General features: G+C 67.1%; 88 protein-coding genes and 2 pseudogenes. 36 read left to right on the top strand and 54 right to left on the bottom strand.

Annotated features, from left to right (window positions below; genetic code table 11):
- The 5 genes from NM2_RS48005 to NM2_RS49485 all read right to left on the bottom strand — a co-directional run.
- On the bottom strand, positions 1–319 hold a 319-nt coding region (locus tag NM2_RS48005), incomplete at its 3' end, for a translation initiation factor IF-2 N-terminal domain-containing protein (protein ID WP_174575706.1).
- Between the two features lie 111 nt (positions 320–430).
- Positions 431–739, bottom strand: coding sequence for a YlxR family protein (locus NM2_RS48000; protein WP_439956947.1), 309 nt, complete (start codon positions 737–739; stop codon positions 431–433).
- A gap of 85 nt (positions 740–824) precedes the next feature.
- Positions 825–1,853 (bottom strand): transcription termination factor NusA, encoded by a 1,029-nt coding sequence (nusA, locus tag NM2_RS31190; protein WP_067676319.1) that lies wholly within the window; start codon positions 1,851–1,853, stop codon positions 825–827.
- Complete coding sequence (rimP, locus tag NM2_RS31185) at positions 1,850–2,461, bottom strand: ribosome maturation factor RimP (RefSeq protein ID WP_067676316.1); 612 nt, start codon at positions 2,459–2,461, stop codon at positions 1,850–1,852. The genes nusA and rimP overlap by 4 nt, the downstream gene beginning before the upstream one ends.
- 163 nt (positions 2,462–2,624) lie before the next feature.
- A complete protein-coding gene (locus tag NM2_RS49485) occupies positions 2,625–2,816 on the bottom strand; it encodes a hypothetical protein (protein WP_157121421.1) in 192 nt (63 codons plus the stop codon).
- On the opposite strand from NM2_RS49485, the gene NM2_RS31180 reads away from it, so the two are divergent.
- Entirely contained in the window at positions 2,802–3,359 is a 558-nt protein-coding gene (locus NM2_RS31180; RefSeq protein ID WP_245718301.1) for a hypothetical protein, read from the top strand. The genes NM2_RS49485 and NM2_RS31180 overlap by 15 nt on opposite strands.
- Entirely contained in the window at positions 3,356–3,790 is a 435-nt protein-coding gene (locus NM2_RS31175) for a ferritin-like domain-containing protein (protein WP_067676314.1), read from the top strand. The genes NM2_RS31180 and NM2_RS31175 overlap by 4 nt, the downstream gene beginning before the upstream one ends.
- Positions 3,791–4,131: 341 nt before the next feature.
- Here the strand turns inward: NM2_RS31175 and NM2_RS31170 are convergent, their stop codons facing one another.
- Positions 4,132–5,889 (bottom strand): proline--tRNA ligase, encoded by a 1,758-nt coding sequence (locus NM2_RS31170; RefSeq protein ID WP_067676312.1) that lies wholly within the window; start codon positions 5,887–5,889, stop codon positions 4,132–4,134.
- A 91-nt stretch (positions 5,890–5,980) separates the two neighbouring features.
- Here NM2_RS31170 and yaaA point away from each other — a divergent pair, with 91 nt between their 5' ends.
- From yaaA to NM2_RS31155, 3 genes are all read left to right on the top strand, one after another.
- Positions 5,981–6,724, top strand: a complete 744-nt coding sequence (gene yaaA / locus NM2_RS31165; protein WP_067676309.1) for a peroxide stress protein YaaA — start codon at positions 5,981–5,983, stop codon at positions 6,722–6,724.
- A gap of 207 nt (positions 6,725–6,931) precedes the next feature.
- On the top strand, positions 6,932–8,362 hold the full coding sequence (locus NM2_RS31160) for a three-helix bundle dimerization domain-containing protein (RefSeq protein ID WP_245718300.1): 1,431 nt from the start codon (positions 6,932–6,934) through the stop codon (positions 8,360–8,362).
- A 155-nt stretch (positions 8,363–8,517) separates the two neighbouring features.
- Positions 8,518–9,249, top strand: a complete 732-nt coding sequence (locus NM2_RS31155) for a DUF7873 family protein (RefSeq protein ID WP_067676306.1) — start codon at positions 8,518–8,520, stop codon at positions 9,247–9,249.
- A gap of 425 nt (positions 9,250–9,674) precedes the next feature.
- On the opposite strand, the gene NM2_RS31150 is transcribed toward NM2_RS31155, so the two are convergent.
- Together NM2_RS31150 and NM2_RS31145 are read right to left on the bottom strand one after the other, a co-directional pair.
- Positions 9,675–10,106 carry a nucleoside deaminase gene (locus tag NM2_RS31150; RefSeq protein ID WP_067676380.1) on the bottom strand — a complete coding sequence of 144 codons (432 nt, stop codon included), beginning with the start codon at positions 10,104–10,106 and terminating at the stop codon, positions 9,675–9,677.
- Between the two features lie 67 nt (positions 10,107–10,173).
- Positions 10,174–11,793, bottom strand: a complete 1,620-nt coding sequence (locus tag NM2_RS31145) for a PucR family transcriptional regulator (RefSeq protein WP_439956945.1) — start codon at positions 11,791–11,793, stop codon at positions 10,174–10,176.
- Positions 11,794–11,884: 91 nt separating this feature from the next.
- Here NM2_RS31145 and NM2_RS31140 point away from each other — a divergent pair, with 91 nt between their 5' ends.
- The 3 genes from NM2_RS31140 to NM2_RS31130 all read left to right on the top strand — a co-directional run bounded on the left by NM2_RS31140 (position 11,885) and on the right by NM2_RS31130 (position 16,153).
- Positions 11,885–13,375 carry a CoA-acylating methylmalonate-semialdehyde dehydrogenase gene (locus tag NM2_RS31140; protein ID WP_067676304.1) on the top strand — a complete coding sequence of 497 codons (1,491 nt, stop codon included), beginning with the start codon at positions 11,885–11,887 and terminating at the stop codon, positions 13,373–13,375.
- Between the two features lie 54 nt (positions 13,376–13,429).
- On the top strand, positions 13,430–14,854 hold the full coding sequence (locus NM2_RS31135; protein WP_067676375.1) for an aspartate aminotransferase family protein: 1,425 nt from the start codon (positions 13,430–13,432) through the stop codon (positions 14,852–14,854).
- Between the two features lie 303 nt (positions 14,855–15,157).
- Positions 15,158–16,153, top strand: a complete 996-nt coding sequence (locus NM2_RS31130; RefSeq protein WP_245718299.1) for an SMP-30/gluconolactonase/LRE family protein — start codon at positions 15,158–15,160, stop codon at positions 16,151–16,153.
- An 18-nt stretch (positions 16,154–16,171) separates the two neighbouring features.
- Here the strand turns inward: NM2_RS31130 and NM2_RS31125 are convergent, their stop codons facing one another.
- The 7 genes from NM2_RS31125 to NM2_RS31095 all read right to left on the bottom strand — a co-directional run bounded on the left by NM2_RS31125 (position 16,172) and on the right by NM2_RS31095 (position 24,656).
- Positions 16,172–16,882 (bottom strand): Uma2 family endonuclease, encoded by a 711-nt coding sequence (locus tag NM2_RS31125; protein ID WP_169816267.1) that lies wholly within the window; start codon positions 16,880–16,882, stop codon positions 16,172–16,174.
- 209 nt (positions 16,883–17,091) lie between these two features.
- The gene (locus NM2_RS31120) at positions 17,092–18,549 is read right to left on the bottom strand and encodes an MFS transporter (RefSeq protein ID WP_084531744.1); all 1,458 of its coding nucleotides are present in this window, start codon (positions 18,547–18,549) and stop codon (positions 17,092–17,094) included.
- 224 nt (positions 18,550–18,773) lie between these two features.
- Positions 18,774–20,231 (bottom strand): aldehyde dehydrogenase family protein, encoded by a 1,458-nt coding sequence (locus tag NM2_RS31115; RefSeq protein WP_067676292.1) that lies wholly within the window; start codon positions 20,229–20,231, stop codon positions 18,774–18,776.
- A 301-nt stretch (positions 20,232–20,532) separates the two neighbouring features.
- The gene (locus tag NM2_RS31110) at positions 20,533–21,045 is read right to left on the bottom strand and encodes a hypothetical protein (RefSeq protein WP_067676365.1); all 513 of its coding nucleotides are present in this window, start codon (positions 21,043–21,045) and stop codon (positions 20,533–20,535) included.
- 474 nt (positions 21,046–21,519) lie between these two features.
- Positions 21,520–22,785 carry a uroporphyrinogen-III C-methyltransferase gene (cobA, locus tag NM2_RS31105; protein WP_067676289.1) on the bottom strand — a complete coding sequence of 422 codons (1,266 nt, stop codon included), beginning with the start codon at positions 22,783–22,785 and terminating at the stop codon, positions 21,520–21,522.
- 65 nt (positions 22,786–22,850) lie between these two features.
- Complete coding sequence (locus NM2_RS31100) at positions 22,851–23,258, bottom strand: PPOX class F420-dependent oxidoreductase (protein ID WP_067676285.1); 408 nt, start codon at positions 23,256–23,258, stop codon at positions 22,851–22,853.
- A 51-nt stretch (positions 23,259–23,309) separates the two neighbouring features.
- A complete protein-coding gene (locus NM2_RS31095) occupies positions 23,310–24,656 on the bottom strand; it encodes a DoxX family protein (RefSeq protein ID WP_067676282.1) in 1,347 nt (448 codons plus the stop codon).
- A 282-nt stretch (positions 24,657–24,938) separates the two neighbouring features.
- Between NM2_RS31095 and NM2_RS31090 the strand changes: the two genes are divergently transcribed.
- Genes NM2_RS31090 through NM2_RS31080 form a run of 3 tightly spaced genes read left to right on the top strand, consistent with a single transcriptional unit; the run spans position 24,939 to position 28,294 of the window.
- Positions 24,939–26,075, top strand: a complete 1,137-nt coding sequence (locus NM2_RS31090) for a phosphotransferase family protein (RefSeq protein ID WP_067676279.1) — start codon at positions 24,939–24,941, stop codon at positions 26,073–26,075.
- Positions 26,076–26,080: 5 nt separating this feature from the next.
- Entirely contained in the window at positions 26,081–27,211 is a 1,131-nt protein-coding gene (locus NM2_RS31085; RefSeq protein ID WP_067676276.1) for an Rv3169 family protein, read from the top strand.
- A gap of 45 nt (positions 27,212–27,256) precedes the next feature.
- Positions 27,257–28,294 (top strand): DUF2293 domain-containing protein, encoded by a 1,038-nt coding sequence (locus NM2_RS31080; protein ID WP_439956946.1) that lies wholly within the window; start codon positions 27,257–27,259, stop codon positions 28,292–28,294.
- Between the two features lie 228 nt (positions 28,295–28,522).
- On the opposite strand, the gene NM2_RS31075 is transcribed toward NM2_RS31080, so the two are convergent.
- The 3 genes from NM2_RS31075 to cobO are packed head-to-tail and all read right to left on the bottom strand — an operon-like array spanning position 28,523 to position 31,141.
- Positions 28,523–28,915 carry a cobalamin biosynthesis protein gene (locus tag NM2_RS31075; RefSeq protein WP_067676272.1) on the bottom strand — a complete coding sequence of 131 codons (393 nt, stop codon included), beginning with the start codon at positions 28,913–28,915 and terminating at the stop codon, positions 28,523–28,525.
- Positions 28,908–30,533, bottom strand: coding sequence for a cobyrinic acid a,c-diamide synthase CobB (locus tag NM2_RS31070; protein WP_067676271.1), 1,626 nt, complete (start codon positions 30,531–30,533; stop codon positions 28,908–28,910). Before NM2_RS31070 ends, NM2_RS31075 begins: the two co-directional genes overlap by 8 nt.
- Complete coding sequence (gene cobO / locus NM2_RS31065) at positions 30,527–31,141, bottom strand: cob(I)yrinic acid a,c-diamide adenosyltransferase (protein ID WP_067676362.1); 615 nt, start codon at positions 31,139–31,141, stop codon at positions 30,527–30,529. Before cobO ends, NM2_RS31070 begins: the two co-directional genes overlap by 7 nt.
- 159 nt (positions 31,142–31,300) lie before the next feature.
- Here cobO and NM2_RS31060 point away from each other — a divergent pair, with 159 nt between their 5' ends.
- Positions 31,301–32,149, top strand: coding sequence for an NAD-dependent protein deacetylase (locus tag NM2_RS31060; protein WP_067676270.1), 849 nt, complete (start codon positions 31,301–31,303; stop codon positions 32,147–32,149).
- A gap of 325 nt (positions 32,150–32,474) precedes the next feature.
- On the opposite strand, the gene NM2_RS31055 is transcribed toward NM2_RS31060, so the two are convergent.
- Positions 32,475–34,469, bottom strand: a complete 1,995-nt coding sequence (locus tag NM2_RS31055) for a magnesium chelatase subunit D family protein (RefSeq protein WP_067676269.1) — start codon at positions 34,467–34,469, stop codon at positions 32,475–32,477.
- 281 nt (positions 34,470–34,750) lie between these two features.
- Here NM2_RS31055 and NM2_RS31050 point away from each other — a divergent pair, with 281 nt between their 5' ends.
- Entirely contained in the window at positions 34,751–35,500 is a 750-nt protein-coding gene (locus tag NM2_RS31050) for an EI24 domain-containing protein (RefSeq protein WP_067676267.1), read from the top strand.
- Positions 35,501–35,554: 54 nt separating this feature from the next.
- Here NM2_RS31050 and NM2_RS31045 read toward each other — a convergent pair whose 3' ends face one another.
- Together NM2_RS31045 and mqo are read right to left on the bottom strand one after the other, a co-directional pair.
- Positions 35,555–36,004, bottom strand: a complete 450-nt coding sequence (locus NM2_RS31045) for a GNAT family N-acetyltransferase (protein WP_067676264.1) — start codon at positions 36,002–36,004, stop codon at positions 35,555–35,557.
- 21 nt (positions 36,005–36,025) lie between these two features.
- The gene (gene mqo / locus NM2_RS31040) at positions 36,026–37,564 is read right to left on the bottom strand and encodes a malate dehydrogenase (quinone) (protein WP_067676261.1); all 1,539 of its coding nucleotides are present in this window, start codon (positions 37,562–37,564) and stop codon (positions 36,026–36,028) included.
- Positions 37,565–37,773: 209 nt separating this feature from the next.
- On the opposite strand from mqo, the gene NM2_RS31035 reads away from it, so the two are divergent.
- Positions 37,774–38,790 carry an alpha/beta hydrolase gene (locus tag NM2_RS31035; RefSeq protein ID WP_067676259.1) on the top strand — a complete coding sequence of 339 codons (1,017 nt, stop codon included), beginning with the start codon at positions 37,774–37,776 and terminating at the stop codon, positions 38,788–38,790.
- 214 nt (positions 38,791–39,004) lie between these two features.
- On the opposite strand, the gene NM2_RS31030 is transcribed toward NM2_RS31035, so the two are convergent.
- The 3 genes from NM2_RS31030 to map form a co-directional block, all read right to left on the bottom strand.
- Positions 39,005–39,568 carry a hypothetical protein gene (locus NM2_RS31030; protein ID WP_067676257.1) on the bottom strand — a complete coding sequence of 188 codons (564 nt, stop codon included), beginning with the start codon at positions 39,566–39,568 and terminating at the stop codon, positions 39,005–39,007.
- Between the two features lie 371 nt (positions 39,569–39,939).
- Positions 39,940–41,475, bottom strand: coding sequence for a cobyric acid synthase (locus NM2_RS31025; protein ID WP_067676254.1), 1,536 nt, complete (start codon positions 41,473–41,475; stop codon positions 39,940–39,942).
- Positions 41,476–41,509: 34 nt separating this feature from the next.
- On the bottom strand, positions 41,510–42,373 hold the full coding sequence (gene map / locus NM2_RS31020; protein WP_067676251.1) for a type I methionyl aminopeptidase: 864 nt from the start codon (positions 42,371–42,373) through the stop codon (positions 41,510–41,512).
- A 123-nt stretch (positions 42,374–42,496) separates the two neighbouring features.
- Here map and NM2_RS31015 point away from each other — a divergent pair, with 123 nt between their 5' ends.
- Complete coding sequence (locus NM2_RS31015; protein ID WP_067676248.1) at positions 42,497–43,504, top strand: LLM class flavin-dependent oxidoreductase; 1,008 nt, start codon at positions 42,497–42,499, stop codon at positions 43,502–43,504.
- 14 nt (positions 43,505–43,518) lie between these two features.
- Here the strand turns inward: NM2_RS31015 and NM2_RS31010 are convergent, their stop codons facing one another.
- The 5 genes and pseudogenes from NM2_RS31010 to NM2_RS30990 all read right to left on the bottom strand — a co-directional run bounded on the left by NM2_RS31010 (position 43,519) and on the right by NM2_RS30990 (position 48,948).
- Positions 43,519–44,403, bottom strand: coding sequence for a carbohydrate ABC transporter permease (locus NM2_RS31010; protein WP_218026024.1), 885 nt, complete (start codon positions 44,401–44,403; stop codon positions 43,519–43,521).
- 5 nt (positions 44,404–44,408) lie between these two features.
- Positions 44,409–45,344, bottom strand: coding sequence for a carbohydrate ABC transporter permease (locus NM2_RS31005; protein WP_084531741.1), 936 nt, complete (start codon positions 45,342–45,344; stop codon positions 44,409–44,411).
- A gap of 17 nt (positions 45,345–45,361) precedes the next feature.
- Positions 45,362–46,696, bottom strand: coding sequence for an extracellular solute-binding protein (locus tag NM2_RS31000; RefSeq protein ID WP_084531740.1), 1,335 nt, complete (start codon positions 46,694–46,696; stop codon positions 45,362–45,364).
- A gap of 21 nt (positions 46,697–46,717) precedes the next feature.
- Positions 46,718–48,238: an alpha-N-arabinofuranosidase gene (locus NM2_RS30995; protein ID WP_067676243.1), complete on the bottom strand. Its 1,521-nt coding sequence runs from the start codon at positions 48,236–48,238 to the stop codon at positions 46,718–46,720.
- Between the two features lie 276 nt (positions 48,239–48,514).
- Positions 48,515–48,948, bottom strand: a pseudogene (locus NM2_RS30990) (UTRA domain-containing protein).
- Between the two features lie 181 nt (positions 48,949–49,129).
- Here NM2_RS30990 and NM2_RS30985 point away from each other — a divergent pair.
- Together NM2_RS30985 and NM2_RS30980 are read left to right on the top strand one after the other, a co-directional pair.
- The gene (locus tag NM2_RS30985) at positions 49,130–50,020 is read left to right on the top strand and encodes a 2-aminoethylphosphonate ABC transporter permease subunit (protein WP_067676353.1); all 891 of its coding nucleotides are present in this window, start codon (positions 49,130–49,132) and stop codon (positions 50,018–50,020) included.
- A 2-nt stretch (positions 50,021–50,022) separates the two neighbouring features.
- Positions 50,023–50,820 carry an ABC transporter permease gene (locus NM2_RS30980; protein ID WP_067676241.1) on the top strand — a complete coding sequence of 266 codons (798 nt, stop codon included), beginning with the start codon at positions 50,023–50,025 and terminating at the stop codon, positions 50,818–50,820.
- A gap of 30 nt (positions 50,821–50,850) precedes the next feature.
- Here NM2_RS30980 and NM2_RS30975 read toward each other — a convergent pair whose 3' ends face one another.
- The gene (locus NM2_RS30975; protein ID WP_067676239.1) at positions 50,851–51,294 is read right to left on the bottom strand and encodes a DUF4254 domain-containing protein; all 444 of its coding nucleotides are present in this window, start codon (positions 51,292–51,294) and stop codon (positions 50,851–50,853) included.
- An 812-nt stretch (positions 51,295–52,106) separates the two neighbouring features.
- Here NM2_RS30975 and NM2_RS30970 point away from each other — a divergent pair.
- A complete protein-coding gene (locus NM2_RS30970; RefSeq protein ID WP_067676236.1) occupies positions 52,107–52,970 on the top strand; it encodes a helix-turn-helix domain-containing protein in 864 nt (287 codons plus the stop codon).
- 13 nt (positions 52,971–52,983) lie between these two features.
- On the opposite strand, the gene NM2_RS30965 is transcribed toward NM2_RS30970, so the two are convergent.
- Positions 52,984–53,796, bottom strand: coding sequence for an ABC transporter permease (locus tag NM2_RS30965; RefSeq protein ID WP_084531739.1), 813 nt, complete (start codon positions 53,794–53,796; stop codon positions 52,984–52,986).
- A complete protein-coding gene (locus NM2_RS30960; protein WP_067676348.1) occupies positions 53,793–54,608 on the bottom strand; it encodes an ABC transporter permease in 816 nt (271 codons plus the stop codon). Before NM2_RS30960 ends, NM2_RS30965 begins: the two co-directional genes overlap by 4 nt.
- A gap of 746 nt (positions 54,609–55,354) precedes the next feature.
- Between NM2_RS30960 and NM2_RS30955 the strand changes: the two genes are divergently transcribed.
- The 3 genes from NM2_RS30955 to NM2_RS49480 all read left to right on the top strand — a co-directional run bounded on the left by NM2_RS30955 (position 55,355) and on the right by NM2_RS49480 (position 56,828).
- On the top strand, positions 55,355–55,807 hold the full coding sequence (locus tag NM2_RS30955) for a hypothetical protein (protein WP_169816266.1): 453 nt from the start codon (positions 55,355–55,357) through the stop codon (positions 55,805–55,807).
- A 142-nt stretch (positions 55,808–55,949) separates the two neighbouring features.
- Positions 55,950–56,462: a peroxynitrite isomerase gene (locus NM2_RS30950; protein WP_067676232.1), complete on the top strand. Its 513-nt coding sequence runs from the start codon at positions 55,950–55,952 to the stop codon at positions 56,460–56,462.
- Positions 56,463–56,666: 204 nt separating this feature from the next.
- The gene (locus tag NM2_RS49480) at positions 56,667–56,828 is read left to right on the top strand and encodes a hypothetical protein (protein ID WP_157121418.1); all 162 of its coding nucleotides are present in this window, start codon (positions 56,667–56,669) and stop codon (positions 56,826–56,828) included.
- A gap of 662 nt (positions 56,829–57,490) precedes the next feature.
- Here NM2_RS49480 and NM2_RS30945 read toward each other — a convergent pair.
- Together NM2_RS30945 and NM2_RS30940 are read right to left on the bottom strand one after the other, a co-directional pair.
- Positions 57,491–59,326 (bottom strand): penicillin-binding transpeptidase domain-containing protein, encoded by a 1,836-nt coding sequence (locus tag NM2_RS30945; RefSeq protein ID WP_245718296.1) that lies wholly within the window; start codon positions 59,324–59,326, stop codon positions 57,491–57,493.
- Between the two features lie 72 nt (positions 59,327–59,398).
- Positions 59,399–60,262 (bottom strand): GNAT family N-acetyltransferase, encoded by an 864-nt coding sequence (locus tag NM2_RS30940; RefSeq protein WP_245718295.1) that lies wholly within the window; start codon positions 60,260–60,262, stop codon positions 59,399–59,401.
- Positions 60,263–60,535: 273 nt separating this feature from the next.
- On the opposite strand from NM2_RS30940, the gene NM2_RS30935 reads away from it, so the two are divergent.
- A complete protein-coding gene (locus NM2_RS30935; protein WP_067676222.1) occupies positions 60,536–61,333 on the top strand; it encodes an SDR family NAD(P)-dependent oxidoreductase in 798 nt (265 codons plus the stop codon).
- 374 nt (positions 61,334–61,707) lie between these two features.
- Here NM2_RS30935 and ispG read toward each other — a convergent pair whose 3' ends face one another.
- From ispG to NM2_RS49475, 8 genes are all read right to left on the bottom strand, one after another.
- The gene (gene ispG, locus NM2_RS30930; RefSeq protein ID WP_067676219.1) at positions 61,708–62,859 is read right to left on the bottom strand and encodes a flavodoxin-dependent (E)-4-hydroxy-3-methylbut-2-enyl-diphosphate synthase; all 1,152 of its coding nucleotides are present in this window, start codon (positions 62,857–62,859) and stop codon (positions 61,708–61,710) included.
- Positions 62,860–63,108: 249 nt separating this feature from the next.
- Positions 63,109–63,888 carry an ESX secretion-associated protein EspG gene (locus tag NM2_RS30925; RefSeq protein WP_067676216.1) on the bottom strand — a complete coding sequence of 260 codons (780 nt, stop codon included), beginning with the start codon at positions 63,886–63,888 and terminating at the stop codon, positions 63,109–63,111.
- A 210-nt stretch (positions 63,889–64,098) separates the two neighbouring features.
- Positions 64,099–65,238, bottom strand: coding sequence for a WXG100 family type VII secretion target (locus tag NM2_RS30920; protein WP_169816265.1), 1,140 nt, complete (start codon positions 65,236–65,238; stop codon positions 64,099–64,101).
- Positions 65,239–65,422: 184 nt separating this feature from the next.
- On the bottom strand, positions 65,423–65,824 hold the full coding sequence (locus tag NM2_RS30915; RefSeq protein ID WP_157121416.1) for a hypothetical protein: 402 nt from the start codon (positions 65,822–65,824) through the stop codon (positions 65,423–65,425).
- Positions 65,825–65,862: 38 nt separating this feature from the next.
- A complete protein-coding gene (locus NM2_RS53100) occupies positions 65,863–66,375 on the bottom strand; it encodes a DUF3558 domain-containing protein (protein ID WP_084531736.1) in 513 nt (170 codons plus the stop codon).
- Between the two features lie 338 nt (positions 66,376–66,713).
- Complete coding sequence (locus NM2_RS30910; protein ID WP_067676211.1) at positions 66,714–66,917, bottom strand: DUF397 domain-containing protein; 204 nt, start codon at positions 66,915–66,917, stop codon at positions 66,714–66,716.
- Positions 66,914–67,786: a helix-turn-helix domain-containing protein gene (locus tag NM2_RS30905; RefSeq protein WP_157121415.1), complete on the bottom strand. Its 873-nt coding sequence runs from the start codon at positions 67,784–67,786 to the stop codon at positions 66,914–66,916. The genes NM2_RS30910 and NM2_RS30905 overlap by 4 nt, the downstream gene beginning before the upstream one ends.
- A gap of 240 nt (positions 67,787–68,026) precedes the next feature.
- A complete protein-coding gene (locus NM2_RS49475; RefSeq protein WP_157121414.1) occupies positions 68,027–68,230 on the bottom strand; it encodes a hypothetical protein in 204 nt (67 codons plus the stop codon).
- 494 nt (positions 68,231–68,724) lie between these two features.
- Here NM2_RS49475 and NM2_RS49470 point away from each other — a divergent pair, with 494 nt between their 5' ends.
- Entirely contained in the window at positions 68,725–68,901 is a 177-nt protein-coding gene (locus NM2_RS49470; RefSeq protein WP_157121413.1) for a hypothetical protein, read from the top strand.
- Positions 68,898–69,113: a hypothetical protein gene (locus NM2_RS30900; protein ID WP_067676201.1), complete on the top strand. Its 216-nt coding sequence runs from the start codon at positions 68,898–68,900 to the stop codon at positions 69,111–69,113. Before NM2_RS49470 ends, NM2_RS30900 begins: the two co-directional genes overlap by 4 nt.
- Positions 69,114–69,363: 250 nt before the next feature.
- Here the strand turns inward: NM2_RS30900 and NM2_RS51020 are convergent, their stop codons facing one another.
- Together NM2_RS51020 and NM2_RS30890 are read right to left on the bottom strand one after the other, a co-directional pair.
- Positions 69,364–70,161, bottom strand: a complete 798-nt coding sequence (locus NM2_RS51020; protein WP_218026023.1) for a GNAT family N-acetyltransferase — start codon at positions 70,159–70,161, stop codon at positions 69,364–69,366.
- Between the two features lie 103 nt (positions 70,162–70,264).
- Positions 70,265–70,960, bottom strand: a complete 696-nt coding sequence (locus NM2_RS30890) for a maleylpyruvate isomerase family mycothiol-dependent enzyme (RefSeq protein WP_067676335.1) — start codon at positions 70,958–70,960, stop codon at positions 70,265–70,267.
- 149 nt (positions 70,961–71,109) lie between these two features.
- On the opposite strand from NM2_RS30890, the gene NM2_RS30885 reads away from it, so the two are divergent.
- Positions 71,110–71,772, top strand: a complete 663-nt coding sequence (locus NM2_RS30885; RefSeq protein ID WP_067676196.1) for a nitroreductase — start codon at positions 71,110–71,112, stop codon at positions 71,770–71,772.
- Positions 71,773–71,837: 65 nt separating this feature from the next.
- Here NM2_RS30885 and NM2_RS30880 read toward each other — a convergent pair whose 3' ends face one another.
- Positions 71,838–72,572, bottom strand: coding sequence for an SDR family oxidoreductase (locus NM2_RS30880; protein WP_067676193.1), 735 nt, complete (start codon positions 72,570–72,572; stop codon positions 71,838–71,840).
- Between the two features lie 89 nt (positions 72,573–72,661).
- Between NM2_RS30880 and NM2_RS30875 the strand changes: the two genes are divergently transcribed.
- Together NM2_RS30875 and NM2_RS30870 are read left to right on the top strand one after the other, a co-directional pair.
- Positions 72,662–73,570: a LysR family transcriptional regulator gene (locus tag NM2_RS30875; protein WP_067676190.1), complete on the top strand. Its 909-nt coding sequence runs from the start codon at positions 72,662–72,664 to the stop codon at positions 73,568–73,570.
- A gap of 331 nt (positions 73,571–73,901) precedes the next feature.
- Entirely contained in the window at positions 73,902–75,239 is a 1,338-nt protein-coding gene (locus NM2_RS30870) for an MFS transporter (protein ID WP_084531734.1), read from the top strand.
- 47 nt (positions 75,240–75,286) lie between these two features.
- Here NM2_RS30870 and NM2_RS30865 read toward each other — a convergent pair whose 3' ends face one another.
- Both NM2_RS30865 and NM2_RS30860 read right to left on the bottom strand, forming a co-directional pair.
- Complete coding sequence (locus NM2_RS30865; RefSeq protein WP_067676186.1) at positions 75,287–75,682, bottom strand: hypothetical protein; 396 nt, start codon at positions 75,680–75,682, stop codon at positions 75,287–75,289.
- Between the two features lie 112 nt (positions 75,683–75,794).
- The gene (locus NM2_RS30860; RefSeq protein ID WP_067676184.1) at positions 75,795–76,169 is read right to left on the bottom strand and encodes a MerR family transcriptional regulator; all 375 of its coding nucleotides are present in this window, start codon (positions 76,167–76,169) and stop codon (positions 75,795–75,797) included.
- 65 nt (positions 76,170–76,234) lie between these two features.
- On the opposite strand from NM2_RS30860, the gene NM2_RS30855 reads away from it, so the two are divergent.
- Both NM2_RS30855 and nfi read left to right on the top strand, forming a co-directional pair.
- On the top strand, positions 76,235–77,071 hold the full coding sequence (locus NM2_RS30855) for a polysaccharide deacetylase family protein (RefSeq protein WP_067676178.1): 837 nt from the start codon (positions 76,235–76,237) through the stop codon (positions 77,069–77,071).
- Positions 77,072–77,355: 284 nt separating this feature from the next.
- Positions 77,356–78,030 (top strand): deoxyribonuclease V, encoded by a 675-nt coding sequence (nfi, locus tag NM2_RS30850; RefSeq protein WP_157121412.1) that lies wholly within the window; start codon positions 77,356–77,358, stop codon positions 78,028–78,030.
- Positions 78,031–78,158: 128 nt separating this feature from the next.
- Here the strand turns inward: nfi and NM2_RS30845 are convergent, their stop codons facing one another.
- Both NM2_RS30845 and NM2_RS30840 read right to left on the bottom strand, forming a co-directional pair.
- The gene (locus tag NM2_RS30845) at positions 78,159–79,001 is read right to left on the bottom strand and encodes an NAD(P)H-binding protein (protein ID WP_067676326.1); all 843 of its coding nucleotides are present in this window, start codon (positions 78,999–79,001) and stop codon (positions 78,159–78,161) included.
- 257 nt (positions 79,002–79,258) lie between these two features.
- On the bottom strand, positions 79,259–79,687 hold the full coding sequence (locus NM2_RS30840) for a MarR family winged helix-turn-helix transcriptional regulator (RefSeq protein WP_067676173.1): 429 nt from the start codon (positions 79,685–79,687) through the stop codon (positions 79,259–79,261).
- A gap of 89 nt (positions 79,688–79,776) precedes the next feature.
- Between NM2_RS30840 and NM2_RS30835 the strand changes: the two genes are divergently transcribed.
- Entirely contained in the window at positions 79,777–80,502 is a 726-nt protein-coding gene (locus tag NM2_RS30835; RefSeq protein WP_067676167.1) for a glucose 1-dehydrogenase, read from the top strand.
- Between the two features lie 7 nt (positions 80,503–80,509).
- Here NM2_RS30835 and NM2_RS30830 read toward each other — a convergent pair whose 3' ends face one another.
- A complete protein-coding gene (locus NM2_RS30830) occupies positions 80,510–81,724 on the bottom strand; it encodes a M50 family metallopeptidase (protein ID WP_067676164.1) in 1,215 nt (404 codons plus the stop codon).
- Positions 81,725–81,744: 20 nt separating this feature from the next.
- Entirely contained in the window at positions 81,745–82,884 is a 1,140-nt protein-coding gene (gene dxr, locus NM2_RS30825; RefSeq protein ID WP_067676324.1) for a 1-deoxy-D-xylulose-5-phosphate reductoisomerase, read from the bottom strand.
- A 116-nt stretch (positions 82,885–83,000) separates the two neighbouring features.
- On the opposite strand from dxr, the gene NM2_RS30820 reads away from it, so the two are divergent.
- Positions 83,001–83,276, top strand: coding sequence for a DUF2631 domain-containing protein (locus NM2_RS30820; protein ID WP_067676162.1), 276 nt, complete (start codon positions 83,001–83,003; stop codon positions 83,274–83,276).
- Between the two features lie 405 nt (positions 83,277–83,681).
- Here NM2_RS30820 and NM2_RS30815 read toward each other — a convergent pair whose 3' ends face one another.
- Both NM2_RS30815 and NM2_RS30805 read right to left on the bottom strand, forming a co-directional pair.
- The gene (locus NM2_RS30815; RefSeq protein ID WP_067676156.1) at positions 83,682–84,452 is read right to left on the bottom strand and encodes a LysR family substrate-binding domain-containing protein; all 771 of its coding nucleotides are present in this window, start codon (positions 84,450–84,452) and stop codon (positions 83,682–83,684) included.
- A 536-nt stretch (positions 84,453–84,988) separates the two neighbouring features.
- Positions 84,989–86,011: an FAD-dependent oxidoreductase gene (locus NM2_RS30805; RefSeq protein ID WP_245718294.1), complete on the bottom strand. Its 1,023-nt coding sequence runs from the start codon at positions 86,009–86,011 to the stop codon at positions 84,989–84,991.
- Here NM2_RS30805 and NM2_RS47990 point away from each other — a divergent pair.
- Positions 86,010–86,852 (top strand): annotated as a pseudogene (locus NM2_RS47990) (glycoside hydrolase family 27 protein); the annotation flags it as partial. The gene NM2_RS30805 and the pseudogene NM2_RS47990 overlap by 2 nt on opposite strands.
- Here NM2_RS47990 and NM2_RS51970 read toward each other — a convergent pair.
- The gene (locus NM2_RS51970; protein ID WP_067676151.1) at positions 86,775–87,170 is read right to left on the bottom strand and encodes a hypothetical protein; all 396 of its coding nucleotides are present in this window, start codon (positions 87,168–87,170) and stop codon (positions 86,775–86,777) included. The pseudogene NM2_RS47990 and the gene NM2_RS51970 overlap by 78 nt on opposite strands.
- On the opposite strand from NM2_RS51970, the gene NM2_RS51965 reads away from it, so the two are divergent.
- The 4 genes from NM2_RS51965 to efeU all read left to right on the top strand — a co-directional run.
- The gene (locus NM2_RS51965) at positions 87,169–87,504 is read left to right on the top strand and encodes a hypothetical protein (protein ID WP_067676149.1); all 336 of its coding nucleotides are present in this window, start codon (positions 87,169–87,171) and stop codon (positions 87,502–87,504) included. The genes NM2_RS51970 and NM2_RS51965 overlap by 2 nt on opposite strands.
- Before the next feature lie 84 nt (positions 87,505–87,588).
- Positions 87,589–88,605: an NADPH-dependent curcumin/dihydrocurcumin reductase gene (curA, locus tag NM2_RS30790; protein WP_067676146.1), complete on the top strand. Its 1,017-nt coding sequence runs from the start codon at positions 87,589–87,591 to the stop codon at positions 88,603–88,605.
- Between the two features lie 114 nt (positions 88,606–88,719).
- Complete coding sequence (locus NM2_RS30785; protein ID WP_067676143.1) at positions 88,720–88,920, top strand: hypothetical protein; 201 nt, start codon at positions 88,720–88,722, stop codon at positions 88,918–88,920.
- A gap of 107 nt (positions 88,921–89,027) precedes the next feature.
- The coding region (gene efeU, locus NM2_RS30780; RefSeq protein ID WP_174575704.1) for an iron uptake transporter permease EfeU at positions 89,028–89,877 on the top strand (850 nt) is incomplete at its 3' end.

Below are 89,877 nucleotides of genomic sequence, written 5' to 3'. Positions count from 1 at the left end.
CGGGCTGCGCCGGGGCCGGGGCCGGAGACGGCGCGGGACGCGGTCCCGGACGGGGACCGGGCGTCGCGCCGGACGACGGTTTGGGGCCGGGACGCGCGGACTGACCGAGTCCGGGACGGGGGCCGCCGGACTTGGCGCTCCCGTTCGCGGGCGCGGACTTCGATGCGAACGACTCCCGCAGACGACGCGCGACGGGTGCCTCCACCGTCGACGACGCCGATTTCACGAACTCGCCCTGCTCCTTGAGCGTTGCGAGTAGTTCCTTGCTCGTGACACCGAGTTCCTTGGCCAACTCGTGCACGCGGGCCTTGCCTGCCACTGCTCTCCTCACTGAGAGGCCGAGCGTGGCGCCCGTCACTGAGTGACGGATGGCCCGCACGACCTCGGGTTATCTCCGATGGACGTTCATCGCTGGTACTTCACGGTGTGCTCATGAGTGCTCGTGCCTGTTCTCGACGTAGTGCTCCAGGGCTGAGATATCCAGTTTTCCGGACACTCGTAGTGCTCTGCCGAACGATCGGCGCCGCTCCGCATTGCTCAGACAAGCCGATAAGGGGTGCAACCAGGCACCCCTCCCGGGAAGTCTGCGCTGCGGATCGGGAACGATCGCAATGCTGTCCGTTCCGGACGATTGCGCCACGATCCGCAACAGATCGGCGGCCAGCTCGCGTTTCCGGCATCCGATGCACGTCCGGACGGGTCCGGTGCGTAGCGGGGCCGAAGACTCGCGCTGAGCCAACGTCCACTGTACCGCTGCCATGTCCGGAACCCCGCATCCAGCCCTCTGGTTAGTTACCAACCTGTCATCCCGTGCGAGAAATCTCTCACCCGCGCTGGGCCTCCGACCGCACCGGACCGGACGCGTCGGGCGCCGCATCGCTGCGGATATCGATCCGCCAACCGGTCAGGCGCGCGGCCAGACGGGCGTTCTGCCCCTCCTTGCCGATCGCCAGCGACAGCTGGAAATCCGGGACGACGACCCGCGCGGCACGGCCCTCCGCATCGACGACCGTGACCGAGACAACCTTCGACGGGGACAGCGCATTCCCGACGAACGTTGCCGGATCCTCCGCGTAGTCGATGATGTCGATCTTCTCGCCCGCCAGCTCGCTCATCACGTTGCGCACGCGCTGGCCCATCGGGCCGATGCACGCGCCCTTGGCGTTCACGCCCGACACGGTGGTCCGCACGGCGATCTTGGAGCGGTGCCCGGCCTCGCGGGCGACCGCGACGATCTCCACCGAGCCGTCGGCGATCTCGGGCACCTCGAGCGCGAACAGCCGCCGCACCAGATTCGGATGGGTACGCGAGAGCGTGATCTGCGGACCCCGCGGCCCGCGCGAGACGCCCACGACGTAGCACTTGATCCGATCGCCGTGCTCATACCGCTCACCGGGCACCTGCTCGGCGGGCGGGATCAGTCCCTCCGCGCCGTGCGCCTCGCTGCCGATGCGCACCACGATGGTCCCGCGGGCATTCATGCGAGCGTCGCGCTGTACGACGCCGCCGACGATATCGCCCTCGTGCGTGGAGAATTCGCCGAACGACTTCTCGTTCTCCGCATCGCGCAACCGCTGTAGCACCACCTGACGCGCGGTCGTCGCGGCGATGCGGCCGAATCCCTCCGGGGTGTCGTCCCATTCGGAGACGACGTTGCCGTCCGCGTCGAGTTCGCGGGCCATCACCCGCACCACACCGGACTTCTGGTTGATGTCGATGCGGGCGTTGGGCTCGTGCCCCTCGGTGTGCCGGTACGCGGTCAGCAGCGCGGACTCGATCGCGGAGATCACGGTCTCCATCGCGATGCCCTTGTCCGCGACGATCGCGCGCAGGGCTTCGATTTCGATGTTCATGCCATGGTCCCTTCGGTCGAAGCTGCCGCTGATTGGTTTGCCCCTCGGTCGTCCTGTGCCCCGGGCGCCGGGCGTCCGGGGGCGACTCCCCCGGCCAGTTCCATCTCCGCCGCGCCCGGCGCGGAGAATTCCACCTGCACCACGGCGCGCTCGATATCGGGGAGCGGGACGTGGACGCGGTGAGGTTTTCGCCGCCCGCCCAGCACCAGGGCGACGTCGGTCTCGGTGGCCTCGCCGACGCGGGCCTCGAACCGTTCCGCGCCCTCGGGGGTGGGAGCGCCGGGCCGCAGCGTGATGCGCACCTTGCGGCCACGGGCGCGACGCCAGTGCCGCGGCAGCGTCAGCGGACGTTCCACTCCCGGCGTGGTCACTTCCAGCAGGTACGGGGTCTCACCGAAATCACCCGCCTCGTCCAGGATTTCGGAGACATCGGTACTCAGATCCGCCACCGCGTCCAGATCGACGGTGGCATCGCTGTCGACGGTGACCACGACCCGCGCCTGGTCCTTGCCCGCGCCCGACACAGCAACGCCCTCGAGATCGAACCCTCGACTCTCGACGAGCTCAGCAACGAGCTGGCTCACCCTTTCCTCGGTCGGCATCGGCATGTGGGGCGGCTCCTGGTTCAGTTGTGACGGGGGTGGAGTTGTCGGTATCGGTCCTGGTCGAACATGGTCGGCCCGCGTCGCCGGCGGAATACTCCACCGGAGGTCTAGCGTAACGCGCTGCAAGAGTGTAAAGGACCGGCCTCCATTCTCAGGTTTCCCGTGCTCACAGCAGCCGCTGCCTGCTCCGGTCGGCACGGTGCGCCGGTCCGGGGCCGAGGCGGGCGCGAATCCGCGCAGCGAACGCGTCCGGATCGGACGAGAGTTCGCCGGACGTCGTCGCCGCACGGGCCGCGACGCGCCCGCCGTCCCCGGTCGGGACGATGACTGGCACGATGTACGCGTGCCGACCAGTCATCGCGTCCATCCACCGGGCAGTTCCGCGCCGCCTGCCGGCGGTGCGGGTGTTCCCGCCGCCGCGCTCGACCGCCGGGCGCTGCTGCGCGTCGCGGGCGGCGGTGCGTTCGCGATCATGTCCCTGACCGCCGCGGCGTGCGCGAAGGACAAGCCGCTCGAGCCGGACGCGCTACTGCCGCACGAGGTTTCGGCCCGCACCGACGCGGTGTGGGCGAAGGCCGCCGCGGCTACCGCACCCGATCGGGCCGCCGCGCTGAGCGTCATCGCGACCCAGCGCACCGCCCATGCCGACGCCCTGCGCGCGGAGATCGACCGGGCCATCGGCCTGTACGGCGATGGCACCAAACCGAAGTCGGCGAGCCCGCCGGTCACGCCCCCGGCCGCCCCCTCGCCGCCGCCGACCGTCGACGCCCTGCGCACCCGCCTGGCCACAGCGCAGAAGTCGGCCGCCGACGCGGCACAGACGAGTTCCGCCTACCGTGCCGGGCTGCTGGCCTCGATCAGCGCGTCCTGCGCCGCCCACGTGGAGGTTCTGCTGCCGTGAGTACCGCCGATCAGCAGGCGCTGACCGATGCGCTCAACGCCGAATACGCCGCCGTCTACGCCTACGGCGTCATCTCGGCTTACGCGGCCGCGGACCGCAATCAGATCATCGCCGACTTCACCGCGGCCCACCGCGCCCGCCGCGACGCCACCATCGACGCGCTCAAAGCCGCCGGAGCGCCGGTCCCCGGCCCCGCGGCCGCCTACCCGCCGCCGTTCACGGTGAACGATCCGATCCCCGCGGCCAAATTCGCCGTCACGGTCGAAACCGATACCGCGATCGCCTGGCGCTCGGCCGTCGAACGCGCCGACTCCCCGGCCGTCCGCCGCGCCGCCGCACAGGCCCTCACCGACTGCGCGGTGCGCCTGGCCACCTGGCAGAAGATCCTGGGCACGAACCCGGCCACCGCGGCGTTCCCGGGCCGGGCCTGAGGGACCGGCCTATAAAGGGGTAGGCCGCCGACCGTGTGCTCCGCGCATCATCGGTCAACTCGCAGGATGTGGCCCACCGACAGCGGCCAGCATGCGCCGGACGACCGCTTGCTCTCGCGATCTGCCGCTGTGTCGAGCGCGATCTTCTGCTGCCGTGTCGAGCATCGGAAATTCTGCGTCTCAGCGGAATACGAGCAGGCAGAGGAAAACCGGGCACCATCCGGCCTCGTTCGATCGCGGGCCTGAAGACATCGCCCGATCATCGATCTCGGGCGGCGATGCGACATCCGGATCCCGGCGCTCCGGCCTCGCTCGATTACGACGAGGCCGGGCCGGGCATCTCAGCCGCGCACCTTGTCCAGGACCGCCTGGACCGCGTTCTCGGCGGGGATCTCGTCGCCGGTTCCGGCGAACCGGTCGCGGAGTTCGACCTTTCCGTCGGCCCAGCCGCGGCCCACGACCAGGACCAGGGGCATGCCGAGGAGTTCGGCGTCCTTGAACTTGACGCCGGGGGACGCGGTGCGGTCGTCCAGCAGGACCTCCAGACCGGCCGAATCCAGTTGGGCGGCAACCTGTTCCGCACCGGCGCGGGCGCCTTCGTCCTTGTTGGCGATGACCACGTGCACGTCGAAGGGGGCGACCTCGCGCGGCCAGCGCAGGCCCTTCTCGTCGTGCATCTGCTCGGCGAGCACCGCGACCATGCGCGAGACGCCGATGCCGTACGAGCCCATGATCAGGCGGACCGGCTTGCCGTTCTCACCGAGGACGTCGACCTCGAAGGTGTCGGTGTACTTGTAGCCGAGCTGGAAGATGTGCCCGATCTCGATACCCCGCGCGGCCACCAGCGTGCCGCGGCCGTCGGGCGAGGGATCGCCGTCGCGCACCTCGGCGGCCTCGATCGTGCCGTCCGGGGTGAAATCGCGACCGGCGACCAGGCCGACCACGTGACGTCCGGGTGCGTCCGCGCCGGTGATCCAGGACGTTCCGCTGACCACGCGCGGGTCGACCAGATAGCGAACACCATTGGCCTGCAGCGACTTCGGGCCGATGTAGCCCTTCACCAGGAAGGGGTTGGCCTTGAAGTCGTCCTCGGTGAGCAGTTCGACCTCGGCGGGTTCGAGTCCCGCGCCGAGACGCTTGTCGTCCACCTCGCGGTCGCCCGGAACGCCGACGCCCAGGATCTCGGTCTTGCCGTCCGGGTGACGCAGCTTGACCATGACGTTCTTCAACGTGTCCGCGGCGGTGACGGGCCGGCCGAACTGCTCGGCGATCCCGGCCCCGTTGGCCCAGTCGACCAGCGAGGCGATGGTCGGCGTGCCGGGGGTGTCGTGCTCCTGCGCGGGAGCCTGGCCGTCCAGCGGAATCTCCGCGGGCGCGGGCGTGATCACCGCTTCGACATTCGCGGCATATCCCGATTCACGGCAGATCACATAGGTGTCCTCGCCGACGGGGCTGTCGGCCAGGAATTCCTCCGACGCGCTGCCGCCCATCGCGCCCGAAGTCGCCGCGACGATCACGTAACTGACCCCGAGCCGGTCGAAGATGCGCTGATATGCCTGGCGGTGCGCGTCGTAGCTGGCCTGCAGACCCCGCTCGTCCAGATCGAACGAGTACGAATCCTTCATGATGAATTCGCGTCCGCGCAGAATTCCGGCGCGCGGCCGTTCCTCGTCGCGGTACTTGGTCTGGATCTGATACAGCGTGACGGGCAGATCCTTGTAGGAGTTGTATTCGCCCTTCACCGTGAGTGCGAACAATTCCTCGTGCGTGGGTCCGAGCAGGTAATCGGCCTTCTTGCGATCCTGCAGCCGGAACAGCCCGTCACCGTATTCGGTCCAGCGGTTGGTGGCCTCATAGGGTTCGCGCGGCAACAGCGCGGGCAGCGAGATCTCCTGCGCGCCGATGCCGTTCATCTCCTCGCGCACCACCTGCTCCACCTTGCGCAGCACTCGCAGGCCCAGCGGCAGCCACGAGTAGACGCCCGGCGCGATCCGGCGGACGTATCCGGCGCGGACGAGAAGCTTGTGACTGGGCACCTCGGCGTCGGCGGGATCGTCACGCAGGGTGCGCAGGAACAGGTGCGAGAGACGGGTGATCACGGATGCACAGAGTAGACCGTGCGCCTGCCACGCGGATCGGCGAGCCACCGCCTCCCCACGCACGCGCCCCGCGCCGGTACCGTATCGGCTCGTGCTGGTGCTGCTGCCTCCCTCCGAAACCAAGTCCGACGGTGGAAAACTCGGTCCGCTCGACCTGAACGAGCTGTCCCTGCCGCAGCTGACCGCCGTGCGCGACAAGCTGGTCACCGAACTGGTCGAGCTGGCCGCCGATCCCGCGGCCGCCCGCGCGGCCCTGAGCCTGGGCAAAGCCGCCGATGCGGAGATCGCCCGCAACGCCGCGCTGCGCACCTCGCCTACCCGGCCCGCCCTCGAGCGCTACACCGGAGTGCTCTACGACGCGCTGGACGCCGGGGCGTTCACCCCCGCGCAACGCGCCAAGGCCCACGCCCGGCTGGCCATCGGTTCGGCCCTGTTCGGCGTCGTGCGCGCGAATGATCCGATTCCGGCCTACCGCCTCTCGGGCGGATCGAAGCTGCCCGGGATGGCGACGCTGGCCTCGATATGGAAACCGGCGCTGGCTCCCGCGTTGCGGGAGGAGACCGCCGGGCAGTTGGTCGTGGATCTGCGCTCGGGCACCTATCAGCAGCTGGGCCGCGTCCCCGGTGCGGTCACCGCGACCGTGCTCACCGAACGTCCGGACGGCAGCCGCACGGTGGTGAGCCACTTCAACAAGCATCACAAGGGACTGCTGGCCCGCGCGCTGGTACTGAGCCGTGCCGAACCCACCGATATCGCGGGTCTGGCACGGGTCGCCGAAAAAGCCGGGTTGCGTATCGAAATCGCCTCGTCCTCGGAACTCCTCGTGCTCACCTGAGATGAATTTCCGGTGGCGCGAAATTGAACGTGGCACATCGGAAAATGCAACTATTTTCGCGAAATTCCAAAGTGTGCAGGCATTTCCGCGGCAACTGCCGCGTAACTTATTGTCTCGCTTGGGAACGGTGGCGCTCGTGCCGTAATGTCTCCGGGACGCACCGGATAATGCCGCGCATTCATTCCCTGTGATGTCGAGGAGCTCGGCGTGGGTACCCATTCCCAACGTGAAGACGAAGTCGCACGCGAACGCGAAGACAAGGCACTGCGGCAATTGACCGATCGACTGGTCGCGGACTACACGGACACCCATGCCGAGCAGGACGTTCACACCGCGATCGGCGCCGCGCGCAGCCGCTTCGACGGACATGCGATCCGCGATTTCGTCCCGATCCTGGTCGAGCGGGTCGCCCGCCGGTCCCTGGACGGCGAACCCGAGCCCGCTGCCGAGTCCGCGGAGGCGCAGGAATCGAGTGCCTCGCGAGCCGCCGGATCCGGTATCGCGGGCCGATTGCGTTCCGCGGCAATGGATCTGCTCCCGCCGCCGTGGGGTGGACGCAATCTGATCGGCCCGGTCGCCGCGGCGATCGTCGTCGTGGTCGTGGTGGCGCTCGCCTTCGGCACCGGTGGATCACACCAATCCACTACTGCCGCAGCACCTTCGGTGACGACACTGAAGGGCGTGATCGGTTCGGAGAAGCTCCCCTACTTCAACGATCCGAAGGTCGTCGCCGAGCTGGCCCGGCACGGACTGCGGGTGCACGTCGAACCGGCCGGATCGCGCCAGATCGCCACATCGGTGGACCTGAGCAAGTACGACTTCGCGTTCCCGTCGAGCACCCCTGCGGCAGAAGCGATTCTGCGCGAACGCAACATCACCGCGCGGTATACGCCCTTCTCCTCGCCGATGGCGATCGCGACCTTCAAACCCATCGTGGATCTGCTCACCGCCGCCGGTGTCGTGCGGCCCGGTCCGGTGCCAACCCTGGACATGCAGCGCTATCTGGATCTGGTCGGCACCGGGACGCAGTGGAATCAGTTGCCCGGCAACACCGTCTATCAGGTGCCGAAGAACATCCTGGTGTCCACCACCGATCCGCGCAGCTCCAACTCCGCCGCGATGTATCTGGCGATCGCCAGCTATGTGGCCAACGACGACACGATCGTTCGCGGCGCCACCGCCGAGGACAACGCGGTGCAGAAGGTGTCGAAACTTTTTGTCGGCCAAGGCTATTCGGACAACTCCAGTAAGGGACCGTTCGACGAGTACCTGTCGGCCGGCATGGGTCCGACACCCATGGTGCTGATCTACGAGGCGCAGTACGTGGAAGCCGCGGTGGCGGGCAAGATCACGCCGGACATGGTGCTGATGTATCCGTCTCCGACGGTGCTTTCCCGGCACACGCTGGTACCGCTCAACGCCGACGGCGACCGCCTCGGCAAGCTGCTGTCCACCGACCCCGAACTGCAGCAGCTGGCCGCCGAGCACGGCTTCCGCACCGGCGATCCGGCCCAGTTCGTCTCGGTGACAACCGAATACCACGTTCCGGTCAACCCCCAGGTGGTCGACGTCGTCGATACGCCCGCCTACGACACTCTCCAGCATCTGCTGGACGGCGTGGCGCGGGCCTACAACTGACGCGCCGGCACATGGTCCGATAATTCGGATGCGTCCCGCCCGCGAGTCCCGTACCGTCGGTTCGTCGCTGATACCCGGCAACGACTCCGGTTGCGGCACAGTGTTTTCCGACGACTGCCGCACGGTACGAGAACGGTGCGGAAGGAGGCATCATCATGACGAAGCTGAATCAGATCATCGCGGTGGAGAAGGGCGTCAAGAGCGGAGCGCTGCGCGAGCTCGCCGAGGTGCAGTCCGGACTGCACAAGCCGGCTCTGCTGGCCGGCATCTCGCGCTCGTATCAGCCCAAGGACGAGGAGGGCGAGCAGCTGCCGCCCGAATCGACTCGCGTACAGCTGAAGTCGGAGGATGTGCTGCGGCGCACGGCCGACACCCTGACCCGCCTGTTCGACGTCACCGCGACCAAGGACTGGACCAACTGCCAGGCCACGGCCGATGTGACCGTCGACGGCGAGACGCTGTTGCGCGACGTCCCGGTGACCTATCTGCTGTTCCTGGAGAAGCAGCTCGGGGAGCTGCTGACCTTCGCCAAGAAGCTGCCGGTACTCGATGCCGCCGAAGCGTGGACGTTCGACGACTCTTCGGACACCTGGCGGACCGATGCGGTGCGCACGATCCGCACCAAGAAGGTCCCGCGCAACCACGTCAAGGCCGAGGCGACCGAGAAGCACCCGGCCCAGGTCGAGGTGTACTACGAGGACATCGCGATCGGATACTGGACCACGACGAAGTTCTCCGGCGCACTGCCCGCCCGGCGCGTCAACGAGCTCGCGGGCCGGATCGAAAAACTGCGTCAGGCAGTGCAATTCGCCCGCGAGGAGGCCAACGGGACAGAGGTGGCCGACCGCAAGGTCGGTGAGGTCCTGTTCGGGTATCTGTTCCGCTAGTACCGGATCCGGGCGTGCCCGGATCCCCACAGAATTCCCCCGGTGACCGCCGGGGGAAGCGCGAGGAGCGCAAAGCTCAAACTGAACATGAATCTGATTCGCGGTATCAGTGCGGGTTCGATCCCCGCTCCGGGCACGAGCCCGGGTAGCCCAACCGGTAGAGGCAGCCGCCGCAATCTCAGGCTCTCGCTCCAGATTGAGTATTCGCCGCCGAACTCGAGGATGCAGGAATACGGACGACCGTGACGAGGTGCCGGCTCATCTCCGGCTCTCCGCGCTCTCATGCGGAGGTGGTCCAACGGTAGGACGCGTCGCTGAGAACCTGATCCGTTTCCGCATCGTCAGAGTGTGAAATGGACGGCACCCCGGCTCCCGGCGGATGGCAAAGCCGCCGGGAGCCACCTCGCTCCCCGGATTCGCGATGGCTATTCCGTGACGCCGATGTCCTCGTACCACAGCTGTGGGTGCTCGTCGATGAAGCCGCTCATCATGTCCACGCAGCGTGAATCATCGAGCACCGTGATCGATACCCCGTGTTCGGCGAGCCATTCGTGTCCGCCGGTGAAGGTCCGCGACTCCCCGACGATAACCGCGCCGATGCCGAACTGCCGCACCAGACCACTGCAGTACCAGCACGGCGAGAGCGTGGTCACCATGACGGTGTCGCGGTAATCCCGCCGCCGCCCGGCATCGCGGAATGCGGCGGTCTCCGCGTGCAGACTCGGATCACCGTCCTGCACACGCCGATTGTGCCCGCGCCCCAGGACATTTCCCGCCGCGTCGAACAGTGCGGCCCCGATCGGTATGCCGCCCTGCGACAGCCCGAGCCGGGCTTGTTCGATGGCGACGTCCAGCATGCGTTCGGCGGTGATCATGGAACTCATGCTGCCTCAGGTGCGGCCGACCACATCACCTCGGTTCGGCTCATGCCCCACCGGGCCCCGCGGTCAGATCTCGGATCAGCAGGGCGGTGTGCAGGGACGTGCGGATCTCGCCGTCGTCCAGGTCCACGCCGAGAATGCGCTCGATGCGGGCCAGCCGGTCGTAGAGGGCTGGGCGCGAGATGTTCATCCGCCGGGCGAGTTCGGTCTTGTTGCCCGCCAGATCCAGGAATCGCCGCAATGTCGGGGTGAGATCGCCGCGGTGGCGGATGTCGTAGCGCAGCAGTGCGCTCAGCTCCGTCTCGGCGAAACGCTGGACGCCGGGTTCGTTGCGGATCAGCGACAGCAGCCCGCGCAACCGCACATCGCCACTGCGGTAGAACGACCGCGGCACGGTCGATTCCAGCGACAACGCGATCTCGGCCACGTGCGCGGCGTGGGCGAGTTCGCGCGCGGCGTCCAGCAGCGATTCCGAATCCGCGCCAACGCCGACCGCGATCCGCTGCACGCCGTCGGCGCGGCGCAGCTCCGCGGCGACTGCCGCACAGACCTGTTCCAGCCGAAGGTCCAGCTCGCCGTCCCGGCCGAGCCCCAGGATGAGGGTGAGCTGCTGTTCGTCCGCCGCGCTCAGGGCGGTCGCCCGGCTCAGCGCCACGCCGTGATCGGCCGCGTCCAGCAGGGTGGCCGCGCGCCGCTGCCGAGCCACCGGATCCGGCTCGCTCACCGCGGCCACCCGGACCGAGATCGGTACGTAGCGGGCGCGACGAGCCAGACCCAGCGTCGCGGCGCGGGCCACCGCCTCCTGCTCGTCGATCACGCGACCGGCGACCATATCCTCGATCAACCCGGTCTGCGCCTGCCGATGCAGCCCGAACCGATCCTTCTCGATCATGCGGTGCAGGGTGAGCGTCTGCGCGGCCCGCTCCAGGACCATTCGTGCCCTTGCCGAGGGAATACTCTCCGAACGCAGCAGCAACCGGCCCCAACGCTGGGTGTGTGGGCCGACCGGGACGGTGCTGTCCACATCGTCGGGCAGCATCCGCGAGGTGGTCTCCCAGTTCTCCAGCAGCGCCGCCGCCGAGGTGCGCCGGGCCGAGACCGCCAGCACCCGATGCGCCAGATCCTCCAGTACCACCGACGAATCCAGCAGGGCCGCAGCGGTTTTCACGATCTCCTCGAGGGACGCGCGGCGCACACTGAGGGTGGTGAAGGTCTCGTGCACCGAATGGGCGAACTCCAGTTCGGCGTACTGGTCGGCCACGATCATCCGATGCACCGCCTCGGTGACCTCCACGAATCGGGTAATCCGGCGCAGTGCGATCACCGGCAGCCCGAGCCGATCGGCGACGGTCGCGACAAAGGTCGGCAGTTCGGCGACGTACCGGCCCAGTTCCACGACCAGCCCCGCCACTCCGGCCGCGGCCAGTGATTCCAGATAGGCGCCCGTGGCCGGTGCCCCGTAGGCCAGCGGCTGACCTGTGGTCAGGATCAGTTCCCCGCCGGAGACCAGGGAGGCCAGATCGACGGTCTCGCTGACGTGCACCCAGCGCACCGGCCGGTCCAGGCCCTGCGCGCCGCCGATCACCCGCGGTTCCCCGGCCCGGATAACGGGCATGTCCAGAATTTCCGCGACGGTCGGCAACACCGACGAATCGTAATACATCCGGGCTCCGAGCCGACATTTCGTCGGGCTCCATTCCGGCCGTATCGGGACACAGTGGAAGCATCAGTCCGGTCCGGATTCGAGGAGAGTTATGCAGACCATCGCACATTGGGTCGACGGCAAGCCGTTCGCCGGAACCAGCGAGGCGACCGCGCCGGTGACCAATCCCGCCACCGGCCGGGTCAGCGGACAGGTCACGCTCGCGGACAGCGCCGATGTCCGGGTGGCGGTCGAGGCGGCCGCAGCCGCGTTCCCGGCGTGGCGCGACACCTCGCTCACCCGGCGGGTCCAGGTGCTGTTCCGCTTCCGCGAACTGCTCAACGAGCGCAAGCAGGATCTGGCCGCGATCATCACCGCCGAACACGGCAAAGTGCTCTCCGATGCGCTCGGCGAGGTGACCCGCGGACTGGAGGTGGTCGAATTCGCCTGCGGCATACCGCATCTGCTCAAGGGCGGCTTCACCGAGAACGCCTCCACCAAGGTCGACATCTTCTCGATCCATCAGCCGCTGGGCCCGGTGGCGATCATCTCGCCGTTCAACTTCCCGGCCATGGTGCCGATGTGGTTCTTCCCCGTCGCGATCGCCACGGGCAATACGGTCGTGCTCAAGCCGAGCGAGAAGGATCCCTCGGCCGCCCTGTGGCTCGCGCGGCTGTGGGCCGAGGCGGGGCTGCCCGACGGGGTGTTCAACGTGGTGCAGGGCGACAAGACCGCCGTGGACGAACTGCTGGACAACCCGGCGATCAAGGCGGTCTCCTTCGTGGGCTCCACGCCGATCGCCCGCTACGTCTACGAGCGCGGAACCGCGGCCGGAAAGCGAGTACAGGCCCTGGGCGGAGCCAAGAACCACATGGTGGTACTGCCCGACGCCGATCTGGATCTGGCCGCCGACGCCGCGGTCAACGCCGGATTCGGCTCGGCCGGTGAGCGCTGCATGGCGATCAGCGTCCTGGTGGCCGTCGGCGAGATCGCCGACGATCTGATCGCGCGGATCACCCAGCGCGCGAAGACGATCAAGACCGGTGACGGCACCCGCGACAGCGATATGGGCCCGCTGGTGACCGAAGCGCATCGCGACAAGGTCGCCTCCTACATCGCGGCCGGTGAATCGGAGGGCGCGACGGTGGCCCTCGACGGACGGGATGTGCGGCCCGACGGCGGGGAGGACGGGTTCTGGCTGGGGCCGACCCTGCTCGACAATGTCGCGCCGGGGATGAGCGTGTACACCGACGAGATCTTCGGGCCCGTTCTCTCTGTGGTCCGCGCCGCGAGTTACGACGAGGCGCTGGCGCTGATCAATGCGAACCCGTACGGCAACGGCACCGCGATCTTCACCAACGACGGCGGCGCGGCCCGGCGTTTCCAGAACGAGGTCGAGGTCGGCATGATCGGGATCAACGTGCCGATCCCGGTTCCCATGTCCTACTACAGTTTCGGCGGCTGGAAGGCGTCGCTGTTCGGCGACTCCCACGCGCACGGCACGGATGGGGTGCACTTCTACACCCGCACCAAGGCCATCACCTCCCGGTGGCTCGATCCCAGCCACGGCGGCCTGAATCTCGGCTTCCCGCAGAACAACTGACCACCGAGAGGAGAATCCCGCACGATGGCACAGGACACCACACCGATCCCGGACATGCCGCTGCCCAACGGCCTGAGCCGCACCGCCGCACGCGCCGAGGCGGAGCGTGCCTACGAGTTGGACCGCAGGCACGTCTTCCACTCCTGGTCGGCGCAGCGGCGGCTCGATCCGATGACGATCAGCGCCGCACAGGGCTGCTACGTCTGGGACGGTGCGGGCCATCGCCTGCTGGATTTCTCCTCGCAGCTGGTGAACACCAATATCGGTCATCAACATCCGAAAGTGGTTGCCGCCGTTCAGGAACAGGCCGCCAAGTTGTGCACGATCGCGCCGCAGCACGTCAACGCGGCGCGATCGGAGGCGGCCCGGCTCGTCGCCGAGCGGACCCCGGGCGAGCTGAACCGCATCTTCTTCACCAACGGCGGGGCCGATGCGGTCGAACACGCGGTGCGGATGGCGCGGCTGCACACCGGCCGCACCAAGGTGCTGGCCCGGTACCGCTCCTACCACGGCGGCACGGACCTCGCGGTGAATCTGACCGGCGACCCGCGGCGCTGGCCCAGTGATCGCGGCGCCGCCGGTGTGGTGCACTTTCACGGGCCGTTCCGGTACCGCTCGTCGTTCCATGCGCAGTCCGATGCTCAGGAATGCGAGCGCGCGCTCGAACACCTCGAGCAAACCATCGTCCTGGAGGGGTCCGAGACGATCGCGGCGATCATCCTGGAGTCGGTCCCGGGCACGGCGGGGATCATGGTGCCACCGCCCGGATATCTGGCCGGAGTCCGTGAACTGTGCGACCGCTACGGCATCGTATTCATCGCCGACGAGGTGATGTCCGGATTCGGGCGCACCGGCCGTTGGTTCGCCATCGAACATGCCGCCGCCCCGGCCGGATCGCTCACGGCCACCGAATCCCATTCCGCCCCTGAGGAATCCGGTGCTGTCGTGCCCGATCTGCTCACCTTCGCCAAGGGCGTCAACTCCGGATATGTGCCGCTGGGCGGTGTCGCGATCGCCCCGCGTATCGCGGCGACCTTCGACGACCGGGCGTACCCCGGCGGACTGACCTACTCCGGGCATCCGCTGGCCGCCGCGGCGGCCGTGGCCACCATTACGGCGATGGCCGAGGAGCGCATCGTCGAGAATGCCGCCGAGATGGGCGAGCGAGTGCTCGGCCCCGGGCTGCGCGAGCTGGCCGAGCGTCATCGCTGTATCGGCGACGTGCGTGGTCTCGGCGTGTTCTGGGCTCTGGAACTGGTCCGGGACCGGGAGACCCGCGAACCGCTCGCGCCCTACGGCGGCACCGCCACCGTGCTGCGCGACGTGGACGCGGCCTGCCGAGCGGCCGGGCTGCTGCTGGCCGTCAATGCCAACCGCCTGCACATCGTGCCGCCGTGCACGATCAGCGAGGCGGAAGCCAAGGAAGGACTGGCGATCCTGGACCAGGCGCTCACCCTCGCCGACGCACACGCTGTCTGAGTTCAGCTCACGAATCGGATCCCTCCCGGACTTCACCGACACCTCGCGAATCGCGTCGATGCGCCCTCCGACTGCCGCGACACACTGCGACAAGAGCGCTGCACACCTCGCCCGCCCCGCACTCACCGGCACTTCCCGCGCAGCCTGCCGCCAGAGCGCGTGCCCGCCGCATGGAAGGGATCGCGCGGCGCGATGGCCGCGGCGATGCCTGGCACCGGGCGGCATCTCGCCCTCGGCCCGGCCGCGAATTCGGTCTCGGATGAATTGCACCGCGGCCTGCCGCGAGAGCGGTACGGTTCGGTCATGTCGCTCCGACCCCAACGCTGGACGCCGCCCAAGGCCACGCCGCGCGCCCGCGAGAGGCACAGCGCGCCACCGATGCCCGAGCCGCGACTGCTCGACCTGCCCGGCGACGTTCCCGAGGACGTGGTGCTCGCGCCGGACGGCCGGGTCGTGACCGGGGTCAGCGGCGGGGCGATCCTGGCGGTCGATCCCCGCGACGGAGCCGTGGAGCAGATCGCCGACACCGGCGGGCGGCCGCTGGGTTTGCACGCCGACCCGGATGGTTCCCTCCTGATCTGCGATTCGGAACGCGGGCTGCTGCGATTGAGCGCGCCGCACGCAACGCTGGAGGTCTTGGTCGAGGAGGTGGATGGGCAACGGCTCACCTTCGCCAGCAATGTCGTCGCCGATGCGGACGGCACGATCTACTTCTCCGCGTCCACTCGCCGATACTCGTTCGAGGAGTACCTGGGTGACTTCTTCGAACATTCCGGCACCGGCCGACTGTTCCGCCGCACACCCGACGGCCGAGTCGAAACCCTGTTGGACGGACTGCAATTCGCCAACGGCGTCGTCCTCGCGCCGGATCGCTCGCAGGTACTGGTCGCCGAGACCGCGGCCTATCGCGTCGCGCGATACCACCTGTCCGGCTCGCAGGCCGGCACCTCGGACTACCTGGTCGAGAATCTGCCCGGACTCCCCGACAATATGGGTCTGGGCAGCGACGGCCTGATCTGGGTCGCCCTGGTCACACCGCGAAATCCGTTGCTGGACATGCTCCTTCCGCTGCCCGGCATCCTGCGCCGACTGGTCTGGGCGATACCGTCCGGACTGCAGCCCAAACCGGTGCGCACCGCCTGGGTGCAGGCCTACGGCTTCGACGGCGCACTCGTTCACGACCTGCAACGCGAGGCGGACGCCTACGCGATGGTCACCGGAGTCGCCGAACGAGACGGCACGCTGTACCTGGGCAGCCTCGCCGAATCCGCGATCGCCGAGGTCCGGCTCGCTCCCTGATCGCCGCGACATTCGCGCTCACCACCCGGTCGCGACCGACTCGATCGGACGCCGAGATCCGCCACCGCATCCGGCCCCGGGCCGCGGCGACAGACCGCGGCCATCGGACCTGCGCGAGGCCCGACCGTCCGGCCTGGGCGTGTAGATCGCCGACAGGTCGACCCGCACCGGGAACGGCACAGCCGTGGACAGCGTGCCGCTGTGGATCGGCGTCGGCGCAGGAACGTACTCACGCGATTCGTCATCGAGCCAGTACTGATAGACGATCGGGCGATCGTCCAGCCCGCGCTCCACCCGCCAGAAATTGGCGATCCCCGCGGCGGCGTACAGCCGCGGAGTGCGGTACCAGTCGTCCCCTCGGGAGTCGTCCGAAACGATCTCCACCACGAGCACCGCGGCAGCGGCCGGAATTCCCTCGGCGGCGTACATCTCGACGGCCGACTCGTCGACCACCACGACATCCGGGCGCAGTGCGCTGAACTCGCCGAGCACTATGCGCTGATCGGCGCGAATCGCATACGGCGCGCGACGCGCGGAGCCCAGCGCCCGCACCAGCGCATCCCGAATGAGTCTGTGCCGGTACCCGATTCGGCCCCGTACAACGACCTCCCCCTCCACCAACTCCCAGTCGTACGGCGGATCCGATGCACTCACCTGCGCACACGACCACCCGCCCCGGCCGATCTCCGACTGCCCGCCGAACTCACCGGCCATCATCCCCACGGACATATTCCCCTCCATCCCCTGCGCGAGGGCCCACTCCCCCGACACGCCCCACCCTAACCACGCACAGCAGTTCCCCTCCAGCACCAATCCACAGCCGCACCCCCTACATGACGAATTCCCCTGTCCGCCACCATGAATCGAGTGCGTCTACCGGAAAAGGGTGCGGCATCCCCCGCAGACATGATCCGGACAGCAACTACCGCCGGTGCGAATCAGGGATTCAGAAACTGCTGCGACTCCTTCTCCGCATCCTGAGCCAGCGCGAGCTGCCGGGGCGTGTAGCGAAGCGTGAAGCCGATCAGACCGACGATCAACGCGCCGAAGCCACAGATCAGCAATACCAGGGTGTAGCCGCTGCTGAGTGCATCGATCTCGGCCGCGGTCATCCCCGCGGCACGTCCTGTGCGCCCTCCCAGGGACAGGGTGCGGGAGGCGGCGAGGGGAGTCAGGACGCCGACCGACAGCGGCGTACCCAGGCTGAAGATCATCTGCCCGATCGCCGAGAGCGGACCGACCTCGGCCACCGGCACGCCGACCAGCAGGCACAGCGGTCCGGTGAGGATCACCAGACCGACGCCGAAACCAGCGGCCAGCAAGAGGAGCAGCAACGTCGGCCAGTATTGGACACTGCCGTCCAGCGTCGATCCGTAGACACCTGCCGCGGCGAGGAAGACTCCCGCCGCCACCAGCAGCCAGCGCGGCTTGACCATGACGATGGCCTTGGACGCCACCGCGGTGCCGATACCCGCCCCGAGAGTGAACGGAATCGACGCCACACCCGCGATCAGCGGGCTGTACCCCACGACATTCTGCAGGAACTGCGCGACGAAGTAGGTCATGCCGCCCAGCACGCCGGATCCGAGCAGCATCGCCAGGAACGTCACCGACCGGTCGCGGTTCTTGAACAGCGTCAGCGGCAGCACCGGGTTTTCCGCATACCGCTCCACCGCGATGAAGGCCACGAGCAGCACCGCACCCGCGATCAGCGAACCCAGAATCACCGGGCTGGTCCATCCCCAGTTGGGCCCCTCGGTAGCGCCGAGCACGACCGCACCGCAGGCCGCGGTCCCGAGCACCGAACCGGGCACATCCAGCGCCAGCCGGTGATGAACGGTGTCGCGGAGCACGAAAATCGCGCCGAGCACGATAAGGATGCCGATCGGAACGTTGATCAGAAAGACCAGCCGCCAGTTCAACTGGGTGAGCGCACCGCCGATCACCAATCCGCCGACCGACCCGATGGCCTGCATGGAGCCGAAGATCGCGATGGCCCGCGTCCGCACCGGACCGGCCGCATACGTACTCACCACCAATGCCATCGCCGACGGCGCCGCGATCGCCCCGCCGAGCCCCTGGACAGCACGGGCGAGAATCAGCATGACCTGGTCCTGCGCCAAACCACACACCAGCGAGGACAGGGTGAACACCCCGACGCCGATCATCAGAACTCGCTTGCGCCCGAACAGATCACCGATCCGCCCACCCAGCAGCATGAGTCCGGCGAAGGTCAGGCCGTACGCGGTCACCGTCCAGGCGCTGCCCGAACTCGACAGGCCCATCTGCTCCTGCAGGCGCGGCAGCGCGAGGATCACGATGGTCCCGTCCAGGATCACCATCAGATTCAGGCCGCTGAGCACCAGAATCGGCAGCCCGAAGGCCCGCTGGGTCATCGGGTGGTCCATTGTCGCAGCGGGGTTATCTGGCACAGTGAGCCACTGTAACGGATACCGGCCGCGTCAAAAACGAGCCAGTTCGGGCCGCCCGGACCACGTTCGACTCCCATTCCTCCAGCATCCCGGCACCGACGCACCGTCCGCACACAACCGGCAACTTCCAACCACGCCAATGGCCCGCCCCTCGACACCACGCGGGGACGGGCCACCGGAAGAATTCGCTACAGCTGGGCCCAGACCGACTTGGTCTGCATGTACGCCTCGATGCCCTCGCGGCCGAACTCGTGTCCCCAGCCGGACTGCTTGTAACCGCCGAACGGCACCGCGTGGTCGAAGACCAGCTGACAGTTCAGGGTGACCGTGCCCGCCTGCAGACGCTTGGCGATGCGGTGAGCGCGGCTCAGATTGGTCGTCCAGGCGGTCGCGGCCAGACCGTAGGTTGTGTCGTTGGCCAGGGCCACGGCCTCGTCATCGTCGTCGAACGGCAGGATCGTCACCACCGGCCCGAAGATCTCCTCCTTGTACAGGCGGCTGGTGGCGGGGTCGACATTGGTCAGCACGGTCGGGTGCACGAAGTACCCGGGCCGGTCGAGCCGGTGTCCGCCGGTGACGACCTCGACGCCGTCGCGCTTGCCCTCGTCGATGTAGCCCATCACGCGGGTGAGCTGTTTGGCGCTGATGAGCGGGCTGATCATGGCCCCCTCGTCCTTGGGCCCGCCCAATTTCAGGTTGTTCGCGACCGTCGTGATGCCCTCGACGACGCGCTCGTAGACGCCGCGCTGCACGAAGATCCGCGAGCCGCAGACGCACCCCTGACCGGAGTGCACGAAGATGCCCATCGCCGCCATCATGATGGCCATGTCCAGATCGGCGTCGTCGTAGATCAGCACCGGCGACTTGCCGCCGAGTTCGAGCATGACCTTCTTGAGGTTGCCCGCGGAGGCCCGCACGATCTCCTTGCCGACCTCGGTCGAACCGGTGAAGGCGATCTTGTCCACGCCCGGGTGCGCGGTCAGCGCCGCGCCCGCGGTGTGGCCGTAACCGTTGAGCAGGTTGACCACGCCCTCGGGCACCCCGGCCTCGGCGATGATGCGGTCCAGGACCAGCGCGGACAGCGGCGTCTCCTCGGCGGGTTTGACGATCATGCTGCATCCCGCGGCCAGGGCGGGTGCGAGTTTGGCGCAGGCGTTGAAGACCGGGCCGTTCCACGGGAAGATCAGCCCGACCACGCCGTACGGCTCCTTGAGCGTGTAGGCGTGCATATTCGCGTAGGCGCCGGAGATCCCGCCGGTCATCTGCACGTCGTGTGCGGTGCCGTTGACCTTGGTGCACCAGCCGGCGTAGTAGCGGAAGAATTCCGCGCAGGTGGGCACGATCATCCGTGCCTGCGCCAACGGCATGCCGGTGTTCAGCGAGTCCAGCTGGGCGAGTTCCTCGGCGCGCTCGTCCATCAGATCGGCGATGCGCCACATGATCTTGGCCCGTTCACGACCGGGCAGTCCGTGCCAGACGCCCGATTCGAACGCCGCCCGCGCTCGCGCGACCGCGGCGTCGACGGCCTCCGGCCCGCAGTCGGTGAACTCGGTGATCGTCTCCTCGGTCGCCGGATCGATGATCGGAATGACCTCACCCGTGCCGGGCAGCTTGCGTAGATCGTCCAATACCGACTGCAACGTCATCGCAGTACCTCACTCTTACAGAATGGAAGTTTGATTCTCGTTGGCGAGAATATCATTTCTCAGTGACGCACGTTAGTGCGCTCGAGTCGCCGAGCGCCACTCTCGCGGCACGGGAGAGTTAGCAACCCGACCTCGAGGGCACACGCGAATGCCATTCGGCACCAATGGATTACAAACACCGCCAGCCCCGGCACAGCAGTGTCGGGGCGTTCGGTTTCGGGTCGCCCCCGCGCCCGCCCCCAATCTGGGTGAACCCCACTTGGACACGGGCACAACGACATTGCGGGATCGACCCGCGAATTCACCTGGCGGAGACGAGATCTCCGTCGTATCGACAGCTCGGCGGCGGCAGCTCGCGCGTGCGGAATGCCTCGGTCTGCTCGGCCGATTCACCCGGGAAGCCCGCCGCGGCCAGCGCGCACGTCTTGAACACCCGCGCCGCGTTGCTCATCCGATGACTCACCGGCTCGATCCGCTCGTCCAACTCCGTCGGCAGCCCCTCACCCCACAGCGCGACCTCCACCGGGCGCGTGTCGAGGTATTCGTGCACACCGGCGCGCACACGGTCGTCGGACAGATACGTCTGCGAGGACACCGCGACCGCGTTCGGGTGCATATCCCGTTCGAGGACGGTCAGGGCCTGCTCCAGATCCAGGACCGTCGCGCCGAGAATTCCGAGCGGGCGAACGTTCGAGCACTCGGCGACCAGGGCGGTCACCTCCCAGCCCGCGCTCGTCCGGTCGAACACCCATCCACCCGCGAACCGGACCACCTCCGCGGCGGTCGGCGCGATGACGACCAGGTGGTAGCGCAGCGGATGCCTACGTACATGTGCCCGCCAGCGGGCAACCTCCCAGACACCTGGACCAATGGGATCGACAGATCGTACAGCCATGTTTCCATCCCGCTTCTCGAACGTGAAGATCGCGGCAGGTCCTACGGCCGGGCTACTACGCAGCACCCCACCGTCGCGACGACCGGCGAGATCGATGTGCCCGCACCCGAGGGTGACGGCCACTCGCAACGCCGGAATCGCACCGGAGAACGTGCGGCAGGTCAGGGCTGGTGACCGTAGTGCCGCATTGCCCCACGGGAGAATCTACCGATCACACGGTAACCCGGTTACCTCGGGTTGTGGCGAGTCTGGCACAACTTGATATGTGATCCATGTCACACATAAATCTCACCGTACAATTACGCCGGATCAACCACGGAAACGCCAGGCAATACGGACATAACCGCTGATCACATGTGAAATCTGTTGGCCTGCCGCAATACTCGGCCGCGGTTACTCGGCTGCCGACGCCTCGGCGGTGTCCGGGATCGCGGCGTCGAATCCGGCGGTCGGGCCGATGACGATGATCGCGGGCGGGCGAATGCCCTCGGCGCGTACCCGTTCGGCGACGCTGGCCAGATCCGCGCGCAGAACGCGCTCGGTGCGCAGACTGCCCTCCTGGACGACGGTGACGGGGGTGTCGGCGGGGCGTCCACCCTCCAGAAGTGCGGCCGCGAACTTCTCGATCCGCTCGACCGCCATCAGCAGAACCAGCGTTCCGCGCAGCCGGGCCAGTGCGGGCCAATCCACCAGCGAATCCGGATGATCGGGCGCGATATGACCGCTGACCACCACGAACTCGTGTGTGACTCCACGATGGGTGACCGGGATCCCCGCTAGCGCGGGCACGGAGATGGCACTGGTGACGCCGGGGACGACCGTGACCGGAACGCCCGCGGCCACACACGCCTCGAGCTCCTCGTAACCACGCCCGAACACGTACGGGTCGCCGCCCTTGAGCCGCACGACGAACTTCCCGGCCTTGGCGCCCTCGACGAGTGCGGTGTTGATGGCCTCCTGGGCCATCGCCCGCCCGTACGGGATCTTCGCCGCATCGATCACCTCGACGTCTGGTGCGAGTTCGGCGAGCAGTTCCGGCGGTGCGAGCCGGTCTGCGACAACGAGATTCGCCCGCGCCAGCAAGCGCCGCCCGCGCACTGTGATCAGATCCGGGTCGCCGGGCCCGCCGCCCACGAGCGCGACACCGGGCGCGGCGGGTTCGGAGTCGCCGGTCACCACACCGGATTGCAGCGCCTCGAGTACCGCGTTGCGCACCGCGGCCGAGCGACGATGACGTCCCCCGGCCAGGACACCGAGGGTCATGCCGTCGTACCGGGCCGTCGCCGGGGTCACCGCGGTACCCAGCCGGGCGTTGTCGGCGCGCACGCAGAAGATGCGACGCTCGGTCGCCTCGGCGACGATCGCGGCATTGGTCTCGGGTTCGTCGGTGCAGGCCACCGCGTACCACGCGCCCTCGAGGTCGCCCGCGGCGTAGTCGCGCAATTCGACGTCGATCTGCCCCGAGGCGGCCATCCCCTCGACGGCCGGGGTCACGGTCCGGCTGATCACCCGGACGTCGGCGCCGGAGGCGATCAATAACCCGAGCCGACGCTGTGCCACCGAACCGCCGCCCACGACGACGACGCGGCGGCCCGCGAGATCGAGTCCGACGACATAGTTCGGGTCACCTGTTTGCTGATCGTCCTGCGTGTTCGGCACAAGTTTCGAGCCTACGGCCCACGCTCGCGTATCCGGTAACCGCCCACGACCAGCACCGGCGCCGCTCAGAGACGTCCACGCACCGCCGTCGGGGTGACGCGCACGATCACCCGCTCACCGTCGTTCGCCGAGGCGGGGTTGAACTCCGCATAGGGCTTGCCGGTGTACTTGTGCGACAACCGATCCGGCAGCTCCCGGGCGGCATCGGGGGTGATGGTGACCGTGCCGCGAACCTCGGCGTAGACGTACGGGTCACCCGGCGGCACGATCATCACCGTCACTCGCGAGTCGCGCACGATGTTCTTGTACTGCTGCCGATCGACGGTGGTGGAGTAGACCAGTTGGTCGCCGTCGCGCTCGAGCCAGATCACGGTGAGATGCGGCTGCCCGTCGCGGCCGATCGTCGCCAAGGTCGCGAATACGGCGGTGTCGTCCAGGAGCTTCTTCAGATTTTCGGAGAACTCGGCTGTCATACCGATTGCGAACCCGGCGCACCGCAACGGAATTCCCGCGCAGCCGGACCGTCAGCGATGCGGGTTGTTCTGGACCCAGTGGAATCCGCTGCTGCGCAACGGCAATCGGTCGGCATCGAAGTGTTCGAGGTCGATGCTCACCGGATGACCGTTCAGCGCACCGGTCAGCACCGCGCGGTCGGGCGCGGGTTGCTGGAAGGTCAGTTCGCCGGTGGGGCCCGGCCGCTTCGGCCCGGCGGTGATCGTGATCCGATGCGCTGCCGGATCGACCGTCGCGAGCACACCGTCCAGCGTGCCGTCCATATGCTGGAAGTCGAGTTCGCCGGTGGAGTCGAAGATGACCCGGTACCAGCGATCCCGATCGGTCACCAGCGGCGGCACATCCTGCCCGTCACGAGTGAACCGCGTGACCGTCCAGATGCCGTACAGCGGCGGTTTGGGTCGGCCGGGGCCGTAGCTGTGCCAGGTCTGCCACTGCATGTGGCACAGACCGACCACCACCCAGATCGCCAGCAGCACCTGGACCAGTGTCGCGATCCGCCGGGCCCGGGGCGTGCGGAACGGATACGGCGCGGTCGAGGGACCGGCTGCGCGGCCGAGCAGCAGCACGGTGACCAGCCGACGCGCCTCCGGGGCGAGCAGCACCGAGCTCGCCAGCAGCAGATGAGCGGACAGGATCTTGACCGGCACGTCGAACGTCATGTTCAGCACGAACACCTGGGCCAGGTCAACCAGGCTCAGCATCGCGCCCAGCAGGGCGGTGCGCGGGATGAACAGCATCAGCCCGGCCAGCACCTCGGCCAGCCCGAGCAGCATCTCGTACGGCCGGGAGGACCCCACCTGACTCCACAGCACCATCATCGGGGTGAACTGCCCGTACGGTTCGAGCAGCCTGGTCAGCGTCGGCGCGGGCATCTGCGTCGGGATCAGTTTGACGAATCCGTACAGCAGCATCTGCCCGCCCAGGAGCACTCGCAGAACCACCAGCGACCAGCCCGCGAGGGTGCGGTACTCGAGTCGCCGCCGGTCCAGTAGCGACCACACCGCCGTCACGACCAGTGCGATGACCAGCACACAGAAAAGCCATACCCAATAGATGGCCTGATCGCCGCTACCGTTCGGGTACAGCCGCACATCGTTCGCGCCGAATATCATGCGCCCGACCCAGCTCAGTGTCGGCCCGGCCAGCCGTTCCAGCCATGTCCCCGAGTCCTCCGGCAACGAGACCCGGAACCACCCCATGAACACCATCGTGATCTGCGGGATCGTCAGACCGAACAGTCCGAGGTATACGAAGAGGAATCGGAAGGCTATGCGGGTGAACGGATTCCACGCAGCAGCGACCGACTCTTCCGGCCGGATCTCCGGCGAGTTCTGTTCGGTGACGACCGCGCTCATATCCAGCCTCCCGATCGAACCTGCGAACCGAAACCGATCGCTGTCGGAGCTGCCCCGAGATCTCCCTGTCTCTTTGATACACCCTGCCACCGACATCGCGGGCGCATCGGGCCTCCGCGCTTCGGCAACCGCCCATCCCGGTGACCGGAACCGCGGAAAATCGGCCCCGGATTCCACCACGGGCGGCTACTAGAACGCGTTACATTCCCTCCATCGTTCCGCCGCACGCCTGAATCGGAAGCACGGCACGCAGGCATTTCCAGAAGCCAGGAGGTCCCGATCATGTCGGACGATTCCGAGCCGGATCCCGAACAGCGGCGACAGCTCACCACCAGCGCCCGGGATCTCGACGACCTCGCCGAACGCCTGACCCGATGGCTCGCAGATACGGTCGGCTGCGACGGCACACCCATCCTGACCGATCTGCGCCGCCCCCAGGCCGGTGGCATGTCGAGTTCGTCGGTGCTGTTCGACGCCACCTGGCAGGTGGACGGGAAGACCGTCGAGGGCTCCTATGTGGCCCGCATGGCGCCGGAGGACGATTCCTTCCCGGTCTTCGAAACCTACGATCTGGCACGGCAATACGCGGTGATGGCGGGCGTGGCCGAGCACAGTTCGGTGCCCGTGCCGCCGCTGTGCTGGTTCGAATCGGACGAATCCGTGCTCGGCGCACCGTTTTTCGTCATGGGGCGGGTGGACGGCCGTATCCCCGAGGACAATCCGCCGTACGTGTTCATCGGCTGGCTGTTCGACGCCACCGCGGAGCAGCGAATGCTGCTGACCCGCAACACCATCGACATCATCGCCGACATACACGCCATCGCCGATCCGGCGGTGAGATTCCCGGCGCTGGCCGAATCCGGCGACTCGCTGCGCCGGCACGTCGATGCCACCCGGGCCTGGTACCGCTGGGCTCTGGCGGACGACGGTTACCCGATCCCGTTGCTGGAGCGCGCATTCGACTGGCTCGAGCAGCACTGGCCGCGCGATCCCGGGCCCGATGTACTCAGCTGGGGTGATTCGCGACCCGGCAACATCATCTACCGGGAGTTCGATCCGGTCGCGGTGCTGGACTGGGAGATGGCCGCACTGGGACCGCGCGAGCTCGACGTGGCGTGGGTGATCTTCATCCATCGGTTCTTCCAGGATCTGGCAACGCAATTCGGCCAGCCGGGACTGCCGGATTTCCTGCGCCGGGAGGATGTGGTCGCGCACTACGAGCGGGCCACCCGATACCGCCTGCGAGACCTGGACTTCTACCTCGTCTACGCCGCGGTGCGGCACGGGGTGGTGATGGCCCGGGTCAAGCGCCGGATGATCCACTTCGGCGAGGACACCGACACCCCCGACCGGGACGACTACGTCATGCACCGCAAGAGTCTCGAAGCCCTGCTCGACGGCACCTACGAATGGGATTGACAGGTATGAGCGAATCCGACGGCCGCGGCGTCGGCCCGGTCCCCGCACCGCTGGACGAATATCCTATCCATCAGACCCCGCTGTCGCTGGCCAGGGTCGGTACCAGTGACCGGAACTTCTACGACCGCAGCTATTTCAACGGCCACGACCGCGACGGTGGCACCTTCCTGGTGACCGGTCTGGGCGTGTATCCGAACCTGGGCGTCATCGATGCGTACGCGGCCGTGCGTCGTGGCGAAACCCAACGGGCCGTGCGCTTTTCGACCGAACTCACCGAACGCGGGCTGGACCAGCGGGTCGGCGGCTATCGCGTCGAGGTGCTCGAACCGCTGAATCGCATCCGGATCGTCTGCGAGCACGAGGATCTCGGCTTCGACCTGACCTGGACCGGGGCCTTCCCCGCGGTGCTGGAACAGCCGCATCTCATCCTGGCCGGAAATCGGCCGATCATCGACGCGTCGCGGTTCGCGCAGGTGGGCTCGTGGGCGGGCACGCTGCACGTGGACGGGACCGATACCACCGTGGATCCGCGGATCTGGACCGGCAGCCGGGACCGGTCGTGGGGTATCCGACCGGTCGGGGAGACCGAGCCCGCCGGACGCGCCGCGGCCTCCGGACCGGGCGGTTTCTGGTGGATGTACGTGCCGCTACGCTTCGACGACTTCGCCATCGTGGTCATCGTGCAGGAGAATCCGGACGGGTTCCGCACCCTCAACGATGCCACCCGGATCTGGGCCGACGGACGGGTCGAGCAACTCGGCTGGCCGCGCGTGCACATCGACTATCGTTCCGGCACAAGGATTCCCGTTGCCGCGCGGCTGGAGATGACCGCCTCCGACGGAAAGCCTGTGGAGGTGCACGTCGAGCCGCAGACCTTCATGGCGCTGCACATCGGCTGCGGCTACGGCGGCGATCCGGATTGGCAGCACGGCATGTGGAAGGGTGCGGACTGGTCCTCCTCGAACAGTTACGACCTGACCGATCCCGCTGTCGCCGGGCGCATTCCGTGGGGTGTGATCGATCATGTCGCACGCGCTCGATGCGGTGACGCCGAGGGCTGGGGGCTGTTCGAACACGCCAGCCTGGGGCGTCACGATCCGACCGGCTTCGCCGATTGGACGTCCGTGGCCCCCTGACCCGCCGCGGCCCGCCAGACCTGTCGGCGCGGTGTTCTATGGTTTCTGTTCATGTCCAAACTCCGGCGTCGAGTGGTCACGGCCGCGGAAGCGGCACTGGCCCAGCACAAGTACGTGTCCACGGTCGATGTGCTGGTTGGACTCGGCTGGCTGACCTCGGCGCACGTCGAGCGGTGGCGGCAGGGGCGAGCGCCCTCGCTGGCGAAGCTTGCCCCGGTGGACGGTGCGCGGCTGCGCGATGTCGCGGATCTGCTGGGCGAGTGGGCGCGCGAGAGCGGTCTCACCCCGAGCGATACCTCCTACCTGTCCGGCAGCCGCGATCGCGCGCCGCTGATCTTCGTCGGCGACGGTGACGAGGCGGTGTTCCGCACGCACTGGCTCTCCCCCGACCTGAGCCCGGCCCGCCGCGAGCAGATGGTGCAGCGACAGAACAAGGCGCCCGATCTCACGGTCGTGGCGGCCGCGGGAGCCTGGACCTGCGCGGAATGCGCGGACACCGGGCCGTATCAGATCATGTCCGATACCGGGCCGCTGTGCCTGACCTGCGCGGATCTGGACCACCTGGAATTCCTGCCCGCCGGGGACGCGGCACTGAGCCGACGCGCCAAGAAGGAGAGCGCCCTGTCCGCGATCGTGGTGCGGTTCAACGCCCGGCGCAAACGCCATGAACGCGTCGGCATCCTGGTCGAGGAACAGGCGCTGGCCCGCGCGGAGGAGCAGTGCCTGGCCGATGAGGACGCGCGGCTGCGCCGCCGCGAACGCGATACCGCTCGGCGCGCGGCACAGGACGTCGAATTCCAGGCGCGGATGGCCGCGGAGATCCAACGGCTGTTCCCGCACTGCCCGCCCGAGCGCGCCACCGAGATCGCCGACCATGCGGCGGTGCGCGGCAGCGGGCGCGTCGGGCGCAGTGCGGCGGCGAAAGTCCTTGCCGCCGAGGCGGTTACGCTAGCGGTCATCGCCTCGATCCGGCACCTCGACACCGATTACGATCGGTTGCTGATGGCGGGTACGCCGCGCAAGGAGGCTCGTGCGGCGATCCGCCCGACGCTGGATCGGGTGCTCGAATCCTGGCGGGGCTGAATCCGCCTCGGGTGCCGGGCCGCTATCGACGACTCGGTCACAAATCTCGCCGAACCCGTACGGTTCCCCACGCGGCTGAGCACAGGCTTCGACGTCTGGCCGCTATCGACAGGTCACAACCACAACCGAACCCCGAACCGTTCTGGCGCAACAAGTCCCGGCCGCCCGCGGTCGTCGCTGAACTCCGCACCGTTCCGTGGAGCCGAATCCGGTCTCGGACAGCGAGGCCTACCGGCAGCCGGCGACCGCGACCGTCACCGGACCCACAACAGTTTTCGGTGTCGCCAGATATCCTGTGCCACAGCATTTGTCGCAGGCGAGCAGTGCGGCGGCCTCGGCGACGCTGGCGGTGGCCACAGCGGCTCTCGTTCGTACGGCGGGATGCGGGACGTGCACCCCGGCCAGTTCGTCGGCGGTGAATGCCATGACCGGAACGCCTAGTTCGGCTGCGGCGGCTGACAGGCCCGATTCGCTCGCTCGGCGGTCGATCGTAGCTATGCAGCCGACCTGCTTGTCCCCCAGCACTTCCCGCACGGCGTGCAGGATATCCGCAGCGGAAGTCGCCGGGCGGCATCCAATGCCGACGACGATTTCGCCGCTGCCCGGACGTGATTCACACATCAGCACAAAGGGCCGCGTAATCCGCTGCGGCAGCGACGAATCCGGCGATCGTCGCGGGATTTCCGGCGGGGTGCGTGTGTAGATACGATGCGTGCACCCGATGGATCACCGCACCCTCGCGAACGGTGTCGCCGTTCGGTGAGCGCCAGGCCCAGGCCGGATCGGCGGACGCGGTGGAAACCAATCGGGTCCGATGGAATTCGTGACCGCGCACCCGTTGGCCGGTCGGCCAGAGCGGAGAGTCGTTCAGCGCCACCGCATCCCGATAGCCCAGCGTCAGCCGGGGCCCGAATTCGGCTGTCGCATCGACCACCCCGGCCATGCGGTGCCCGTCCAGGCTGCGGGTCAGATACAGCAGTCCGGCGCATTCGGCGTGCACCGGCATACCGGCGCGGGCCGCGGCGCGCATCGCGTCGAGCAGCCGATCGTTCGCCGACAGCTCCGCCGCGTGCTCCTCCGGGAACCCGCCCGGCAGAACCACACCCGCTGTTCCGGTGGGCAAGTCGTCGCGCAGCGGATCGAAGACCACCACCCGCGCGCCCGCCGCCGCCAGCAATTCACGATGCTCGGCATACCCGAAGGTGAACGCCGCACCTCCGGCCATGGCGATCACCGGACCGTCTCCGTCCGAGCCTCCGGTTGTTTCCGGCCCGGGAACATGAGTGACGTCCGCAAGCCGCGCATTGTCCGCCCGCGCCCGCGACTCCCGCGTATCGGTATCCGAGTAAGTCCCAATCGGCGCACCATCCGCCCACGCCCACGACTCCCGCACACCGGTATCCGACTGCGTCCGCGCATCATCCACCAACACTCGCGACTGCCGCGTACCAGCATCCGAGCGCCGCACAGTCGGCGCAGCGTCCGCCAACCCGCGCAATTCGGCGACCGGATCCCAGCTGGGCTCGGGCACCCGCGCCTCGGCCAGCCGGGCGATCGCGGCCAGATCCACGTGTGCGGCAACGAGTTCGGTCATCGCCTCGACCGCCGACCGCGCCGCCCCACCGTGCTCCACCGCGGGAATCAACCCCAGATGTCGTGAGGGAACAGCCAATTCGGCCATCCGCGGCAGCGCGCCCAGCACCGGCAGACCGACCCGATCGCAAGCGGCGCGCAACACCTGTTCGTGCCGCTCGCTGCCGACGCGGTTGAGGATCACGCCGCCGAGCCGGATTTCGCTGTCGTAGGTGGCGAATCCGTGCAACAGCGCCGCGAGACTCTGGCTGTGGCCGCGCGCGTCCACCACCAGCACGACCGGTGCGCCCAGCAATGCCGCGACCTGCGCTGTGGATCCCTCCGCGACCGACTGCGCCTGATTTTCGTCGATGCGACCGTCGAACAGGCCCATCACACCCTCGACGACCGCGATATCGCATCCGCGCGTCCCGTGCCGATACAGCGGCGGCACCCGCTCCGCGCCCACCAGCACCGGATCCAGATTCCGGCCCGGACGTCCGGCCGCCAGCCCGTGATACCCGGGATCGATATAGTCCGGGCCCACCTTGAAGGGAGCGACGGAATGCCCCGCACGCCGCAGCGCGCCGATCAAACCCGTTGCGAGAGTGGTCTTCCCGCTTCCGGAGGCCGGTGCGGCGACGACCACCGCGGGTGTGCTCACCATTCGATGCCGCGCTGGCCCTTGCGGCCCGCATCCATCGGGTGTTTCGTCTTCGTCATCTCGGTGACCAGATCGGCGGCGTCGATCAGCGCCCGCGGGGCATCGCGTCCGGTGATCACCACGTGCTGATTGCCGGGACGGGTGCGCAGGGTCTCGACCACCTCGTCCACATCGACCCACCCCCACTTCAGCGGGTAGGTGAATTCGTCGAGCACGTAGAACCGGTGCTGCTCGGCGGCCAGGCGGCGGGCGATCTCCTGCCAACCGGCCAGCGCGGCCGCGGCGTGATCCTCCTCGGTGCCCTGTTTGCGGGTCCAGGACCAGCCCTCGCCCATCTTGTGCCATTCGACCGGGCCGCCGGCACCGGTCTCCTCGTGCAACCGCCCGAGAGTGCGGAACGCCGCCTCCTCCCCGACCTTCCATTTCGCACTCTTCACGAACTGGAACACCGCGATGTCGAATCCCTGATTCCAGGCCCGCAACGCCATCCCGAACGCCGCGGTCGACTTCCCCTTGCCGGGCCCGGTGTGCACCGCCAGAACCGGCTGGTTACGCCGCTGCCGAGTGGTCAACCCGTCATCGGGCACCGTCTCGGGAACACCCCTGGGCATCGACACCGCTCCTTCCGCACATGAATCTGCTGCTCCACGTTGCCACACCCCGTCCCCGCCCCGGCCCCCGCCCCGGCCTGCGCCGCAGCAGCTCCCGCCTGTGCCGTGGGCATCGCCCTGTGCTCGGGTAGGTCCGATATCGGGTCGTACGCTGGATTCATGCCGGAACTTCTGACCGTGAGCGCTGTCGATCGGGTGCTCGACATCGTCGCGGGCCGCCGGGTGGCGGTGCTGACCGGGGCGGGATTGTCCACCGACAGTGGGATTCCGGATTATCGGGGGCCGAGTTCGCCGCCGCGCAATCCGATGACCTATCAGCAGTTCGTCGGGGATCCGGTGTTCCGGCAACGGTATTGGGCACGCAACCATGTCGGCTGGCGGCAGATGGACGCCGCGCGGCCGAATCCGGGACACCGTGCGCTGGCCCGGCTCGAACGCGCGGGCGTCGTCAGCGGGCTGATCACCCAGAACGTGGATCTGCTGCACACCAAGGCGGGCAGTCGCCGGGTGATCGACCTGCACGGCACCTATGCGCGCGTGCGCTGCCTGAGCTGCTCGGCCCTGATCTCCCGCATGCGCCTGGCCGACCGGCTCGAGGACGCCAATCCCGGCTTCGCCGAATCGGTCACCGACGGCATCGAGGTCGCCCCCGACGCCGACGCCGTGGTCACCGACACCGCGAACTTCCGCATGGTCGACTGCGAACACTGCGGCGGAATGCTCAAACCCGATATCGTCTATTTCGGCGAGAACGTCCCGAAGGACCGCGTAGCCGAGGCATACGACCTGGTCGAGGACGCCGATGTACTCCTGACCGCGGGCTCCTCCCTCACCGTCATGTCGGGCCTGCGCTTCGTGCGCCACGCGGCCAAAACCTCTCGCCCGGTCGTCATCGTGAACCGCGGCGTCACCCGCGGCGACCCGCTCGCCGCCCTCACCGTCGCCGCAGGCTGCTCCGAACTACTCACCGCCCTCGCCGACCAACTCACCACGACCCCCGCGCGATAACCACACACGCGAGCCGAATCCGCCTACCGAGGACCGCGGCCACGCCGAACTGATGGCGCAAGTTCTCGAGTCGGCTCGGCAGCCGAACCAGAAGCCACAGGGCAAACTCCGCACGCATCCGCGTCTTGGGAGCCAGTGCATTCGAAACGCGCTCGGACTGCGCGCCCGGGTATGCCCGCTGACCCGCAACGCCGGACACCGCCGCAGATTCACCGGTTATCTCAGCCGCACGAGCTCAGGTGACGCGCAAGCCGACGAGTTCGACTGCCGCCCAAGCTAATCGAGCCACTTCAACGGAACCCGACCAGCGCGCACGCCGCAGAACTTACGCCGCGCGGATCCCGGTCACCTGCGACCGCACGACGCCCGCCACGGAGTCGCCGGTGATCTCGGCCAGGCGGATGTAGGTGGCGCGCAGGTCGCGGGCCAGTTCGGCGGCCAAGCCCAAGCGGATCATGCCGCGTTCGCAGTCGACGACGACGCCGGTGACACCGTCGCGGGCCAGGACGCGGGCGGCGGCGCGGGCGCGTGGGACCGGGTCCGTGCCGCCGTTGGCGCGGCCATCGGTGAGCAGGACGACCATCGCGCGACGCTGCGGGTCGCGCACCCGCTCGCGCTGCACGACCGCGCGCGCCTCGACCAGGCCGCGGGCCAGCGGAGTCTTACCACCGGTGCGCAGACCCGCCAGACGACGCACCGCGATGTCCACCGAGGAGGTCGGCGGCAGAACCAGCTCGGCCTCGCTGCCGCGCACGGTGATCACCGCGACCTTGTCGCGCCGCTGATAGGCGTCGCGCAGCAGGGCCACGATCGCGCCGGTGACCGCGGAGAGTCGATCGCGGGCGGCCATCGAACCCGACGTGTCGACCACGAAGATCACCAGATTGCCTTCGCGCCCTTCGCGATACGCACCGCGCAGGTCGTCCGGCTCGAGAGTCAGCGGACCCGCGAACCGGCCGCGGGCGCGTTGATACGGTGCGGCGGCGAAGACCGTGCCGAGCAGATGCAGTCCGGCCGTGGCATCGGGTACCGCACGCACGACACGGCCGTGCCGGGTGCTCGCGCGCGAACGCCGTCCCGGCGCGCCCTCGCCGACGCCCTGCACCTCCCAACGAGGCGGGCGCGCAACCGAATTCGGCGGAGCGCCCGCCCGGCCCTCCGGCGCGCCGCCACCGCCGGGCGTATCGGGTCCGCCGTCCGGATCGTCGTCGGGACGCCCGCCGTCGCTATCCGAGCCACCCTGCTCCGAATCGGGCTCATCGGCCGGTGGGGTCTCCGATTCGCCTGTCGGACCGAATGTTTCGTCGGAGTTCTGTTCGGCGCGGGCGGCCTCCTCGGCGGCCTGCCGCATCGCCTCCTCCAGCTGTTCCTCGCTGATGCCGGGCTCGTCGAACGGATCACGCCGACGCCGGTGCGGCAGTGCGAGTTCCGCGGCGATACGCACGTCATCGGCTGTCACACAACGACTTCCGCGCCACGCCGCATGCGCGGTCGCGGTACGCGCGACCACCAGGTCGGCGCGCATGCCGTCCACGTCGAAGCTGGCGCACAGCGCGGCGATGCGACGCAACTCCACATCGTCCAGTTCCACCTCCCCGACCAGTTCGCGGGCGATGAGAATCCGGTCGGCGGTCTCGCGATCGGCCTCGGCGTACCGGTCGGCGAATCCGTTCGGATCCGCTTCGTAGTCCAGGCGACGGCGCACGACGGCCATGCGCACATCCACATCGCGGGAGGCGGCCACGTCGACGGTCAGCCCGAATCGGTCCAGCAGCTGCGGACGCAGCTCACCCTCCTCCGGGTTCATCGTCCCGACCAGCACGAACCGGGCCGGATGCGAATGCGACACCCCGTCGCGCTCGATATGCACCCGTCCCATGGCCGCGGCGTCGAGCAGCACGTCGACCAGATGGTCGTGCAGCAGATTGACCTCGTCCACGTAGAGCACGCCGTGATGCGCGGCCGCCAGCAGACCCGGCCGGAACGCCTGTTCGCCGTCTCGCAGCACCCGCTGCAAATCCAGCGACCCGACCACCCGATCCTCGGTCGCCCCGACCGGCAGCTCCACCAGCCGCGCAGGCCGCTGGGCACCCCGCTCATCGGCGACCGGCGGCAACAACTGCGCCAGCGCCCGCACCACGGTCGACTTCGCGGTCCCCTTCTCCCCGCGCACCAGCACGCCCCCGATCCCCGGATGCACCGCACACAGAATCAGCGCCAACTGCAACTGCTCCTGCCCCACCACCGCCGAGAACGGAAACCCGGCCTCACCGGATGCTGATACGGAACTCGCGGCGACATCGACTGCGGACTCGGACACGCCCCAACTGTATTGCGCATCGACGACGTCCTCGCCGCCGCCCTCCTGTGACCAGCCCCACCCACACAACTCTTCGCAAGCCGCGCAGACCGACGCTGTCGTGGTCGCCCCGCGAACGCTTGGTCCGCGCAGCCGGACCGGCGCGCGCCGTCCCGGTGCGCGATGAGCTGGCCGCGATTCGCAAGCGGTGCGCTCGACTCCCCGGTCCGCGACGATCCGGACCGCCCACGGAAACCCTCGCCGCTCAGTCGTTTTCGATCGCGGGCGAATAGACTGCGCGCGTGCGGGATCTGGCTGCGGGGTTCGGGTATCTGTTGCAGGGGCAGCGGTGGGTGGCGGCGCATCGGCGGCGGTTCGGGTACGCGCTGGTGCCGGGGCTCATCGCACTGGTGTTGTATCTGGCCGCGATCGTCGCGGTGGCGTGGTTCGTGGGTGATGTCGTCGCGTGGGCGACACCGTTCGCCGATCACTGGGCCTCGCCGTGGCAGGGTGTGCTGCGCGGCTTCCTGGACGTGTTGCTGCTGGTGCTGTGCCTGTTCCTGGCGGTGATCACGTTCACCGCGCTGACGTTGGCACTGGGGCAGCCGTTCTACGAGGCGCTCGCCGGGCACGTGGACCGGAGCCTGTCCCCGGGCGACGCGCCGCCGGGACCGGGTTTGTCCACCTGGCGGATGATCAAAGACGGCATCGCGCTGGTGCTGCGGGCCGTGGTGTGGGGTGTGGTGCTGTTCGCGGCCGGATTCCTGCCCGTGGTGGGGCAGACGGTGGTTCCCGTCGTGGGCATCGGCGTCACCGGATTCTTCCTGGTGCAGGAACTCACCACCGTGGCCATGCAACGTCGCGGAATCGCCCTGCGCGACCAGCTGACGTTGCTGCGCTCACGCCGGATGCTGGTGTGGGGCTTCGGAATTCCGCTCGCCGCGGCATTTCTGGTGCCGTTCGTCGCGATCGTGCTGATGCCGGGCGCGGTGGCCGGAGCGACCCTGCTCACCCGCGAGGCACTCCACGAGCCGACGAAACCCCGCACCTGAGAACAACCGAAACAGACGGTCCCGCAACCACTTCCGAGTTGCGGGACCCGCAGGCTAACCGCGCCGCATCGGAATGTGCGGGATACCGTCCTCGATGTACTCCGCGCCGTCGGTGACGAACCCGTGCTTGGTGTACATATCGATCAGGTAGGTCTGCGCATTGAGTCGCACTGTGGCCGAACCGGTTTCGGCGAGCGCGGCCTGCAGCAGCCGCGTGGTGTAACCGTGCCCGCGGGCCGACGGCGTGGTACACAGACGGCCGATGCGGAACGATTTCACCCCGTTCTCGTGCTCCTCGCTCAGGCGCAGCGTGCTGATCGCCTCACCCTCGTCGTCGAGCCACAGGTGCCGGGTCTCCGGCAACAGATCCAGCCCGTCCAGTTCTGGATACGCGCATTTCTGCTCGACGACGAAAACCTGGACGCGAAGCTTCAACAGCTTGTAGAGGGTCGCGGTGTCCAGATCCGCGGCCCACGACCGTTTTAGAGTAACCGTTGACATCATCGCGTCTTGCTATCACATCGCTCAGCTCTGCGCGAGTTCAGCCTTCGGTGTGTTCGCGGTCAACCCGAGCGCCTTGTTCGACCAGTCCCACACCTCGTGGTACAGAGCCTGATTCTCGGACAGCTTGACGCCCAGCGAGGGAACCATGGCCTTGAGTTGCGGCGTCCAGTCCGCGTACTCGCGCGGGAAGCAGCGCTGCAGCACGTCCAGCATGGCGCTGACGCAGGTGGACGCGCCCGGCGAGGCGCCCAGCAAACCCGCGATGGAACCGTCGGCGGCGTTGATGACCGCGGTGCCGAGTTCGAGCACGCCCCCGACGCCCTTGCGACGGATGATCTGCACGCGCTGACCGGCGGTGATCAGCTCCCAGTCGCGCGCGTCGGCGCGCGGAATGAACTCCTCCATCGCGTTCACCTTGCCCGCTGGAGACTTCAGCAGCTCGCTGACCAGGTACTTCACCAGGCCGAGTTCGGTGACGCCGACACCGAGCATCGGGGTCAGATTGCCGGGGCGGATCGACTTGAACAGGTCCCCGTACTTGCCGTCCTTGAGGAACTTCGGCGTCCAGCCCGCGTAGGGGCCGAACAGCAGTCCGCGCTTACCCTCGATCACACGAGTATCCAAGTGCGGCACCGACATCGGCGGCGCACCGACCGCGGCCATGCCGTACACCTTGGCCTCGTGCTGAGTGATCAGCTCCGGATTGATGCACCGGAAGAACTGCCCGCTGACCGGGAATCCGGCGAAGCCCGCGATCTCGGGGATCCCCGCCTTCTGCAGCAGCGGCAGCGCGTAACCGCCGGCGCCGACGAAGACGAATTTCGCGTTCACCGTGCGGGTCGAGCCGGTACGCGTGTTGCGCACCTTCACATCCCAACTACCGTCGGACTGCTTGGACAGGTTGCGCACCTCGGTGCCGAACGCGGTGTCGACGCCCGAGCGGCCCAGATAGGCCAGCAGCTGTTTGGTGAGCGCCCCGAAGTTGATATCGGTGCCCTTCTCACTCCAGTTCAGCGTGACCGGCTCGCTGAAGTCGCGGCCCTTGGCCATCAGCGGCAACCGCCGGGCGAACTCGTCGGGCGAGTCGATGAACTCCATCCCCTCGAACAGCGGGTGCCGGGCCAGCGCCTCGTACCGCTTGCGCAGGTACTCCGCGCCGTCCGCGCCGTGAGTGAAGCTGACGTGCGGAATCGGGTTGATGAACTCCGACGGAGTATCGAGAACGCCGTTCTCCACCGCATAGGACCAGAACTGCCGCGAAACCTGGAACCGCTCGTTGATGTCGACGGCCTTGGACACGTCGACGCCGCCGTCGGCGGTGCGCGGGGTGTAGTTGAGCTCACACAACGCGGAATGCCCGGTACCGGCGTTGTTCCAGGGGTCACTGCTCTCCGGGGCGGCGGCGTCCAGGCGCTCGAACATCGTGATCGACCAGTCGGGCTGCAGCTGGCGAAGCAGTGCGCCCAGCGTGGCACTCATGATGCCGGCACCGATGAGGACTACATCGGTCTTTTCAGTCATCGCAGCGTTCGACACGGGTAGATCGACTTCCTTGTCCATATGCGCGGTCGCGCCCCGGGCGGACCCAACCTGGGCATTGTGTTGTGCGTCACCGGAATTCCGGCGAATACGGCGGGTAAGAGGTTACCCGTCGTTCACTTCAACCTGATTCTGCCCCTCGGCATGCCCGTTTTCGAAACCGCCACACCCGCGGTGAGCGGGTCACCTGTACCGCGACGCCGCTGAGCGGGTCGAATATCGTGGAGCCTGTGACGAACGAGACGCCGCTGGCCCAGCCCCGGACCGACTCCTGGCAGCCCGACATCCTGGGCGAGGGATACGAACAGCGCCGGATCCCCCTGGGACCCGACCCGGACGGCGAGGGGACCGTCGAGGCCACCCTGGTCCGATACCTGTCCACGGCCGAGGCGACCGCCGCGGTGCTGTACGTCCACGGATTCACCGACTACTTCTTCCAGCGGCACCTCGCCGAGCACATGGCCGCGCAGGGCCACCGCTTCTTCGCCCTGGATCTGCGCAAGTGCGGGCGTTCGCGACGTGAGGGGCAGACCGCGCACTACGTCACCGATCTGGCGCTGTACGACGCCGAGTTGAACGAGGCGCTGCGCATCGTGCGCGAGGAGACGGGCCTGCCGGTGCTGGTGATGGGCCACTCCACCGGCGGACTGGTGACCCCGCTCTGGCTGGACCGCTTGCAGAGCGCCGAAGGTGTTGCCGCACAGGGAATTACCGGACTCGTACTGAACAGTCCCTGGTTCGATCTACAGGGCCCGGCCTACTACCGGACCGTCGTCGGCAACACCCTGATCGACGGACTGGGCCGCCTGCGCGCCATGGCCACCCTGCCCGGTTCGAAGGTCACCACCTACGGCGACAGTCTGCACCGGAGCTCGTCCGGCGAGTGGGACTACGACCTGGACTGGAAGCCGCTGAGCGGATTCCCGGTGCATTTCGGCTGGTTGCGCGCGATCCGGCAGGGGCACGCCCGGCTGCAGCGCGGCCTGGACATCGGCGTACCCGCGCTGATCCTGCGCTCGAAAATGACCAAGTTCATGCGCGCGTACGGCCCCGCGGCCGATGTCGCGGACACCGTGCTGGACGTTCGCCAGATCCAACGCTGGTCCGGCTGCCTGGGTGAACGCACCAACATCGTCCCGATCGAGGGCGCCCGGCACGATGTGTTCCTGTCCTCCGAGGAGGTACGGCAGCAGGCGTTCACCGAACTCGATTCCTGGCTGCGCTGGCTCGCCGATCACCGATCATGACATCAGCCCCGCACGCCGAATCGCGTCGGAGACAACAGCTTCAACACCTCGTTTCACCAGCCCCGTAGAACGCCGACCCCCGGTTTGCGGCGCGGCTCGCCGCCCGGACGCGTGGCCGGGCGCGAGAACGAGTGCCCGACACGGGGCCGGGCGGTGAGCCATCAGGGCGCCGCGAACCCCGCCGGAGCGGAGGGGAGGCAGAACTTACAGCCGGTTACCACTGGCCGCTGCGCAGCACGATCTCCGTGGCGAATTCCTGGGCGGCCTCGGCGGCCGGATCGGCCACGTCGACCTGGGCGACGCGGAATTCTCCGTAGACGTGGCGAGCGGCGGCCTCGGCGGCCGCTCGCGGCAGATCCTTGGTCGCGACGACGGTGGTGGGGATCTCGACGGCCGGGCAGCTCGCATCGGTGACGGTGTTGTCCGCGCCGGGGGCGGCGGGATGCCCGCGTCCGGCGACAACCAGCCCCATGAACCGGCCGAAACCGCGTGCGGCCAGCTGCCAGGCCAGATCGGCGCCCGCGCCGTAACCGGCGAGGTTGGCCCACGGGACGCCGATGTCGTCCAGGATCGCGTAGATCGCCGCGGTGTCGAGTCCCTCGATCGATTCCAGCACGATCGTGCGCAGATCCGAGGTGTGCAGGCGGGCACACACCGCGTCGTAGACGTCGGCCGGGGCGCCCGTGTCGGGCAGCAGCACGACCGTGTGCCGGAACTGCGAGCCATCGATTCGAACGGTCCAGGCGCGGTCACCGACCGCGATCCGCCGTGTTTCCATGTCGACTTACGCTACACGGCCCACGCCCCGGGAACTTCGTGTCGCTGCCCACGTACCGACGCCCGCGGAGAGCTCGGCCACGCGGGGCGGGCGAATCGTTGCGCGGACCACTCTCGGCCGGTCGAGAGCATGTTCTCACGTCCCGAGCGAACTCGGCGCCCGCCAGCGGGTACCAGCAGTCCGAAGACACCCGGCAGTGCTCGAACGTCCCGCTTGCGCACTCTACGGCGCGGGCGCGGAGCATCGGTGATCAAGGATCCGGTCGTGCGAGGGCGAGGGTGAGCAGCCGGACGACACGGCAGTGGGACCAGAAGCCCCGACTCCATGGCATCGAGGGTGAGCAGCCGTGCCGGACGGGTCCGCCGTCCTGATCAGGCGTCCCGGTTCCGCGACGTCGAGAGGATCGGCACACCGGACGGCGCCCCGGCCGTGATCAGGCGTTCCAGTTCGCCGATGTCGAGATGCTTCTCGAGCAGGTCGGCGAGCAGGTCGAGCTGGGACTCGCGTTCGGCGACGGCCGAAATATCCTCGGCGACACGGAATCCGGTGCGTCCGGCCTGCTCGGCGACCTCGCGCAACCAGGCCCGGCGGAATTCGTCGGACTCCATCAGACCGTGCAGGTGCGTGCCGCGGATCGGCCCGCGCGCACTGCCTTCCGCGCGGCCGTCGTCGAGTTCGAGCCAGGCGGGATCGCCGGTTCGGCGCGCGCGGCCGTAGTGGATCTCGTAGCCGCTCAACGGAATTCCGGAGTCTGCGGCGCGACCGGTGGTATGGCGCAAGACCTTCGGTTCGGTGAACTCGATGTCCAGATCCAGCAGGCCGAGTCCGGCGACCTCGCCCGCACTCGATTCGACCTCGTCCACGATGCGCCGGGCCAGCATCTGATATCCGCCGCAGATGCCCAGGATCGGCCGCCCGGCCGCGGCACGCGCGCCCAGGGCATCGGCAATTCCGGTGCGGCGCAACCATTCCAGATCGCTCACCGTGGATTTACTGCCCGGCAGCACCACCAGATCGGCGTCGGTCAGCCGGGACGGATCGTCCGCCCAGCGCACCGATACCCCGGGCTCGCAGGCCAGCGCCTCGACGTCGGTGGAGTTGGAGATGCGCGGCAACCGGATCGCCGCGACGGTCAGCCACTCGGTCCCGATCGGCGGGCGCGGGCGGCCGACCGGTGCGTCGGCGACGGTGCCGAGGGAATCCTCGGCGTCGATCCACAGGTCCTCGGCGAAGGGCAGCACGCCGAGCGTGGGACGTCCGGTGAGCTCGGTGAGCGTATCGAGACCGGGTCGCAGCAACTCGACGTCGCCGCGGAATTTGTTGACGATGAACCCGCAGATGAGTTGCTGGTCTTCGGGTTCCAGAATCGCCACGGTCCCGAACAGGTGCGCGAGCACCCCACCGCGATCGATATCGCCGACCAGCACGACGGGCAGATCCGCCGCCCGCGCCAACCCCATATTCGCCAGATCCGTTGCCCGCAGATTGATTTCGGCGGGCGAACCGGCCCCCTCGCAGATCACCACATCGAATTCGGCACGCAGCGAGGCCAGTTCATCGGCCACCACCGCACGCAACCGCCGCCGATGCCGGAAATAGTCCCGCGCGCCGACCGTATCCACGGCCCGTCCCCGAACCACCAGCTGCGAACGCCGATCACTCCCGGGCTTGAGCAGCACCGGATTGAACCGCACACTCGGCTCGAGCCCGCACGCCCGCGCCTGCAACGCCTGCGCCCGCCCGATCTCCCCGCCATCGAGCGCCACCACCGAGTTGTTCGACATGTTCTGCGCCTTGAACGGCGCCACCCGCACCCCGCGCCGCGCCAGCATCCGGCACAACCCGGCAACCACGACGCTCTTTCCCGCATCCGAGGTCGTCCCGGCGACCAGCAGTGCCCCCTTCACCGCGCCACCTCGTCCGGCGCAGAGGGGTACCCGCTCACGGGAGGGTGAGGATTTCCGCGCCGGTGTCGGTGACGACGAGGGTGTGCTCGAACTGGGCGGTCCACTTGCGGTCCTTGGTGACGACGGTCCAGCCGTCGTCCCAGATCTCGTAGTCGATGCCGCCGAGGTTGATCATGGGCTCGATGGTGAAGGTCATGCCGGGTTCGATGACCGATTCGATCGCGGGCTGGTCGTAGTGCAGGATCACCAGGCCGCTGTGGAAGGTGGGGCCGACGCCGTGGCCGGTGAAGTCGCGCACGACGCCGTAGCCGAACCGGTTGGCGTAGGACTCGATCACGCGGCCGATGACGTTCAGCGCCCGGCCCGGCCGCACCGCCTTGATCGCCCGCATGGTCGCCTCGTGGGTGCGCTCGACCAGCAGCCGCACCTCCTCGTCCACGTCACCGGCGAGGAAGGTGGCGTTGGTGTCGCCGTGCACGCCGTCGATGTACGCGGTGACGTCGATGTTGACGATGTCGCCGTCCTCGATGATCGTCGAGTCCGGAATGCCGTGGCAGATCACCTCGTTCAGCGACGTGCAGCAGGATTTCGGAAATCCCTTGTAGCCCAACGTGGACGGGTACGCGCCGTGATCGCACATGTACTCGTGGGCGATGCGGTCCAGATCGTCGGTGAGGACGCCGGGGGCGACGGCCTTGCCCGCCTCCTGGAGCGCCTGCGCGGCGATCTTGCTCGCGATGCGCATCTTCTCGATCGTCTCGGGCGTCTGCACCCACGGTTCACTACCCTCGTTGACCGTTTTCTTCCACGCGTACTCCGGACGCGGGATCGATCGCGGAACCTCACGGATCGGGGACTGGACGCCGGGGACGAGCGGCTTGCGGGTGCGTACTGCCATGCGACAAGAGTATCCGCACCGAGCGTCCGGATTCTCGGCACTCCGCGCCGCCGACCCCCGCGGAATTTATCCGGACCACGGTCCGTTTAGGCTGTCGACATCGGTATCACGGGAGGAAGAACAATGGAACTGGGATTGACGACCTTCGCCGAACGGCATGCGGTCGGCGACCGCCCGGCACCGAGCGCGGGGGAACGGTTGCGGCAGGTCGTCGACGAGGCCGTCGCCGCCGAACGCGCAGGTCTGGACGTATACGGCGTCGGCGAGCACCATCGGCGGGACTTCGCGGCGTCCGCACCCGCGGTGGTCCTGGCGACAATCGCCGGACGCACCGAGCGGATCCAGCTGACCAGCGCGGTGAGCGTGCTCAGCTCCGCGGATCCGGTACGGCTGTACCAGGAATTCGCCACTCTCGATCTGCTCTCCGACGGTCGCGCCGAACTGATGGCGGGACGTGGGTCCTTCACCGAATCCTTCCCCCTGTTCGGCTACGACCTGGCCGACTACGACGACCTTTTCGACGAGAAACTCGCTCTGCTGCTGCATCTACGCGCGGACGAGCCGGTGACCTGGTCCGGCCGTTTCCGTCCCGCACTGCACGACACCGTCGTCCAGCCGCGCACCGACCGGCCGCTGCCGGTGTGGATCGCGGTCGGCGGCAGCCCCGAATCGGTGGTGCGAGCCGGGCTCCTGGGCCTGCCGCTGGCCATCGCCATCATCGGCGGCCAGCCCGCGCGATTCCGCCCCCTGGTCGACCTGTACCACCGCGCTCTCGAGGAGGGCGGGCACGATCCGCAGCCCATCGCGGTGCACGCGCACGGCTACATCGCCGACACCGACGAACAGGCCGTGGCCGACTTCTACGAACCCTACGCCGCCGCGATGAGCGGCCTGGGCCGCGAACGAGGCTGGGGCGCAATGACTCCCGATCAGTTCGAAGCGCTGCGCTCACCCGCCGGATCCCTGTTCGTCGGCACGCCGGACCGCGTCGCGGAGAAGATCGCGGGAATCCGCGACACCCTCGGCCTGGACCGCTTCATGCTCCACCCGAGCGTCGGCACCCTGCCCCACGACAACGTCCTGCACACCATCGAGTTGCTCGGTGAGAAGATCGCCCCGCAGGTTCGCTGAGACGCGCGGGTCGGTCAACCCTTGAGTCCGGTGCTGGCCATCCCCTCGACGATGCGGCGTTGGAACAGTACGAAGACCGCCAGCAGCGGCAGCGCGCCCAACACCGCCGACGCCATGATCTCGGCGTAGCGCGCGCCGTAGGTGGAGGTGAGGGAGGCCAGGCCGACCGGGATCGTCATGGTCCGGGTCGAGCTGAGCACCAGCAGAGGCCACAGCAGGCTGTTCCACGTCCACACGAACACGAAGATCGCCACCGCGGACACCGCGGGTCGGCTCAGCGGCATATAGATCCTGGAATACACCCGGAACCAGCTGGCCCCGTCGACGCGGGCGGCGTCACCGAGTTCGGAGGGGATTCCGGCGAAGAACGACAGGAAGACGAACACCGCCACCGGCACCGCGATCGACGGAAGGATCAGCGCCCAATAGGTATTGGTCAGCCCGATCGAGGCGAACTCCTGGAACATCGGCACCATCAACGCCTGCGGCGGCACGAGCAATCCGATCAGCAGCAGCCCGATCACGACGCGACGTCCGGCGAATCGCGTACGCGCCAAGGCGAATCCGGCCATCGAACAGCACACGACCGCGAACAGCGCCGAAATCGCCGCGGTCAGAAAGCTGTTCATGTACCAGGTGAGGATGTCGGTGCTGCCGATGACCGAGCGGTAGGCCGCCAGGGTGGGATGCGAGGTCCACCAGGTGGTCGGATCGGCGGTGATCTCGCCGTCGGGACGGAACGACAGATCCACCGCCCACAGCAGTGGAATCAGCCAGATCACCGCGAACAACACCAGAACCACCGCGCACAGCGTGCGGAAGGCGCGGCCGCTGCTCACGTGTGGTCCGGCGCTGTCTGTGCCGAACTCTGCGCTGTCCGAGGCGGATTCGATGCTCACCGCGCTCATCCCTTCCTGCCGATGATCCGTCCGGCCACCAGCCACAGCGCCGAAACGGCAAGTATCACAACGAGATACACCAGCGACGCGGCATCCGCGTAACCAGCGCGATAGTCGGTGAAACCGGACTCGTAGATGTATTCCAGCGCCGGCCGGGTGGAGAAATTGGGTCCGCCGACGAGCACCAGGTAGATCTGGTCGAACACCTTGAGCGAGGCGATAACCTGCAGGGCGACCACCAGTGCGGTGGTACGCCCCAACAGCGGAACGGTGATGTGCCGGATCGTCGCCCATCCGCGCGCGCCGTCGACGGCCGCCGCGTCGTAGACGTCGCGCGGAATATCTTGTAGCGCAGCGACATACAGCACGTAATTGAACCCGACCGTCCACCACAGCGTCAGCAGAGCCATGGAGATCATCGCCCAGCCCGTCGAGCCCAGCCAGTTCGGCGCGGTGATGCCGATCGCGGTCAGCCAGGTGGTCGCCAGGCCGATCTGTGCGGCGTAGACCAGGCCGAAGATCAGCGCGACCGATGCCGACGGGATGACGTACGGTGCGAAGAACACGAAGCGGTAGAACCCTCGTCCGCGGCGCACCCGCTCGGTCAGCAGCGCCAGCAGCAGGGAGATCACCACCAGCGGAATCGTTGTGTAGAGGGTGAACTGGACGCTGTGCCACATCGAGGACCAGAAGTCCGCGCTGCTCAGCACCTCGGCGTAGTTGCCCAATCCGCGGGCGCTGCCCAGTCCGGAATGCGCGATGCTGGTGTTGAACAGGCTCATCACCGCGCCGTAGCCGAGCGGACCCAGGAAGAACAGCACGTATAAGACCAGGAACGGCAACGACAGATACAGGCCGCTGCGCCGCCCCTGACGGGCGTCCGCGTCACCGCGGACAACGGTGGGCACGGCCGGACGCGGCGCCGGGATGGTGACTGCCATGGTGACTCCTGCGCTGGCTAGGCGGGTGAGGGGATCTCGGCGAACTGCTCGAGATTGCGGCGCATATCCGCCAGCGCCGCGCGGGGCGCCAGGCCTCCCTGTTGAACGGCCGAAATGGCCTGGCCCATGAAGATTTCGAGCTCCGATCCGGATCCCGAATACCAGGCGGGTTCGTCGTAGTGCACGCTGTCGGCGACATAGGTGTACGACGACTGCGGGACCATCGACTTGTAGGCCTCGCTGTCGCGCACCGGGGTGAAGGCCGGAATATGTCCGCCCGCGGCCCAGATCTGGCTGTGCTCGAGCATGGTTCGGATGAATTCCAGCGAGCGGGTGGTCTTCGCCGGTGTTCGGCCGGCGTCGTGCGGCAGCACGAAGGTATGCGAATCTCCTTGGCACGCATATTCATCACCGAACACGTGCGGGAAGCCCGTCATCCCGAAGGGGGTCTTGTTGGTCAGGTAGACGGTCACATCCCACTCGCCGTCGAACATGAATCCGGCCGCGCCGTTGGAGAACAGCACCGGCACCCCGGTGTCGTCGACCTGTGCGGCCATGAGTCCCTCATCGACCATGGTCTTGATGAAGTTCAGCGCGGTCAGCGCCTTGTCGTCATCCAGGGCAACGCGAGATCCGTTGTCCGCCAATATGGTCCCGCCGAGCTGCCAGTACAGCGTGGAGAACAGCCGCCAGCACATGGCCGGATCGGAGATGTCCGCGGTGACCACCCCGTACTTGCCGGTCACCTGCTTGGCCGCGCGCAGGGCATTGAGCAAACCATCCACTCCCGCAATGGTTTTCAGGGTACCGTCGGACTCGAGCAGCCCGGCCTTCTCGCACACCTCTTTGTGGTAGTAGAGCACGTAGGGGTGGGTATCCAGCGGCACGGCGTAGAGGGTGTCCCCGACATGACAGCGTTGCCACGCCGCGGGGGTGAATTTATCCGCGGTGAGGCCGAATCGGGCCAGATCGGCGGGTGCGATGGGGTCCAGCAATCCGGCCTCGGCCAGCGGGGTCATGCGGGTGGCGTGCGAGATGGCCACATCCGGTGGCATCCCGCCGCGCGCGGCCAGGGAAAGCTTGGTGTAGTAGGGATTTCCCCAGGCCAGCGTGACGGCGTCGAGATGGGTCTCGGGGTGGGCGACCTGATATGTCTTCTGCAGGGCGGTCATTCGCTCGCCGTCGCCGCCGGTGAACAGATTCCAGTAGGTCAGGGTGTTACTCGGCGGAGGTGCGCCGTACAGGCCGGTCGTCAGGGGGGATCCGCAGGCCGACAGGGCCATCGCCGTCGCGCCCAGGCCGAGGGTTCCGCGCAGCAGGTCGCGGCGGCGGATGCCGCTGTGTTCGTACACCGTCGTACTCCCGTGTCGTGCTTATCGTGCCGAAATACGCAGGGCCACCCACGATTCCGCGGGCAGCTCGACGATGACGGCGTTCGTGTCCAGGCGTGCGCCCGACAGCGGCTGGGCGACCTCCCTGGCCGCGGCGGCGTCCAGGGGGCCCTTGTGGTCCGCGACGATCATGGTGGCGGATTCGACTGCGGTCCAAGCGATATCGCCGCGCAGCTCGACGCGAGCAGTGATCGGGTGCTCGGCCCGATTGGTCACGAAGATCGCGGCGCGGCGGAGTTCGGCGTCGTAGGTGGCCGCGACCGCGACCGCCGGGACGTCGCCGTATCGGTCGGTCTCGAGTTCGGGACCGCGCACGCGGGCGACCAGGCTCACCCCGTGCGCGCTCGCGGTGACCTCGGAGATCGGCGCGAATATGGCCTGCCGCCAAGCCGATCCGTCGGGCTCGGTCATGATCGGCGCGATCACGTTGACCAACTGCGCGAGGCAGGCGATTGCGACGCGGTCGGCATGGTTCAGCAGGGTGATCAGCAGATCGCCGACGACCACGGCGTCCAGGGCGCTGTACACGTCCTCGATGCGAGGGCCGCTGGTATCGATCTCGAGTTTCTCGGTGCCCGGAAAGTTCTGCTGGTACCAGACATTCCACTCGTCGAAGGAGATCTTGGGCCGGGCCCGGCTGTGTTTGCGCGCGGCCACCGCGTCGATGGTCGCGGCGACGTCGTCGATGAATTCGCCCATCCCGAACCCGGAGGCCAGGAAGCTGCGCCGATCACCGTCGAGTTCCTCGTAGTAGGCGTGCATCGACACGTAATCGACGACGTCCCAGGCTATTTCGAGCGAGGTGGACTCCCAGTATCCGAACGTCGGCATCCGGTGATGCGAACTGCCGCAGGCCACCAGCTGGATGTCCGGATCCACGAGCTTCATCGCCTGCCCCGCCTGCGCGGCGAGCCTGCCGTACTCCTCGGCGCTCTTGTGCCCGGTCTGCCACGGCCCGTCCATCTCGTTGCCCAGGCACCACAGCTTCACCCCGTAGGGATCCTCGGATCCGTTGCTACGGCGCAGATCCGACCAGTACGTACCGCCGGTGACGTTGCAGTACTCGACCAGGCTCGCGGCCGCCTCGATGCCGCGCGTCCCGAGATTCACCGCGAGCATCGGCTCCACCTCGCGCCGTGCGGCCCACCGCAGGAACTCGTCGGTCCCCACCTGGTTGGTCTCGATCGACCGCCACGCCAGATCCAGCCTGCGCGGCCGCAGATTCCGCGGCCCGATCCCGTCTTCCCATCGGTATCCGGACACGAAATTCCCGCCCGGATAACGGATTACACTGATCCCCAGCTCATCGATCAGCTCGGACACATCGCCGCGGAACCCCTCATGGTCCGCGCTGACATGTCCCGGCTCGTAGATCCCCGTGTACACGCACCGGCCCATGTGCTCGACGAACGACCCGAACAACCGCCGATCGACAACCCCTCGATCGTGCTCGAGCTCCAGGATGATCGCGACCGAACGGTCACGGGCGTCGTCATCGTCCATAGAGAGCTCCCGGTGGTGCCACAGTGCATGTTAGCGATCACATCTGTGCTGTGCGTCACAGAGTAGGTCGCACTCACCACCCCGGTCAAGAGTTCACCCCCAAAACCCCTCGCCGACAAACCCTTCACGCTGATCGCGCAGGACTTCACGTTGGCTCCCGAGGAGTAACCCCCGGCCGGGTCTGTTGCGCCCGTTCGACCATCTTCAGGGCTACCCGGGTCACGAATCTGCTGTCGGCGAAGGCGCGGGCGCACACCGAATCCGGCCGCCCGGATTTCATTCGCGCAGATGGGTTTCGAAGGCCATGCGGTCGCCGCGATAGAGGGCGCGGACTCGTTCGATGGGCAGGCCATCGGCGTCGACGGTGCGGCGGTGCAACAGCATCATCGGCAGGGCGGTGCTGCATTCCAGCAGCGCCGCCTCGCGGGGTGAGGCCAGGACGGTTTCGACACGTTCGACGGCCGAGCCGAACACGACGCCCGCCGCGCGAATGGCCGCGTAGAGGGAGGTCGGCGGGTCGTAGGGCGTGCGCAGGACGCCGAGCGGCGAATCCTGCCCTGCACCAGCAGTTCTCGTAACGCCTGCCGGACGGTCTCGCGCGCGACCTCGAACCGTGCCGCGAGTTCGCGCTCGGGCGGCACCGGATCCCCCTCGCTCAGCCGGTCAAGGATCGTCTCGATTTCGGTCCGGACCCGGTACGCCTTGGACATCCGCCCGGAATCGGTACTCGCACCGGATATCTCCGGGCTCGTCGATGCTGCGGTCCGCGGGACGGGCTGTGCCCGTGATTCGCTCGCGAGATCGGTCACATCACAATTCTCGGCCCTCAACGCTGCGCACACCGGCCCGCGCCGAGTGGGACCGTGCTCCGGATCGCAAGGACCGGACCCGATGCGCACAACACTCGTGGTCGAGCCGTCCGCCACTGCGGCCGCGGCCGAATCCACCGCACCACAGCGCAACTGGCGGCCGATTGCCTGGTCCGCGCCGCCGTTGCTGGTGGTGCTCCTGTTCGCGGTGTATCCGGTGGTGCGGGTGCTGACCGAATCCACCGCGAAGTCCGGGTCCTGGTCTCAGGTGCTCGGCTCGGAATCGTTCCGGAACGCGTTGTGGCGCACGGTATCCATCGCGGTCTGCTCGACCGCCGGATGTCTGGTGCTCGGCTCGTTCGTCGCGGTGGTGCTGGCCTTCGTGCCCTTTCCCGGATCGGGTGCGGTGGGGCGGCTGATCGATACGGTGCTGACCCTGCCGTCCTTCCTGATCACGCTGGCGTTCACCTTCCTGTACGGCACCGCGGGCGCGCTGGACGCCCTGATCGCCCAGCTGACCGGAAACCACTCCCCCGCACTGAATTTCCTGAGCACACCCACGGGCGTCGTACTCGCCGAGATCACCTACTTCACCCCGTTCGTCGTCCGGCCGCTGCTGGCCGCGTTCGCCCAGTTGCCACGCGAGCAACTCGATGTGGCCGCGAGCCTGGGCGCCGCACCGTGGCGGGTACTGCGGCGCGTGGTGCTTCCCGAGGCGTGGCCCGCGCTCGCGGCGGGCGGGAGCCTGGTTCTGCTGTTGACGCTCAACGAATTCGGCATCGTGCTGTTCACCGGAGCCAAGGGCGTCATCACGCTGCCCGCGCTGATCTACATCCGCGGCGTCGTCACCTTCGACCTGCCCGGCGCGGCGGTGCTGGCCACGGTGCAGGTGGCGCTGTCGCTGGCGCTGTACGTCGCCTACCGCCTGATCTTCGCGCGGTTCACCGTCTCCCGCCCGACCCAGGAAGGCTGATCATGCTGGTGTGGACGCGACGCGGACGCGTGGTTGTGCTCACGGTTTTCGCGCTGGTGGTGCTGGTGGTTTTCGCCGCGCCGATCGCCACGGTGGTGGCCGCGGCGCTGGCGGGCCACTGGACCGGCCCGCTGCCCTCGGAGCTCGGCCTGGGCAATTTCCGGCACGAACTGTCCGGTGAGCAGGCCGCGAGCCTGTCGGTGAGCTTGCAGACCGCGTTGCTGGCGGGCGCGATCTCGCTGATTCTGGGTACCTGGGCCGCACTGGCCGCCCGGGAAGCGCCGAGGTGGTGGCGGCGGGTGACCGACGCGGTGTTCCATCTGCCGGTCGCGGTGCCTTCGGTGGCGATCGGACTCGGTGTGCTGATCGCGTTCAATCAGCGGCCGATCCTGCTGGGCGGCACGAAATGGATTGTGATCGTGGCACATTCGGTGCTGGTGCTGGCCTATGCGTTCAGCGCGGTCTCCGCGGCGCTGGACCGGCTCGATCCGAGTTACCGGCAGACCGCCGAATCGCTCGGCGCCGGTCCGGTACGCGTCCTGACGCGAATCACCCTGCCGCTGCTGCTGCCCGCACTGGGCGCGGCCGCCGGTCTGGTGATCGCACTGTCCATGGGCGAGCTGGGGGCGACCGTGATGGTGTATCCGGCCACCTGGAAGACGTTGCCGATCAGCATTTTCGCCGATACGGATCGCGGCCGGGTGTTCGATGCCGCGGCGGGCACCACGCTGCTGGTGGCGGTGACGCTCGTGGTCCTGCTGATTCTGGGACGGGTGCGCGGACGCGCCGTATTTCGTTGAGCCGGAAGGGATCAGCCGCAGCTCATGCGATCACTGCTCGGGCAGCCTGCGGCGGCCGCCGGCGACGTCGATGACGAGATCGGTGTACCCGTCCACGAGTTCGGCCAGGTGGTACCAGTGCTTATGGGTCGCGTCGCTGCGGGCGCCCTCACGGTCGATGGCCCGATTGGCATCGACCCAGCTGCGAGCCATGCGGTCGATCACCGCGCCCAGGCTCTCGGTGTGCAACGAAGCCCCGTTGCGGTGCTGGGGCATCGCATGCTCGACCCAGTCGTTGATGTCGTCCACGAGTTCGCCGCGCCGACAGTCGATCTCGGCGGTCACGATGGGGTCGCACAGCAGCACGCGGCGAGCATGCATCTCGGCCAGCGCCCGCGCCGACCGCAGAAGTACCAGGTCGTCGAACCGTCGCCCCTGGAACGCGCATAACAATTGCGGCGCGGTCGGCAGCACTCCAGCTATCGACATAGTCATTGCCGCACCCCGAAAACTCGGGACTGCACCAATTTTTGCACCAACATAATTGGTCTCCGGATTGAGTTGTACCAGTCATCGGATCGGTGAACATCACTAGGCTAACCCGAATCATGCACGCACAAATGCAAGAACGCAAGATTGCATCCGCATCGGTTCGGTCAAGCTCCGTTGCCTCCTACCTGCACAAGGATCGCCTGAGCCACATCGGCTTTCCGTCTGAGAAGCACACCGGCCGCCCGGTTTCGGATCTTTTACTGGACCCGTCATCCCGAGACTGGACGGTACGAAACCTGCGACGCCGGTATCCGATCAGCGACCGGACTCGATTCCGGCAGGCATATTCCGCACCCGGATCGGAGATCGCCGAAAGTATGCTGAAAAGGCGCTCGAAATAACCGGACGATGAACCCGGCCGAGCGGTCCGATATCCCTGTCGCGGTCGGCGTGTCCACTCCGAGACACTGTTCGGGCACACCTCCGGCATCACGAACTCACTGCTCGCCGTGCCACATCCGGCACTGCCCTCCGCGCATCACGATCGACCTCACGAGTCACTACGCACTGCTCATCGAGGCCATCGCACACCCGCCCGATGCCCGAAAAGTCCGGAATATCACGAACCGGCCCGCGGCGGTACCGCATTCACGCCGTTGCGTGCCGGTTGCGGAGGTATCGAGCGTCGCCCGAATCCGCAGATGGAAGGGTTCCCGCCCCGAACCGCGCGCGAGGCGAATAGGCTCTGCCACAGACACATCGACGCATGCGGAACGCATGAGCGCATTCCGACGAGTGCACACGGAGAGGGCGCGATGGCAGGTAAGCGCACTGTGCTGACGGTCCAGCTCAGGCGGCTGGCGGTGCTGCTGCAGGAGATGCGGGAGGAGGCCGGGATCAGCAAGGAGGAGGTCAGCTCCCAGACCGGGATCAACGTCACCACGCTGTACCGGATCGAAACCGCACAGGCCCGCCCGCAACGACGCACGCTGATGACGATGCTGGACCTGTACGGCATCGACGAGGAACGCCGCAACGACGCGCTGAAACTGCTGTCCGAGGCGCTCAAACCCGGGATGTCGCGTCCGTTCGAGGCGGCGGTGTCCGAGGTGTACGCCGCCTATATCAACTTCGAGACCGAGGCGCTCTCGGCGCGGCTGTTCCAGACCTCGTTCATCCCCGGCCTGTTGCAGACCGAACGGTATGCGTGGGCGATCCTGGATACCGCGATGCCCAAGGTCGAGGCGGCGGTGATCGAACAGCGCCTGCGCGCCCGCGTCGAGCGCGGCAAGGTGCTGGCCCGCGAGGGCAATCCGCTCGAACTGTGGGTCGTCCTGGACGAGGCGGCGATCCGGCGCGTCGTCGGCGGCCGGGACGTGATGCGCGAACAGCTCGAACGGCTCAGCGAGTACTCCGACAAACGCAATGTCATCCTGCAGGTGCTGCCCTTCGACGCCGGAGCGCATCCGGCGATGGTCGGCTCGTTCGTCGTCCTGGACTTCCCCGAGCCCGCCGATCCGGAACTGGTCTACGTCGAGGGCATCGCCGGTGACGATATCGTGGAGGGCCACAACGAGGTTCGCCGTTTCGGGGTGATGTTCGACCAGCTCCGCGCGATGGCCCTGAGCCCGCGCGATTCGGCCAACCTGGTCGCCGAGGCCGCCGACCAGTTGCGCTGAGCGACTTCAGGCTTCAGGCCCGGCTCGCACGGTTGTAGCCGACGACGGCGGGCACCGCGAAGACGACGATCGCACCCACCGACCAGGCCACGGTGGCCAGCAGCGGCCCCCGGACCGGACCGCCCAGGGACAACCCGCGCATCGCCTGGATCGCATACGACATCGGCTGGTGTGCCACAACGGGTTCGGCCCACGACGGATAGGCCGAGAGCGGCACGAATCCGGTGGAGAAGAACATCATCAGCGATGATCCCAGCGAAATCGCCTCCACCAGACCGGATTTGGCGGTGAACACGGCTGCGGCGGTAACCAGGGTGGCGAAGCCGAGGCCGTACAGCACGGGCACGCCCAGCAGTGCTATCGCGGCCGGAATCCCCTGGTGGAAACGGAATCCCAGCGCGACGCCCACCGTGAACAGCACGACCGTGCAGGCCAGGATCCGCACCGCCTCGGCAAGTATTCGCGCCAGCAGCCCGGAGGCGCGATGCACCGGAAGCACCCACAACCGTGCCAGCAGTCCCGCGTCGCGTTCCCGGCCCAGGGTGATCGCACCCGCCAGCGAACCCGACATCACCCCGACCAATGTCACCATCGGTACCGAACCGTAGAGCGCGTCGGAATTGGCGAAAGCCGAGACCTGGTGTCCCAGAACGGTATTGAGCATCACCAGCAGCAGCGCCGGGAATCCCAGCGACTGCACCATCGTCACCGGATCGCGACGCCACCGCACCAGCAGCCGACGGGTCTGGACGAGGGTTTGCGGCCCGAGGTTCCGCCAGCGCTCGGTGCGGCCGGTCACCTGGGGCAGTTCGGCGACGGTCGTCATCGGTGCCTCCGTCCCGCGACCACCGCCGAGGCGACGCCGAGCACCACCAACCCGCCCGCCAGCCACAGCAGTCCCGGACCGAGTATCGCCCAGGTCACCGGACCCGAGTCACCGGTCAGCGCCCGCATCACGTTCACGAATGCCGATACCGGCTGATTGCGCGCGAAACCCCGGATCCACTCCGGGAACTGGTCGGCCGGGGCGAATCCGGTGGACACCATGCCCAGGATCAGCTGTGGCAGCACCAGCGCCTGCGTGGTCGCCTCCGGACTGCGCGACAACGCGCCCAGCAGGTCGCCCAGCAGGCCCAGCAGCAGTCCCACCAGCGCCGCGAATATCACGAATCCTGCTGTGTGCCAAATAGTTCCGCGGAACCGAGCACCGATCACATAGCCGCACACGACCGCCGCCGACACCGCGACGAGGATGCGGTACAGCGTGGCGGTCGTGCGGGCGGCCAGCGGCATGACGACCGACATCGGCATCGAGGCGAACCGGTCGTCCAGCCCGTCGCGCGCGTCGGTGGCCGCCCGCAACGCCGCCGCACCGGCACAGAACGAGACCGCCTGCATCACGATCATCGGCAACAGGAACTGCGCATAGCTGCCGAACCCGTGCCCGAACGACATCACCCGATTCAGCGGAACGTAGAACCCCAGCGTGAACACGCTCGGCGCCAGCAGCGCCGTCACCAACTCGCCATTGCGCACCGAGGCCCGCACCATACGCAGCGTCAGCACCCACCACTGCCGGGCCACAGACGGCGCGGGCGCGGATTCCCCACGGCCGACAGCCGCGATATACGTCTGCATCGCCACACCTCGTTCCGACTCACGCCGCCCGGATGATCCCCCCATCTCACCAGACGAGGCTCCCGGAACAGCACAAATCCTCCGCAATGTCGCTCGACATCGCCCAGAACACGACACAACCGCCCCGTCGGTTCACCCGGACCCGCCGCATTCCCGGCCAGGTCACCCAACGACGGCAACACCCATCCGACCCTGACCGCTCACAACCATCTGCTCGCAATAGCGACCCGACGTATCCCCACGCCAGCCCTGCCACAACGACCCTCAGCGTCACCCGGACAACGTCCCGCCTGTCGTAACGACCCGACGCACCCGCACGCCTGCCCCCGCCGCAACGACCCTCAGCGCCACCCGGACAACGTCCCGCCTGTCGTAACGACCCGACGCCCCCGCACGCCTGCCCCCGTCGCAACGACCCTCAGCGCCACCCGGACAACGTCCCGCCTGTCGTAACGACCCGACGCACCCGCACGCCCGGCCCCGCCACAACGACACGCACCGCCACCCGGACAACGTCCGCCTGTCGTAGCAAGCGGACGCATTTCCAGGCCCGGCCCCCGCTGCGACGACGCTCGCCTCCATCCGGAACCACGTCGCAAATGCCCGGCTCGGTAACCCCAGGGTGGAAATCGTCTCCCCCTGCGAGGCGGATTCGCAGCCTTGGGGGTGCTGCCGAATCACGTTGCGGGATACGAGAGTTGAACTACCGCCGGTGCGGGGGTGCTCAGATCCGAAGGAGATGGATGATGTCGAAGCCGATCACGCCGTCCGGGGATACCTGCTGTCCCGGCCGGGCACAGCACACCCCCGCCGGACAACGTCAGCGCTCAGCCGTGGCGGGTGTCGACGCACCCGATCCGCGCGAGCTGGACCGCTGGTCCAACCGCCTGGCCAGGATGCTCGTCGAGCAGGGGGCGAGTGCCGAGAGCTGGATCGTCACGGCCGGTCTGCCCCCGCTCGAGCGCGCGGTCACCCGCTGGGCCATCGCCAAGATCGGCGCGACCGCCACCCCGGCGGTCTGCACGGATACCCGCGGCCGCGCGCACCTCGGGGTGACGACCAGGGCCGCCCGTCCCGGTCTGTCCGAGAACATCACCTGGCTGGTGCTGGACGATCGCGCCACTCTGGTCCGTTACCTGACCGGTTCGGACGCGCCGATCACCGACGCAGAACTCAGCACGGCGGATCGAGTGCGCTGATCCGCGGTCGCATCCCGACCTGGCAACCGCCGCGCAAGCGATCGCCGGACAGCCTCCGGCGATCGTCGCGGTGTCAAGCCCCCGAACACTCCTTGTGACGAATCAGCATGGTGAGCGCGCGCCTGATACTCGACCGCGCACTATGCTGACCGCCGTGCTCGAACCCAACACCCCCGTCGCGCCGCACCCCGATATCGCCCACCTCGCTCCGCTGCTGGGCGTCTGGCGCGGCGCAGGTCACGGCGAGTATCCGACCATCGACTCCTTCGATTACGAGGAGGAGATCCACTTCGGGCACGTGGGCCGTCCCTTCCTCACCTATCGCCAGCGCACCCGCCATGCCGCCGACGGCCGCTCGCTGCACGCGGAGACCGGCTATCTGCGCTGCGCGGGCCGCGACCGCATCGAGTTGATCCTCGCGCATCCGACCGGCATCACCGAGATCTGCGAGGGCACGCTCGCCGTGGACGACGACGGCCTGCACCTGGACATGGGTTCCACGTCGATCGGCCGGACCAGCACGGCCAAGCTGGTCACCGCCCTGGGCCGCACCTTCCGGCTGTCCGGCGACACGATCGACTACACGCTGCGCATGGCCGCGGTCGGCCAGCCGGAACAGCATCACCTCGCCGCCAGCCTGCGACGCGCGGAGTAGGTACCGAAGCGAGATCAAATCGAGACCCACCCGCTGACCTGCACAACAGGCTCTATCCAGCGGCTTTGCCCCCGATCCGGGGGTTGTCGGGACGGAGTGTCCCGTTCTACCGTTTCGTGACCAGCTAATAACTGGCGATCAGTTTCGGACCCTTCGATCTCATTCGCCCACACGGGGGAACCCTCATCGATAAGGGAGAAGCCCATGAAGCGGTCGACACTAGCCGTCATCACGGCGGGCATGATCCTGGCAGGCACCGGCGCCGTGGAAGTCCTCGGCGACTATTCGGACAGCTCCACCACTCCCGGCCAGAACACCGCCCCCGCGGTAGCCCACGGCGACCTGAAACCGATATCCCAACGCTGAGTTCCCACAATGTAATTCGCTTCACCGCACCATCCGCATGATGATCCACCGTCCGCGGCGACTCCGCGCCGCATCCCAAGAGGCCCTCACACCACACTCTGGCGTCGGCCTGAACCCATTGCCCCAGGGGACAATTCGCGCGAAACTACCCCACCATCGGCACCACCTCCGCTCGCCCATATCCAGGAACCCGCACGCCGCAACACACGGCATCGGCCCGAATACATTGCGCCAAGGGCCAATTCGCGCGAACTGATGTCCCCACTATCGGCACCACCTCACACTCGCCGTGAGACGGGTCTCCGCGCATTTCCGGAGCAGTCCCACCAACCAGGGCACCGAGCAGCGATGCGGTCCCCATGATCGCCCCGCACCAACCCATAGCGCGCGGTCGCCGCACGGCGAGCAGCGCCGTCTCGATGATCGACAGCACCTCCACGAAGGCAGCCACCGCCGCCACGCGCTACGCGCCGATGAGATAGAAGGCCGCTACCCCGGTGTGCTCAGCAGCATCATCGCCGCCACCCGCGACCCTCTCTGGGCAGCAGCCAGCACGCAGTTTCCGCCTCTCGGGCCGCATCCACCGACGCGAGCCGACCTGAGCGAGGCGCCCAGCGCTCACTTCCGCGCCACGCAGGGCATTCGGGCGGATCACTTGTGACTCACGCGATGCCCGGCGGCAGGGCGGCGAGCATATCTCGTGTCACGGCGACCGCGTTGTCGGAGCTACCTCCGTCGACAAGCATTGTCGCCCAAGCCATATCACCGCGATAGCCGATGAACCACGAGTGCGATCCGCCCGCGACTTCGGCCTCCCCCGTCTTGCCGTACACCTCGCCCTGGTCTGCGATATGGACGGCGGTGCCGTTCAGCACCACCTGGCGCATCATCAGCCGAAGCCCCGCGATCACCTTCGGCGAAGGAGCCGGGCGCTGGGCGGACACCGTGGTCGGATGGCCGGACAGCAGATACGGCACCGGAGCCGAGCCGTGGGCCACCGTGGCGGCGACCAGTGCCATGCCGAACGGGCTCACCAGGACCCGCCCCTGACCGATGCCGTTCTCGGTGCGCTGGGTCAGGTCGTTGGCCGGGGGCACCGAACCGGACACCGTGGTGAGTCCGGCGATCGAATAGTCCGGGCCCACACCGAATTTCGTGGCCGCGATGGTCAGCGCGTCACCGGAGAGCTCACTGGCCAGTTTGGCGAAGGAGGTGTTGCAGGACCGCGCGTATGCCCGCGACATCGGCACATCACCGAGGCTGAAGCCGTCGTAGTTGGGAATCGTCCGCTCCCCGACGACGATTCGCCCCGGACACGGCAGCACCGTATCGGGGGTGGCGATCCCCGAGCTCATCGCCGCGGCGGCGGTCACCGTCTTGAACGTCGACCCCGGCGGATACAGACCCGAGGTCGCGATCGGGCCGTCCGCATCGGCCGGTTCGTTCTGTGCCACAGCGAGGATCGCGCCCGTGGAAGGCTGCACGACGACCATCACCGCCTTGTCCGGACGTCCGTCCACCGCCTGCTGCGCGGCGTTCTGCACGGTGCGGTCCAGGCTCAGCGCGAACGACGGGACAGGCTGCGGCGCAACCTCTTTCAGCACGTCGGTATCCACGCCGTTGGCGTTCACGGTGACCACGTCCCAGCCGTCCTTGCCGTCGACCTCGTCGATGACGGTCTTGTGGACCTGGGCGATCAGATCGGGGGCGAATCCGCGATCGGTGGGCACCATATCCCACTCCTTCGCGGTGGTGACCCCGGGAAGTCCCAGCAGATCACCGCTGACCTGGTTGAACTCCGTCTCGGTCAGCAGCGCGACGGTGTACGCGCCACCGGCCTTGCGCGCGGCCGCCACGATGCCGTTCGCGGTGATGGTGTCGTCGAATCGGTGCAGCGCCGCACCCAGCACACCGGTGGTGTATCCCGGATCGGTGGCCTGGGCGAGAGTGAACGTGATCCGGTGCACCACACCGGGAATCAGCACATCAGTGCCCGAACGTTCGTTGACGCGGGCGCGCGGCGCGGGCGTCTCCCGCAACGCCATCGTCTGGGTGTCGCCGAGCTGCGGATGAATGTCCGACGCGGTCCAGCGCACCTGCCAGCCGCCGTCGACGCGGCCCATCTGCAACTGCCCGGCGTAGGTCCAGACGCGGTTCTTCGCCAGATGCCATTCGTAGGTGTAGTCGACGGTGGCGGTGTCCCCGCTGACGCGGGCCGAGCCGGTGTTCGCCGACATCGTCCGCGCACCCAGGTTGTCCCAGGCCGAGGCCAATGCCGCGGCGGCCTCGTCGGGCTGATTGGTGAGCCCCGCCGCGGCGTGCACATCGTGCCGCGCGAAGTCGGCGACGAAATCGGCCGCCGCGGCCACCGGCCCCTTCGCCCCGGCCGCGCACGCGGTCGCAGACACCGCGACCACCACGGCCGCCGACACCACCGGCATCCGGCCGCGCAGATGCCGACAGTTGCGGAGTGACAGCGGAATTCGCAGTTTCACCATCGCGTGAGATGGTATCCAGCCAATGCCTCGCTAACCGAGCGACACACGGCACGAACGGGCGGTGCGGCCCGGTCAGTCCACCAGAATTGTGGCGAATGTGGCGATCTGCCGGAATCCGATGGCCGCGTAGGCGCGGCGGGCAACCTCGTTGTAACTGTTCACGTACAGACTCGCCGTGCGCCCGGACGCCACCACCGAGTTGGCCACGCTCGCCGTGCCCGAAGTGCCGTACCCCTGTCCGCGTCGATCGGGATGCACCCACACGCCCTGGATCTGCCCGGTGCGCCGGGACATCGCACCCACCTCTGCCTTGTACACGACCTGCCCGTCCTCGAAACGCGCCCAGGCCCGGCCGGACTGGATCAGACTCGCGACCCGCCGCCGATAGCCGCGTCCGCCGTCTCCGGCGCGCGGATCGACGCCGATCTCCTCGGTGAACATCGCGACCGCGGCCACCAGATATCGATCGAGCTCATCGGTGCGCACCCGGCGCACATGCGGATCGGCGAGCACCGCCGACGGCCCGTCCAGGGCCAGCAGCGGCTGGTCGGGACGCACCTCGCGGGGCGGCCCCCAGCGTCGGCTCAGCAGCTCCCACAGCGGCATCGCCAGCTCCTGACGCCCCACCACGGACGAACACACCCGCGGCCAGCGCGCCGCACGATCTGCGAATGCCTCGAGATCGTCGGGACCGCCGCGCAGCGGGATCAGATTCGCCCCGGAGAAGCACAGCGACTTCGCCGGGCCGCCGCGACTCCAGACCTCGCCGAGTCCGGTCCTGGTCTCGATGCCGTACTCCTGCAACCGCGCGACCACCATGCAGGAAGCCACCGGATCGGCATCCAGCACCTGCAACACCCGGGAAAGGTCTCGATTGACAAGCTGACGCGCACCGGACAGTCGATTCCGTCTAGTGGGTTCCAGCACGCTCCGCACGCTCCCAGCCTGCCATGAACTGCCCGACGATGCGCAAGTTTGTCCCGGGTCGTTACCCGGTGTCGGCCGTCGCACCGCCCCGCGAGGCGGCATGCGGGCCCGGGCAGGAGCACCGTCGACACGCGCGATCGCCGATTCCGCACCATCCAGTTCGGCCGATCCCCATTTCGATGAATGCCCGGAACGAAAGAGGCGGTTGTCGGACATGCCGAGTTCGGATCAGCCCGCGCGGGACGGGTTACCAACGCCCACAGGCCTGTTAGCGTCGGCCCGATGGATCTGGAACTGGACGGCAAACGGGCGATCGTGACCGGCGGCAGCCGGGGTATCGGACTCGCCGTGGCGCGTGCGCTCGCGGCCGAGGGCGTCGATGTGGTGCTCGCGGCGCGCTCCGCCGAACCGCTCGAGGCCGCCGCGCGGTCGGTCGCCGCGGAATCGGGCCGACGGGTGATCGCGGTCCCGACCGACACCGGTGACGACGAGCAGGTGCGCCGACTGGTCGACCGCACGATCACCGAACTGGGCGGCGTCGACATCCTGGTGAACTCGGCCGCGACGCCGTGGAGCGCGGGCGCGAATACCGATCTGGCCGCCACCGATGACGATCTCGTCCGGCGCGAGGTGGAGATCAAGGTGCTCGGCTATCTGCGCACCGCGCGTGCGGTCGCACCGCACCTGAAGGAGCAGGGCTGGGGCCGGATCGTCAACATCAGCGGACTCGGTGCCCGGCAAGCGAATTCGATCGCGCAGACGATCCGCAATGTCAGTGTCGCCGCCCTGACCAAGAATCTGGCGGACGAACTCGGACCGCACGGCATCAATGTGACAGTCGTGCATCCGGGACTGACCAGAACCGAACGGCTCACCGAGCGATTGACCGAGGAGTCCGCGAAATCCGGAAAGTCCCTCACCGATCTGGAACGCGAGCAGGCGCGCAACTCGTTGCGCCGGGTCATCGACGCCGAGGAGGTCGCGCACGTGGTGACATTCCTGGCCTCGCCCCGCAGCGTCGCCATCACCGGTGACGCGATCGCGGCGGGTGGCGGCATTCCGGGAGCGGTCTACTACTGAGCCGATCTCGTCACCGAGCTATGCGAAGGATTCGCCGGGGCTCATGTGAAGGAAGTGAGAAGGGCGGGTCCCTGTGAAACAGGAACCCGCCTGACAACTACTCGACGACAATCCCGGCCGTTCACGACCAGAAGGGCATAAACCGGGGCGACAAGCGGATCCCGTACCCACCCCGCCGTTCACGATCAGAAGACAATCAGCCGAGGTGACAACCAGATCGGCCGCACCAGCCCTGCCGACCACGGCCGACACGGCATCAACCGAGGTTACGACCGGCTAGCCCGTACCCTCTGCCCGTCACGACCAGAAGAGCATCGACCGATGCGGCAACCGGATCGGCCGTGCCAGCCCTGCCGTTCAGGGCCAGAAGCGCATCAACCGACGGTGACGACCGGCTCGCCCGTGCCCTCGCCCATCTCCTCCGCGATCCGCATGGCCTCCTCGATCAGGGTCTCCACGATCTGATGTTCCGGGACGGTCTTGATGACCTCGCCCTTCACGAAGATCTGTCCCTTGCCGTTACCCGACGCGACGCCCAGATCGGCCTCACGAGCCTCACCCGGACCGTTGACGACACAACCCATCACGGCCACCCGCAGCGGCACCTCGAGCCCGTCGAGCCCGGCGGTGACCTCGTTGGCCAGGGTGTAGACGTCGACCTGCGCGCGCCCGCAGGACGGGCAGGACACGATCTCGAGCTTGCGCGGACGCAGATTCAGCGATTGCAGAATCTGGTCGCCGACCTTGACCTCCTCGGCGGGCGGCGCGGACAGCGAGACGCGGATGGTGTCGCCGATGCCCTGGCTCAACAGCGCGCCGAATGCCACCGCCGACTTGATGGTGCCCTGGAAGGCCGGACCCGCCTCGGTGACGCCCAGGTGCAGCGGATAGTCGCTCTGCGCGGCCAGCTGCCGGTACGCCTCGACCATGATCACCGGGTCGTTGTGCTTGACCGAGATCTTAATGTCGCCGAAGCCGTGCTCCTCGAACAGCGAGGCTTCCCACAGCGCCGATTCGACCAGCGCTTCGGGGGTGGCCTTGCCGTACTTCTCCATCATCCGCTTGTCGAGCGAACCGGCGTTGACGCCGATGCGGATCGGGATTCCCGCGGCGCCGGCCGCCTTGGCGACCTCCTTGACGCGGCCGTCGAATTCCTTGATGTTGCCCGGATTCACCCGCACCGCAGCACATCCCGCGTCGATGGCGGCGAAGATGTAGCGCGGCTGGAAGTGGATGTCGGCGATCACCGGGATCTTGGATTTGCTCGCGATGGTGGCGAGCGCGTCGGCATCTTCCTGCCGGGGGCACGCCACGCGCACGATATCGCAGCCCGAGGCGGTGAGCTGCGCGATCTGCTGGAGGGTGGCGTTGATGTCGTGGGTTTTGGTGGTGGTCATGGACTGCACCGAGATGGGGTGGTCGCTGCCCACCCCCACGCCGCCGACCATCAGCTGGCGCGTTTTGCGTCGCGGTGCGAGGACCGCCGCTGGTGCGGCGGGCATACCCAATGCGATGGCACTGGTCACGTTCGGCTGCCTACTTTCCATATCTGCTCCACCGGATCCTGTTGGCGAGTGTAGTGCTGCTGGATTAGCGGGCGCTGTGTGAGCCTCGATGCAGGGCAGGCCGAAAGGACCTGCGACAGGGATCGAGCCGTACAACAAGGTATTCGGTACACCACGACCCTTGGTTCTGTGCAACGGGTTTCACACCGGAAACGCCACTGCGCCACGTTCGAACCACGGCAATAGTGTGACCGATCACACAGCGGCGGTTCAGCCCCACATCGAGGAACGCTGCTCCCGCACGGCCCGGTCGACCAATTGCTGGATCGAGGCGCGAAGCTTGTCCGCGGTCAGCGGCGTCGCCTCGACCCGATCGCCGAGGGTGAGCAGATAACGCCCCTCCCCGACGAAATCCACCACCCGCAGATAGCTTCCGGAATCCTGCCAACCATCCAGTGCCGCACCGAGATCCACCTTGATCTCGACGTAGGTGCGATACGGCATGCGGAAGAACCGCATCGCCTGCTCCCCCGGACTGCGCCTGCCGCCCGGCGTCCAGGTCTCCGACGGCGCGAGGTCCAGCCGGTTGATCGAGACGCCGTGCGACCTACCGGCGGCCACATCGGGCAGCAGGGACACCATCCGGCCGACCGCGCCACCGGGTCCGTGCAGGTAGACCCGGATATCCCCCGCCGCATCGAGGTCCGGGGCGGGCCCCGGTTCCTGCACCAGAACCCCGCCGATACCGTCACCATCGATTCCGGCGTGCATGCGCACCATGCGTTCGCGACCGTCGAGCCGGTAGCCGAACACCATCACGTGCACCTGCGGTTGCGCGAGCGCTTGCAGGGCGCGGTACAGGCCGTCGTCGGATCGCGACAGATCGACGAGTCTCCTTGCCGCCTCGGCACATTCACGATCCAGATCCGATCGGAACTCGATATCGGTACGGAACTCGATCGGGAACGGCATCCGGTCCCGCCCCAGCGCCTGCCAGGCGGTGTAGAACTCGAGTTGCGAGAGCTTCCACGCATTCGCCGTACTTGTCATAGTCCGCCCCCCTTGCACGCGCACATGCCTGCCGACCGCCTCGGCGAGCCAGCCGACTCTAGCAAGACGAAGAACCGCAACATATTCCGTAAACCTCGCGAGACAGCCCGGCAATCCGGGCCCCGCACAGTACATCGCGGGCCGATCGTCGGTCCCGCGCAATCCACCCGCGCCACAGTTGCGTCGACCGGCTGGTAGCCGAACGGCCGATCATTCGGCGTAGTCGCCGCCGATGACGCCGCCTGGGAGTAGGCGCGGTTCGGGGCCGATCAACTCTTCCTGGACTCCCCTGAGGTAGTCGGCGGTCTTGTGCTCCTTGTCGTCCTCGCCGTCCTTCTTCTGGCTGTGCGGCATCATGCTGCCGAGGCCCGAGGTGGATTTGTTCGCCGCGTTGGCCGCGGTGGCCGCGGTGGTCGCGCCCGCGGTCGTACCCGGGACGCTGGAGCCCGCACCGCCGCCGGTGTTGAAACCGCCTGTGCCCGTAGTGCCCGCGGTGCCCGAACCGGACGGGCTGTACCCGGCGGTCGTGGTCGAGGGCGAGTAGCTCGAACTCGTGCCGGTGGTCGCGTCCGGAAGATTCAGGCTCGACGGGCTGGTCGAACTGTTGCTGCTGGTGGGGTTGTAGCTGGTCGGACTGTTACTGGTCGCGGTGCTGCTCGAATTGCTCGCACTCGAACTGTTCGACGGGCCGTAGCTGCTGGAATTCGAGTTGTACGACGACGGGCCGTTACCGCTCTGCGAGGGACCGGACGGCCCCGAGGCGCCACCGGAGTTCTTGTCCGCCTTGGTCGCTCCCGGCATCTTCGGAACTTGTTTATCCGCGTCGGGGAGGTATTTGGCGTAAACGTTGTTCATCACGTCGCGGGCCTGCGACTGAGCATTGTTCGCCCGGCCGTGGTCGGCCATCCCATGGGCCATATCCGTGGCAGCGCCTGCCCCCGGGAGAATCGAACTCGCGACGACATCGGTGACGATGCCCGCGATCGAGGTCCTGCTGTTCTTCGCCTTGTCCGGAAGCTGGTTCTTGACCTGCGTCAGCGTCGCGGCGGCGTCACCGACCTTGCTCGCCACTATTTGCGCGGCGTTCTTCAGCGAGTCCACATCATCGGCGAACTTGCGCACGCTCGTCTTCGCGGCGTCGGCGGTTGCGCCGGACCAGCCGTTATTGAGCTCACTTTCGATCGCACCCTGGAACAGAGTGCACTTCGTGTGCAGGTCGTTAGCAATGTTGTTCCAGGCATCGACGCTATCATGCAGGCTCTGAGTGTTGATACTGTCTCTGTACTTGAGAATATCGTCGTGCGACATGCCATTGAAGTTTTCCATCAACTGCGCGACGGTCTCAGGCATGTACTCGCCGTGATAGTTCTGACCGAGGCTGTTACTTATCGTCTGTGCGGCGTTGCGATCCGCACCCCCCTTGGTCTCGGCATCCTTCTGACTCTGCGTAGGCTTGACGCTAGAGCTGAACTGACTGGTCAGACCGCTGATAAAATCACCGAATCCCATTTCGCCTTCAATCCCCCTGAACTAGTTAACTATTGATATTCTTTGTAGCTTGACGAATCTTATCTTTGGTAGCCTCGTCTGAGCTGATAAACGCTTCTTTTGCCTTCTTCAGCATTTCTTCCATCTGCTGCACGACATCAATGCGCTCTTGAATCGCCTCTTTCAGGGAGCCCGACCCGGTACCGCCGCTCGCCAACGTGTTGAATTTATTTCCGAGCGCCGACGCAGAATTGAGCGAACCATACGAATCCGCGCGCACCAAGTTATCGCAGTGGTTCAAGAAATACTTTAAATCTACCATGTAATTCTGACAGTGCTGGATACATTTATCCGCCACACCATCTTCGATAATGAGCTGGCCCGACGCAGCCCCATTAGCAAGATTCGTGAACTGCTGCTTCATATCAAGTTGATTAGCGTCGACCATGATTCTCGATCCGTCCTATGTTTCCAATTTCATGATCTTTATTTAGGGATCGACGAATTCAGGGAGTTTGCCGACCGCAGAGCAATCGCACAAAGATCGCCAGCGGACGGGGATCCATACTGTTGGCGAATTACCACCTGCACTACCCCCTTCGAAGTGGGGAAGTCGACACCACAGTTGTCATTGCTAGAGCCCTGGGTCTCACTGACAGCGTTTCGACCAGCCACATCGACATCGTGCACATTTTTGAGAAGGTTATTGGTACGAACCTCGTCCATCGTGTGCACGGTAGTGAACACATTCAAATAGTAGGTGTCGTTTCTCCAATCGCACCCCTTCCACCCAGTCTGATGCCCACCGAATGGGTTCGTATCCTTCGTACTCGGATCGACCCCAGTTGCTTGGAGAGCGCTGTCTGACAACGTGCACGGATCCCAAAGCTGAGCCTCAGTTAGCTTGGCCGCGGATGTTGTCGCCGATCCCGACTCACTCTTGCATCCGGCCACTGCCAGTACTGCACACACACCAGCCACTACCGCCAGCGCACGCATACAACCCCCGATCGTCGAGAACAAGTCGACTTACCTTAGCAATCGGATGTACCTTCGACGACCTCTCAGGGGAGCAATCTCGCCGTCCATCATGAGCTTGCACATCGATGCTGTGAACCGTTGGGCCACAAGAGGACCCGCAGCGTCTGCACAGGCCAGACGCGCTCGATACCGTAAGCATCGCGTTTCGAACCTGTATGCAGCGCTTCGGACGGGCCTGATGTGGTCACAGACGACATGGTCGGCATCGGATGAACTCCGACGCCGACCATGTTTCATCTGCGGGCCGGTGAGCAGTGACGTTACTGAAAAATGCTGCTACACCGAAGAATTGGCCCTTACCGATCGAGCCCACCCTCCGCGAGCCGATCGGTGAACGCATCCCACTCGGCTGAACTGAAAACCAGCGCCGGACCGGACGGATTCTTCGAATCTCGGACGCCGACCATGTCTTTATGCAGATGGGCCACCTCAACGCAGTCTTTACCGCTGAGGCTCCGACTGCTCTTGAACCACCGCGCACCCGACAAGTCGATGATCATAGTCCCCACTCCTTCTGAATCGCCTCGATGAGGCTTCGGGTGTCGTTCTCGCTCAAGGCTACTCGCTCGAGGTCGTGTCGAGCGTCCTGATACAACTCGATCTCAGCGGGCTTATCCAGGTAGAGCACACCTGCGAGGCTCTCCACGTAGATGACGGGCGGCTCGGTGAGTACCGGATTCGGATGCTCCGGGAACTCCAGGAAGGAAAAGTCTTTGGCATGCAGGCCCAGATGTATCGGAGCGTCGAATGGAACAATCCTGATCGACACATTTGGAAGCCGACTGCCCTCGAGCAGGTGCCGCAGCTGGCTGATCATTACAGCCTTGCCACCGATATTCTGTCGTAGCACGGAGTCGTACAAGAAAACTGTGAATGTAAAGCTCGGGTCATCCAGACGCTCTTGTCGTTTCGCAAGGATCCCCAGTTCGCTATCAATATGCACTGGACGCCCTTGCGCTTCCCATATCGCTCGCCGGTACTCCGGAATCTGAAGCAATCCAGGAAGAACTGCCATATGCCACGTTGCCAGACGGCACGCCGCTCCCTCGAGGCCAACATACAACTCAGCATCCGGAGCGAGCCCACCTGCGAATGATTGCCACCAACCGTCCTTACGCGACTCCTCTGCCAGCCACAACAGAACCCGACGCTCATCGTCAGTGACCTCGTACAGGTCACACAACAGATTGACGGTCACACGCTTGATCGTGCTGCTGCGACCGGTTTCCAACCGCCACAACGTCTGCGAGCCCATCTCGCACCGCCGTGCCGCGTTGGTCCGGGTCATCTTGCGCTTCTCCCGAAACTCACGCAGACGGCGACCGAGCTCGCGGCGCGGCAGAGAGCTGTTGTGTGGTTCGTCAGACACTGAAAACACCGACCTTCCATTTGCGGGGTCACCGTTCTGTACGACATTCGGATTCGTTCCATATCAAATGGAATGTTCCAATGTTCCAAACCATGTGGAGTGATTTCGTCTCCAGGCGAAATCCAACGGTGGCCCCCCACCGTACCCGTCGAATGATTTACTGGCATGTGTTCGCGGCCACCGAATCTCATCGGTCAGTGGTCTTATTTGCCGATGCCACAACCTTTTCCGCATTGCGTTTTACGCGCCGACGACCGATCCACCGAGCAGAAGAAACGGAAGATGCTGTACTACACCAGAACCGGCGACACCATCGTCATCCCGTCGGAAGTGTGCGAACACGCCGGTCTCGACCTCGCACACCACCAGATGCAACACCACCTGACCTGCCGCATCGACCACTGCGCCTGGAAATGGGTCGCCTACGCAACCCTCGTCCACCACGGCCGCACAGTCCCCCCGATCACCACCCCACGCGAACGAGCCCACCGCCGCGGCCTCCCCATACCCGTTGACGCGAGCCCGACACACACACCGAATTTCCCGGAGCCACAACCTTTCCGGAAGATTCTCGACAGCCTCGACCGTCTCGCCCAGGAAGTGCGTGGCCAGGGGGATGCCCCGCCCACCTCCAACCACTGCACCCAACCATTCCACAGTCGAGGTGATGCCCCATGAGCCCGATGTCCGCCTGGGATGAACTGTCGAGCATCATCACCGTCCTCACCGGCTGCGCGGTGGTCCTACTCGCCCTCGGCTGCCTATGGCCGCTCCGCCCGAACCGCTGCCGGCCCTGGCACCCCCACCGTCCGAACCCAGCCGACCAGCCCTCACCCGCGTCCTCCAGCGATGCACCGCAACACCATTGCCCCGCAGACCGCTCAGCCCCATCGACCTGCGGCACTACACCACAACCCGGTCGCCCGCACCCCACCCCAGTGCCCGCACCCTCGTCCTGCGGCACTCCCGCCCAACCGTTCACCATCGCCACCGCCCACCGCGACATGCAACTCCACCGCGACCACACCTGCGCCCGCAAACGCGCCGCCTTCGCCGCCCTGGTAGCCGCAGGCCGCATCACCCCCGACTCCTACCGCCCCTGGCGGCACCCATGACGGATCAACACGAAACCCACACCACCCCAACACAATTCCCGCCACACCTCATCCGAGCGATAACCCTGATCGCCCGCGCGACCACCCAGGGCTACCGCCTCGTCCGCAACAACCCAACCCCCTACAAATGGCAACTCCTCGACCTCACCGACAACGAACCCGTCTACACCGCAGACACCCTCGAAGAAATCGAGACCTGGCTCGACACCTGACATCGTCCGGCCGATCAGCCAACCGCGACAACGGATCACGGCAACCCACACATGCATGGGATATTTGCCAGCATGCTCACGGTGAAGATGAAACGATCGGGCGGCCATCACCCTGGGGGCGCTGTCGGGATTCGGGGGCATGGAACCACGGGCCGGATTGGCCGGTGGTTTGCGTGAACTGCCTGAAGCACGCGCAGACGAACCGGGTCGGCGGGATCGCGGGCGATCAATGACCGCATGACCGCTCTGCTCAGCCGCGCTCTCCTTCCTCGATCTTGAAGGTGCGGAAGCCTCGTCGGTGATAGTTGGACAAAGCGTGAGGATGGTCCAGCGTCGAGGTGTGTAGCCAGACTCTTTTCACCGTGGGGGTCAGCTCCCAGGCCCGCTGAACTCCGAGTGTCAAGGCGTGTCCGCCCAGGCCCATGCCGACGAACTCCGGTACCAGGCCGAAGGTTTCGATCTCGACCTCGTCGTCCGGGTGGACATCGTAGGAAAGCAACCCTGCCGGTTCATCTTCGAAGGTCAGCAGCCAGAACGTCCGGCCCGGGCAGCTCGCGAACCAACTTGCCCATTCCGCTTCGGCTCGCCTGGCACTCGTCCAGCCGTAGGGAGCGCCGATCCGGACCTGGAGATCGACAACCAGTGGTGAATCTCGATCCAAGGGACGCAGGTCCATGCCGGGAACCGGAGCGGCCGACTCGAGCTGACCACGGGCTGTCATTTCCACGTAGGTCACCGTCTCCTTCACCCTCGAAAGGTTACGTCGATCCGCAAGCCTCCTACGGCCCCAGCGCCAACCCTGCTGTGCCACATGGCCGTTGCCAACGCTCGTCGACGCCGCAGCCTTGTACCGGCAACGGCCCCCCAGGAGCCACGGCAGAACCAACGTCATGAGCCGGGCCGTGAGATGAATCCGCATCACGCTTTTCGAATCGGGCGACGAACCGCAGTTCCAGCGCGTGGGCCAGCCGTTCGAGCATCCCGATAGTGGGGGCACGCCCGGCGTCATACTCGTCGGCATCGAAGTCCGGTCGATCGAACCGCTCACGCCGCAGCGCATCCATACTCATGTGATCGCTCATCGTTCAGTGCGTCTCTGTAGAAGCTGTTCCGGGCGTGCCCGTGGTCGGCCTCGCGCACTTTCCCGCAGGCTAAGGCACCAACGGACCGGACAATGCGCGCTCGCCTGCCTTGCGATCTCCCGACCACGTGAGTGCGGGGTCGGAGAGAGGTTTGCGGCCCCACAGGGCGAGTAGCAGATCCGAGGCGGTACCGGACAGCCGGGCAGCCGGTTCGGCTGGGCCATAGGTCCAGCTGTCTCCGGTATCGGTGGCGTGGATACCGATCGCCGTATCCGGCTCTACGGCCAAGCCGCGCTTGATCATTCGGGGTGCGAAGAGTTCGAAGACCTCCGCGATGCCGTCGGCCGCCAGGTCCGGGGCGAACGGTTCTGGTGTGCCGAGCGCATTCTGCCCGTCCCACAGGTGCATCAGCGTCTCGTGCATCCGGCGCCGACGCCAGAAGCCCACTGTGCGCGGTAGCTGGCTGGTGAAAGTCCAGGCCGGGGTTTCGGGGTCTACGGACAGCGCCGCGACGAGGGCGGATGCGGTGTCGTCGTACCAGTCTCGTAGCCGGACCGGATCTTTGGGTGCGGGCTCATCCTGACGATCACCCCGCCCCTCCCGCACACCGACCACCACCCACATATTGCCGTTGCCCAGGTGGTCGGCCAGATCGAGGAAGGTCCAGTCGCCGCAACTGGGCACGGGCTCGGACAGGTCGAGATCGGCGGTGATCAGCGCACCGAACTCGATGAGCTTTGCCCGCAGTACTGCAAGATGGTCCACATCGCCCACGATATCCGCTGCCAACCGGGGTCTTCCCGACCGATGGCGCACTCGTCGGCATCGAAGCGCAGTCGACGGATTCCCCAGATCGAAAGTCATTGTTGTACAAGAGGAATCGTTCATCGGGCAGGCATACGTAGGATGCGGGGGTGGATGTCTACGAGGCGGTGCGGAGCAGGCAGTCGATTCGGGCGTTCACCGGGGAGCCCGTGGGTCGGGAGGTTCTGGAACGGGTGCTCGGTGCGGCTGCTCGTTCGCCTTCCGGGGGCAATCTGCAACCTTGGCACATCTATGTCCTGAGCGGTGATCCGCTGACGGAGTTGAAGAAACGGGTCGGCGAGCGGATCGCCGCGGGTGACCGCGGGGACGAACCGGAATTCGCCTGGTACCCCCCGAACCTGACCTCCCCGTATCGAGAGCGCTTGCATGAGATGGGCGCCCGCCGCTACGAAGCCGTCGGCATCGATCGCGACGACGCCGCCGGACGCGCCCGGGTCAGAGCCGAGAACTGGAACTGCTTCGGCGCGTCCACCGCCCTGTTCTGCTACCTCGACCGCGATATGCCCGCACCCCAATGGGCCGACGCGGGCATGTACCTGCAAACGGTGATGCTCCTCCTCCGCCAGGAGAATCTGCACACCTGCGCCCAGATCGCCTGGTCCGAATACCACCGCACCGTAGCCGAGACGATCACACCACCACCGGAGCGAATCCTGTTCTGCGGCATGTCGATCGGCCACCCCGACCCCGAGATCCCGCACCAGTACAGCGTCCGGGCCCCACTGTCCGAGACCGTGACATTCCTCGACTGACCCGCAGACATCCAGACACGCCGGATCGGATCCACATCGACCGGACACCGCACCCGAATCCGGTGTCACAACTGGGTGCCGCCACCGTCCACCGCGAGTTCGGCGCCGGTGGTGTACGTCGCATCGAAGGCGAGGAAAACGGCGGCGCGCGCGACCTCCTCCGGGGTTCCCAAGCGCTGCATCGGAACCTGGGCGGTGAGGCCCGCCAGCATTTCATCCGCCGCTTCGGGGGGCAGCTTCTTGGCCAGAATGCCCGTGTCGATCGGCCCCGGGCTCACCGCATTGACACGTACGCCGCGCGGTAGCAGTTCGCGAGCCCAGGTGCGCGCCATCGACCGCAGAGCCGCCTTGCTCGCCGAGTAGACACCGAGGTCCTGCTGCCCCAGCTGGTTCACCACCGAGGTGGTCAGCACTACGCCGCTGCCCTCGGCCAGCAGCGGCAGCAGTCGTTGCAGGGTGAAGTAGGCCCCTTTGGTATTGGTCGCGAAGATGGCGTCGTATATCTGCTCGGTCGTCGCCTCGAACGACACCATGTCGGTGATGCCCGCATTCAGGAACACCGCATCCAGTTGACCGAACGTCTCCGCGACCTTCCCCGCCAAGGAGTCGATGTCGGCTTTGGCAGTCGCGTCGCTGCGAACCGCGATCAGGCCCTCTTCGCTCGCCGTTTCGAGCGCGGCTTCGGTGCGCCCGGTGACGATCACCCGAGCGCCCTCGGCGGCCAGCAGACGTGCGATCGACAGGCCGATTCCGTTGCTGCCGCCGGTGACGAGCGCGCGCTTTCCGTCGTGTTTTCCCATGTCTCCATTCAAATCTCGGACGGTCGACGGCGTCCAAGACCTGATCGGCAACCCGGCATGCACGCACGGCATGCCGGTACGCTCGAAACGTGCGCATTCCCGGTTCGGATCTCGATCTGCGGCTTGTCGGCTACTTCACCGTCGTCGCGGAGCACGCCAACTTCGGTCGCGCCGCCGCGGTGCTGCACGTCGCGCAGCCGTCTCTGAGCCGCCAGATCCAGCGCCTCGAGGAACATCTGGGCGTGCGCCTGTTCGACCGCACCCCGCAGGGCAGCCCGCTCACCGCGGCCGGTCGCGCTTTTCTGCCGCAGGCTCGGGCGCTGCTGCACGCGGCTCATGAAGCCGAGCTCACCACCCGCGACGCCGCCGCCCCGCGCGAGTTGACCATCGGGTACGTGGAGGACCTGGTGATCACTCACGCCGTACGCCGGCTGCGACGCGAGCGCCCCACGGCCCGCATCCGCACCCGCCACCTGGCCTGGAACGATGCCCGCGCCCTCACCGACCGCCGGGTGGACGCCCTGGTCGCCCGCGCCCCACTGCCCTTCCCCACCGACCGCCTGCGCCTCACCGAACTGTGGGCCGAGCCGCGGGTCCTGGTCGTCCCCACGGACCACCGCCTCGCTGGTAAGGAGTCGGTGACCGTGGACGACTTCGTGGACGAAGCTCTTCCGCAATGCCCGAACGCGGTCCCGCAGTGGAGCGACTTCGCCCGTCTGGAGCCGCGGCCGGACGGCATCGCGGCTCGCAGCGCACCGATGGACTACGAATCGTTCGAAGACAAGCTCGACCTCGTCGCCGAGGCGCGGACGATATTGATCCTGGCCGCCGGCGACCGGCGGCCCCAGCTGCGCCCCGACCTGACCACCGTGCCCATCGAGGGCATCGACCCGGTCCGCGTCGTCCTGGCGACCCGCTCGGCCGACGCCAACCCTCTGATCACGGATTTCCTGGCCGCCTGGCCATCCGACGCGCTCGCTCCTCGGGCGCAGCGGTGATACCCCCGCGCGCCGCATCCGTGACCTTCGGATTGTCCTGAGCCACAATCCATTACAGCTTCCCTCGCGCTGTACCGACAGCGGCCGAGGTTCGGTCAACCCGGGGTGATGATCAGCTTGCCCCGCGTCGCGGATATTCCTTCCTGGTTCGGTCGTTCGACGCCGACGGGACTTGGTGCCGTCACTATAGCCTCAGTCATGGGACCAAGTCCCGTAGAGAGATCGCGCGCCGCCTCCGGCTGGAATCTCGGTGATCGGAACCCTTCTGAGCGCCTGCGCCAAGCCCTAGCCTGGCTGGTCGAGTCGACGCTGGAGAAGAAGAGGATCACCCATGTCGTTACTGGAATCCGCGTCGGTGAACGAGCGCGGGGTGGCGGATGATCGGCGGCTCACGGCCACCGACACGCGAACCGCGATCGCGGCGAGTCTGATCGGGACCACCGTCGAGTGGTACGACTTCTTCCTCTACTCCACGGCTGCCGGAATCGTGTTCGGCAAGTTGTTCTTCCCGAATACCAGCAGTTTCGTCGGGACGATGCTGTCGTTCGCGACGTTCGCGGTCGGATTCCTGATGCGGCCCATCGGCGGACTCGTCTTCGGGCATATCGGCGATCGGATCGGGCGCAAACGGACACTCGCGCTGACGATGGCGCTGATGGGCGCATCCACGGCGTTGATGGGTGTACTGCCCACCGCGAGCGCGATCGGGGTCGCCGCGCCGATTCTGTTGCTGCTGTTGCGAATTCTGCAAGGCTTCGCGCTCGGCGGGGAATGGGCCGGGGCGGTGCTGCTGGCCGTGGAATACAGTCCGCGCCGCAAGGTGGGGATCTTCGGCAGTTATCCGCAGATCGGCCTCGCGCTCGGATTGGCTTTGGGCACAGGCGTTTTCGCACTACTGCGGTCGACGCTGAGCGAATCCGCCTTCCTGAGCTACGGGTGGCGCATCGCGTTCGGCGCGAGTGTGGTGCTGGTCGCGATCGGATTGATCGTGCGGCTGCGGATCGATGAGACGCCCGCGTTCCGGGAGATCGACCGGCTCAACCGGATCTCCAAGGTGCCCGTTGTCGAACTGTTCCGGAACGTGCGCACCCGCCGCAATACCGTCCTCGGCCTGCTGTCGCGCTGGGGTGAGGGCGCGGCCTTCAACACCTGGGGCGTGTTCGCGATCACCTTCGCCACCGGTCATCTGGGGCTGAGCCAGGTTCCGGTGCTCGTCTCGGTCACCATCGCCGCCGTGGTGATGGCCGCGCTGATCCCGATCTCGGGACGGCTCACCGACCGATACGGTCCGCGACGGGTCTACATCGTGGGCATCGCGGCGTACGGGCTGCTGGTGTATCCGGTGTTCGCACTGTTCGAGACGAAGAACATCGTGCTGTTCGCCGCCGCGATCACCGTGGTGTTCGGCGGCGCGCACGCGCTGTTCTACGGCGCGCAGGGCACCCTCTACGCGGGCCTGTATCCGCCCGAGGTGCGATACACCGGGCTGTCGTTCGTCTATCAGGTCTCGGGGATCTACGCCTCGGGCATCACGCCCATGATCGTCACCTCACTCATCGCGGTGACGCACGGTTCACCGTGGCTGGCCTGCGGGTACCTCGCGGCGACGGCGGTGGTGAGCGTCGTGGCGACGCGGTTCATCAGCGAGGACGACCGGCTCACCACCTGAAACGTCCGGCCCACGGGAAACGTGTCCCGGGGCCGGACGTAACAGCGTCAGCCGAGGGTGAACAGCTTGGCCGTCCCCTTGATGACCGTGTCGTTGCGATCCACCAGCGCGGCGCGGACCTGCACCTGACGCCCACCCGAGAGCGGCGTGCCCTGCAGGATGACCACGGTGGTGTGCTGAGCGCCGTTACAGGTGATGGCCTTCTGCGTGCCGGTGCCGGTCGGCCGGTCGGAGGTGGGATCCCCGGCCATCACCCGGATCGCGGAGACTCCCGCCGAGGCATCGCAGCTGTAGTTCACCTTGATATTGCTGGGGCCGACTCCCGTGACGTCGATGCCGTTGGCGGCGAACGCCGGCCCCGCGGCCAGCGCCACGGCCGCCCCAGCGGTCCCCACCACGATCGACAGACGAGCGGTATGCCGAAACTTCCCGAGTGTCACCATGATTCGTCATTCCTCCTGCGTAGCGGACATGGTCGCGGAACACACTCAGAACGCACGGTGCCAGGCACCGCGTGACCATCCTCCCCTATCGCCCTGCCCCGCACCAGCCCCATCAGCCAGTCGGGCGCATACAGCCGCGCAACGAGTCGATATAGGCCGTCATGGCGTCGCGGTTGTGTGTGAGCAGTTCGACGCGCTCGGTCAGGCGATCACGCTGGGATTCCAGGACTGCGATGATCTCCGGCGTCGCGTCGGCGAAGTGGATATCGCTGGGGTCCTGTAAGCAGGGCAGGATCTGCTTGATGAGCCGCGTCGGCAGACCCGCGTCGAGCAGTCCGCGGATGTGCACCACCTGATCGACCAGACGTTCGTCGTAGTCGCGGTAACCGTTGGCGGCGCGGCCGACGCGGATCAGTCCCTGCTCCTCGTAGTACCGCAGCAGACGTGGCGAGGTCTGCGTGCGCTCCGCCAATTCCCCGATCCGCATATGCCGCTCCTCACAACGACTTCCGGTTGACTCTCACATATGTGTGAGGGTTCGAGCATAGCGATATGAGTACGGACATCACCCTTTTCGACTACAGCCCGATCATCGATCGTGAGCCGATCCGCTGGCCCGGCGGTAAGCGTGTGGCCTTCTACGTCGGGCTCAATATCGAGCACTTCTACGTCGATCTGCCCGGCACCGCGACCTACGGCTGGCGCGACTACGGCCCGCGCGTGGGCATCTGGCGGTTGATCGACACCCTGGACAAGTACGGCATCCGGGCCAGCGCACTGCTGAATTCCGATGTGGGCGAACGGTATCCGCAGATCATCCGCGCGGGTGTGGAACGCGAGTGGGCATGGCTGGCACACGGCAGCAGCAACAGCCACCTGCACACCGGACTGTCCCCCGAACAGGAGCGAATCGCCTTGCGCGACATCGTCACCACGATCGAACGCACCACCGGGCAGCGCCCGCGCGGCTGGATGGGACCCGGCCTGACCGAAACCTTCGAAACGCCCCGGCTGCTCGCGGAACTGGGCCTGGACTACGTCCTGGACTGGACCAACGACGATCAGCCCTACCCGCTGAACGTCCCGGGCATGCTCAGCGTCCCGTACTCGGTGGAACTCAACGACATCGGCATCTTCGTGAGCAAGGGACTCACCGGCCCCGATTTCGTCCGGATGGTCGTCGATCAACTCGACCAGCTCTACGAGGACTCCGCCGACAGCGGCCGGGTGCTGCCCCTGGCGCTGCATCCGTTCGTCACCGGTCAGGCGTTCCGCCGCCGGTATCTGGACGAGGCGCTGGATTACGTCACCAATCATCCGGGCGTCTGGGTCACCACCAGCGACGAGATCGCCGCGCACTACCGGAAAACCGCATTGAACAGCAGATAGTCTCCGACGCGGCCGGGATCGCACACGGGTTCCTCGATCACGCGCACGCCGATGCCGAATATCGGATCCGCGCTGTCCCCGGCCGCGTCTGCCGGACCACACTTGCTCGCGGGATCGGGATTCGCGGCTTCATGCATCCGAGATCCGGTCCGGCACTGAGCGCCGGTCAGGGAAGCTGGGTCGGCGCACGGGGCCGGCAACGAAAGCGGAACTACCCGGACGACACCGCCTACCCGGTCCACGCGCTCGCCCGGCCGCATCCGCTGAACCGCTAGATTGAACGCATGCGGCTGGCGATGACGGCGGAACTTCCGGACGATCCGGATGCGGCTGTGGCGCTTCAGAATCGGTTGCGGGATCAGGTCGATCGAAGCGATCCGCGACCGCCACACTTCGAGACCGTCGCGGGACTGGATTCCGCGTATGACGAACAGGGAAATGTCGTCGCGGCCGTGGTGGTTCTGGACGCCGCGACGCTGGCGCCGGTGGACACTGCCACCGCGCACGGGACGACCGAATTCCCTTACATCCCAGGACTACTCGCGTTCCGGGAGTTGCCGACCGTCATCGCCGCGCTCGAAAAGCTGGGCACCACACCGGATCTGCTGATCTGCGATGGGCAGGGGCTGGCGCATCCGCGCCGCTTCGGGCTGGCATGTCATCTCGGGCTACTGACCGGACTGCCCACCATTGGTGTCGCGAAATCGTTGTGGGGCAATGCTTCCGAGCCGGGTCCCGAACGTGGATCGGTCAGCGACATCCTCTTGAGCGACGAGGTGGTCGGCCGGGCGGTCCGCACCCAGCCCGGCGTGAAACCCGTGTTCGTCTCGATCGGACATCGCATCTCGCTCGACACCGCCTGCACGACAACACTCGCCCTCGCACCGCGCTACCGCCAACCCGAGACCACCCGACAGGCCGACCACCTCTGCCGAACCCTGTTGCGCGAGAACGCCTGATGCGCTGCTCAGGCTGCTCGGCTCCCTGAACACCGAACCACCCACCCTTCGATCGGCGCACACCACGTCAAGCGCAGGACATTCCGGACGACTCGGGCGTAGCCACCCCGCCGAGCTGAACAGCCCTTTCAATGGGTGAATGCGGCGGCATGATCGACGGCCCACGCGGCGAAGCCGAGAGCGGGGCGGCCGAGCAGCTGCGCGACGACGTCTGTGGTCGGGCCCGGATCGCGGGCGTAGTCGGACAGGGAGCCGAGCAGTCGAGCCGGGACATCCTCGGGTAGACCCTGCGCTGTCATGGCGGCGTATACCTGCTCGGGAGTGAGTTCGAGGAACGACAGCTCACGCCCGATGGCCTTGCCGAGGATCCGGACCTTGTCGTACTGGGTCAGCGATTCCGGGCCGGTCAGCACATACCGGCGGCTCGCATGACCGTCCTCGGTCAGAGCGCGGACTGCGACGGCGGCGATATCGCGCTCGTGGATCGGGGACGTGGCGGCCGTGCCGTATGCCCCGCGCACTACGTCCCCGCCGTGCAGCTGCGGCGCCCACGCCAGAGCATTGGCGTCGAAGTCGGCGCAGCGCAGCGCAGTCCATGCCAGGCCCGATGCCTCGGCCGCGGCTTCCAGCGCCCGGAAGCCCGCGATGAACCGAGGTTCCCCGGCCGGGTACTCGACGGTCGCCGCCGAGACCACCACCACTCGCCGAGCGCCGTGATCGGCTGCGGCGGAGAGGATTTCGCGCGCCGATGCGATAGCGGCCCGAGAGCTCAACAACACCGCCTCGACACCGCTCCAGGCTTGCTCCGGAATCTTCGGCACCGACGAATCACCCTGTACCACAACAGTTCCCGGTGGCATACCTGCCGTTCCGGGATCGCGGGTAATGGCGGTGACCGGCGCATCGGCGGCCCGCAGCCGCGCGACGACCTCCCGGCCGACGATCCCGGTAGCTCCGATGAGGACGTACATGATCAACCTCTCCCATGCCCGGCAAGCCGCCGAGGCAACTCGATCCAACAGTCATGAAATATGAAACTCATATTATCCAGTTCGAGTTAGAGATGATATGATTCTCGTACATTATTTCTCGATCACCGCGAGGATCGACGCCGCCTACGGGCAGGCCGTCGCCACATGGGCGGACGTGACGGCTCCGGCGCAGTTGATGTCGCCGCTGGATGCGGCGGGCACGTCCGGGCAGCGCGACGTTGTGACGTCGGCGCGTGTCAGTTGCCGGGCCGACTATCGGCCAACGCGGTTGCCGAAGCCTGTACGAGCGCGACCAATTGCCCCCGATCGATGGATGGCAGCCGCATGCTCAATTCCTTTTCGAGGGCTGCCCGAATTTCGGACCGCATCGCTTGGCCCTGATCGGTGATGACGACCCGGGTCACTCTGCGGTCCGCGGGATCGGTCCGCCTGGCCAGCAATCCTCGGCGCTCCAGCCGATCCACCAAGCCGGTCACGTTGGTCTTGTCGCAACCCAGCGCACTCGCCAACTCGCCGAAAGACGGTGGGTGACCACGCAATTGGCACAGCAGTTCAGCCTGCTGCATCGTCAATCCGAGCCGCCGGGCTATCAGGTGATAGAGCGCGTTCACCTCACGATTCAGCCCTGCGAAGGCCGCCGCCAGCCCTGGATCCTCGGTCGCCATGCAGCAAGTCTAGAGAACCGACTGTTGACAGTCTCAACAAATTGGTTGATTATCTCTACTATCTAGATAGTGGACTATTGGGAGGTGTCATGCCGGTCGCGATCGTTACCGGAGGATCTCGCGGGATCGGGCGGGCCATCGCGGAGCGACTGGGCGCTGACGGCGCGGCGGTCGTCGTCAACTACCAGTCCAACCGATCCGCGGCAGAGCAGGTGGTCGACACGATCGAACGATCAGGCGGTCGAGGCGTTGCCGTACGGGCCGACGTCGCCGATCCGACGCAGCTACGAGGTTTGTTCGATAGCGCCGAAGAGCGCTTCGGAGGAGTGGACACACTCGTGAACAACGCCGGCACGGCCAGATTCGCCCCGATCGCCGAGGCTACCGACGAAGACTACGAACTGATGTTCTCCCTCAACACCAGAACCACCTTCGTCGCGTTGCGTGAGGCCGCGAACCGGTTGCGGGACAACGGCCGGATCATCGTCATCTCATCCGGGGTGACCGCCACGCATCGCCCAGGGTCCGGCCTGTACAGCGCGAGCAAAGCGGCGGGCGAGGAACTGGTCCGAATACTGGCCAGGGAACTCGGGCCACGCGGGATCACCGTCAACAACGTGCTGCCGGGCGCGATCCGGACCGAGGCGCTGGCCGCGGCGCGCAGCCCGGAGCTGACCGCGCAGGTCGTCGCATCCACCCCACTCGGCCGCATCGGCGAGCCCGGCGATATCGCCGACATCGTCGCCTTCCTGGCCTCCGACGCGGCCCGGTGGATCACCGGCGAAACCGTCCACGCGGGTGGCGGATTGTTCTGAGGCCCGGTCAGAAGAGCTTGATCGGATTCACGATATCGGCGACGAGGACCAGGACCATGTACGCCCCGCCGATCACCACGACGACGTAGGTCGCCGGTAGGAGTTTCAGGTAGTCGACCGGGCCGCCCGCGTCCAGACCGCGCCGACCGCGCAGCAGGTTGCGGACCTTCTCGTAGAGCACGACCGCGATGTGCCCGCCGTCCAGCGGCAGCAGCGGCAGGATGTTGAACGCGCCGAGGAAGAAGTTCAGGCTCGCCAGCACCAGGATGAACACGTTCCACAGGCCGCGCTCGGCGGTCTCGCCACCGATCTTGCTCGCCCCGTACACGCTGACCGGCGTATTCGGATCGCGCTGGCCGCCGGTCACCGCGTGCCACAGATTCACGACCTTGGTCGGCATCTGCGCCAGCGATTCGAAGGTCTTGCCGAACATGTCGCCGGTGAACCCGATCGAGGCCGGGATCGCGGTGAGGACGTTGTAGTGCGAGGTGTCGTAATAGTCCTGCGAGACGCCGATCTTGCTCGCCGTCACCGCGGTCGTGGCGGGCTTGTTGGTCGTGGGATCGATCGGATAGGTGGTCACCCGCACCGGATCGACCGTGATGTGCAGCGTCTTGCCGTCCCGCTCGACGGTGTAGTCGATCGGTCCGGTGCGATCCTTGGTCTCGCTCGCGATCTGCTCGATGTTCTTCACCGCGACGCCGCCCACCGCGATGATCTTGTCGCCGCGACGCATACCCGCCAGCTGGGCCGGCCCCTCGCCGCTGCACTTCTGGTGGGTGCCGTCGGCATTGTCCGCGCCCGCGCAGGCCACGGCGATCTGGTTGTCCGGCGGCGAATCCAGGCGCGGCAGACCCCAGCCGACCGCCAGGATCACGATCAGGATGAAGCCGAGCACGAAGTTCATCACGATGCCGCCGACCATCACCACCAGCCGTTTCCAGGTCTTCTGGCGGTACATCGCCCGATCCAGATCCGCCGGATCGATCTCGTCCAGCGCGGTCATCCCGGCGATATCGCAGAAACCGCCCAGCGGCAGGGCCTTGAGGCCGTATTCGGTCTCACCGCGGCGGAAGGAGAAAACCTTCGGGCCGAATCCGATGAAATAGCGGCGCACCTTCATGCCGGTGGCCTGGGCGGCCCACATATGCCCGCATTCGTGCAGCGCCACCGACGCCGTGATACCGAGGGCGAACAGCACGAACCCGATCGCGAACCCCATGCGGTGTCGATCCTCCTGCGTCAGTTGCCTACGTACGTGCGCGCACGCCGTCTCGCCCACGCGTCCGCCGCGAGCACCTCGTCCAAGGTACTGGGTTCCGCGCGCCACTGGTCGGCCGACTCGACCACAGCCGCGACCGTGCGCACGATACCGGGGAAGCCGATCCGTCCGTCGAGGAACGCCTGCACCGCGATCTCGTTGGCCGCGTTGTAGGTCGCGGTCACGGTTCCACCCGCCTGACCGGCCTGGCGAGCCAGTTCGACGGCCGGGAACACCTCGGCGTCGACCGGTTCGAACTCCCAGGTGTGCGACTTCGTGAAATCCAGCGGGGCGAGGGTACCGGACACCCGGTCCGGCCAGCCCAGGGCCAGCGCGATCGGCAGTTTCATATCGGGTGGGCTGGCCTGGGCGATCGTCGAGCCGTCGGCGAAGGTGACCATCGAATGCACGATCGACTGCGGATGCACGGTGACGTCGATGCGGTCGTAGGGAATGCCGAACAGCATGTGCGCCTCGATCAGCTCGAGGCCCTTGTTGATCAGGGTGGCCGAGTTCAGGGTGTTCATCAGGCCCATCGACCAGGTCGGATGGGCCTTGGCCTCGTCCGGGTTCACCGAATCCAGCATCGCGGCGGTCCAGCCGCGGAACGGGCCGCCCGACGCGGTGAGCACGAAACGGTCCACCTCCTGCGCCCGGCCGCCGCGCAGGCACTGCGCCATCGCCGAATGTTCCGAGTCCACCGGGACGATCTGGCCGGGCTTGGCCGCCCGGGTCACCAGTGAGCCGCCCGCGACCAGGGATTCCTTGTTCGCCAGGGCCAAGCGGCGGCCCGATTCCAGGGTGGCCAGGGTCGGTTCGAGTCCGAGCGAACCGACCAGGGCGTTGAGTACGACGTCGGCATCGGTGCGGCGGACGAGTTCGGTGACCGCATCCGGACCGGCAAGGGAGACACCGAGTTTCGCGGCCGCGGCGGGATCGGCGACGGCGACCTCGGTGGTTCCGGTGGCCCGGATCTGCTGTGTCAGTAGATCGGTATTGCCGCCGCGCGCGGCGAGCCCCACCACCTGGAACCGGTCCGGGTTCTCGGCGATCACCTCGAGCGCTTGCGTACCAATGGAACCGGTGCTGCCCAGGAGCAGGACTCTCACTATGTCGGACACCACTTCATTGTTCCGCACTACGGAAGCGGACACCTGCTCACCCCACTGGCTACGACGGGCAGTCGTATGTAACGATGATGTCCGACAGTTCTACCTGTAACCGATGGGAGCGAGCAGTGGCCGGCACGGAAATGGAACACGCCGAGAGCGGCGTCGTCACCAAGGTCGACCCCGCCGAGGTTCCCTCCGCCGCCTTCGGCTGGAGCGGTGAATCTCGACGCACCTTCAAGGTCGCGGGCGTCGTCGTCGCCCTGATCCTGCTCGCCATGCTGTACGAGAACCAGCAGGGCGCCTCCACCGGTTGGACCGGGTACACCTACCTGATCCTGTTCGCCACCGCCATCGTGGGCATCCTGGTCCGCGATTTCGTCACCAGGAACAAGCCCAAGTAGAACCGGGTAATCGGCCGCTCGGAGCCCTGCGGGGCACGTCACCGGGCGGCTTTCTGCTGTCCGGGGAAGTATCCGAGATCGCTCTGATCCGCAACCGAAGCCCCTGTGGCACAGAGAAATTCGGTTCCTCGCGACCGAGGTGCCCGAGCCTGTGGGTCCTCGTGCGACGACGGTCTTGCGCCCCGTTGCTCAGCACCCGGCATGAACTCGTAGCGTCTCGACGTCGGGCCACCCCATCGCTCTCGGCTGTCGTCCATACGCACTGTCCGTCGGCCGGCGTCTTGTCGTCGGCCCCCTGCACTTCTATTGTCTGTCATCGGCCTCGATCACCCGTAGCGATGGTGCTCCACCAGCGACAAGCGGCCTCGGCTCGTTGCTCCTGCCGCCGATAGCGAGCCACGGGTCTTATCCGCGACCTCGCCGCCCGCGAGTTCCCCGACCCTTTGCAGCGCCTGCCCTCGCACCAGGCTTCCCGCCTGCGGACTTGCCGGTCGCGGGCTTGCCGCCCGCGGACTTCCCGCCGCCGGAACGCGCTCGCCCGGACTGTGTTCCCGTTCCGTCGGCCGTACCGGTCCTGCCATCGGCGGTTCTACCGTTGCCACCCGACGACGCGTCCTGCTGGCCACGGGTGCTGCGAGCCGTACGGCCTCGGACGACGCCGATGAAATCCTCCACCGCCGGATTGTCCAGGTCGATCGGCCAGGCCAGGGCGATCTCGGTCGGGGGGAGGTCGGTGACCGTGCGGTAGACGAGGTCCCTGCGGTGATGCAGGCGGGCCAGCGAATGCGGCATGATCGCCGCGCCGCCGACCGCCGCGACCAACTCCAGGGTGCCGGACAGGGCGTCGAGGTCGTCGGCGTCCTGCATGCGCTCGTCGGTGAGATCGGTCGTGGCGACCTCCTCGAACAGCGCGATCGGATGGTCCTTCGGCACCACGACGACGGGCAGTTCTCGATACAGCGGAATCGCGTGCATCCCGTCGCGATCGATGGGCAGGCGGACGAAGCACATGTCGACCTGCCCGTCGCGCAGCGCCGACTCCTGCCGCGCCTGCGGGATGCCGACCACGTCGAGCGAATCGTCGGTGAACCGCTCCGACCAGATCCGTGCCCACTTGGCGACCGTCACGCCCGGCACGTATCCGACCCGCAGCGCATCGGGAGCACACTCGTTCATCCGACCAAGCGTATGGGATGCGGGCGACCGCTGTTCCGGCCGTCGCCATCCGGCCGGGGCACCGCCGCCTGGCTGAGCCCGCAACGTCGGAACGACCACCAACGCCTACGTTTCGTTTACCACGTCCGACCGCATCACGGCCATCGGCTGGGGCACTACCGTCCCAGCCGTCGACGGCCCGAGATACATGGTCGGCCGACCCCATTTGAACGACGATCCCGCCGAAACGTGCTTCTTGCATGGTCGCTGGACGCCCATCGATGAAGCACTCGCCGGATTCTTCGTACCGGGTGCTGGAGTCGTCCGTGCCTTCGACCGTGTCGGTGTAGTAGGCGATCATTCCGCCACTCACGCTCTCGTCAACATCGCTTTCGGGCAGATCGGGCAGTCGGACCTGATGCTCTGAGCCGACGCGCAGGGGAACCGGCGAGCCGAAGACGTCGGTCCTGGCAGCAGCGGCGCGAGCGACGACACCCGCGGTATTCACCGGTCGAGGCGATCGATGTTCGGGGGCTACGGAGGCAACGGGCCTGGGACTAGATGCCGTGTCGGCGCTCACCGCCGACCACCGTGGCGACCTTCGCCTCTTCCGCCGCCGAGAACGGTGATTCGTAGGCGGCCACGGCCAGTGCGGTCTCCTCGAGGATCAGATCGGCGTTGATCTGCGCGCCCGCCATGGCTCCGGCCGCGGCCGCCGCGCCGACCTGGGCGAAGGGGTCGGTGACGTTGCCCGCCAACCAGACTCCGGCGACCTCGGCCCGGCCGACCGGGTCCGACGGGATGTAATCGCCTGCGCCACTGGGATGTTCGACGGGGTACAGGTCGATTCCGGTGAGGAATCCGGCCCGCGCGACCAGGCGGGAGGCGACGGCCACCGCCGCTCGCGGGACCAGCGTGCCGTCGGCCAGGCGCACAGCGGTGATGTGCTCGCCGGTCACCTCCACCGACGCCACCTCGCCTGCCACGACGCGGATACCGCGCGCGGCGAGTTGCACCGCCTGCTCGGTGGACAGCGCGGGCGCGGTGTGCGCGAAGTAGACCACGTCATCGCTGAGCTGCCGGAACATCTGCGCCTGATGGACCGACATGGGTCCGGTGCCGAGCACTCCGATGGCCCGGTCGCGGATCTCCCAGCCGTGGCAGTACGGGCAGTGCACCACATCGCGGCCCCACTGCTCCCGCAGTCCGGGAATATCGGGCAGTTCGTCGACCACACCGGTCGTGACCAGCAGCCGACGCGCCCGCACGGACCTGCCGTCCGCCAGGCTCGCCACGAATCCGCCCTCGTCCCGCACGACCTCGGTGACCTCGCCGGTCACCACCGTCCCGCCGTATCCGGCGACCTCGGCGCGACCCCGGGCCAGCAGCTCACCGGGCGGGGTGCCCTCGCGGGCCAGCAGCCCGTGCACCCCGTCGGCGGGTGCGTTGCGCGGCGCACCCGAATCGATCACCGCGACAGATCGCCGCGACCGGCCCAGCATCAGCGCCCCGTTCAGCCCGGCCGCACCGCCACCCACGACGACCACGTCGTATCCGTCCTGCAATTGCTCGGTCACCATGACCACCTCCTCGACACACCACCCTCCGGATGACATCCGATTCCGGCAAGGAGTTTTGCTGAATCAGCAAAAATCACACAGACAACACCCCGCGCACTTTTCCGGCGCGCACACCCGACTCCGATATGCCACCGTGGTCGCAACCCGGCGAATCGGACGGGCCAAGTTCGGTGGGAGGCAGCGTGGTTCGAAAAGTCCGATGGGCCGGAACTCCTGGAACTCCGGAATCACGTTGTCGGAGAAGAATATCGAGACGACGATCGATGCCATGGTCGCCTCCGGCATGCGCGATGCCGGATACCGCTACGTCGATCTGGACGCGGGCTGGGCGGCCACCGACCGCGATGCGAACGGCGCTCTGCAAGCCGATCCGCAGAAGTTCCCGCACGGCATGGCGGCCCTGGCCCAATACGCGCACGACCGCGGCATGCTGCTGGGCCTGTACTCCAGCCCCTACAACGAAACCTGTGGGCAGACAACGCAGAACGCCAGCGCCGGGCACGAGGTCCAGGACGCGCGGACCTTCGCCGCCTGGGGCGTGGACTACCTCAAATACGACTGGTGCCGGGCGAGCAGCGACCTCGGCGATCAGGTCCGCAAGTTCACCGCCATGCGAGATGCGTTGCGCGCCAGCGGACGTCACATCGTCTACAGCATCAACCCGAACAGCTCCGACCGGGACACCGCGGGCGACTACGACTGGTCGCGAATCTCCGATGTCACCCGCAACGCGCACGATCTGTTCCCGTTCTGGCGCAACACATTACCGCCGGTCACGATCAACCAGTTCGTTCCGCGGAACTTCCTGGGCGTGGTCGAGCAGGTGCGCGTCGCCGCACCACTGGCCGCGCGCAGCCGTCCGGGGCACTGGAACGATCCGGACATGCTCGTCGTCGGCACCCAGCTCGCCGAATTCCTCGGCACCCATGTGGGCACGGCGCCCAGTGTGCTGCTCAAAACGCTTCCGCTGAACCAGGATCAGCAGCAAGCGGGTCGCGCGGCGATCAAGCAGCTCGCCAAGAAGGTCGTGCTGACCCCGGAACAGATTGCGGCCCTGAGTAATCCGCAATACAGCCTGACCACGGCCGAACAGCGCGCGCACTTCTCGCTGTGGGCGATGCTGGCCGCCGCTGATCGCGGGCAACGACGTGCGCACCATGTCCGCGCAGACCCGGGCCATCCTGACCAATCGGGAGGTCGTCGCGGTCGATCAGGATCCGGCGTCGGTACAGGGCGCGTTGCTGCCGACGGACGACCGGATCATGACCAAGCGCCTGTCCGACGGATCGACGGCCGTCGCGCTGCTCAACCGCGCCGAGAAGCCCGCCGACGTCATCACCACCGCGCGGGCCGCGGGCCTGCCGCCCGCATCCTGCTACACCGTGCGAGACCTGTGGTCGCACACCACGCACACCACGACCGGCGCACTCACCGCCGAGGCCTTGGCGTCCCACGACGCCGCACTGCTGCGCGTCACCCCGCACTGCGGCTGAGCAGCGGGTCCGCGTCGCCGGCGCAGTGCTGCGTGGGAGACTCGTGCGCGTACCGATTCCGACTCACCGGAGGTGGCAGCACCGATGAAGAGCACCCGGATCGTCCTGGCATCGCGCCCGGTCGGGATGCCCGAACCCGAGAATTTCCGAACCGAGACCGTCGAGCTGCCCGAACCCGATACGGGTCAGGCGCTGCTCGAAACGCTCTATCTATCGCTCGACCCCTACATGCGCGGGCGGATGAGCGATGCGCCGTCCTATGCGCCCCCCGTGCAGCTCGGGCAGACCATGGTCGGGGGCACGGTCTCGCGCGTCCTCGAATCCCGTGATCCCGCAGTGCGATCCGGTGACATCGTGCTGGGTTACGGCGGCTGGCAGACCCATTCGGTGGAGCCGGTGCGGTATCTGCGCCGCCTCGATCCGGCCGCCGCGCCGGTGAGCACCGCGCTGGGCGTCCTCGGAATGCCCGGATTCACCGCGTATTCCGGTCTGCTGACCATCGGCCGTCCGCAGCCCGGTGAGACGGTGGTCGTCGCGGCGGCCACCGGACCGGTGGGATCCGCGGTCGGGCAGATCGCGAAGATCCACGGCGCGCGGGCGGTCGGCATCGCGGGCGGTCCGCAGAAGGTCGCGCTGTTGCGGGATCGCTTCGGATTCGATGCCGCACTCGATCACCGCGCGCCGGATTTCGCCGAACAGCTCACCGCCGCGACGCCGGATGGTATCGATGTGTACTTCGAGAACGTCGGCGGCGCGGTCTTCGACGCGGTGTTCGGGCGGCTCAACTCCTTCGCTCGAATCCCGGTGTGCGGCTTGGTCGCCGACTACAACGCCACCGGCCTGCCCGAGGGGCCGGACCGGCTGGGGCTGCTCATGTCGACGGTGCTGCGCAAGAGCCTGACCGTCCGCGGCTTCATCCAGTCCGAATTCGCCGGTGAGCAGATGCCCGCCTTCCTCGAGCAGATGTCGCAGTGGATCGCGCAGGACCAGGTGCGTTATCTGGAGGACGTGATCGAGGGCTTCGACGGCACGATCGAGGCGTTCCGCGGACTGCTGGTCGGGAAGAACGTCGGCAAACTCGTTGTGCACGTAGCGGACTGATCGGTCGGTACGGCGGCGGGCGGCAGCGGCGGCCCGCCGCGAGGAGCCGCGGAAAATCTCACGTCGAATGTGAAACATGGGCCGCGCCACGGCGATACCTGTCACGTGAGCACCATGTCATTGCCCCTCGCGCCGGCCGACCGGCGCGCTGCGGTGCGACGGCTCGTCGCCATCTTCGGCTCGTTGAACGACCTGATAGACCTCCTCGACGCCGATCCTCTCGACCCCGCCCTCGCTCGCGCTCGCGCGACCCGTGACATGATCGGCGAACTCGTCGTCGATCTGGCCGGAACAGCTACCCGCACCTCGGCCTGATCCGCCGCGGACTCTCGCCACGCGTTTGCCACGACTATCAGAAATTTCACAGAATTCTGTGGCGAATAATTGGACCTGGCATATAGGTATGCCTTACCTTTGGCTTTGTGAATTGGGCTGAGGCTGTACCGAACCTGCTGATCTGCCTTCGGGAAGGTCTCGAAGCCGGTCTCGTGGTGACCATCCTGCTGGCCGCCGTGCGCAAGGCGGCAACCGCGGAACGTCCCGTCGCCACCGCACCGATCTGGCTCGGCCTGCTCGGCGCGATCTCGGTGGCGGGCAGTTTCGCGGCGGTGCTGACCTATTCGACCAGCGTGCTGTCCAGTTCGGCGCAGCAGTCGGTCGGCGGCGTCCTGAGCGTGCTGGCCGTGATCATGGTGACCGCGATGATCTTCTGGATGCGGCGCACGGCGGCGACGTTGTCCAAACAGTTGCGCGGTGAGGTCGTGCGCGCCGCCGCCCTGGGTGCGGGTGCGCTGGCGCTGACCGCGTTCCTCGCCGTCGGCCGGGAAGGGCTGGAGACCACGCTGTTCGTCTGGACCGCCGTCAAGGCGTCCGGCGCGACGGTGGCCCCGCTCATCGGCGCGGCGCTGGGCCTGATCATCGCCATCGCCCTGTGCTGGCTGCTGTATCGGCAGAGCGTGCGGTTCAACCTCGGGGTGTTCTTCAATCGGACCGCGCTGCTGCTGATCGTCATCGCGGCCGGTGTGCTCGCATACGGTCTGGGCGATCTCCAGGACGCGGGGTGGTTGCCCGGCCTGAAGTGGGTGGCCTTCGATGTGACCGCGCACGCGGACCCGAACTCCTGGTGGGTCTCGGTCATCTCGGGCATCACCGAACTCACGCCCAAGATGACGGTGCTGCAGGTCGTGTCCTGGGTGGTGTACCTGGCCGTGGTGATTCCGCTGTTCGTGCGGGCGGGCCGTCCGGCGAAGGCACCGGCCGCAGCCGCCGCCG

Source organism: Nocardia miyunensis NBRC 108239 (assembly GCF_001613065.1).
GTDB lineage: Bacteria > Actinomycetota > Actinomycetes > Mycobacteriales > Mycobacteriaceae > Nocardia > Nocardia miyunensis.
This window is presented reverse-complemented; position numbering and strand designations above follow the sequence as displayed.

What these genes read in the sequence shown, in the direction of transcription:
- cobO (WP_067676362.1), bottom strand. Translation starts at nt 31,141, where the DNA reads ATGCCCAGGGGTGTTCCCGAGACGGTGCCCGATGACGGGTTGACCACT.
- NM2_RS30980 (WP_067676241.1), top strand. Translation starts at nt 50,023, where the DNA reads ATGCTGGTGTGGACGCGACGCGGACGCGTGGTTGTGCTCACGGTTTTC.
- NM2_RS30935 (WP_067676222.1), top strand. Translation starts at nt 60,536, where the DNA reads ATGGATCTGGAACTGGACGGCAAACGGGCGATCGTGACCGGCGGCAGC.
- NM2_RS30860 (WP_067676184.1), bottom strand. Translation starts at nt 76,169, where the DNA reads ATGCGGATCGGGGAATTGGCGGAGCGCACGCAGACCTCGCCACGTCTG.
- NM2_RS30925 (WP_067676216.1), bottom strand. Translation starts at nt 63,888, where the DNA reads ATGACAAGTACGGCGAATGCGTGGAAGCTCTCGCAACTCGAGTTCTAC.
- NM2_RS31130 (WP_245718299.1), top strand. Translation starts at nt 15,158, where the DNA reads ATGTCGCTCCGACCCCAACGCTGGACGCCGCCCAAGGCCACGCCGCGC.
- NM2_RS30855 (WP_067676178.1), top strand. Translation starts at nt 76,235, where the DNA reads ATGAGTACGGACATCACCCTTTTCGACTACAGCCCGATCATCGATCGT.
- NM2_RS30920 (WP_169816265.1), bottom strand. Translation starts at nt 65,238, where the DNA reads ATGCCTGAGACCGTCGCGCAGTTGATGGAAAACTTCAATGGCATGTCG.
- NM2_RS30955 (WP_169816266.1), top strand. Translation starts at nt 55,355, where the DNA reads ATGTCGAAGCCGATCACGCCGTCCGGGGATACCTGCTGTCCCGGCCGG.
- NM2_RS31155 (WP_067676306.1), top strand. Translation starts at nt 8,518, where the DNA reads ATGACGAAGCTGAATCAGATCATCGCGGTGGAGAAGGGCGTCAAGAGC.
- mqo (WP_067676261.1), bottom strand. Translation starts at nt 37,564, where the DNA reads ATGGACAAGGAAGTCGATCTACCCGTGTCGAACGCTGCGATGACTGAA.
- NM2_RS31100 (WP_067676285.1), bottom strand. Translation starts at nt 23,258, where the DNA reads ATGACAGCCGAGTTCTCCGAAAATCTGAAGAAGCTCCTGGACGACACC.
- curA (WP_067676146.1), top strand. Translation starts at nt 87,589, where the DNA reads ATGAAGAGCACCCGGATCGTCCTGGCATCGCGCCCGGTCGGGATGCCC.
- NM2_RS30985 (WP_067676353.1), top strand. Translation starts at nt 49,130, where the DNA reads ATGCGCACAACACTCGTGGTCGAGCCGTCCGCCACTGCGGCCGCGGCC.
- NM2_RS30805 (WP_245718294.1), bottom strand. Translation starts at nt 86,011, where the DNA reads ATGGTGACCGAGCAATTGCAGGACGGATACGACGTGGTCGTCGTGGGT.
- NM2_RS30815 (WP_067676156.1), bottom strand. Translation starts at nt 84,452, where the DNA reads ATGAACGAGTGTGCTCCCGATGCGCTGCGGGTCGGATACGTGCCGGGC.
- NM2_RS30950 (WP_067676232.1), top strand. Translation starts at nt 55,950, where the DNA reads ATGCTGACCGCCGTGCTCGAACCCAACACCCCCGTCGCGCCGCACCCC.
- NM2_RS31135 (WP_067676375.1), top strand. Translation starts at nt 13,430, where the DNA reads ATGCCGCTGCCCAACGGCCTGAGCCGCACCGCCGCACGCGCCGAGGCG.
- NM2_RS30960 (WP_067676348.1), bottom strand. Translation starts at nt 54,608, where the DNA reads ATGCAGACGTATATCGCGGCTGTCGGCCGTGGGGAATCCGCGCCCGCG.
- NM2_RS31090 (WP_067676279.1), top strand. Translation starts at nt 24,939, where the DNA reads ATGTCGGACGATTCCGAGCCGGATCCCGAACAGCGGCGACAGCTCACC.
- NM2_RS30830 (WP_067676164.1), bottom strand. Translation starts at nt 81,724, where the DNA reads ATGGGGTTCGCGATCGGGTTCGTGCTGTTCGCCCTCGGTATCACGGCG.
- NM2_RS30995 (WP_067676243.1), bottom strand. Translation starts at nt 48,238, where the DNA reads ATGGACGATGACGACGCCCGTGACCGTTCGGTCGCGATCATCCTGGAG.
- NM2_RS53100 (WP_084531736.1), bottom strand. Translation starts at nt 66,375, where the DNA reads ATGCGTGCGCTGGCGGTAGTGGCTGGTGTGTGTGCAGTACTGGCAGTG.
- NM2_RS31030 (WP_067676257.1), bottom strand. Translation starts at nt 39,568, where the DNA reads ATGGAAACACGGCGGATCGCGGTCGGTGACCGCGCCTGGACCGTTCGA.
- rimP (WP_067676316.1), bottom strand. Translation starts at nt 2,461, where the DNA reads ATGCCGATGCCGACCGAGGAAAGGGTGAGCCAGCTCGTTGCTGAGCTC.
- NM2_RS31095 (WP_067676282.1), bottom strand. Translation starts at nt 24,656, where the DNA reads ATGAGCGCGGTCGTCACCGAACAGAACTCGCCGGAGATCCGGCCGGAA.
- NM2_RS30900 (WP_067676201.1), top strand. Translation starts at nt 68,898, where the DNA reads ATGACGGATCAACACGAAACCCACACCACCCCAACACAATTCCCGCCA.
- NM2_RS31075 (WP_067676272.1), bottom strand. Translation starts at nt 28,915, where the DNA reads ATGTGTGAATCACGTCCGGGCAGCGGCGAAATCGTCGTCGGCATTGGA.
- NM2_RS30785 (WP_067676143.1), top strand. Translation starts at nt 88,720, where the DNA reads ATGTCATTGCCCCTCGCGCCGGCCGACCGGCGCGCTGCGGTGCGACGG.
- NM2_RS31140 (WP_067676304.1), top strand. Translation starts at nt 11,885, where the DNA reads ATGCAGACCATCGCACATTGGGTCGACGGCAAGCCGTTCGCCGGAACC.
- NM2_RS30865 (WP_067676186.1), bottom strand. Translation starts at nt 75,682, where the DNA reads ATGGTGACACTCGGGAAGTTTCGGCATACCGCTCGTCTGTCGATCGTG.
- NM2_RS30965 (WP_084531739.1), bottom strand. Translation starts at nt 53,796, where the DNA reads ATGACGACCGTCGCCGAACTGCCCCAGGTGACCGGCCGCACCGAGCGC.
- NM2_RS31060 (WP_067676270.1), top strand. Translation starts at nt 31,301, where the DNA reads ATGCCGGAACTTCTGACCGTGAGCGCTGTCGATCGGGTGCTCGACATC.
- NM2_RS30945 (WP_245718296.1), bottom strand. Translation starts at nt 59,326, where the DNA reads ATGGTGAAACTGCGAATTCCGCTGTCACTCCGCAACTGTCGGCATCTG.
- NM2_RS31125 (WP_169816267.1), bottom strand. Translation starts at nt 16,882, where the DNA reads ATGTCCGTGGGGATGATGGCCGGTGAGTTCGGCGGGCAGTCGGAGATC.
- NM2_RS49485 (WP_157121421.1), bottom strand. Translation starts at nt 2,816, where the DNA reads ATGACTGGTCGGCACGCGTACATCGTGCCAGTCATCGTCCCGACCGGG.
- NM2_RS31070 (WP_067676271.1), bottom strand. Translation starts at nt 30,533, where the DNA reads ATGGTGAGCACACCCGCGGTGGTCGTCGCCGCACCGGCCTCCGGAAGC.
- NM2_RS30840 (WP_067676173.1), bottom strand. Translation starts at nt 79,687, where the DNA reads ATGGCGACCGAGGATCCAGGGCTGGCGGCGGCCTTCGCAGGGCTGAAT.
- NM2_RS51965 (WP_067676149.1), top strand. Translation starts at nt 87,169, where the DNA reads ATGTCCGCGCAGACCCGGGCCATCCTGACCAATCGGGAGGTCGTCGCG.
- NM2_RS30845 (WP_067676326.1), bottom strand. Translation starts at nt 79,001, where the DNA reads ATGTACGTCCTCATCGGAGCTACCGGGATCGTCGGCCGGGAGGTCGTC.
- NM2_RS30975 (WP_067676239.1), bottom strand. Translation starts at nt 51,294, where the DNA reads ATGACTATGTCGATAGCTGGAGTGCTGCCGACCGCGCCGCAATTGTTA.
- NM2_RS31150 (WP_067676380.1), bottom strand. Translation starts at nt 10,106, where the DNA reads ATGCTGGACGTCGCCATCGAACAAGCCCGGCTCGGGCTGTCGCAGGGC.
- NM2_RS30915 (WP_157121416.1), bottom strand. Translation starts at nt 65,824, where the DNA reads ATGGTCGACGCTAATCAACTTGATATGAAGCAGCAGTTCACGAATCTT.
- NM2_RS31045 (WP_067676264.1), bottom strand. Translation starts at nt 36,004, where the DNA reads ATGATGTCAACGGTTACTCTAAAACGGTCGTGGGCCGCGGATCTGGAC.
- NM2_RS31120 (WP_084531744.1), bottom strand. Translation starts at nt 18,549, where the DNA reads ATGACCCAGCGGGCCTTCGGGCTGCCGATTCTGGTGCTCAGCGGCCTG.
- NM2_RS31145 (WP_439956945.1), bottom strand. Translation starts at nt 11,793, where the DNA reads ATGTATTACGATTCGTCGGTGTTGCCGACCGTCGCGGAAATTCTGGAC.
- NM2_RS31005 (WP_084531741.1), bottom strand. Translation starts at nt 45,344, where the DNA reads ATGGCAGTCACCATCCCGGCGCCGCGTCCGGCCGTGCCCACCGTTGTC.
- NM2_RS31085 (WP_067676276.1), top strand. Translation starts at nt 26,081, where the DNA reads ATGAGCGAATCCGACGGCCGCGGCGTCGGCCCGGTCCCCGCACCGCTG.
- NM2_RS30910 (WP_067676211.1), bottom strand. Translation starts at nt 66,917, where the DNA reads ATGATCATCGACTTGTCGGGTGCGCGGTGGTTCAAGAGCAGTCGGAGC.
- NM2_RS49480 (WP_157121418.1), top strand. Translation starts at nt 56,667, where the DNA reads ATGAAGCGGTCGACACTAGCCGTCATCACGGCGGGCATGATCCTGGCA.
- nfi (WP_157121412.1), top strand. Translation starts at nt 77,356, where the DNA reads ATGCGGCTGGCGATGACGGCGGAACTTCCGGACGATCCGGATGCGGCT.
- NM2_RS31015 (WP_067676248.1), top strand. Translation starts at nt 42,497, where the DNA reads ATGGAACTGGGATTGACGACCTTCGCCGAACGGCATGCGGTCGGCGAC.
- NM2_RS30835 (WP_067676167.1), top strand. Translation starts at nt 79,777, where the DNA reads ATGCCGGTCGCGATCGTTACCGGAGGATCTCGCGGGATCGGGCGGGCC.
- NM2_RS30970 (WP_067676236.1), top strand. Translation starts at nt 52,107, where the DNA reads ATGGCAGGTAAGCGCACTGTGCTGACGGTCCAGCTCAGGCGGCTGGCG.
- NM2_RS31115 (WP_067676292.1), bottom strand. Translation starts at nt 20,231, where the DNA reads ATGACGTTGCAGTCGGTATTGGACGATCTACGCAAGCTGCCCGGCACG.
- nusA (WP_067676319.1), bottom strand. Translation starts at nt 1,853, where the DNA reads ATGAACATCGAAATCGAAGCCCTGCGCGCGATCGTCGCGGACAAGGGC.
- NM2_RS30880 (WP_067676193.1), bottom strand. Translation starts at nt 72,572, where the DNA reads ATGGGAAAACACGACGGAAAGCGCGCGCTCGTCACCGGCGGCAGCAAC.
- NM2_RS30870 (WP_084531734.1), top strand. Translation starts at nt 73,902, where the DNA reads ATGTCGTTACTGGAATCCGCGTCGGTGAACGAGCGCGGGGTGGCGGAT.
- NM2_RS51970 (WP_067676151.1), bottom strand. Translation starts at nt 87,170, where the DNA reads ATGGTGCGCACGTCGTTGCCCGCGATCAGCGGCGGCCAGCATCGCCCA.
- map (WP_067676251.1), bottom strand. Translation starts at nt 42,373, where the DNA reads ATGGCAGTACGCACCCGCAAGCCGCTCGTCCCCGGCGTCCAGTCCCCG.